Raw genomic sequence first — 115,343 nt, 5'->3', positions numbered from 1 at the left:
GAACTCCTACTTCCCCGACTACGTGCCGGCCGGCACCCTCTCGGGTGGCAAGTGGGGCGGTCCGCGCCCCTCGGTCGTGCAGGTGACGCGCGCCTGAGCGACGTTCAGCAGCGATGGCCCCGGACCTCATGGTCCGGGGCCGTCGTTGCGTCAGGCCTCCGCCGCCACGCGTCGCCCGCGCGTCGGGTTACGCCGTCTCCGCCTCCTTCGGCGCGCTGGCCTCGTACTGCGACGAGAGCAGGCGGTACTGCGGCGTGAGGAACGCGAGGAGCGCGAGGACGGTGCAGATCAGGCCCGCGATGAGGAAGATGAGCGCGATGCCGCGCGACTCGCCGGTACCCAGTAGCCACGCCCACTGCGCCTGGCCCTCCGCGCTGCGCATGTGCGGGATGATCCACAGCTCGGCGATCGGCGCGATCAGCAGCGCGGTGATCGGCGCCGAGGCGGCCTCGAACGTCATGGCGAAGCCGAAGACGCGGCCCTGCTTCTCGTAGGGCACGACCCGCTGGATGACGGTCTGCTCGGCCGCCTCCACGGCGGGCACCAGCGCCATGTAGAGCCAGATGCCCACGATGAACAGCCAGCCCCACTCGCGGATTCCGAACACCGCGCCGATCACGCCGATGAGCACGGCCACGAGCAGCATCGTGCGGATGGGCTTTTTGCCGAGGCCGCGCGAGGCGATGAGCGCGCCGCCCACGATGAAGCCGGTCGAGGCGACGGCGAACCAGATGCCCCAGCCCTGCACGCCGAACAGATCGATGCCGTACGGGTCCATGAGGGCCATGTACACGCCGCCGACGAGGTTGTTGAGCGTCGTGAACAGCACGAGGGCGAACAGGCCGGGGGCGGCGAGCACGGCCAGCCAGCCGCCGCGGATGTCGACCCACTTCACCTGCTGCTCGGCCCGCACCACCTGGCGCTCGGGGATCTGCAGCACGAGCAGGTGGATCATGGTGAGCGCGAGCGCGGACACACCGATGACGAGCGTCCATCCCATGCCGAGGAACCCGACGGACAGCCCACTGAAAACGCTCGTCACGAGCATCGCGAGCCCCTGGACCGTGCCGACGAGACCGTTGGCGTTCGCGTGACGCTCGTCGGGGACGAGCAGCGTCACGGTGGTCGACAGCGCGATGTTGCGCAGTTGCTCGACCACGGCGCCCGCGAGCATGACGACGGCGAAGATCCAGAACGCCGGGCCCGTGAGGTCGGTGATGGCGCCCTCGCCGACGACGAAGAAGAAGGCGGAGTCGAGCACGAACACCGCCAGCGCGATGAGCGTGGCCCACACCATGACGGGCTTCTTGCGGAAGCGGTCGACGAGTGTGCCGAAGAACATGCTGAACAGCGACACGAACAGCATGTACGCACCGCCGATCACGCCCGTCGCGATGACGTTGCGCGTCTCGGCGTAGATCCAGAAGGTCAGGGCGAACCAGAGGAAGCTGGTGGTGATGTTCGCCACGGCCGTGTTCACGAGCACGTGGAGGAAACGGCGGAATCCGTCGGAGGGGACGACGACGGCCTGGCCGGTGGCGTCGTGCGAGACGGGCGGCGCTGCCGACCCGTCACCGGGATGCGTGGGCGGCTGCGACGCGTCGCCGTCGCCCGGGTGGGTGGAGGTCTCCATGGCGCCCAGGTTAGGCGCCGCCTCCGACATGCGATACGGCCGGCGCGAGATGCCGCGCGGCAGGTGCTCTCACCCGCCGCGCGGCCGCGCCGCGGCGATCAGGACAGCGCCGGGATGACCTTCTGTTCGAACAGCTCCAGGCCCGAGGTGTCGTAGGCCGCCTCGGGGAAGTAGGTGATCGCGTAGTCCATGCCCAGCTCGCCGATCGCGGCGAGCTTCTCGGTGACCTGCTCCACCGTGCCGACGAGCGCGCTGGGCGAGCGGTACTCGCCCATGATGCGCTCGAGTGTGTCGCCCAGGTGGGGGGCGAGTCGCGCTTCGAGTGCCTTGAGCCGCTCCTCCACCTCCGCCTCCGTTTCCGCGATGACGGTGTTGAAGTTGCTCGAACGTGTGATCTCGGCGAAGTCCCGCCCGATCCGGTCGGTGTGACCGCGCAGGATCTCGCTCTTGGCGCGGAACACCTCGGGATCCCCACCGGCGAAGTTGGTGTAGGAGGCGTACTGGGCCGCGATCCGCAGCGTCACCTTCTCGCCGCCGCCGGCGATCCAGAACGGGATGCCGCCGTCCTGCAGCGGCAACGGCTGCACGATCGCGCCGTCCACCTGATAGAACTCGCCGTCGAGCGTGGCCGATCCCGTCAGCCAGGCCTGCTGCATGATGTCCACGCCCTCGCGGAGCATGCGCAGCCGGGCGGGCGCGTCGGGGAAGCCGTACCCGTAGGCGCGCCACTCGTGCTCGTACCATCCCGCGCCGATGCCCATCTCGACCCGGCCGCCCGAAACGTGATCGACGGTCGCCGCGACCTTCGCGAGGTAGGCGGGGTTGCGGTAGCTCATGCAGGTGCACATCTGGCCCAGCCGCACCCGACTCGTCGACGCCGCGAAGGCCGCCATCAGCGTCCACGCCTCGTGCGTGGCCTCGGCGCTCGGCACGGGGGTGGTGTGGAAATGGTCGTAAACCCAGATCGACTCCCAGGGGCCGGCGTCGGCACGCTGCGCCAGCCCGTTCATCGTGGTCCACTGATCGGCGGGATCGATGCCCACCAGGTCGAAGCGCCAGCCCTGCGGGATGAAGGTTCCGAATCGCATAGCGCTCACGCTACTCCCGCCCGGCTCGCCGCGAGAGCCCCGACCCGCGGGGAGGCGGCGTCGTGGACGAGCGGCGCGCACCTGTCAAGCCCGCGCGGCCGCCCGCGGTCCGCGGCAGGCTGGGGGAATGACGGGCAGGGACGATGAAACGGACGCCGCGCGCGCGAAGGATCCCGTCCCACCGGAGCGCATCGACGAGGTCGCGCGCCGCGCCTTCGGCCTCGACAGCCTGCGCCCGGCCCAGCGCGACGCGATCCGGCAGGCGGTCTCGGGCCGCGATGTCCTCGCGGTTTGGGCGACCGGATCGGGCAAGTCGGCCGTCTACCAGATCTCCGCGGCCCTCCTGGGAGGCGTCACGGTCGTCGTCTCGCCCCTCATCGCGCTGCAGGAGGACCAGCTCGTGGGCCTGGAGGAGGCGCCGGATGCGCCCGAGGGGGTGGCGCTGAACTCCGCCCGCGGCGCGCGGGCGCGGCGCGAGGCGTGGCGCCGCCTCAAGGACGGCGAGGTCGAGTACGTGCTGCTCGCACCCGAGCAACTGGTGAAGGACGATGTCATCGCCGAGCTCGCCGCCCTCGACGTCTCGCTCCTCGTCGTCGATGAGGCGCACTGCATCGCCTCGTGGGGGCACGACTTCCGCCCGGACTACCTCATGGTCGGGGCGATGGCCGGACGGCTGGGGCGCCCTCCGATCGTCGCGCTCACGGCGACGGCGTCGACCCCGGTGCGCGAGGAGATCGTGCGACGCCTGGGGCTGCGGGACCCTGCCGTGCTCGTCGGCGATGTGGACCGCCCCAACATCACCCTGACCGTGCGCCGCCACACCGACGCGGGCGAGAAGCGCGATGCCGTGCTCGATGAGGTCGCCGCGCTCCCGCGGCCCGGGCTGCTGTACACCGCCACGCGGCGTGAGAGCGAAGAGTACGCCGCGGCTCTGAGCGAGCGCGGGCTGCGTGCCGTCGCGTACCACGCCGGGTTGCGCGTGAGCGAGCGCAACCGCGTGCACGAGGAGTTTCTGGACGACGTGGTCGACGTGGTCGTGGCCACCTCGGCGTTCGGCATGGGCATCGACAAGGAGAACGTGCGCTTCGTGGTGCACGCGGACGCTCCCGACTCGGTCGACGCCTACTACCAGGAGCTCGGGCGCGCGGGGCGTGACGGGGCGGCCGCGAGCGGCACCCTGCACTACCGGCCCGAGGATCTCTCGCTCCGGCGGTTCTTCGCGTCCAAGAACCCCGACGCGGAGGAGCTGCGCCGCCTCGTCGGTGCGCTGGCGGACGGCAGGCGGCGCAGGAGCGACCTGGCGGAGGCGGCGGGGCTCTCGCCGCGGCGGGTGACGGGGCTGCTGGCACTGCTGGAGGACACCGCCTTCGTGCGACTGAGCCGCAACGGCGCCGCCCTGCGGCGCGGGGTGGATCACGAGGAGGCCGTGCAGGCGGCCCTCGCGCGCTCGGAGGAACGCGAGCGCATCGACCAATCCCGCGTCGACATGCTGCGCGGCTACGCCGAGACCCGCCGATGCCGCCGGCAGGTGCTGCTCGGCTACTTCGGGCAGGAACTCGAGGAACCGTGCGGGAACTGCGACACGTGCACCAGCGGATCGGCCTTCGACGACGCCGAGGCCTCCCCCACGGAGGGCGAGTACCGCGTCGACCAGCGGGTGCAGCACCGCGAATGGGGCGACGGCACGGTCACGTCGGTGGAGGACGACCGCATCACGGTGTTCTTCGAGAGCCAGGGCTACAAGGTGCTCTCCGTCGACCTCGTCGAGGAGAACGACCTGCTGCGGACCTGAGATCAGCCCGCGGGGCGCACGCCGCTTACGGCACGCGGTGCAGCCAGGCGTCGGTGGAGAACTTGGTGCGCACGAGCTCCTCGGCCGCCGCGTACTCCTCGGGCGTGATGGTGCCGCGCTGAGCGCCGGTGTAGGCGGCGAAGGTCTCCATGAAGCGGTCGATGATCGCCCGGCGCGGCAGACCCGTCTGACTCCGCAGCGGGTCGACGCGCTTCGCCGCCGAGACCGTGCCCTTGTCGCTGAGCTTCTCGCGGCCGATCCGCAAAACCTCGTTCAGCACCTGGCCGTCGATGTCGTAGCTGAGCGTGGCGTGGTGCAGCACACCGCCGTTCGCCAGCCGCTTCTGCGCGGCGCCGCCGATCTTGCCCGTCGGGCTGGCGATGTCGTTGAGCGGCTGGTAGGTCGCGTCGATGCCGACCGAGCGCAGTGCCTGCAGCACCCAGTCGTCGAGGTAGGCGTACGAATCGGCGAACGTGAGACCCGCGACGAGCGAGGCCGGCACGTACAGCGAGTAGGTGATGATCTGCTCGGCGCCCATGAGCATGGCCCCGCCCCCCGAGATGCGGCGCACCACCTGGAAGCCGTGCCTGCGGGCGCCCTCCGGGTCCACCTCGTTCCGGTAGGACTGGAAGGAGCCGATCACGACCGCCGACTCGTCCCACTCCCAGATGCGCAGCGTGGGGCGCCGCTCGCCGGCCCCGACGCGCTCGGTGAGCACTTCGTCGAGCGCGAGGTTCATCATGGGCGAGACGGCGGGGTCGTCGACGATCTCCCACTCGAAGTCGCGCCAGCCGGCCGCCGTGACGAGGGCGCGACGCACCGCGGTGCCGACCGACTCGGGCGTGAAGCCCAGCAGCTGGGCACCCTCCGGCAGCGCGCCGCGCACGGCCGCGGCGATCCGGGCGACGTCGGCGGTGTCGGGCAGGCCGTTGACGGCGGCGTTGATGTCGAGCAGCGCGTCGTCCGGCTCGAGGAAGAAGTCGCCGGCCAGGTGGAAGTCGCTGATCCTGCCGTCCACGACATCGAGATCGACGACGACGAGCTTGCCCCCTGGCACCTTGAACTCACCGTGCATGGTCCCACCCTACGACCGCGTGGGCCCGCGCCGGGCGGTCGCTGTCAGCGGCCGGGGAAGCGGGCGTCGAGCCAGGCGAGCAGATCGGCCCGCACCCGTGGCCAGCTGGCGTCGTTGACGATCTCGTGTCGGGCGTCGGGGTAGACGAGCGTCGTGACGTCTTCGAGCCCGCCGCGCACCCGGTACGCCTGCGCCAGTCGGTGCACCGAGCGAGGACCGCCCACCGAGTCGTCGCGTCCCACCAGGAGCAGGATGGGGACGTCGTGGCCCGCGGCGTCCCGCAGTCCGCGGCGCGGGCGCCCGTAGAGGCGCGCGGCCTCCCGCGTGCCGAAAAGCTTGCGCAGCGGCGTGACGGTGGTGAGGGGATCGGCGTGGAACGCGCTCGCGACGGCCGGATCCGTCGAGAGCCATTCGAGGCCGTTGGCGCCGGGACCGGCCCACCGCGCGTTCAGGTTGCCGGCGTTGAGCGAGCCCGGCCACCGCAGCGCGGAACCGCTGAGCACGACGCCGTCGTACCCGGCCGGGTCGGCGTCCAGCAGCATCTGGGCCAGGAACGAGCCCCACGAGTGCCCCAGCAGGATGAGCGGCAGCTCGGGGCGCTCCTCGCGGATGATGCCGCTGAGGCGGCGCACCGCGGCGACAGCGGCCGGGTGGCCGCCCCTGCCCAGCCGGCCGAGCAGGCGCGCGTCGCCGTGCTGCTTCATCCCCGTGCGCCCGTGCCCGCGGTGGTCGTCGGCGTACACGACGAACCCCGCATCGGTGAGCGCCTCGACGACGTGGGCGTAACGGCCCGCGTGTTCGCCGACCCCGTGCAGCAGCTGGACGACGCCGCGCGGGGCTGCGGCTGCGGGCTCGTGGACGTCGTACACGATCGCGACGCCGAACGCGTCGGTGAACTCGGGCATGAGTTGCACCCTATCGACCGGCTCGGCCGGAGGCGACACGCGGGTTCCGTTCGCAAAGCTAATGAGCTAAACTAAAGGTTCGCATGGCTAACGATTCACTCTCCTCCGACGCATCCGAGATCCGCGCCGCCACCTTCCGCCTCTCCCGCCGCATGCGGCAGCAGCGCGCCGTGGCCGACATGACCGATGGCCAGTTCGCGGTACTCGCCCATCTCAGCTCCCTCGGCTCGCACACGCTCTCGGCCCTGGCCGAGCGCGAGGGCATCACGGCGCCGTCGATGAACCGCACCGTCAACGCCCTCGAGGAGCGCGGCTTCCTCACCCGTACCGAGGACGCGGCCGACCGGCGCCGCGTGGTCATCGCGATCACCGACGCGGGGCGCGCCGTCGTGAAGGAGACCACCCGCCGGCGCGACGAGTGGTTGGGGCGCGTGCTCGCGGACCTCTCGCCGGAGGACCGCGCCGTCGTGCGCCGGGCCGCGGAGATCATCCTGCGCGAGGTGGAGCGAGACCCGCGCCTGACCGCCGATCCGCCGCCGGAGCAGCCGGCGCCGTCCGAGCCCGCCGCGCAGGCCGAGACGGCCGCGGCCGAGCCGGCACAGGACGGGAGCCGCGCATGAACGCGATGTTCCGCTCCTTCGCCTCGTTCAACTACCGCGTCTGGTTCCTCGGCGCCCTGGTGTCGAACATCGGGTCGTGGATGCAGTCCACGGCGCAAAGCTGGGTGGTGCTGACCTACCTCACCGACAACGACGCCGGCGCGATGGGCCTGACCATGGCGCTGCAGTTCGCGCCGCCGCTGCTGCTGGTGGGCCTCACCGGCTGGGTGGTCGACCGCTTCGACCGACGCTTCCTGCTCATCGTCACGCAGACGCTGCTCGGGCTGCTGTCGGTCGCGACGGCGATCCTGCTGCTGAACGACGCGATGACGCTCGGCATGATGTACGGCTTCGCGTTCGCCATGGGCATCGTCGCGGCGTTCGACAACCCCGCCCGACAGACGTTCGTCACCGACATCGTGCGGCACGAGCTGGCCTCCAACGCCGTCGCGCTGAACTCCGCCTCGTTCAACAGCGCCCGCATGCTCGGCCCCGCCGTGGCGGGTGTGCTCATCGTGGCGATCGGGTCGGGATGGGTGTTCCTGCTCAACGCCGCGACGTATGTGGCGATGATCACCGCCCTCCTCCTCATGCGGACGCACGAGCTGCAGCCGCGTGCCCTGCAGAAGAACCGCTCGCGACTCAGCGACGGGTTCCGCTACGTGCGCACGCGGCCCGACCTCGTGGTCATCTTCGTGATGATCTTCCTGATGGGCGCGCTGGCGATGAACTTCCCCATCTACGCCTCCACGATGGCGCTCGAGTTCGGCAGGGAGGCCGACGGCTTCGGTCTGCTCAGCTCGATCATCGCGATCGGGTCCCTCGCCGGCGCCCTCATGGCGGCCCGCCGCGACCGCGCTCGGATGCGGGTGGTGATCGCCGCGACGGGCGGGTTCGCCGCGATCGCGTTCCTGTCGTCGCTCATGCCCAGCTACTGGCTGTACGCCCTCGTCATCGTGGGGATCGGGTTCGCCACCGTGACGATGCTGACCACCGCCAACGGCTACGTGCAGACGACGACACCGCCCGACGTGCGCGGCCGCGTCATGGCCATCTACATGGCGATCCTCATGGGCGGCACCCCCGTGGGTGCGCCCATCGTCGGATGGATCGCCGCGGAGTGGGGCCCGCGCGCCGCCATCAACACCGGCGCGGTGGGCGGCCTGATCTCGTGCGTCATCGGCCTGACGTGGCTCATCGCCTCCGGGCGCCTGCACCGCCACGAGCATCGCCGCCTGGGGTTCTCGATCGACGAGACGGTGTCGATCCCCGTCATCGTCAAGCCCGGCCCCGCGCCCGAGGAGTTCAGCGAGGAGATCGCGAGCACCACCCCGATCTCGATCGTCGACGACGACCCCGACGCCGAGCCGGCCGCGCGCCGCTGACCCCGCCGCCCACCGAGCGCCGGGCGGCGGCTCAGGGCAGGCGCAGCAGCGCACCCTCCGCGCGGCACGTGGCCGCGGCCACGCGCAGCGCGCGGTCGAGCACCCCTGCCCAGTCGGGATGCGGATCGGCGGCGAGCGCCGCCACGAACGACGCGAACATCGCGTCGCCGGCGCCCATCGTGTCGACGATCGGGCCGGGCAGGTCCGCGATCGGCCGCGTGAGCTCCCGCTCGCCGGCGAGGATCGTCGCGCCGCCGGATCCGCGCGTGGCGAGCACGGCCGATGCGTCGCGGCGCAGCCGTCGAGCCAGGTCGTCGACGCTGCCGAGCCCGAGGAGAGCGGCATCGTCGGCGCCGACCTTGACGAGAGCTGCTCCGGCGGCGAGGCGCGAGAACCCGTCGACGAACGCGGCGCGATCGCGCATCATCCCCTCCCGCGGGTTCGGGTCGATCGCCAACCGCGCGTCCGAGAGCGTGCGCGCGAGCTCGGTCACCTGGCCGGGCGAATCGAGCGCGACACAGCTGACCGCGACGAGGGGCGCCCGCGTCACGGCATCGCGCGCCGCGGCATCGAAGGAGATATGCCGGTTCCGGGCCGCCTCGTTGAAGACGTACTGCGGCTCGCCGCCCACGCGCGTGCTCACGGCGCGGGCGGTGCCGAGCGGCGACGGGGACGCGATCAGGCGCACGCCGTGCTCCGCGAGGAAGTCACGGATTCGCTCGCCAGGCCCGTCGTCGCCGACCATCGCGATCAGCGTCGCCTCCGCGCCGAGCCGCGCGAGCCCGACCGCCACGTTGAGCGCGGCACCTCCCACGAACTCGCGGACGCCCGCGTCGTCGCGGATCTCGTCGATGAGGGCGTCGCCGACCACCACGATAGGGTCCATCCACCGATCGTATGGGCCCACCGGCGGCGCGGCCAACGCGCCACCTCCACTGGTCTCGCCCCGCGCGGCCGCGGGCGGCCGGAGCCGCCCCGCGGCCGCGCGGTCCCTCAGCGGGAGAGGACGACCTGCAGCTGCTCCATGGCCCAATCGAGCTCGGTGGCGCGGATGACGAGGGGCGGGGCGATGCGGATGGTCTGGCCGTGCGTGTCCTTCACGAGCACGCCGCGAGCCAGCAGCGCCTCGGCGACGTCGCGACCCGTGCCCACGGCGGGATCGATGTCGACGCCGGCCCACAGGCCGGCGCGTCGGTAACCGACGACGCCCCGGCCGACGAGGGCGTCCAGGCGGGTGCCGAGGTGCTCGCCGAGGGCGAGCGCGCGCTCCTGGAAGCCGCCGTCGCGCAGCAGGCCGACGACGGCAAGCCCCACCGCCGCAGCCAGCGGGTTGCCGCCGAAGGTGGAACCGTGCTCGCCCGGGCGAAGCACGCCCAGCACCTCCTCGTCGGCCACGACGGCCGAGACGGGCAGGATGCCCCCGCCCAGAGCCTTACCGAGGAGGTACATGTCGGGCACGACCCCTTCCCGGTCACACGCGAAGGTCTCACCCGTGCGGCCGAGGCCCGACTGGATCTCATCGGCGATGAAGAGCACGTTGCGCTCGCGCGTGAGCTCGCGCACCTCGCGGAGGTACCCGTCCGGCGGGATCACCACCCCGCCCTCGCCCTGGATCGGCTCGATCATCACGGCCACCGTGTCGTCGTCGATCGCCGCGGCCAGCGCCGCGGCATCACCGAACGGCACCGCGACGAAACCGGGCGCGTACGGACCGAAGGCGTCGCGGGCGTCCGGGTCGTCGCTGAAGCCCACGATCGTCGTCGTGCGCCCGTGGAAGTTGCCGTGCGCGACGACCATCTTCGCGCGGTCCGCCGGCACACCCTTCACCCGGTAGCCCCAGGCGCGCGCCACCTTGATCCCCGTCTCCACCGCCTCGGCACCGGTGTTCATCGGCAGCACGAGGTCCTTGCCGCACAGCTCGGCGAGGGCGGCGGCGAAGGGCTCCAGGCGGTCCGAGCGGAACGCCCGGCTGGTGAGCGTGACGCGGCCCAGCTGATCCGTCGCGGCCGCAACAAGGTCCGGATGCCCGTGCCCGAAGTTGAGCGCCGAGTAGCCCGCGAGCAGGTCGAGATAGCGGCGGCCCTCGACGTCGGTGACCCAGGCACCCTCACCGGAGGCGATGGTGACGGGCAGGGGCTTGTAGTTGCGTGCGACGTGCGCCTCGGCGGTCATCGTGCGCCTCCCCGCAGCTCGAGCGTGCAGCACTTGATGCCGCCCCCGCCGAGCAGCAGCTCGGACAGGTCGATCAGCACGGGGTTGTAGCCGCGCTCACGCAGCTGCGCCTCGAACCCCGTGGCGCGCGGCGAGATGAAGACGTTCTTGCCGTCGCTGGCCGAGTTGAGCCCGAACACGGCGCCGTCGGCGTCGGCGACCCGGATCGCGTCGGGGAAGCGCCGCTCCAGCTCGGCGCGGCTGGCCTCGTCGAAGGCGTCGGGCAGATACGCGACCGTGGGCGTTTGCCCCTCGGCGACGACCGGGTCGAGCACGCTGAGCGCCGTGTCGAGGTGGTAGAAGCGCGGGTCGACGAGCGTGAGCGAAACGACCTCCCGGTCGAAGACCCGGGCGACCTCGCGGTGGCTGTCATCGCTGGAGCGGAACCCGCGACCGGCGAGGATCACGTCGCCCGCGAGCAGGAAGTCGCCCTCACCCTCGTTCGTGAACTGCGGCAGCACCACCTCGAACCCGTGGCCGCGCGCCCAGTCGATGAACGCCGGCTCCTCGCCCTTCCGCTCCTCGAAGCGGAAGCGCGGGGCGTAGAAGCGGCCGTCGATCGCGAAACCGCCATTGGCGGTGTAAACCATGTCGGGCAGCCCGGCGACGGGGTCGATCAGCTCCACCTCGTGCCCCAGCTCGAGGTAGGTGTCGTGGAGCCGCTGCCACTGCTGCACGGCCAGCGCCGTGTCGGTGGGATTGGCCGGCTCCATCCACGGGTTGATCGAATACGACACCGTGAAGTGATCCGGACGACACATCAGGTATCGGCGCGGATGCTGCGTGCGCTCGGCGGTGGGCGCGGCGGCGACGGACATCTGGGACATGGATCGCTCCTCGTCGTGAAACGGGCGGCGGACGCTGTCCTCGGGCATCGCGGAGTGACTCAACACCTACGCGGATGCACGCCGCAGACATTCTGCCATGCGGGACGCGCGCGCCGTCGGCTCACACGGTCGGCGGCGAGTACGCCAGCTGCAGCACGACGTTGCCGCGGTCGCGCGAGATGTACTGCGCCCGCCCGGGCACCGCGGGCCGCGGCTTGACGTTGCCGAACAGCGCGCCCTCCTCGGTCGGTCCCGACAGCATGATCCCGGGGGCGGCGAGGTCGCGCAGCGTCTGGGTCACCGGCTCGTAGAGGCTGCGCGAGGCGCCGCCGATGCGCCGCGTGAACATGACGTGCAGGCCGACGTCGGAGGCCTGGGCCAGCAGCGGCTGCAGGGCCGCGAGCGGGTTGCCGCTCGCGGTGGCGACGAGGTCGTAGTCGTCGACGAGCACGAACGCCTCCGCCCCCGTCCACCACGAGCGGTCCCGCAGCTGTTGCGGGGTGACGTCTGGCCCGGGCAGACGATTGCGCAGGTACTGCGCGAGTCCCGCGAGCTCCTGCGTGGCCTGGTCGGCCGTCGTGTAGTAGCCGGCGAGGTAGTCATCGGGCACCTCGGCCAGCAGCGCACGCCGGTAGTCGACGATGAAGATCTGCGCCTGCGCGGGCGTGTAAAGCCGGCGCACCTCGCTCGCGATCCCGCGCAGGAACGACGTCTTCCCCGATCCGGAGTCGCCGAACAGGTACAGGTGCGAGTCGGCGCGCGGGTCGAAGCCGACGGGACCGAGCGCGGCCTCGTCGATGCCGAGCAGGATCGAACGCTGCAGCCGCTCGTCGCTTGCTGCCGCGCGCAGGTCGTCGAGCCGCAGCATCTCGGGCAGCAGACGCAGCTTGGGACCGGGCCGCCCCTTCCAGGCGGCACCCACCCGGGCGACGAGATCCTCGACACCCTCGGCGAGCGAGTCGTCGTCGGCCACGCCGTCGACGCGCGGCAGGGCACCGATCATGTGGTGGCCGCTCATCGTGAGACCACGCCCCGGTCGCTCCGTCGGCACGTTCTTGGCGATGTTGCGGTTGATCTCCGAGTCCATCGGGTCGCCCAGACGCAGCTCGAGCTTGCTGCCGAACGTGTCACGGATCTGGGTACGGAAGTCCATCCACCGCGCCGTGGTGGCGACGATGTGCAGGCCGAAGGTGAGACCGCGCGCAGCGAGCGCCTGGATCTCGAACTCCATCTCGTCGAACTCGGCCCGCAGGGTGGGCCAGCCGTCGACGATGAGGAAGACGTCACCGTAGCCGTCGTCGACGCGCCCCTCGGCGCGCCAGCGACGGTACGTCTCGATCGAGTCGATGCCGTGCGCCTTGAAGAACTGCTCGCGCGCGTTGATGATCCCGAGGATCTCGGAGTACATGCGCCGCAGCACGTCGGGCTCGTTGCGCCCGGCGACACCTGCGACGTGCGCCAGCCGCGCGAGCGGCGTGAAGGTGCCGCCGCCGAAGTCCATCACGTAGAACTGGACCTCGGCGGGCGTGTGCGTCAGGGCCAGGCCCGCGACGATGGAGCGCGCCATCGTCGACTTTCCGCTGCGCGCGGCGCCGACGATCGCGACGTGTCCGCCCGCGCCCGACAGGTCGAGCTCCAGCACCTCGCGGCGCTGCTCGAGCGGGCGGTCGACGATGCCGAGCGGCAGCCGGAGCCGTCCGCGGCGGCGCCACGACGGCGAGACGAGCCCCAGCGAGGGGTCCTCGACGAGGTCGCCGAACAGCTCGTCGAACGTCGGCGGCGTCTCGAGCGGCGGCAGCCACACCTGGTGGGCCGGCGGCCCCTGCCCCTTCATCCGCTGCACGGCGATGTCGAACGTGACGCGGGTCTCGGCGGGCTCGTTCGGATCGAGGTGCTCGACCTCGTCAACCGCCTTCGTCGAGGCGATGACGGGAGAGGCGGTGAACTGCTGCACCTTGATGTCGCGCACGGGCTGGTCGCCGCTGCGTTGCGTGCGACGGCGCGCCTTCGGCGGCGCGGAGACGTAGGCGGCGCGGAACTGTGTGAGCGTCGTCGCATCGGACTTGAGGATGCCGTGACCGCCGCCGCCGGGCAGCTCGAACGCGTCCGGCACGCCGATGACCGCCCGCGAGTCCGCCCCCGAGAACGTCTTCAGACCGATCCGGTACGACAGGTGCGAGTCAAGGCCGCGCAGCTTGCCCTCCTCCAGCCGCTGCGTGGACAGCAGGAGGTGCATCTGGAGGGATCGGCCGAGGCGACCGATCGCCACGAACAGGTCGGTGAAGTCGGGCTTGGCGGCCAGAAGCTCCGAGAACTCGTCGACGACGATGAACAGCGCCGGCAGCGGTGCGAGGTCGGTTCGCCCGCCCTTGCGCGCCTTCTCGTAGTCCGCGACGTTGGCGAAGTTGCCCGCGTCGCGCAGCAGCTCCTGGCGGCGCACCATCTCGCCCGTGATCGCGTCCTGCATGCGGTCGACGAGGGTGAGGTCCTCGCCGAGGTTGGTGATCACCGCCGCCACGTGCGGCATGTCGGCCATGCCCGCGAACGTCGCGCCACCCTTGAAGTCGACGAGCACGAAGTTGAGGTCCTCGGACGAGTGCGTCATGGCGAGGGCGAGGACGAGGGTGCGCAGCACCTCCGACTTGCCCGAGCCGGTCGCACCGATGAGCATGCCGTGCGGGCCCATGCCCTGCTGGGCCGATTCCTTGATGTCGAGGATCATCGGCTGCCCGTCGACCGTGAGACCGATGGGCACGCGCAGCCGGTCGCGCGCACGACGCGGCCGCCACGCGATCTCGGGGTCGAAGTCGCGCACGTCGGGCAGCCCGAGCAGATCGGTCAGCTCCGCCGAGACGGCCTTCTTCGGTCCGGCGCCCGTCTCCTCGGCGACCTCGAGCAGCGGCGTGAGCCGGCGGGCTGTGGCCTCGGCAACGCTCACGCTGATGCGATCGGGGACCGCCGGGTGCGGCGTGACGCCGCGGCGCGCGATGTGCATGATCTCGTGACCCGACGCCTCGGCGAGCAGCAGACGGAGGGTGTGCGGATCGGTCAGCTCGCCCCACGCCTGCGGCAGGTCGAGCACGGTCACGCCCTGCACGCCGTCCTCGGAGGCGATCGGGTGCCCGGCCGGCAGGTGTCCGCCGTCGACGACGAGCAGCAGGTGATGTCCCGCCACCGTGGTGCCGGGGGCGAAGCGCGGCCGCTCCGAGATGCCGGCGTCGACGAGGCTCTCGATGTCGGCCCAGGTCTCGCCCACGAGGCGAGCGGGGCCGACCGCATCGCGCTCACGCGCGGAGTGCGCGTGCGGCAGCCACTTCGTCCACTCCCAGTAAGGAAGGGCATCGGGTGCCGCGAGCACGGCGATCTGCAGCTGCGACGGATGAACGAAGGTCGCCAGGTGCGAGATCATCGCGCGGGCCAGGCCGCGGGCGCGAGCCTCGGGCCCGGCGATCTCGATGCGGCAGGTGGAGAGCAGATCGACGGCATGCGGCAGACCGGGCTGCACCTCGTGGGTGAGCACGAAACGGTGAGCGGCCGACGCGCTGACGGGGTCGAGCTGTGCGAGGGCCGGGACCGGCGCCTCCTCGAGGTCGAGGGACAGCGGCTGCACCGACGTGCCGATGCGCACGATGTACTGATCCGCCTGGTCGGCGCGGCGCTCCCAGACGCGGGAGCCCTCCTCGGCGATGAACGGCAGCGCCTCGGGGTCGGGCAGCACGTACTCGGAGAACTCGCGCTGGCGCCGCGCCGTCTCGCGCACCACGTCGCGCGTCTCGGAGAGGTAGGCCAGATACTCGCGCCGCGTGTTGAGCACGTTCTCGGCGTGCGTGGCCTTCTGCCGCCAGATGTTGCCACCGACCATGGCGAGCGCCATGAACAGGAACATGCCGCCCATCAGGTAGGTGCGCATGGGATCGCCGCCCTGGTTGAACGACATCAGCGCGATCGCGCCCATGCTGCCGACCATGGGCAACGCCATCATGAGGGTGTTCGACATGCCCTCGGGCTTGGGCAGCTCCGGGGGCGGCTGGATGATCAGCTGGCCACCCGGCGGCGCCTGCGGCGGACGCTTGGTCGGCGCCGGCATGCTCACGTGCGGTTCCCCCTCCTGCCCGGACGACCCTGCCATAGTATGGCCCCAGGCGGGTCGCGGTTGCACACGCCTTCGAGGATCGGATCGAGAGCGTGGCGGGAACGAGCGTGAATCTCGTGCTCGCGGGGTCGGGCCGGAGGCGCGACCTCGCTGTGCCGAGCGACGTCACCGTCCGTGAGCTGCTGCGCGCATCCGGCCTCGACCCCCTGCGCATGGGCGTGATCGGGCCGGCGGGCGATCCGCTGCCGCTCGACGAGCCCGTGGGCGAGCGCATGCCCGACGGGTCGCTGCTGTGGGTGTTCGACACCACCGCGGCCGTCGACGCCTCCCGCGCGGCCGACGAGGCGCAGCGACGTCGGGCGCGCGCCGGTGGTCACCCCGCGGTGCGCGTGGCGGTGGTCGTGACCCTCGCCGTCGCGCTCACCGTGGCCGCCGTCCTGCAGCCGCAGACCCCGTGGGTGACGGCCGCCGTCGCCGCGCTCGCGCTGGGCGCCGGGGGCCTCGCGTTCCATCCGGCCGCCGCCGAGAACGACGTGCGCGCCATGCTCGTGCCGGTCCTCGCCTTCGCCGCGGGCGCGGTCGCCAGCTCGGGCACGTCCTCGCCGCAGGCCGTGCTGACCGTGGGCGCCGTGTGCGCCGCCACGGCGGCGTGCCTGCGTCACGGTTACGGCCTGCTGCGCCGCCAGCACGTGTTGCCGGTCACCGGCATCTCGGCCGTCATCTGGACGACCACGGCCGCCGTGCTCGCCGTCTGCTTCCTCTTCGCGTTGCCGTCGCACGCCCCGGCGGCCCTGCTGCTCGCCGCCGTGCCGCTCGCGTTCCGCGCCCTCACTCCCGTGTCCGTCCCCATCGAGGAGGAGGATCTGCTCGACATGCCGTTCCTCATCCGCGATGCGCCCGGCGTGCGTGAAACGATGCCGCGCCCACCGCGACGGGTGGCGCGCGACGACATCGCCGACACGATCCGCGAGGCGGGTCGGCGCCGCGACTCCGGAGCCATCCTGCTGGCCGTGATCGCTGCGGCCTCCGCCTGGGCGTTGCTGGATGCCGCGCCGGCGGGCACCGTCGCCGCCTGGTGTGCCCTCGGCGGCGTCGCCGGCGTGGCGGCCTTCCTCGGGTTGACCTCGCGCACCGCTCACCGCGGCATCACGAAGATCGCAACGGGTGTCGGAGCCACGGCGACCCTCGTGCCGCTCGTGCTGCACGCCGCGCCGCTGTGGCCGCTGATGCCGCTGATGATCGCCCTCGCCCTGGTCGTGTGCGGCCTCATCGCCGTTCTCCTGATCCGCCCCGCCCAGGCGGGCTGGCGCTCGCTCGGATGGTCGCGCACGGGTGACATGCTCGAGGTCGCCCTCGTCGCGCTCACACCCGCCGTTCTCCTCTACGCTTCCGGAATCATCGACGAGATCGGCAGGAGGATCGCCTGGCCATCGGCCCCCCGCCCCCCCCGGTCGCGCCGCCGCCGCCGCCGCCGCGCCCGCCCGCAAGGCGCCCGCCGGCCGCGCCGCCGCGCTACCCCACCTTCGACACGCCGCGTTCGCTCGTGCCGGTGCCCGCGGCGGCTCCGATCGGGCGACGCATCGCCGCATGGCTGATCGACGTCGCCGTCGTCGCGGTCGTGACGGTGGGGGCCTGGCTGCTGACCGGATCCGTGCTCGTCACGGCGATCGTCGCCGCCGAGATCGTCGTCGGCGTGGCGGTGTGGGAGGGGCACACCGGGTGCACCTTCGGCCAGCTCGCCCTCGGGCTGCGCACCGTGCGGGCGGGCACCGCCGTGTCGGCGGGCGCGCCCCGGGCGTTCCCGCGCGCACTCGCCTTCGGCGCCTCGCACCTGCTCGTCGTGGGCCCGCTCGTCCTCCTGCTCACGGCGACGTCGGATCGCTCTCGCCGCCGGCAGGCCTGGCATGACCGGATCGGCGACCTGCAGGTGGTTGACGTGCGTCGCACCGAGTTCGTGCCCGCCGAGCAGGAGACACCGGCTCGCGCGATGCCGGCCCCGTACGGCGTGGTCCCGCCGTCCGCCGCCCCTCACGGCGCTACGCAGGGCACCCAGCGCCCGCTCGCCCCCACGACGCCGCGCCCCGAGATCGCCGGGCGCGCAACCGGCGTCGCCGCGCCCGGGCCCCTTTCTCCGGCCGGGACGGCCCCGGCCGTGCCGGCGGAGCCGCCCGCCGGTCCCCCCGCAGCCCCGGGCGCCGGAGCCGGCGGTCGCGGCCTCGACGCCGGCCGCCCCGTCACCGGAGACCCCGCGGTCGGCGCGGCGCCGCGCGGCCGCGCAGGAGCCCGCCGCCGAGCAGGACGTCCGTTCCGAGGAGGAGGCCGGTCTGCCGCTGCACACCATGCTCCCGAGGGAGGCCGTCACGCGCTTCGGGCAGCCCGAGCGCCGCAGGCGTTCCGCGTCGGCGGCACCCTCGGCCGCGTCTGGGCCGATGCCCGCGTTCCGCACCGACGACGGCACGGTCACCCCCGTCGACCGCATCGGCTACATCGGCCGGCGGCCCTCGGCACCCGACGAGCATCCGGACGCCCTGCTGGTGACCGTTCCCGACGAGGATCGCTCGGTCTCGCGGTCCCACGGGCGCTTCGGTGTGACCAACGCCCAGCTCTGGTACGAGGATCTCGGATCAGGCAACGGGTCGATCCTCGAGCTGCCCGACGGGCGCTCCACCACCCTCACCCCGCATCAGCGGGTGTCCCTGCCGACCGGCTCCCAGCTCATCATCGGGTCCCACACGGTGCAGATCGTCGAGCACCGGGGCTGATTCGCCCGCGCCCGTGGGACGCGCACGGCCTCTCAGAGCCCGAGCACGGCGCGAGCGCCCGCGGCGTCCGCGCTCTCGTAGTCCCCGGCCGCGCGTCGCAGACGCGCGGCGGCATCGTCGAGGATCGCAGCCTTTCGCCGCCAACGCACGTCGACGTCCGTGTGCGCAGCAGAGAACGAATGCTGAGCGACGCCCGTCCATCCCGTCTGCAGCTGACCGACTCCTTGCCGCACGCCATCAGCGTTGGCCGTCACTGCCTTCGCCGCGTCCTGCAACGCGGCGGCGGCGGAGCGGAGCTCCTCCGTATCGACCTTCAACCGCATGGCCTTCCCTTACAGCGCCGGTCGGCCTGCGGACGTCGATCCGGAGGCGGGCGGCGGATATGCACTGTCGGCGTCCCGCCGCATACGCTCGGCGATCTCGGAGTCGCCCCCGAAAACGCGCCCTGCCCGCTCTGCCAGGGTCGCCATCGCCGCGTGCTGCGCCTCCGCCACTGTTCGCACGGTGAGCTGCGCGAGATCGTCGAGCGTCATCTCCTCTGCCTCGTCGCCGAACTCGATCGTCTCGACGCGGCCACCGACACCGGCCCGCACCACCACCTCTCCCCCGGTGCTGCGGGCCTCGGCCGTCACCTGCCGCACATCGTCGGCCAGCGCGTGCGCTCGCTGTCGGTTCTGCTCTGCGCGCCGCACGATCTCGTCCAGCCGCGCCCGCGCCGTTTCGAAGGAAGAGCCGATCGCGTCGTCCGTCTGGTCCATGTCTCTCCTCAGCTGGCCGGTGCCGTGACGTTCGCGGGGACAGCGGGCACTTCTCCGGGCCAGGGCCCAAGACGCTCGCGGTTCTCCGCTCCCTTTGACTCGTCCACCGGTATCGGCACCCGACTGTATCCGCTGTCGGAGACCACCCAATCGCGCGGCGCCACCCAACCACCTTCGGCTGCCGTAGGCCCTATGTCGAATCCGCTGCCGGGCTCCGCCTGCACGCTGATGCTGATCTGCGCGTTGGGCATCCAGCCGTCTCGCACCGACCATGCCGATCGGACGAGGAAATCCACGAGGGCGGGGCCATCGACGATGGCGTGACCCGGCTGCACCTCGACGGTGAAGTCGTAACCCGTGTTGCCCTTCACGTTGGGCGTGCCACCGCCCGGAGTCGTGATCGTCAAGCCAGGGATCTCCGTCAGCGACTCCTGCATCTGCGCCAGGGTCTGGCCGCCCGACGGCGCATCGTGCGGGATCTGATCCTCCCACCGGGATTCCAACGGCGCACACCCTCCTACAAGCAACGCGGCTCCGAGGACGGCGACCGCTCCGAGCCACCGTTCAACGGCCATAGTTCATCATGTCCCGAAGTCGATACTTCATGTCCGACCAGATCGCGACGTCCGAGATGCCGGCATAGGCGGGGTTCGTGTTCCCCTCGAATCCCATCCTGCCCAGGATGGTCTCGTCGTAGGCGCCGGTCACTTCGAACACTGCACGTCCATCGACATTTCGGAGGCGGAAGGCCACCTCTCCTGGGTACTCGGGGTGTCCTCGCTGTGCCGCGATCACGAAACCGTCGTCGGTCATCTGCTGAACCACGATGTCGCCCGAAGTCACTCCGGGGATACCCATTCCGAACAGCGACGTCTCGATGACCTGGCCCTCACCCTCGAGCTGCGCGTTGAGCTGACCGTTGTCGCCGACTCTCGACGGCAGGAACACATGGCCGAACTCCTGACGCAACATCGCGTTGAGCTGCTCGGTGGTCATGTCGGTCTCACCGAGGTCGAACTCGTGCGCGTAACCAAGCTGATGATCCTCGCGGAACCGGTGCTCGGACCCCTCGAACGGTACCGGCCCGGGCTCATAGGTATCGCCGAGCCGCCCCTGCGGAAGTTGGCCCATGCCATCGCCCAGTGGCCCGAGGACCTCACCCGGCGGGATCGCCTCGATGAGAGCGCCGATCGCGTCGTCGATCGCCTGGTGAAACGGGACGAGGGCGCGCCCCAGGTCGGTGGCGAGGCGCACCATCTCCCGCAGCGCCTGCAATGCGGCGTCCAGGGCCTCGACGACCTCGTCGACGACCTGTGCGCAATTGTGCGCGAACTCCTGGATGACCTGGGCCTTCTCCTCCCACTCCCAGGGCCAGCTCCCGAACACGAGGTCACCGAGCGCGCCCGCCGCGGTTGCGACGAGTTCCATCCCCGCACACACGGCGGAACGCATGACCTCCACGGCGCGCACGCACAGCTGGAGCACCTGGCTGGTGACCTTCGACCAGTCGGCGATCGAGTGCGCCGCCGACCCGAGCACCCAGAGCGTCGCCCTGAGCGCGTCAGCGGTTGCGCCGCGCGCGGCGTCCTGCAGCTGTTCGAGCGCCCGGAAGAGCAGCTCGGAAACGGATTGCGCGTCCCCTGCGTAGGTCTCCCACGTGTGCGATGCCTGATACAGCCCGGCAGGATCCCCCGTCACGAGCTCCAGCAGGTCCTCCAAGGGCCGGATGAACACCGTGAGCTCCCCCGCGAGGCCCTTCAACCCGCCGCCGCAGTCGTTCGCCGTCGCCGGCGCGGTCCCCAGGCCATCCGCCCAGCTCGCGCGGCGCAGCCCCTCCGCGGCGGCGTCCGCCTGCGGAATCAGCTGGAGCGTCATCCGAGCTCTATCGCCATGCGATCCAGGTCGTGCCGAACCTGGGCGTCGACCTCACTGAAGCCATCAACAGCTCGGCCGATCCCTGAGCTGGCGCGGTCGGTGACGGCCGCCACCGCAGCGGATGCACCCTCGACAATCGCGCCGAGTCCATTGAGTACCGGCGGGATCGCCGCGCCGATCGGACCGAAAGCGTCTCCCGGCACCGCTGAGCTGAGCCGACCCCGTGTGGCCCGCAGGTCGGAGGCAGCAGTGCGCAAGGCAGCGCGCACCGCCTCATACGCCTCCGCGTCCACCTCAATCTGTGTCATCCGCCCACCATCGAATCGTCGCGCATCCAGCAAGGCCCGCCGAATCGGCTTTCGCGTGTCACCAGGCGAGCTCGTCGCGATCCTTGTCGTCGCCACGGCCGCCCGCGCCCCCGAGGGCGCCGAGGTCGGTGACGACCTCTTCCTCGTCGAGCTGCATGGCGATGAGGTCGAGCGAATCGCGCTTTTTCTTGCGGTCGCTGCCTCCCGCGCCCGCGCCGCCGGCCATCACGCCGCCGCCGGTCGCCCCGCGGGCACCCGAGCCCGCGCCAGCGCCGCCGTTGGCGCCGCCCGCGGCTGCGCCGTTGCCCAACACGCCGCCGTGGCCGGCCTTGCCGCTCAGCCCGCCACGCGTGCGCGGGGCTCGCGCGGCGTTGCCGCCGGGGCCGCCAGCGCCGCCGGCGACCATGCCGCCCATGCCCGCGCCACCGGCACCACCGGCCGCACCGCCGACGCCGGCCACGCCACCGACGCCTGCTGCGCCGCCCGGAGCACCGCCGAAGAGCCCGCGCCCGCCCGCGATCCGCGCGGCCACGCCGGCGCCGATCGCGCCACCACCCAGAGCAGCGCCCACACCGACGCCGCCGGAACCACCGGCACCCCCGCCGGTGCCACCGGCGCCGCCGCCGATGCCGCCGTAGCCGCCGCCCGAGCCGGGAACGCTCGGCGCGCCGGGCGTGAGCCCGCCGTCGATGCGGATGGGGGCGCCGGTGTCGACGTCGCCGATCCCGATGTCACCCGGCGGCACCGTGACTCCGGGCCCCGGCAGAGAGGGCACCGTCGGCGACGGCAGCGGGTACTGCGGCAGCGTCTGGCCGGGCGTCGGGAAAGCCGTCGTCGGGGGCGTCGGGAACGAGTCTCCGTGGATCGGGTCCATCGGCCGGATCTGGCTGCCGTGCCCCGTTCCGCCCGGCGTGCCGCCGCTGTAGCCACCGCCACCCGGAAGGCTGCCCGTGCCGGTGCGCTCACGCCATGACGTCTCCGTGCCGTCCTCTTCTTCCTCCGAGATTTCCTCCCGAGGCGGAAGATCCGTATCTACGGCCGGTGGCAGTGCGACCGAAGCGGCAGACATGCTCGCTTCGAAGGCGGCGAGAGCTTTGGCGGCCGCCTCTTCCCGACGCCGCTCGTTCTCCCCGATGAGCCAGTCCGCCGCGATGTCACCCGCGACGTAACCCAGCGGCCCCGCGAGTACCGTGCCCCCGGTCTTGAGGGCGATGTCGATGGTGTTGCGCTCGCTCTCGGACAGATCGGTTCCGGGCAGCGCCTCGAGAGCGGCCGCCGCGTCGCCCAACGCACGTGTCGCTGTAGTCCACGGCGGCGTGTGCTTGTCGAGGTTGGTCCTCAGGTCGTCGAGCTTCTGCGCGAGCGCGTCGAGCCGGTCGCCGGAGGTATCGGCGATACGGCCCGTGAATCCCGGGGCCCCTCGCACGTTGCGAATGGCCGTGACCACGTCGTCGAGAGCCGCCTTCGTGTCGTAGACCCGGTTGCTGAGCGCCTCTCGCGCGTCCCCGTTCTGGTACGTCGCGGCCAGCGCGCGCAGGCGCTCCTCGTTCGTCCCCGCCATCTCAGGCCTCCAGCGTGTTGATCGTCGCGTTCACGGCGGCGAGGAACTCCTGAGCCATGGCGGCATCGGTTTCCTCGACGTCCTCCAAAGCCGCGCGCAGCTGCTCTGCGATGTACAGAGCCTCCGCTCTCGCCTCGGAAAGGAGCTGCACACCCGCCGACATGTTCTTCGTGAACTGCACGCGGAAGTCCCGAGACAGCTTGTCGCTCGCCCACACGGTGGCAGCCAGCTGAGCGTCCGCTCCGCTCAGCCTTCCGCGCGCGTGCGTGATGGTCTCCGCCAGCGCGTGCAGCCTGGCCACCTGATCCGCGATCTGCTCGCGATCGGCGCCGATCTCCTGACTCATCGTTCCCCTCCCGATTCGTCCAACACGCGCAATGCTAGGGCCACTTCCGCGCTAGGCATATGGAGAGAACTACCCACGTGCCCCTCCGTCTCGTCGCCCCGGCCCATGGTCGGGAGCGGCACCGGGGCGCGGTGCCGGCGGTGCGTAAGGGAGCCCCTGGTAGTGCTGCGGGGGATGCCCGTGCTGACCCCGCGGCGCCTGGCCGTAGTGCCCCTGGGGCGGGTACGGCCCCGGCGCGGGCTGCCGCGGCTTCCGGCGCGCGGCGAGCACGACCACCACCACGATCACCCCGATCAGCACTACGCCGCCACCAATCAGGCCGAGCACCAGCCCCACGGGGAATGACTCCCCCGCCGGCCCTGCACCGGCGTCGTCACCCGCCCCGTCTCCCTCCGCCGTTCCTCCGATCGGGGGATCGATCGGATACTCAGTGAACTCGCCCGAGTACACGCCCGCCTCATACTCCTCGAGCGTCGGTTCCCCCTCCGCTCGGATGAGCGGGTTCTCGTTCGGGAACTGAGTGGGATCCGTCGCGAGCAGGCGCGGCAGGTCGATGAACCCGTACCCCTCCTCATCCGTATGCACCGGATCCGGATTCGCATGCGACGCCGTGTGGACCAGCGACTGCAGAATCTGATTCGACGTCGCCTCCGGCCACTTCTGCATCGCCAGCGCCAACGCACCGGCCGTGAACGGAGTCGCGAGCGAGGTACCGTTCATCAGCAGCGGCTCGTCCCAGGTGCCCTCGTTGCCGCGCTGATACGTCAGCGAGCCGTCACCCGGCGACACGACCGTCAGCCACGGTCCGACCACGGGATCGTCCCGCACACCGCCAGGCCCGAAGCTCTCCACCGAGACGACACCGTTGAATGAGGCGGTGGTGCTGTTGTCGCCAAGCTCGTTCGTCTCCGACCCCGCGTTCCGGTTCGATGCCACCACGATGACGCCGGCGTTAACCGCCTGAATGAGCGCCGTCGCGAACTGACCGACCGCCACCTGCGCGCTCGTGAACAGGATGATGTCCGCTCCCCGTGCCACCGCATCGCGGATGTTGCCGACACGGTACTCGTCGTCCGACACGCACGTTGGCACGTCGTCGCCCTGCCCGTGGACGGCGGTGTACACGAGCACGTCCACTCCGGGTGCCACCCCCGTGATGCCGGGATTGCCGTTCACCGGCTGACCATTGCCAGCCAGCATCGTGGCGACATCCGTGCCGTGCTGTGCGCCTGCGCCGTCAGATAGAACCGGGACCGGCTCCCCCGAGGCGCACTCCGTCGAGCCGGCACCCACGACGTCGGCACCCTGCAATGCGGGAGCATCGGCGTTGACGGGGGTGTCCATGAGCGCGATCGTCACGCCCTCACCGGTCACCTCCGCATGTGCGGCTGCCACACCCGCCTCGGTGTACCACCACAACCCGGACTGATAATCCGCAGCCGCCGCCGCCGGCGCCGCCGCGCCCAGCAACAGCGCCCCCGCGGCAACGACCGCCGCCGTCCTCACACCACGCCTCACGCGCCCACCCTTTCGCTCACGCGACAGCCGTCCAGACACGACCTGCACCGAACGCGCGGTGCCGGCACGCCGTCATGAGCAACCTACCCAACTCCCCCGTGAATGGGGCGGGCAGCCGTGCCCATCGCAACCCTGCGGCGCTGCCGGTATCCTCAAACGCTCCTATCCACCCTGCCCGTACGGCCCCGGCGGCACCACGCCTCATGCGCGCTCCTCGCTTCGAGTCGTCGCCACCGAGCACGACCATCATCCCCTCCGTCGTCTCGCTGTATCACGACGATGGGCGGTGCCCGCTCACGCGGACACCGCCCATCTGCTCAGCCCGAAGGCTCAGGCGAAACGCTTGGCGTTGGCCTGCTCGGTCTGCTGGAACTGCTCGCCGTCGCGCTGCACCTGCTGACCGATCTGCGACAGCAGGACCTTCATGTCCGCGATCGCCTGGTTCCAGTTGCGCTGCGCAACCTGGTACGACTCCGAGGCCGAACCCGACCAGTCGGAACGAAGCGGCGCGAGCGCACGGTCCATGTCGGCCAGGTGCGACTCGATCGTGCTGGCGCCCGACGCGATGTCGGCCGCGGCGGTGGCGATGCCACCGAAGTTCGCCTTGAACGTCATGATTCTCTCTCCCTCAGTTCCGGTCAGCCCAGACGGCTCTGCAGGCTGCTCATCGACGACGCCGACGCGTCATCGGACGTCGTGTAACCCACCTGCGACGACTTCAGGTTCGCCTCGAACGCGTCGAGGTTGTCGGTGATCTTCTTCGCCTGCGCACGCCAGGCCTGCATCAGCGACGTGAACGCCGTCGCCGACGCACCCTGCCAGGCCGCGCCGATACCGGCGAGCTTGCCCTCCAGCTGAGCGATGTCGGTGTTCAGCTGCACCTTCGCCTGAGCGACGATCTGAGCACCGCGATCAATGGCGCCTTCTGCGGCGGAAACTTCGTTTGCCATACTCATCTCCAAGTTCTGGGGCGACCTACGTCACCCGGTCATGGACCCCTCGGATCCCCCCTGCGGGACCCATCACCGGATGCCCGGCGACGCGACCAACCATACAGAGACGCCCCACGGCCACCAATGGGTACCACTCCCCATCACGCGCATCCCTATACTGAGTCCGGCGCTGGGACACAGGGGAGCGGATGAACGAACGCGACGGCGGCACCGCGGTGGCGGCGCCTCAGCTGCTGAAGCTCACGATTCAGTCCGGCGAACGCCGCGTCGATGTCGCCCTTCCCGGTGGCGTGCCCGTCGCCGAGATCGTGCCCTCGGTCGCGCAGCGCCTGCGCGTGCTCGACCCGGTCGACGCGCACGCCGGTTACTGGTTCGTGCGCTCGGACGGCGAGCGGCTCGATCCCGACCGCTCGCTCGTCGCCCAACGGGTGCAGGACGGCGACGTCATCGCCCTGCAGATCGGCGCGGACTCGACGCCGACCAAGACCTACGACGACATCGTCGAAGCGGTCGCCGATGTGGTCGAGGAACAGGCGAAGCCGTGGACCCCCGGCGATACCGTCACCACCACGACCGTCACCGCGTCGGTGCTCCTCACCGTGGCGGCACTGCCGGTGCTCGTGGCCGAGCTGGCGGGAGAGCACTCGCTCGTCGCGCCCATCGGCACGGGGCTTGCCGCCGTGCTGCTGCTCATCTGCGCCACCGTGCTGGAGAAGATCGGAACGCCGCCGCAGGCGCCGGTCGCGCTCGTGCAGGTCGCCTCGCTCCACGCCGCCGTCGCCGGCTTCACCTCCCTGGGCCTGCCGCCGAGCTGGGGGCTGCCCACCGCCCTCGCGGGCGCCGGCGCCGCGCTCGTCGGCGGCATCGCCATGCTTCTCGTGACGAAGCCGCGCGAGTACTCCCTCATCCCGCTCGTCGTCGGCGGCGTCATGGGGCTGTCGGGGCTCGTGATCTTCCTCACCGGCGCCGCGCCGGCGTCGATCCTCGCCATCGCGCTCGCCGGTGCGGGTATGGCCGGGCTGGGCATCCCCTGGCTTGCGCTCGCCTCCACCTCTCTGCGCGTCGCGTCGGCGCGTGACGACTCCGAGATCTACGCCGCGCCCGCCGAGGTCTCGCGCGCCGAGGTCGCGGCGCGCTATGCGGTCGGTCACCGCTTCCAGGTGTCCTTGCGGATCGCGACGGGAGCGATCGCGCTGCTGGCCACCACCCCGGTGGTGGCGTCGGGTCTGCCGGGTCTCGCCCTCGCGCTGCTCACGTACGTCGCCCTGGTGCTCGGGGTGCGGCAGGTGTTCTCGCGCGCCGACATCGTCGCGGTCACGGCGACCGCGATGGTGGGAGCGGTCCTCACGGTGTTCGTCGCCGTGAGCTCGTTCCCCGACTGGAGCACCTGGCTCATCGTCGTGCTGGCGGTGATCGCCGCCGCCGTGATCGGCCTCGGCCTCCTCGCGCCGAAGAAGCGCCTCTGGGTCGATCGCGTCGCCGACCCCGCGGAGATCGTGACGATCGCACTGCTGCCGCCCCTGGCGATCCTCGTGGGCGGGTGGTTCTGACGCATGGCGTCGAAGCAGGAGCTCATCCAGGCGCAGCGTTTCAGCCACAGACGCCTGCTGACGGCCTTCACGAGCGGCGCGCCCGGCGGGCGTGAGCTCGCACCGGCGAAGCCGCTGCGCGGCGTCGTGGTGGGTCTGGCTCTGGCCGTGCTGACCGCGGTGGGCACACTCGTCGTGGGCTCGTTCACCGGCACGCTCCCCGACGGGTGGAAGGACGCCTCTGTCGTCGTCGTGAAGGGCGAGGGCACCCGGTACGTCGCCATCAACGGCACGCTCTACCCGTTCCTCAACCTCGCCAGCGCCCGACTGGCGACCGGCTCGTCCGACATCCTGGAGGTCACGGCGGATCAGCTGGCCGGTATGCCGCGCGAGTCCACCCCGATCGGGATCGCCGACGCGCCCGACGCGCTGCCCGAGGCCGATCGCCTGATCGGTGCCGCGTGGACCTCGTGCGTCTCGGACGAGATCAGCCGCGCGATCGCGGGCGAGACCGTCTACGGCGAGGACGGCGACCCGATCGAGGCGGCCCCGTCCACCCGGATCGCGACGTCCGGTGTGCCCGGCACCGCACCGGTTGCCGACATCGTGCGCGACGCGGACGGAACGGCGTACTACGTAACAGGCTCCATGCGGTACCAGATCCCCGGGCAGGTCGAGGCCATGAGCCTCGCACTGCAGGTGACGCACGAGCTGCGCACGGTCAACGCCAACTGGCTCAACCTGCTCGACCAGGGCACGCCGCTGCGACCCCTGACATTCGACCGCCTGGGACAGCCGGCCGGCGACGCCGAGCTGCGCGTCGGGCAGATGGTGCAGACCCAGGACGCGGAAGGCGCCGTGACCGGAGACTACATCGTCACCGACGATGCCCGGCTCGTGCGCCTGAACGCGTTCGCGCGCGAGATCGCCGCCATGTCGGTGAGCGAGGATCCGACGCTCCAGGAGCCGGTCACGATGAGCGTGACCGAGGCCGGCCCGCTCATCTCCGAGGAGAGCGCCATCCCCGACGACTGGCCGACCTACCTCGCCGCCCCCGCCGAGGGCGCCACCTGCGTGCGCATGGAGCCCTCCGAGTTCCCGACGTCCGACGGCGCCGAGGTGCTGCGGCCCACCGTGACGGTGAGCGCGCCACCCGCCGATCTCACGCCCGGTCCGGTGGTGGAGCCCGGCGGCGGCGCCCTCGTCGACGCGGTGTCGGCCGGCGGTGGCGACGCCTTCGGCTACATCTCCGAGAACGGCGTCTACTTCCCGATCGCCACGTTCGCCGACGTGGAACGCCTCGGGTACGCCCGCGACGACATCGTCATCGTGCCCGCCGCGTGGGCACGGCTCTTCCCGATCGGCCCGGAGCTCAGCCAGGACGCCACGGGAGTGGTGGCATCGGAGGGGTCGTGAGGCGGCGCGCGCTCGTCGGCGCGCTGGCCCTCGCCCTCGCCGTCGCCGGACTCGCTGCCGGGCCGATGGAGCCCGCACGGGCGCAGGCAGAGGAGCCATGCCTCCAACCCCAGCCGCTCATCGACGGCTCCGGCAACGCGCTCGTCGAGCGGCTTGGGCTCGAGAAGGCCTGGCAGCTGACGCGGGGCGAGGGCGTCACGGTCGCCGTGATCGACAGCGGCGTCGATGCCGACAACGCCCACCTGCAGGGCGCGATCGCGGGCGGCCAGACCACCTACACCGTCGGTCCCGACCAGAACCCGTCCGTCGACCCCGGCGCCGACCTGTACGGTCATGGCACGGCCGCGGCGGGCCTCATCGCCGCTCGCCCGATCGACGGATCCGACGTGGTCGGGGTCGCCCCCGCCGCGAAGATCCTCTCGCTGCGCGCCTTCCAGGTGGCATCGACGGAGGACCAGCAGAACGTCGGCCCCTCGGCGGCGTCGGTGGCGAACGCGATCCGGATCGCGGCCGACCGCGGCGCGCAGGTGATCAACCTCTCGCTGTCGCAGGCCACCCCGAGCGCCGACATCCAGGGCGCCGTCGAGTACGCGCAGGGGCGCGGTGCCCTCATCGTCGCGAGCGCCGGGAACCGGGGCACGAGCGAGGAGGATGCCGAGGGCGTGCGGTACCCCGCCGCGCTCGACGGGGTGCTCGGCGTCAGCGCCGTGACGCTCGCCGGCGAATGGGACTTCGGCGCGTCCTTCGCCGGCGAGCACGTCGACGTGGTGGCCCCCGGGCAGGCACTACTCGCCCCCTGGTGCGGCGGTGGCGACACCGGGCTCGGCGAGCAGGTGTCGGCGAGCTGGGCGACGGCCGTCGTCTCGGGCATCGCGGCGCTGGTGGCATCGGCTCACCCCGACGAGTCACCCGAACAGTGGGCCCATCGGATCATGGCCACGGCCCTGCGCACGACGCCCGACGCCCGCAAGGACACCATCGGCTGGGGCGAGGCGCGACCCTACGAGGCCGTGGCGTTCGTCGACGACGGCGGCGTGCCCGGGCCCGAATCACCCGTCCACGAGCGCCCGGCCGACGTCGTCATCGACCGCAGCGAGATCCGGATCGAAGCGCCCCGCGATCCCCTCGCAGGCGCCAGGGAGGTCGTGGCGTGGACGCTGGCGGGTGGCGTCGCCGTCTCGCTGACCGCGCTCGTGATCGGCCGCCTCGGCGCGCGTCGACCGATCCGCCGCCGCTGATCGCGCCTTCGGGTGCCGCCCGGGGGAGCGCTGCCCATCGCGACGACGCCGCGGGCGTCAGTAGCATCGGAGGGCCTGCCGGGGGTTGTGCTGCCGGCCCGACCGAGAGAGAGTCGCCATGACCACGGGACAGACGCCGCCACCGGGCTGGTACCCCAGCGAGAGGCCGGGCCTGTCGCGGTACTGGGACGGCGTGCGGTGGACCGAGCATTACCACCCGTCGGGCCCCCGCCCCGCCGCGCCAGGATCGGTCGCGCCCGGTGCCTACGCCGGCGATCCGCGCGGCGGTCACGCCGCGCCGCAGGCCTTCGCGCCGCACGGTGTCCCCGCCGCGGCGCACACCGCGGCGATGCCGTACGGCGGCGTGCCCGGCTACGGGCCGACGGCCACCGCCCCGCGGCCCCGGAAGCGGTGGGGCGCGGGGGCGACGATCGCGATCGTCCTGGCGGCCATCCTCGTGCTCGGCGGCGGCGGGCTCGGCATCGCCGCGCTAAGCGGCGCGTTCGGCCCGGCGGCCGAGCAGTCGGCCGACGACGGGCCCGCGCGGGGCGGCGGCGCGGAGGAGCCGCGCGAAGGGGGCACCGCGGACGATGACGGCGCGGACGAGCCGGCCGACGAGGTCACCGACGCTGCCGGCTCGGCACAGGAGCAGTGCGAGACGGGCGAGGGGCGGCACGAACTGCTCACGGCTCTCACCGTGGCCGTGAGCACGAGCGCCTTCACCGAGCACCCCATGGACGTGACCTTCGGCTTCGAGTACCTCGACGACGTCTGCGCCGTCGCCGTTACCGCCATGCCTGCCACCTCGGCGGAGTTCAACGGCAACGACATGCTCGGGCTGCTCAGCCTTGTCATCACGTACGCGGACCAGATCCCGGACTACGCCACGCACGTGCACATGTACGGCGTCGACGGCAGCACGGGCGACCGATTCTCGCTGGCGGACTCGTTCGCGGAGCTGGGCGGCGATCCCGCGGGCGTCACGCCCGAGTCGGGCATCGGCTGGCCGCTCGACACCCTCGTCGGCTGAGCGTCAGCGGCGTCTGCGACCCGCGCGGCGGCCGACGACGGGGAGGACGGCGACGACGGCGATCAGCGCGAGCCCGGCAACCACCCGCCCGGGCTCCGAAACGGGGAAGACCGGCGTCGGCATGTGCCCGGGCGTCGCCACGGGCACCCTCAGATCACCCCGACGAAGGTGCGGTCCGGGTTTCCGAACCGGTGCGCCGTGATCGAGATGGCCTGCTCGCGCAGGAACGGCAGCAGCTCCAGGCGGCCCGCCGTGGTGACCTCGCCCGCGTAGATCGCGAGGTCGGGATCACCCTCGACCGCGACGGCGAGCGCGCGATGCAGTTCCCGCACCGACGCGCGCGGTCCGATCAGCCGTACGCGTGGAGGCCGTGTCACCGCGGCTGCACGCGGATCGACGAGGTCCACGAGCTGCGCCTCGGCGTCGTCATCGGCCGTCTCCGCCTCCGGCTGAGGCACGGACGCGGGCGGACCGCCGGCGTCCGCCGTGGGATCGGGATCCTCCGCGCGGTGAGACATTCGTGCGATCCAGTCGTCGTCGGACTCGACGTGGACGGGGATGCGCAGGTCGCCCAGCGCGCGGCGCACCGGGGCCGGAAGTCCCACGGGCACGCTCAGCGAGAACCCGCCGCCCGCGCGGATGCCGGCGATGACCACGCGCAGCACCTCCTGCCAACCCGCGTCTGCCGTGGCGCGCACCGCCACGGGCACCGGGCGGTAGCGGAAGAGGTTGCGCTCCACGCCGAGACGAGAGACGTCCTTGACCTGCCCGAACTCACGGTCCCACACCACCGCGTCCGACAGCGCCGCACGGCGCAGCCACTCGAACTCCTCGTATCCGAGCGACGGCTGCGCCGCCTCGATGAACGCCGAGATGCGGGTATCGAGCCCGCGAAGGTGCAGGTTGCGGCCGGTCGCTCCGCCGCTCGTCGCCCGCCACTCGCCCAGGCCGACGAGGTAGTTCGGGCCGCCGGCCTTACCCCCGCCGCCCACGGACGAGCGCTTCCACCCGCCGAACGGCTGGCGCTGGACGATGGCTCCCGTGATGCCACGGTTGACGTAGAGATTGCCGGCCTCCACCTGCCGCAGCCACATGGCCAGGTCGTCGGGGTCCTGCGTGTGCAGGCCGGCGGTGAGGCCGTAGTCCACGGCGTTCTGCAGCCGGATGGCCGCCTCCATCGTGGGTGCGTGCATCACCCCGAGCACCGGCCCGAAGAACTCCTCGGTGTGGAAGCGGGAGCCGGGGCGCACCCCCACGCGGATGCCGGGTGTCCAGTACCGGCCGTTGCCGCCGGGCACCTCCTGCGGCTTCACCAGCCACTGCTCACCGGCATCGAGCGTGGTCAACGCCCAGCGCAGCTTGCCCTGAGGCACCTCGATGACGGGCCCCACCTCGCTGAGCGGATCGGACGGTGGTCCGACCCGCAGCGAACGGGTGGCGTCGACCAGCTGCCGCGCGAACCGCTTGGACCGCCCGACGGGACCGACGAGGATCGCGAGGGACGCCGCGGAGCACTTCTGGCCGGCGTGGCCGAAGGCGCTGCGCACGAGGTCGCCCGCCGCGAGGTCGAGGTCCGCCGAGGGGGCGACGATGATGGCGTTCTTGCCGCTGGTCTCGGCCAGCAGCGGCAGATCCGGTCGCCAGGAGCGGAACAGCTCGGCCGTCTCCCACGAGCCGGTCAGGATCACCCGGTCGACGGCCTCGTGGGTGATCAGTTCACGCCCCAGCTCGTCCTCGTCGAGGTCGACGAGCGCGAGCAGGTCGCGGGGGATTCCCGCCTCCCAGAGCGCCTCGGCCACGACGGCTGCGCAACGACGCGCCTGCGGGGCCGGTTTGAACACGACACCCGAGCCGGCGGCGAGGGCGGCGAGCACACCGCCCGCGGGGATGGCGAGGGGGAAGTTCCATGGCGGCGCCACCACCGTGACGCGCGCCGGCTCGAAGCGAGCCCCCTGGATCGCGTCGAGCTCCGACGCTGTGGCGGCGTAGTAGTTCGCGAAGTCCACGGCCTCGCTCACTTCCGCATCGGCCTCCGCGAAGACCTTGCCCGTCTCGGACGCGGCCACCTCAATGAGGGCCGCCCGCCGCGCGTCGAGCGCTCGGGCGGCGCGGCGCAGCGCATCCGCGCGCTCGGTCGCCGGAGCGCTCCCCCACGACGCCGCCGCCTCCCGCACCCGCCGCACGGTGCGCTCCAGCTCGTCACGGTCCGCCACGCGCGCCCCCTGGATCGTCGCGTCTCCGGCCATGGAGCCGGGCACGCGCGCGAGCACGGCCCGCGCCCACTCACGGTTCTCCGGCAGCGCCGGGTCGGTGTCGGGGGTGTTGCGGAAGCCGGGAGCGCCGGCGGCCTCCACCGATTCCACCGCCTGGAACACGGCCGTCTCGACCCACGTGTTCTGTTCGAAGCGCCGATCCGGTTCCTCGTGTCCGCGGGCGATGTCGAGCACCGCCTGCGTGAGCTGCTCGTCCGTCGCCGGAGCGGCCTCCGGCGCCTCGACGGCCTTGCGCCGCGAGGCCCGGTGAGGGCCCGTCGGCAGGGCGGGGTCGACGGATCGCCGCACGGACGCGACGAAACGATCCCGCTCGCGGGCGAAGAGCGACTCGTCCTCGGCCATGCCGAACGCGGCCGAGAGGAAGTTCTCGCTTGAGGCGTTCTCCTCGAGGCGGCGCACGAGGTAGCTGATCGCCACGTCGAACTCCGCCGGCGCGACGACCGGCACGTACAGCAGCACGGGACCGACGGTGTGGGACACCGCCGTGACCTGCCCCTGCGCCATTCCGAGCAGCATCTCGAACTCGACGTCGTCGGCCACGCCGCGACGGTTGGCGAGGAGCCAGGCGTAGGCGATGTCGAACAGGTTGTGCCCGGCCACGCCCACCCGGACGGCCCGCGTGCGCTCGGGCGTGAGGGCCGCACCGAGGCAGCGCAGGTAGTTGGCGTCGGTGTCGAGCTTGGAGGAGTACGTCGCCAGGGGCCAGTCGTGCATCGCGGCGTCGACCCGCTCCATGGCGAGGTTGGCGCCCTTCACGAGCCGTACCTTGATGGGGGCTCCGCCGGCGTCCACGCGCGCCGTCGCCCATGCGGTGAGCTCGTCGAGGGCGGGCAGGGCGTCGGGCAGGTACGACTGCAGCACGATGCCGGCCCGCAGGCCGCGCAGCTCGCGCTTCTCGAGCAACCGTGTGAACACCGCGATCGTCAGATCGAGGTCGCGGTACTCCTCCATGTCGAGGTTCAGGAAGGTGCCGTTCGCGGCGGCCGTCAGGTAAAGCGGCGTGAGGCGCTCGACGACGCGCTCGACGATCTCGTCGAACGCCCACATCGACAGGTGCGACGCGATGGCCGAGACCTTCACCGAAACGTAGTCGACGTCGTCGCGCTCCACGAGCGCGTGGATCCGGGCGAGGCGATGCTGAGCCTCCTGCTCACCCAGCACCGCCTCACCGAGCAGGTTGAGGTTCAGCCGAGCACCACCCGAGCGGATCCGCTCGATCGCCGGGCCGAGCTTCTCCGGGCGCGCGTCGACGATGAGGTGCCCGACCATGGCGCGCAGCACGCGTCGCGCGACCGGAACGATCGCGGCCGGGGCCGCGGGAGCCGCGGCGCCGCCGGCGCGGACCGCGGCACGAAGCGGCAGCGGGAGGAAGCCCGGGGCGCGCGGCGCGATCCTCGCGAGGTGGCGCGCGGCGGCCGAGAGGCTCTCCGGCCGCATCACGCCGTCGACGAAGCCGATGGTGAAGTCGAGACCGTCGGGGTCGCGAAGCACGGCCGCCAACCGCTCGGCCGCCCGGTCCTGCTCGACCTCGGCGGCCTGCAGCACCCATCGGCGCGCCAGCGCGACGGCGTCCTCGATCAGCTCGCTGTGCGACTCCGCGGCCATGGGCCAAGCCTACGTCGGCGAGAGGCCTCCGCCCCGGAACCGGACGGATGACGACATCGCGACAATCCGATTTCCCTCCCCTCCCCGCATGGGGTTAGTGTCTGGCCATGGAAGCCACCGACGTGCTGATCCGCCCCATCCGAGACGTCGACGCCGAGGCGATGGGCCGTGTCCACGCCCAGGTGTGGCACGAGACCTACGACGGCATGGTGTCGAAGGCCGCGCTCGAGGCGGTCTCCCCCAAGCGCCTGGCCGATCTGTGGACCCACTACGCCAAGCGCGGTCCCGAGCACCGTCACGCCGCCGCCCTGGTGGGCGGGGAGATCGTGGGCTTCGCGGCCTCCGGACCCGCCCGCGACGAGGACGCGCCCGCGCCCCGCGAGCTGTACTTCGTGTATCTGCTCGACTCCTGGCACCGCAAGGGCATCGGGCGGGCCCTGTTCGATGCCGTCGTCGACGACGGCGAGCCGCTGTACGGCTGGATCGCGAAGAACTACCCCGGCGGCACCGGCTTCTACGAGAAGCGAGGCTTCCGTCTCGACGGCGTCGAGCGCCAGGAGCCGTTCCTCGGCGAGACACTCACCGAGGTGCGCTTCTCCCGTGCCTGATCCCGCCCCCGGCTCGCTGCAGGTGTGGGCGCTCGAGGGAATCGCGGAGATCCGCGCGGGCGACGACCTCGTCGACATCATCGCCGCGGCAGCCGGCGATGCGCTGCGCGACGGCGACATCCTTGTCGTGACGAGCAAGATCGTCTCGAAGGCCGAGGGGCGGTTCCTCCGGGCGGAGGACCGCGACGACGCCATCACGCGGGAGACGGTGCGCGTGGTCGCGGAGCGCACCTGGCCGAACGGATCGCGCACGCGGATCGTGGAGAGCCGCCTCGGCATCATCGCCGCGGCAGCGGGGGTGGACGCGTCCAACACCCCCGAGGGCACCGTGCTGCTCCTGCCCGAGGATCCGGATGCCTCCGCGCGCTCGCTCGCGACGGGGCTGCGGCTGCGGCTCGGGGTCGAGGTGGGGGTGATCGTCTCCGACACGCTGGGGCGCGCGTGGCGCGACGGGCAGACCGACCATGCCATCGGCGCGGGCGGCGTGCGCGTGTTCGAGGACCTGCGTGGTCAGGTCGACGCCCAGGGCCGCGAGCTCGCCGTCACCCTCCCCTGCGTCGCCGACGAGCTGGCCGCCGCCGCCGACCTGGTCAAGCGCAAGACCACGGGCCGCCCCGTCGCAGTGGTGCGCGGCCGTGGCGATCTCGTCGGCCCGCTCGACCTGCCGGGCGCCCGCTCGATCGTCAGACCCGCCGAGCGCGACATGTTCCACACCGGCGCCGAGGAGTCCTACGCCGCGGGCTTCGCGGCCGGTCGGGAGGCCCGCGACTGACCCGCGCCGGGCCGACGTCACCGAGAGTTCACCTGTCGGACACCTTCTCCCTCGGCCCGCGCCACCTCCGCTGAATAGAACGGGTAGGCCGGACGTCCCGTCCGGGCCACCCGATATCAGCGAGGACCCACGATGTCGTCATCCTTCCTCCGGCGCGCGACGGGAGCGGCAGCGGCCGCCGCCGCGGTCTGCGCCTTCGCGATCGTGCCGGCCACCGCCGCCGGCGCCGCGATCGTCGCCGCCCCGGTCGCCGACTACGCGGAGGGCGCGCCCTTCCAGATCCACGCCACCGGCACGTTCGAGACGGGCCTGTTCGACGAGGGCGCGTCCGAGATCGTGCAGGCGTACGGAGATCGCCTCTTCTCCGTCAACGCCGAGGCGGGCTCCGTGTTCGTGATCGATATGAGTGACCCCGAGAACCCGACGCAGGAGGGCGAGATCCTCTCCGAGGGAGGCGTCGCCAACTCGGTGGCGGTCCGTGGCGACGGACTGGGCGTGGTGGCGCTGGAGGACGCCGCGGACAAGACGCTGCCCGGTCGGGTGCTGTTCTTCGACGCCAACACCCTCCAGACCCTCGGCACCGTCGAGGTCGGCTCGCTGCCCGACATGGTCACGGTCTCGCCGGATGGCGCGTACGCCGTCGTCGCCAACGAGGGCGAGCCGAACGACGACTTCTCGGTCGACCCCGAGGGCAGCATCGGCGTGATCGCGCTGCCCGACACGGTGGCCGCGCCGACGCAGGCGGACGTGCGCACGGCTGACTTCCACGCCTTCGAGAGCGTGCCGCTGCCCGCGGGCATGCGCGACGCCTTCGGCCCGCGCCCCAGCGCTGCCGCGCAGGCCTTCCCGCGCTCCACGAACTGGGAGCCGGAATACATCACCGTGCAGGGCGGCACGGCCTACGCCGCGCTGCAGGAGGCGAATGCGATCGCCGTGATCGACCTCGTCACCGCTGAGATCACCGACGTGTGGGGCCTCGGGTTCCAGAACGCGGGCGAGGTGGCGCTGGATCCGTCGGACCGCGACCCCGAGGGCGCGCCCGAGATCAACCTCGCGACCTATCCCGGCCTCTACGGCATGCCGATGCCCGACGGCATCCAGTCGTACGTCGTGGACGGCGAGACGTACCTGGTCACCGCCAACGAGGGCGATGCCCGGGAGTGGGGCGACTACGTCGAGCCCGCCCGCGTGAAGCACCTCGGCGACCCCGAGGAGGAGGTGTCGGGTCGCGGCCCGCTGTGCGAGAACCTCGCCGGCTACGTGGGCGACGACAAGCTGGGCCGGCTCGAGGTGAGCACCGAGATGGGCTTCAACGAGGCCGCGGGCTGCTACGACGAGCTGTACGCGTTCGGCGCGCGCTCGTTCTCGATCTACACCACCGACGGTGAGCGCGTGTTCGACTCGGGCTCCGCGTTCGAGGAGATCACCGCGCGCATCAGCGAGGAGACGGACCTCGTCTTCAACGCCGGCCACGACGACAACGAGGCCGAGAGCCGCAGCGACGCAAAGGGTGTGGAGCCCGAGAACCTGACGATCGGCGAGATCGACGGACGCACGTACGCCTTCATCGGGCTCGAGCGCCTGAGCGGCGTCATGACCTACGACATCACCGATCCGACCGCTCCGGCGTACGTCTCGTACACCGACAACCGCAACTTCGACGTGAATCTGGCGGAGGAGTACGAGGCGCTCGTGGAGGCCGGTGCCGGCGACGCGGAGCTCGCCGCGCTGGTCAACTCCGCTGGCGACCTCGGCCCGGAGGGCCTGGACTTCGTGCCCGCTGAGGAGTCACCGAACGGCAAGCCGCTGCTCGTGGTGGGCAACGAGATCACCGGCTCGACGACGATCCACACGATCGACGACGGGACCACGGAGGTCCAGGTGCTCACGATCAACGACTTCCACGGCCGCATCGAGGCGAACGGCGACGAGGCCGGCGCTGCCGTGCTCGCCGGTGCCGTGGACAAGTATCGCGACACGAACCCAAACACGTTGTTCGCCTCGGCAGGCGACAACATCGGCGCCTCGACCTTCACGTCCTTCATCGCCGAGGACACCCCCACGATCGACGCACTGAGCGCCGCGGGCCTCGATGTGAGCGCGGTGGGCAACCACGAGTTCGACCGGGGCTACGACGACCTGAGGAATCGCGTGCTGCCACGTTACGCGGACGGCAGCGGGGTCGCGGGCGCGGACTTCGGCCTGGGCGCCAACGTCTACCTCAAGGGCACCGAGACGCCGGCACTGCAGGAGTACGCCATCCGCGAGGTGGGCGGCGTCCGCATCGGCTTCATCGGAACGGTGACGTCCGACACCGCGACGCTCGTGAGCCCCTCCGGCATCGCCGGCCTTGAGTTCGGTGACCAGACGGAGGCCGCCAATCGGGTGGCCGCGCAGATCGCCGACGAGACCGACGTCATCATCCTGCTCGCACACTCCGGCCCGTCGGGCACCGATTGCGCCGACATCGCCGCGGAGCAGTCGGAGTACGGCGACCTGATCCGCGGTGCCTCCGCGGAGATCGACGCCATCGTGTCGGGGCACACGCATCAGCTGTACGCGTGCGAGGTCGCCGACAGGCCGGTCATCCAGGCCCACCAGTACGGCACGACGCTCGGCGCGCTCGACATCGTGGCCGACTCCCTGACGGGAGAGCTGATCTCGATCGCCGGGTCCACGGTCGACCTCGTGGACGACGCGACGGAACAGCCCCTGTTCCCGGCGGACGCCGAGGTGCAGGCGATCGTCGACGCGGCGGCCGATGAGGCCGACGAGCTGGGCTCCGCCGAGGTCGGCCGCATCTCCGCCGACATCCTGCGGGGCGGGAACCCGCCCGGGTCCGACCGCGGCGTGGAGTCGACCATGGGCAACCTCGTCGCGGATGTGTACCTGTGGGCGACGAGCGAGTACGAGAACTACGGCGGCACGGCGCCTGCCCAGATCGCGCTCATGAACCCGGGCGGCCTGCGCGACGACCTCTGGTACGGCGAGGACGGCACCGTCACCTACGCGGACGTCGCCGCGGTGCAGCCGTTCGGCAACACGCTCGTCACGGTGACGCTGACGGGGGAGCAGCTCGAGCGGGTGCTCGAGGAGCAGTGGCAGCCGGGCGCCGAGCGCCCGAAGCTGCACCTGGGCGTTTCGGAGGGCTTCTCCTACGAGTACCTCGAGGACGCACCGGCGGGCGAGCACATCGTGTCGATGACGTATCGGGGCGAGCCGATCGAGGCGACGGACGAGTTCCTCATCGTCACCAACTCGTTCCTCGCGAGCGGCGGCGACGGCTTCGCGACGTTCGCGGAGGGCGAGGGCACGGCGGACACCGGTCTCATCGACCTGTCGGCCACGGTCGACTACTTCGCGGCGGCGCAGGTCGTCGATCCCGCGCCGCTCGGCCGCGCCGTCGCCGCCGGATCGGACGGAGGCTCGGACGGCGGTGCCGGTGGCGGCGCCGAGCAGCCCGGCGAGTGGGCGGTCATCGAGCTGAGCGCCACCCAGGTGGCGCAGGGCGAGGACCTCGGCGTGACCGTGTCGGGCCTCGAGCCGGGCCAGTCCATCGGTGCCACCCTGCACAGCGACCCGATCGTCGTGCGGGACCTGCCCGTCGCCGACGCGAACGGCGTGATCCGCTTCTCGGTCGCCATCCCGGCCGACTTCGAACTCGGCGCGCACACGCTCGAGATCACCTCCGCCGGGCGGGATCCGCTCACCGCCGACGTGACCGTCGTCTCGGGCCGGCTGGCCGCGTCCGGGGCCGACGTGTCGTGGGTGATCGGGCTCGTCGCCGGCGGTTTGTTCGCCGCCGGTGGACTCTTCCTGATGAGGCGCCGCGTGCCCACCTCGCGCTGATCAGCGTCATGATTCAAGCGGGTCCCGTCGTCGCGCACGGCGGGACCCGCTGGCGTCGTGCGGGCAGCCGGCGCGAAGGGGCTTCCCGCGCGCGCGGCCCGCTGCGAGACTGACGCCATGGGTGCGATCGAGAACGCCAAGGTCACCGTCGTCGGCGCCGGGGCGGTCGGTTCGAGCAGCGCGTACGCCATGCTCATCCGCAAGACCGCGCGCCACGTCGCGCTGTACGACATCGCGGCACAGAAGGTCGAGGCCGAGGTGCTCGACCTCGCCCACGGCACGAACTTCACCGGCTCCAGCCGCATCACCGGCGGAGCCGATCTCGACGTGACCGCGGGGTCGCACGTGGTGGTGATCACCGCCGGCGCCAAGCAGGCCCCCGGCCAGACGCGGATGGACCTGGCGACGACGAACGCGCGGATCGTGTCGGGCATGATGCGGCAACTGCTCGAAGCCTCCCCGGACGCGATCTTCGTGATCGTGACGAACCCCTGCGACGTCCTGGCGGTCATCGCGCAGCAGGCCACCGGCCTCCCCGCGGAGCGCGTCATGGCTTCGGGCACCGTGCTCGACACCTCCCGGCTGCGCGTGCGCCTCGCGGAGGCGGCGGGCGTGGCCACGCGATCGGTGCACGCGCACATCGTCGGCGAGCACGGCGACACCGAGTTCCCGCTGTGGTCGAGCGCCACGATCGGGCCCGTTCCGCTGCTCGATTGGCGTACCGCGGACTTCGCCGGCTTCCGCCGCGACGAGCTCGACGCCATCGCCGTGGAGGTGCGTGACGCGGCCTACCGGGTCATCCAGGGCAAGGGCGCCACCAACTACGGCATCGGCCTGTCCGTCGCGCGGATCGTGGAGGCGATCCTCAACGACGAGCGCGCCGTCCTTCCCGTCTCGACGGTACTGAGCGACTTCCACGGGATCGACGGCGTCGCGCTGTCGGTGCCGTCGGTCGTGCACGCGTCCGGCGCGGTGCCGATTCGCGAGACGCGCTTCGACGAGGGGGAGCTGGAGCTGCTGCGCAGGTCGGCGGCGGCGATCGCCCTCACGGCGCAGACCCTCACGCCCTGACGCCCGCCGCGTCCCGCTCACGGCGGTGCGGCTCGCGCCGGGTTCCCGGGCAGGATCCGGGAGAATGGCGGGGTGACCACGCCCCGCCCGCGCCCCACCTGGACCCAGGCGATGTCGGGGCTCTTCGCGGCAGCGGCGCTGATCGTCCTCGCGTGGTGCGCCGTGTTCGCCGTGCGAGCCCTGCTGCCCACCGAGCCCGTCCGGTCGTTCCTCGAGGCCTTTCCCGGCGACGCCCCTCTGCCCGAGGGCACAACGGAGGGCATCCCCGCATTCGTGTCGTGGACGCACTTCCTGAACGCGTTCTTCCTCGTCCTCATCGTGCGCTCGGGCCTGCGGGTTCGTTTCGAGAAGCGCTCAGGGGGCCTGTGGACGTCGCGTCGCGTGCGCAAGCGCCGCATGTCGCTCGCGCTGTGGGGCCACCTCGTCGTCGATGTGCTGTGGCTGGCGAACGGCATCGTGTTCGTGGTGCTGCTGTTCGCCAGCGGGCACTGGGTGCGCATCGTGCCGACGAGCTGGGAGGTCGTGCCGAACGCGCTCTCGGCGCTGCTGCAGTACGTGTCGCTGGACTGGCCCGCGCACAACGGCTGGGTTCACTACAACGCGCTGCAGCAGCTGGCCTACTTCGCCATCGTGTTCCTCGCCGCCCCGATCGCGGCGGTGACGGGCTGGCGCCTCAGCGCTTTCTGGCCCGCGCGGTTCGAGCCGGTGCTCACGGCCCGCCTCGCGAAGGCGCTGCACTGGCCGACGATGCTCTTCTTCGTCGCCTTCACGGTCGTGCACGTCGGGCTCGTGCTCGCCACCGGAGCGCTGCGCAATCTCAATCACATCTACGGCGGCCAGGACGCGGTGAACTGGGTGGGGTTCTGGGTGTTCGCGGCCACCGTCGTCCTCATGGCCTTCGGCTGGCACGCGATGCGCCGGGACGACTGGATCGCCACGCTGGCGCGGCGCTTCGGCGACGTTCGCCTGCTGAACCGCTGACGACGGCGCGGGATCAGCCGCGGGAGCGGGCGGCGAAGGCGGCGATCCGCTCGCGAGCCTCGTCACGGTCGAACGCCGCACCGATCGCGCGCGCCTCCTCCTCCAGCTGCTGCGCGAACGAGCGACCGGCACGGGAGCGCAGCAGCCGCTTGGCCTCGCCGTAGGCACGGAATGCGCCGTCGGCCCATGAGCGGGCGACCTCCTCGGCGCGCGCCCCGACGCGCTCGGGCGCCACGACGTCGGCCACGAGCCCCCATTCGCGCGCCTCATCGGCCGCCAGCAGGCGGTCGCTCAGCGCCAGCTGCAGTGCGCGCCGCTCGCCGACCGCGGCGGCCAGGTGCGCGGAAACCGACAGGTCGGGCGTGAGCCCGACGCCGGCGTAACCACACCCGATCCGGGAGTCCTCGCCCACCACGGCCCAGTCGCTGCTGAGCAGGATGCCCAACCCGCCGCCGACCGTCGTGCCGTGCGCGGCCGCGACCACGGGGATCGCCGACGCGGTGAGCGCGGCGATGCCGCGGTTGATGACGCGGGCCAGCTCGCCCACCTGCTCGCCCGAGGACAGGTCGGCCGCCATAGCGCGCACGTCTCCGCCGGCGCAGAACGCGCGGCCGCTGCCTCGCAGCAGGATCGCCCGCACGTCGTCGCGGCCCGTCGCCTCGGTCGTGACCCGTTCCCACGCGCGTGCCATCTCGGCGTCGAACGCGTTGAGGCGGTCGGGCCTGTTGAGCGTGATGCGGGCGATGCCGCCGTCGACCTCCAGCAGCACGGGTGCGTCCGACATGAGCTTCCCCTCGCGTCAATGCCCGGCAGCCCCGCCGGGCCCTTCGAGCATAGACGTGCGCGCCGCCGCCCATGCGTCAGGCCCGGCCCGCCCCGTGAAGGGCGGACCGGGCCTGAGGAACCGCGATTACTGCTCGGTGATCTCCTGGCTGGCGCGGCGGCGGGCGATCAGGAGCACGCCTCCCGCGAGGAGCAGCAGCAGCGCGCCGCCGGCCACGCCGGCCGCGATCGCGCCGCCCGTGGCGGCCAGCGGCGGGGCCGCGGGCTCGGCGATCGGGTGGATCGTGCACAGGTCGCTGTCGTCCGCGCACGCGGTCGGGGGCTCCTGACCGCTCACGGTCACGACGTTGCCCAGAGCGTGGTCGCCCTGATCGGCCCAGCCGCGCACCGTGACGGTGTAGACGACCGTCACGGTCTGACCCGCGGCGAGCTCACCGGCCACCGAGAAGGCCCCGTCGCTCACCGGCGACACCGACAGCGCCCCATTGGACGCCGCCGGAGCGGCCGTCAGGTCGGCGTCGTCGAGCACCCCGCCCATGTGGTCGGTGTAGTCGATCGCCTCCCCGCCGCGCCCGGTGTTCGCGAACGTCAGCGTGTAGGTGACCTTCTGGCCCTGCTGCACCTCCGCGCCGTCCTCCGGGTCGGCGGTCTTGACGACCGTCACATCGGAGATCGGGTTGAACGTGCAGTCCTGCCCGTCGCCGCACACCGGCTCGGCCGGCGGCGGGGTGCCCGGGTCGAGCAGGAAGTTGGCCAGCTGCGCGTCACCGAGTTGGTCGGCGGCCTTCACCGTCACCGTGTACGCCACCGTCACGGTCGCACCCGGGGCGAGCACGCCGGTCACGGCGAAGCGAGCGTCGGTGATCTCCGACACCGACAGCGCGTCATCCGACGCGACCGGCGCGGCCGTCACCTCGGCATCATCCAGCACATGCGTCAGGTCATCGACCCGGTCCACGGTGCCGGCCGCGGTGCCCTCGTTGGTGAAGGTCAGCGTGTACGTCAGCTCCTGGCCGGCGCGCACCGACGTGTTCGACGCCGGGTCCACCGTCTTGGAGTCCACGATCTCGGGGACCCGGTGCTCCGTGGCCGGCGGCACGAACGGCGGGCAGTCGGCCGGGTCGCAGTCGGGATCGGGCACGTACGGCGGCACGTCGGGCTCGTTGACGTTGGCGAGGATGTTGTTTCCACGCTGCCCGTCCTCGCGCACCGTCACCTCGTAGGTCACGGTCACGGTGTCGCCCACCGCCAGGTCACCGGTCACCCGGATCACCTGCCACTGCGCCTGGAAGGTCGCCGAAACCGACCCGGCGTGAGCCGCGTCGACCACCGGCGGCCCGTTCAGGTCGGCGTCGTCCAGCACATCCGACAGGTCGTCGGTCGAGTCCAGCGGGCCCGCCGCCTTCCCGTCGTTGGTCCACGACAGGGTGTAGGTGATCACGTCACCCGCCACGACATCCTCGCCCGAGGCCGGGTCAGACGTCTTCGACGGCACCACGTGAGGCAACAGAATCTCCACCGGCGGAGTCGGCGGGTCGCAGATCTCTCCCGCACCACACACCACCGCGGCGGTGTTGATGAGGTCGTGGTCGCCCAGGTTCGTGACCGTGACCGAGTAGGTGATCGTCACCGTCTCGCCGGCGGCCAGCGGCCCCGACCAGCTCAGGGTCGTTCCCTCGAAGGTCGGCACCGGGACGTTCGTGCCATCCGAGGCGACCGCCGCCACGTCGCCGTTGTAGGCGGCGTCGTCGAGCACGTCCGTCATATCGTCCGAGATCGCCGCCGGAGCCTGCGCGGTGTAGTCGCCCTCACCATCGTTCGTCACGGTGACCGTGTAGGTCACCGTGTCGCCGGCACTCACGCCGTCGACCGCGTCCGACGTCTTGTCGACCGACAGGTGCGCCACCGGGTTCTCGGTGGTGCACTCGTCGAGGAGGCAGGATCCGTTCGGATCGGTCAGCGCGTTGCGCAGCACGCCGTCGCCCTGCTCGTCGAAACCGAGCACCCGCACGGTGTAGGTGACGGTCGTCGTCGCTCCGGGCGCCAGCGTGCCCGTCACGGTCAGCGTCTCGCCGGTCACGACCGCCGCCAGAGCGGCATCCGAGGCGGTGGGCCCGGCGATGATCTCGGCGTCGTCCAGCACGGCCGAGAGGTCGTCCGTGGCGTCGACGTCCGCCGTCGCCTGACCGTCGTTGCGGAAGGACAGGGTGTACGTCAGCTCCTGGCCCGCCCGCACCGCGGCGCCCGATGCCGGGTCGACCGTCTTCCAGTACTGCAGGTTCGCGGCGGGGATGCGCACCGTGTCGCACGGCAGCGCGCCCGGCGTGGCCTGATCCGTCGGCACGCATGCCCGGTTCAGCAGCACGTTGTCGCCGGCGCCGGTGTAGGCCACCGTGTAGGTGATCGTCGCCGACTGCTCGGCGGCAAGCGCACCCGTCCAGGTGATGCGGCCGTCCGCGAACGTCGCCTCACCCGTGGACGCGGTGATGCTGTCCTCGTCCAGCGTCGCGTCGTCCAGCACCTCCGCCAGGTCGTCCGTCGCGGTGGCCGGGTTCGCCGACGTGTAGTCGCCCGGCCCGTCGTTGGTCACGACGACGGTGTAGGTGACGCTCTCGCCCACGGCCGGCAGCTCCGTGCGGTCGGCGGTCTTCTCGACGGACAGGCGCGGCAGCTCCTGCTCCGTCGTCGCGCACGGCACGCCCGTGATCGGGTCGGTGCCCTCCTCGGTCGGGGGGTCACACGCCGGGCTGTCGCCGTCGCCGGCGAAGGCCACGTTGCGCGCCACGCCGTCGCCGGCGCCGGTGACTTCCACCGAGTAGGTGAGGGTCACGGTCTCGCCCACGGGCAGCGCACCGCTCCACGTGAGGCGCGGGTCGGCGAAGGCGACATCGCCGTCCCGATCGGCCTCTGCGTCGCCGTTGTACGTCGCGTCGTCGAGCACGCCCGTCAGGTCGTCCGTGACGACAGCCGGCTCCTCGGCCGTGAAGTCGCCCGTGCCGATGTTCTCCGCCGTCACCGTGTAGGTGACGGTGTCACCCGCACGCGTCTCGGCGCTCGCGTTCGACGTCTTGGTGATCGCGAGGTCGGGCTGCGGGCACAGCGCGCTCGGGCGCATCTGAGCATCGAAGCCCTCCATGGGAGCGTTCGACTTGATCTGCACCGCGATGGTGTTCAGCCCCGTGCGCCAGTCCGAGTCGAGCGTCGTCTCCGCTGCGTTCTGCGTGAAGAAGCCCGCGTAGTTGTACGCGCCGGGGTTTGTGCTGGGCGGCGTGAGCGGGGTCTGGGGCAGGCCCGTGGTCTTGCCCGACTGCGGCTCGCCGTTCACGAAGACCTCGGCCACAGAATTGTCGGCGAGGAAGTTCATGGCCAGCTCGAAGGACGCCGGATCGACCGCGTCGTCGAGCTCGAACTGGAAACGGTAGTACCAGTCGCCCGAGACGACCCCCTGGTTCGGCGCCGCGATGGTCTGCTGCGAGATCCACTGTGCGTTGTTGTAGGGGCTGTCGGCCCAGTTCGCGACGATCTTGCCGACGTTCGCGGCACCCCAATCGGCGTCGGCGGGCGGAGCCGCCACGGTGGCCCCGGCTGGGAAGGGACCGGCCACCTGCCAGTTCGGGTCCTTCGCATTGTCCGGCAGGACGCCGCCGGTGGCGGCGTTGAATCCGGTGTTGAAGATGTTGGGGTCGCTCGTGCAGGTGACCACCGGCGGCACCACCGTGAGAGTGGCCTCCCCCGGCTCGTTCAGGCCCACCGGAGTGATGTTGTCGGGTCCATTGGTGAACGACCCCGCGGTGAAGCCGACGACGTTGACCGTGACGGTGCACGACTCCATGCCGGCGGTCAGGTTGCCGCCGGCCGTGATGGACGTGGCCCCCGGCGTCGCCGTGACCGTGCCCGCCGGGCAGGTCGTGGCGGTCGCGGCGGGATCGGCGACCTCGAGGCCGGCGGGCAGCGCGTCGGTGAAGGACCAGCCGTTCTTCGCCGCCAGCTCGCTCGTGTTCGTCACCGTGAAGGTGAGGGTGCTCGCCTGCCCGGGAGCGACGGATGCGGGGCTGAAGCTCTTGTCGAGCTGCGGCGTCACATCGAGCACGCGGATGTTGTCGAAGGCGGCGTCGTTGCCCGCGCCGCTGCCGTTCGCGTTGGCCATCCGGATGCCGAGGGACTGACCGTTGAACAGGACCGAGCCGTTCGACGTGTAGGTGCCGACGCTGACGTCGGTGGCCGCCACGGTCCCGACCTGCGGCGCCGGCACCGTCTCGCCCGAGGTGCACGCGTTCAGCTGCCCGCCGACCGGCGTGGCCGCGCCGGCCTCCGAGACGAAGGAGAACTGGTACAGCGGCGGCGAGACCTGACAGTTCTTCGCAGCAGTGTCGACGCTGAACGTGAGGAAGCGCCCCGAGGCGCTCGCCAGGGGGATCGGGTTGACGGTGGCGAACTCGATGGCGTTCGCACCGGGGTTGCCCTCGGTGTAGGCGGCGACCGCGGCATTCGCGTTCGGGTTCGCGGCTCCGGAGTGGACCCCCAGCGCGTAGGTGAGCTGGCGCAGGTTCGCCGAGCTCACGGCCTGCGCGCAATTGCCCTGGCTCGTGTAGGGGATGTTGAAGGTGACGATCTGCCCGTTGCAGTTCTGCAGCCACGCAGCATCGGCGGTGTACCGCTGCCCGCCCTGGCCGACGTAGTCGGCGAGTCCGACGGGAGTCGTGCCGCTGAAGAGCTGGAAGTCCTCCGCGAAGAGCACCGCGGGGTCGGAGGGAACGCCCGGGTTGCCCGGCGCCGCGGACGCGGGGGCGACACCGACGACCGCGCCGGCGGCGAGCATGCCGGCGACCAGTGCCGAGACCGCGGCGCCCGCGATTGCCTTCTTCCGCGTCGCCTTCCGCAACGCGTGAGCGCCGCGTGCGAACAGCCCGCGCCCTTGCGCGTCAGCGCCTGATGAGTGACTCACCGATTCTCCCCCTTGCGAAGACATCAAACGGGTGCCGACCCACGCGGGGCTGCTGCAGCCCGACGGTCCGGAGCGGCTACCCGATGCTGGTGCATGGGTCAAGCCCGTTGCGCACGCACGAGAGTGCGGCTTCTCTATGGGATCCGGCGGCGCCGCCTGCTGTCACGACGACGACGCAAAATTCATCCTCGAATTCATCCACGGGGCTCCGATCTTTGGCGATCCCGCGCCGGGTCGACATACTGACCACCTGTGGGGGTGTCTTCGAATGCTGCGGAGGCGATCTCCGACAGCGACGTCCGCCGCATCATCGCGGGCGGCGACCTCGAGGCCCTCGAGGGTCTGTTCGATCACCTCTGGTACGCCCTGCCGGGCCGCTTCGGCGAAGACGTCATCGCGCTCGTCTCGGCGCTGCCGCCCCACGTGCTTCAGGAGCGCCCGCGCCTGCTGCACCTGGTGTTCCTCGCCTACCAGGCCGGCGCCGCCGCCCCGGAGGCCGCCTACCGGTTCCTCACCCTGTACACGCGCACGAGCGAGCGATTCGCACGCACGTTGCGCACGTACACCGGGTTCGAGGACTTCGTCACCGCCAGCGTGGTGGCCATGGTCGGCTCCCAGATGCGCGGCGACCTCGAGGAGGCGCGCCGCATCGGCGCGTGGGCGGAGCGGCGACAGCGGGCATTCCGCGGCGCCGCCGATTCGCCGCTGCTCTCCGGCTCCGGTCGCGCCCGCCCCGGGTGGTTCAGCACGCAACGAGGCGTCGTCGAGACCCTCGCCGGCGACTGGGACGCGGCGATGGCGCACTATGGGCGGGCGTACGCGGAGGGCGCCCTGCCGCCCTACGGACACTTCGCCGCCGCGAACGCCGCGGCCAATCTGGCGCTTCTCGCCGCCTACCAGGGCCATCACGCACTGGCTGCGCTGTGGCTGCGCCGCGCCGAGGGGATCGGTGAGCTTCCCGACTGGTTGCGGCCGCTGAGCATGCAGGGCGCGAGCATCGCGCACGCCCTGCTCGCGATCGACAGGGGCGACCGCCGCACCGCCGCTCGGCACCTGAAGCGTGCCGGTGACCCCGCCTCCCCTGCGCCGCTGTGGCCGTTCGTCGCGTACGCGCGTGGCGTGTACGACGCCGTGTTCGGTCAGTCGCACGCGGGCCTCGTTCGGCTTGAGGCGGCGTCCTTCTCCCACGGGCGGGAGCTCGGGGCGGAGACGACGATCGCGAACCGCCTCCTCAGCCGCGCACGCGCGTCGCTGCTCATCCCCCTCGGCGAGGGGAACAAGGTGATCGATATCGGGCGGCGTTTCGCGGGCACGCCTCACCTCGCCGTGCCGCACGCCACCGTGCTGCTGCGCAGCGGGTCCACCCGCGCGGCCCGGCGGATCGCCGCCGCCGCGCTCGCACACGACGAGCTCCCCGTCGGAGACCTGATCGGTCTTCACCTGATCATCGCCGTCGCCTGCCTGCAGGAAGGCGACACGCAGCAGGCGGCCGAGCACTTCCGACGAGCGGTGCTGTCCCGCCACGAGCCGACGATGGCGCGCCCCTTCCTCATCCTCACCCGGGAGGAGCTGGAGCGACTCTCGGTGCTGGCCGGCATCCAGCCGCTCATCGGACCGGACTGGCTGCCCCGGAGCGCGCAGGTGCCGGTGCCCACCGTGATCCGCCTCACCCGCCGCGAACGAGAGGTGCTCGACGCCCTCCTCGCCGGCCACACGGCCAAGAGCGCCGCGGAGCTGTTTGGGGTGGCTCCCACCACGACACGCAGCCAGATCCGCAGCCTCTACAAGAAGCTCGGGGTCTCCACGCGCCAGGACGCGCTCGCCCGTGCCGCCGAGCTCGGGCTCGCCGGGGCGGGGGCGGCGGAAAGGCCCGGAAAGCACGGCCGCTCTCGCGCGGCGCCGCCGCGACGCTGATGCGGCGGCCGGTGGCACGTACCGTGCCCGGCTCCCTCCGAGGGGGAGGCGGTCAGGCGGACGCGGCGGCCTTCTCGTCCTCTTCCGTCGCCACGAGCTGGCCGCACGCGCCGTCGATCTCCTTGCCACGCGTGTCGCGGATCGTCGTGGGGATGCCGGCGTCGTTGAGGATGCGCACGAACTCGTTCTGCGCGGCCTTGGTCGACGCGTCCCACACCGAGCCGGGCGTCGGGTTGAGCGGGATCGGGTTGACGTGCACCCAGCCGCGGCCGCGCGCGTTCAGCTTCTCCGCGAGCATCGTGGCGCGCCAGGGGTGGTCGTTCATGTCACGGATCAGGGCGTACTCGATCGAGACACGGCGCCCGGTCTTGTCGAAATAGGCGCGCGCGGCGTCGAGGACCTCGTCGACCTTCCAGCGGGAGTTGACGGGGATCATCTCGTCGCGCAGCTCGTCGTCGGGCGCGTGCAACGAGAGCGCGAACGTGACGGGGATGCCCTCGTCGGTGAGCTTGCGGATCGCGGGGGCGAGACCGACCGTCGACACCGTGATGCCGCGCGCGCTCATGCCGAGCCCGTGGTCCTTGTCGGTCATCACGCGCACCGCGTGCATGACGCGGGCGTAGTTCGCCAGCGGCTCACCCATGCCCATGAAGACGATGTTCGTCACGCGCTCGTCGGGGTGCTCGGCCGCGCCCAGCTCCCCCGCGCGAATCAGCGCGTTGGCCCGCACGACCTGCTCGACGATCTCGGCGGCCGACATGTTGCGGGTCAGGCCCGCCTGGCCCGTGGCGCAGAACGGGCAGTTCATGCCGCAGCCGGCCTGCGAGCTCACGCACAGCGTGATGCGGCCCGGGTAGCGCATGAGCACCGACTCCACGAGTGCGCCGTCGTGCAGCTTCCAGAGGAACTTGATGGTGTTGCCGTCGTCGGTCTGCAGGCGGCGGACCTCCGTCAGCAGCGTCGGCAGCAGGCCGGCCACGAGCTCCCCGCGGCCGTCCTTCGGCAGATCCGTCATCGCCGCGGCGTCGCTCGTCCAGTGCTGGAAGTAGTGCTTCTCCAGCTGCTTGGCGCGGAAGCCCGGCAGGCCCAGCTCCTTGGCCTTCTCGACACGCTGCTCGGGCGTGAGGTCGGCGAGGTGCACGGGCGGCTTGCCCCGCTTCGGGCTGGCGAACTGCAGGAGCGGCCGCCCCTCGGCGTCCTTGGCCTGCTGCCACCCCTCGGTGCGCGGGCGCACCTGGCGCACGGCGCCGGCGGTGCCGCGCGGCTCGTCCGCGCGCGTACGGGTGGGGATCTCGGCCATGCCACCAGGCTATCGGGCGCGCCCTGCGAGAACGCCGGTGCCGTGACCTGCCTCGCCGCCGGCGGGGCACATGTCCCCATCGCCCTGCCGCGGCGGCCCTGCCTAGGCTGAGGGCGTTCGGCCGCGGTCTCGGGGGGCGCCAGCCGAATCGTCACCGTGCCCTCCTGCCGACCAGAGGAGTCCGCATGCCCACCATCCGTCGCACCCGCACCCTGTTCGCCCTGGGCGCCCTCGCGGTGCTGCCCGCCGCCCTCACCGCCTGCGGCGGGAGCGCCGAGGGCGGCGAGGCCGGCGCCCCCGCGGCCACCGAACAGAGCGTCGCAGACGCGTGCAGCATCGTCACCAGCGGCATGACCGAGGTCCAGTCGAACGTCTCGGAGATCATGAGCTCGGCGACCTCCGGCGACACCGAGGCGCTCGACGCACTGATCTCCGAGACGAGCGACGGCATCACCGCCCTCAAGGAGCAGGTCACGAACGAGGAGGTGGGCGCCGCGTTCACCGACTTCGCCGACGCGTACCAGACGATCGCCGACCTCGTGCCGCAGCTCAGCGACCTCGACGTGACGGCTCCCGACGCCTCCGAGACGGCCTCCGAGCTGTCGTCGCAGGCGAGCGAGGCCAGCACGCAGCTGACCGACGCCAGCCGCGAGCTCACCGAGCTCTGCTCCTGACGCGCGGCCCGATCGCGCAGGGCCCGGACCCCGGAACATCGGGGGTCCGGGCCCGCTCGTTCCACCCCGTGGGCGCGGCGCTCCTCGCCGCCCTTCAGGAGCGCCGGTGCGGGCACGCTCCCGCCTGCTGACTAGAATCGGCACGGCTCCGCGACCCGGACGCCATGCCATCCGCCGCCGCAGCGATGCGGCTTCCCCCACCGTCCCCAACGAGGAGGACCATGTCCGTACAGCAGGATCAGACCCCCAAGTGGAAGGTCATCGGCCCCGGATTGGTCGTCGCCGCGACCGGCGTCGGCTCCGCCGACATGGTCGCCACCCTCGTGGCCGGCTCGAACTACGGGTACATGCTGCTGTGGGCCGTCGTCCTCGGCGTCATCCTGAAGATCGTGCTCGTGGAGGGTGCGGGCCGCTACACCGTGGCCACAGGGCGGACGATCTTCGAGGGCTGGCGCTCGCTCGGCCGCTGGCCTGTGTGGTACTTCGCGCCGTACATCGTGATCTGGGGCGTCGTCTACGCCGCCAGCGCCATGAGCTCGACCGCCATGCCGATCGCGGCGTTGCTGCGCGACGTTCCGGCGCTGCAGGGCACCGTCTTCACGGAGCTGTGGCCCTGGGCGATCATCACGGGCCTGCTGGGCTTCGTTCTCGTCTGGTTCAACCGATACAAGGCGTTCGAGAAGATCACCGCCGCCCTGGTCGGCATCATGTTCGTCACGATCGTGATCCTCGCCGTCATCGCGGCCCCCAATGTCTTCCAGGTGCTCACGGGTCTCGTGCCCCTGCTGCCCGAGGGAGACAACGCGATCTTCTACACCCTGGGCCTCGCGGGCGGCGTGGGCGGCACGATCACCCTGGCCGCCTACGGGTACTGGCTGCGTGAGAAGGGCTGGGACAAGCCGCAGTTCATGCGCGTCATGCGCATCGACAACACCGTCGCCTACGTCGTGACCGGCATCTTCGTGATCTCGATGCTCATCGTGGGCGTCGAGGTGGTGCAGGCCGCCGGCGTGGCCCTGTCGTCGGGCGACGCCGGCCTGCTCGACCTCGACGAGGTGCTGCGCGCCCGTTACGGCGACTTCATCGGCGTGTGGTTCCTCATCGGGTTCTGGGCCGCGGGCTTCTCGTCGGTGCTGGGTGTGTGGAACGGCGTCTCGCTGATGTTCGCCGACTTCATGGGCAACGTCACGGGCAAGGGCTCGGAGCACCCGGACTCGCGCCTGAACGGCAAGTGGTTCCGCGTCTACCTCATCTGGCTGACCTTCCCGCCCATGCTGCTGCTGTTCCTCGAGCAGCCGATCTTCCTCGTGCTGCTCTACGGCGCGCTCGGGGCGCTGTTCATGCCGTTCCTCGCGCTCACGCTGCTGCCGATCCTGAACACCGATCGCGTGCCGCGGGAGTTCCGCAACCGCTGGCACACGAACACCGCGCTCGTGATCACGACGGTCGTGTTCGTCGCGCTGGGCATCTACCAGCTCGTCAACGCGATCACGCCGCTGTTCGGCGGCTGAGCGCCCTCTCCCGCTCAGGGGCCACGCCCGTCCTCGGACGGCGCGGCCCCTTCCGCATCGGCGCACGTGCACGATCCCGCGCCGGGCGCGCGTCGCCGCGCAACGCCGACGAGGCCGGCGCGGATACCCTGCCGTCATGACGTTTCCTCCCCCCGAGACGCCGGTGCCTGCGCGGGTGCGCGCACTGGCCGGCGGCGACAGCCTCGTGCCGGCCTGGCGCAACGAACGGGGCGGGCTGACGTTTCGGGCGGGGGACCGCTACATCAAGTGGATCCGCCGGGACGTCGAGATCGACCTCGCCGGAGAGGCGGCGCGCCTGGAGTGGGCGGCGCGGTTCACGCGCGTGCCGCGCGTCGTCACGCACGGCGGGGACGCGCGCGAGGAGTGGCTCGTCACGCGGGCGCTGCCGGGGTGGTCGGCGGTCTCGGAGCCGGCGCTTGCCGATCCCGCCGTCGCGGTGCGCGCGGTGGGCGAGGGGCTTCGCGCGCTGCACGACACCCTGCCGGTGGCGGAGTGCCCGTGGGATTGGGGCGTTCCGGCGAGGATCGCGGCGGCCACCGAGCGCGGGGTGCGTGTGCCGGACGCGCTCCGCGTCGCGCCGCCCATCGACCGTCTGGTCGTGTGTCACGGCGACGCCTGCTGCCCCAACACCCTCCTCGACGAGGACGGCTGGACGGCGCACGTCGACCTCGGCTCTCTCGGCGTCGCCGACCGGTGGGCCGACATTGCGGTCGCCGCGATGAGCACGGTCTGGAACTACGGTCCGGGGTGGGAGGACGCCCTCGTGGAGGCGTACGGCGTGCGCCCCGACCGGGAACGGATGGCGTACTACCAGGCACTGTGGAACGCGACCTGACGCCCCTTAGCCTCGAGAGGTGACGGAGGAGTACCCGGCGACGATCGCGGTGCGCGTGGACCGCGAGCTGCAGATCAAGAAGTCGCGGTTCATCTGTCACCTCGCGCCGGCCTCGTCGGTGGCCGAAGCCGAGACGTTCATCGCCGCCATGCGCCGGGAGTACTGGGACGCGCGGCACAACTGCGTGGCGATGGTGACGGGCGTGCGCGGCGAGCAGGCGCGATCCTCGGATGACGGTGAGCCAGCGGGCACGGCCGGCGTGCCGATGCTCGAGGTGCTGCGCCGTCGCCGCATGACCGACATCGTCGCGGTCGTGACGCGGTACTTCGGCGGCATCAAGCTGGGCGCGGGCGGTCTCGTGCGCGCCTACGGCCAGGCCGTGTCCGACACCCTCGACCGTGCCGAGATCGTGCACCGCCGTGCTCTCACCCGCGTGTCGATCGAGGTGGGGCACGCCGACGCCGGCCGTCTCGACAACCTGTTGCGCGAGTGGGCGCTCTCGCACGACGCCGTGCTCGACCCGCCGCAGTACGCCGCCACGGCCACGCTGACAGCGTGGGTGCCGGCGCGAGGGCTCGACGCCCTTCGCCAAGACCTCGCGGCATGGACGGGCGGCACACTCGTGCCCGTGGTCGGCGAGGTGCGTGTGGTCGACGTGCCGGCGTGAGGCGGCGCCGGGGCGTGCGGCCGCCCCGCGCAGCCGTCGGGTCAGGACGGGCCGAGGATGAAGTTCCAGGATCCCGTCGCGACCGAGGCGGTGACGGCGACGCCGGAGATGAGCGCCCCGAGCGCGATGAGCACCCATTCGCGTGCGCCCCACGGCGACGTACGCGCCCACGTCCGCTCGACCGGTGCGCCGAACCCGCGCGCCTCCATCGCGGTTGCCAGCGTCGAACCGCGTCGGATCGCCAGGACGAGGAGCGCGAACGCCATGCCCAACACGCGCCGGATCCGCCCCGTGTCGGCAACGCCCCGCGCACGGCGCGCGACCTCGAGCTCGCGCCAGTCATCCACGAGCAGGCCGATGAGGCGCATGCCGCCGAGCGCGCCGAGCACGAAGCGGGCGGGCAGCCGAACGCGTTGCGAGAGGGCATCCGCGAGGTCGGTGGGGTCGACGGTCGCGAAGAGGGCGATGCCCGGCAGCGCGATCGCGAGGACGCGGAAGACGGTGGCGACGGCGAGCGCGAGCGACCCGTCGGTGATCCGCACGAACAGCCACTCGACGTGCACCGCCCCATCGGCCTCGCCGTAGAGGGCGATCGTGACCCCCGCGAGCGGCGCGGCGATCCAGACGGGCAGCGTGCGCACCCAGAACTCGCGCCCCGTCAGGCCCGCGGCGAGGAGGAGCGGGATCTCCAGCATCAGCGCCACGGCCGCCGAGACCCAGTCGATCGTGAAGATCAGCGGGAACGCGATGACGAGGGCGGCCGCGAGCTTCGCCGCCGGGTTCGTCGCCGCGATGGGGCCCGTGCGGCGGGACGGGACGGAGGGGATCATCGCGCCCGCCCCGGAAGGTCGAGGCGCCGTGCGTGCAGCGCCTGCAGCACGTCGGCGTCGTGGGTGATGGCGACGATCGCCGCGCCGGGCGCCTCGCCTTCCCCGTCGCGCAGCGCCGCGATGATCGCGACGAGCTCTGCCCACGTGCGGGCGTCCTGCCCGAAGGTCGGCTCGTCGAGCACCATGACCCGCGGGCGGGTGGCGAGCATCGCCGCCACGGTGAGCCGCCGCTTCTCGCCGCCCGACAGCGTGTGGGGGTTGGCCTCGGCCAGCGCCGACAGCCGCAGCCGGTCGAGCAGGTCGCCGACACGCCCTGCGACCTCGGTCTCGGGCAGCCCGAGCGCCCGCGGGCCGACCTCGAGCTCGCGGCGCACCGTGGCCGCGAGCAGCTGATGTTCGGGCGACTGCAGCACCGTGCCGATGCGCGTGAGCAGCTGACGCGATGTCCAGCGGACCGGCGTGGGCCCGGCGTCGCCCGCCACGGCGGCGGCCGCCCGCACCTCCCCGCCCGCGGGCGGCAGCAGGCCCGCAAGCGTGCGCCCGAGCGTGGACTTGCCGGCACCGTTGGGGCCGGTCACACCCAGCACCTCGCCGGCACGCACGTCGACGCCGAGCGGTCCCGCGACCACGCGGCCACGCACCCGCGCGACCTCCAGGCCCCGAGCCGAGACGAGCACCGGGCCCGGCACGGCCGCAGGGGGCGCCGGATGCCGCGGCGGGATGCCCGGGACCCAGACGCCGCGCGCCGCGAGCGAGCGACCCTGAGCGCCGAGCACGTCGGCGGGTCGACCGTCGGCGATCACGCCGGGCTCGTCGTCGTCCGATCCGAGCACGACGATGCGATCGACCACCGGCAGCCACACGTCGACGCGGTGCTCCACGACGACGAACGTCGCGCCGGTGCGGTCGAGCACGCGCCCCACGGCGTCGCGCACCTCGGCCACGCCCGCGGGGTCCAGGTTGGCCGTCGGCTCGTCGAGGAGCAGGAGCCCCGGCCGCATGGCGAGGGCCCCCGCGAGCGCGAGCCGCTGCTTCTGCCCGCCCGACAGCGCCGATGTGGATCGGTCCAGCGGCACGTCCAGCCCCACCAGGTCGAGCGCCTGACGCACCCGCGGCCAGATCTCGCCGCGCGGCACACCGAGGTTCTCGCACCCGAACGCGACGTCGTCGCCCACGCGCGCGAGCACGGCCTGAGCGTCAGGGTCCTGCTGGACCAACCCGGCCCGGCCGCGCGCGGCCGAGGGGGCGCGCCCGTCCACGCGCAGGGATCCGGTCTGCTCGCCCTCATCATCGCCGCCGAGCACGCCGGCCAGGGCGTGCAGCAGCGTGGACTTGCCCGACCCGCTCGCGCCGAGCAGCAGCACGCGTTCGCCGGCCCCGATGCGCAGATCGACGCCACGGGCCGCCCACCGGCGCCGCGTCGCGTACCGCCAGCCCCAGCCGACCGCCTCGACGGCGGCCGGCGGGACCGCGGCGGCGCCGGGCGTCGTGCCGCTCAGACGCGCTTCCCGGCCGCGCTACCGGCGGCGAAGCGATTCAGTGCGCCGGTCGCGGCAAGCCCCCGCACGATCGCCCAGCCGCCCAGGCCCGCCACGAGCAGCCCCGACACCGTCGTCGAGGCGATGTAGACCCACGTGAACAGGGCGTCGGCGCCCGGGTACCAGTTGATGCGGTCGTTGATGCCGCCGCCGAGGCCCGCCGCGGCGCCCGCCAGCAGCGCCACCGGCAGGCGGAACGACGCGTAGAGGAAGACAGCGAAGATCAGCTCGGCGCCCAGGCCCTGCACCAGGCCGGACACGATGGTCAGCGGCCCCCACTGGTTGCCGACGAGCGCGGAGATCACGGCGGCGAGCAGCTCGGTGTACAGGGCGGCGCCGGGCTTGCGGATGACCAGACCGCCGATCACTCCGGCGATCAGCCAGGGGCCGGCCAGGAGGCCGCCGAGGCCGGGCAGCAGGGCACCGATGAGGTCGCCCGGCAGCTCGTAGCCCACGTTCCAGATCAGGAAGATCACGGAACAGGCGACGCCGATGACGCTGGCGACGACGATGTCGACGACGCGCCAGCGGAAGCGGCGGCCGGACGTCCCGGTGACGGAATCGGACACGGACGTGGACGTGTTCATACTCTCTCCTCCCTGCGCCGGCATGATCCGGATCAGGTTCGACGGTCGAAGCGCGGTTCGCTTCCTCTCAGCCCGGCTCGCCGGACTCCCGTGTGATGTGTGGGACCAGTGTAGATGCCCCGGCGGGCGACCGGGAACCGCCGGAGGTGCGCCCCTTGCAGCGACGTTGCAGGGCCGTCACGCGACCCGCGGTACCGTAGGACGGTGACCCCCGACGATCTGCCCCGGGCGACGTCGGCCGCGGAGCTCTCCCCCGAGCCCGGCCCCCACGAGTCGCGGCCGTCGCAGCCGTCCCGCCGGGCACTGCGTGAAGCGCGCCAGCGCGAGGCCCGCGCGCGCCAGAACGCCGCGACGGCGGCCGCGCCGCCCGTGTCCGCCGCGCCGGCGGCCGCGACCGAGGCTCCGGCGCGCCCCACCAAGCGCGGCCCCTTCGGGAACCGCCCCGCGAAGCCGGCCGCCGCGGCGGCGATGCGCGACGGGATGAGCTCTCGCGCGGCGGATCGGCAGGATCCCGCCCCGACGGCGGTCATGGAACCGGGCAGCGGCCCGTCAGACGCGGCGCCCCTGCCCGCGCCGCCCGTTGCCGCGCGGCGGGTCGCCGCCGACGATCTCACCGCGCTCGTGCCCGCCCCGACCGGGCCCGACGTCGCGCCGTCGCCCGCGCTGAACGAGGAAGACCCCGTGACGGTCCCCGCGGACGCGCCGGCTCCCGCGCCGCGCGCGCTGACGTGGGCCGACCCGCACGCCGTGTCGCAGCGCTCCGCGACCGCCGCGTTCTCCACGGCGCCGCACCGCGCCGTGACAGGACCCGACCTGCTGCCCCCGCGTCGGCGCGGCGCCCTCACGACCCTCGCCCCCGCCGCCACGCTGGGCGCCCTCGCCGTGGCCTATGTCGGCACCTGCGTGTTGTGGCCGCTCGATGCGGTGGCCCCGGAGGTGTCGGCGCAGCAGGTGGCGGTCGCACCGGGCGCGCCGCTCGCCGTGAGCTGGCCCGTGGAGGGATCGGCCGCCATCGCGCCCGTGGGCATGATCGACAGCGCCGCCGCCGACTCGAGCGCGTCGCTGCCGATCGCCAGCATCACCAAGCTCGTCTCGGTGCTCATGATCCTCGACAAGCAGCCGCTGGCGCAGGGCGAGCAGGGACCGTCGTACGCCTTCACGTGGCAGGACTACCGGGACTACCTCGACAACTACCTCTGGGCGGGCCAGTCGTCCCTCGACGTCCCGGTCGACGGCTCGCTGACCCAGTACCAGATGCTCGAGGGCATCCTCATGGGCTCGGCCAACAACTACGTCAATCGCCTCGTCGCCGAGATCTGGGGCTCGAACGAGGCCTTCGCCGCGGAGGCGGCCGAGTGGCTGGCGGCGCATGGCCTGGAGCACACGACGATCGTCGAGCCGAGCGGCATGGACCCTGCCAACACGGCCACCGCCTCCGACGTGCTCCTGCTCGGCCAGCTCGCGCTCGAGCATCCCGTGGTGGCCGAGATCGTCGCGAAGCCCACGACTACGCTGCCCGGTAACGAGGAGCCCGTCGAGAACTCGAACCCACTGCTCGGCGAGGAGGGCATCGTCGGCATCAAGACGGGCACCCTCGACGAGTGGAACCTCGTGTCGGCGAAGCGGATCGACGCGGGTGGCGAGACCGTCACGGTGGTCGCGGCCGTGCTCGGCCAGCCCGACGCCGACACGCGCACCAACGTGAGCCGCGATCTGCTGAACGCGGCGACCGCGTCGCTGCAGCCGACCACCGTCGTGCCGGCCGACACCGTGGTCGCCTCCGTGCGCACCGAGTGGGGCACCAAGGCGGACGTCGTGACGGTGGAGGACACCTCCCTCGTCCTCTGGAACGGTGCCGTCGCACCGGTGGAGCAGCGGATCGACGACGTGCTGGGCGAGCTGAGCGGCGGCACCGTGGGCGAGCTGACGGCCACAGGCTCGTTCGGCACGCAGACTGTGGAGCTCGAGCTGACGGACGACATCGGCGTGCCGAGCCTCGGCTGGCGCCTGACCCACCCGCTCGACCTGCTCGGCCTGCGCTGAGCCGATCGGAGACGACCGGCGGCGGCCGCCGGTCGCTTCCGCGATCCGGTCGCCCGCGTCAGGCCTCGCCGACCGGCTGCTCCTGGTCGGCGGCGGCGTGCTCGAACTGGCTCTGGTAGAGCCGCCAGTAGGCGCCCTGCTGCGCGATCAGCTCGTCGTGGGTGCCCTGCTCCACGATCGCGCCATGCTCCATCACGAGGATGAGGTCGGCGTCTCGGATCGTCGACAGGCGGTGGGCGATGACGAAGGACGTGCGCCCCTCGCGCAGCGCGGCCATCGCCTTCTGCAGCAGCAGCTCCGTGCGCGTATCGACGGAACTCGTGGCCTCGTCGAGGATGAGCACCTGCGGCCGGCGCAGGAAGGCCCGCGCGATCGTGACGAGCTGCCGCTCCCCCGCCGAGACGTTGGCCGCGTCCTCCTCGAGGACGGTGTCGTAACCGTCCGGCAGCGAGTGCACGAACCGGTCGACGTAGGTCGCCTCCGCGGCCTGCTGGATCTCGGCGTCCGTCGCCGCCTCGTTGCCGTAGCGGATGTTGTCGCGGATCGTCCCCGCGAACAGCCACGGGTCCTGCAGCACCATGCCGGTGCGCGAGCGCAGGTCGGCGCGCGTCATCTCGCCCGTGTCCTGCCCGTCGAGCAGGATGGCCCCGCCGTCGAGCTCGTAGAACCGCATGAGCAGGTTGACGAGGGTGGTCTTGCCGGCGCCCGTGGGGCCGACGATCGCGACGGTGTGCCCCGGCTGCACGCGGAAGGACAGGTCGCGGATCAGCGGCTGGTCGGGCGAGTACGAGAACGCGACGTTGCGGAACTCGATCACGCCGGCACCGTCGGCGGGAGCCGTGGGCGCGTCCTCGGCGTCCGGCTCCTCCTCGTCCTCGTCGAGCAGCGCGAACACGCGCTCCGCCGAGGCGGTGCCCGACTGCACGACCGGCAGCATGCCGCCGAGCTCGGTGAGCGGCTGCGTGAACTGCTGGGAGTACTGCACGAACGCCTGCACGTCGCCGATGCGGATCTGGCCGCTGGCGACCATGATGCCGCCGAGGACCGCGATGCCGGCGTAGGTGAGATAGCCCACGAACTGCATCGAGGGCATCATGATGCCCGAGAGGAACTGTGCCTTGAACGACGCCTCGTACAGTTCCTCGTTCTCCTCCTGGAAGGCGGCGGAGACGGCCTTCTCCCGGCCGAACACCTTCACGAGCGCGTGGCCCGAGAACGACTCCTCCACGCGCGAGTTGAGGCGGCCGACCTTCTTCCACTGGGTTTGGAAGGCCTTCTGCGACTTCGGGCCGATGACGCCCATGATCACGCCGATCAGGGGAAGGGACACGAGCGCCACGAGCGCCAGCTGCCACGAGATCGAGAACATCATGCCGACGACGCCGATCACCATGAGCAGCGACGTGATGGCGCCCGACAGTGACTGCTGCAGCGTCTGCGTCATGTTGTCGACGTCGTTGGTGACGCGGCTGATCAGCTCTCCACGCTGCACGCGGTCGAAGTAGCTCAACGGCAGCCGGTGGATCTTCGCCTCGATCTGCTCGCGCACGCGGAACATCGTGCGCACCATGACCACGTTGATGATGTAGCCCTGGATCCACTGCAGCAGCGCACCCACGACGTACACGGCGACGGCCCACATGATCACGGTGCGCAGCGCCTCGAAGTCGATGCCCGTGCCGGGCTGGAAGCTCTGCATGGCCGCGACCATGTTCGCGAAGTCCTGCTGCCCCGCCGCCTCGAGCGCCTGGACCACTTGCTCCTGGGTCATGCCGGCGAACTGGTCGCCGATGAGAAGCCCGACGGCTCCCTCGAAGACGATGTTCGTCGCCTCGCCGAGGACCTTCGGCCCCGCGACCGAGAGCACGACGCCGATGGCACCGAGCACGGTGGCGAATCCGAAGACCCACGCGTAGGGGCGCAGCAGGCCGATGAACCGCAGGAAGCTCGGCCAAAAGTTCTGCGGCTTGCCGCCCATCGCCCCGGGCTCGAAGCCGCCCGAGGCGATCATCGCCTCCTGCGCTTCGAGCTCCTCGACCCGCTCGTCCGTCGCGCTCACGACGCCACTCCCATCTGCGACTCCACGATCTCGCGGTACGTCTGGCTCGACTCGAGCAACTCCTCGTGGGTGCCGAGACCCACCATGCGGCCGTCCTCCAGCACGACGATCCGGTCGGCGTCGGTGATGGTCGAGACACGCTGCGCGACGACGATCTTCGTCACGGCCGGCAGCTCGCGCCACAGCGCCTGGCGCAGCCGCGCATCGGTGGTGAGGTCGAGGGCGGAGAACGAGTCGTCGAAGACGAGGATGTCGGGCTGGTGCACGATCGCCCGGGCGATCGCCAGACGCTGGCGCTGGCCGCCCGACACGTTCGTGCCGCCCTGAGCGATCCGGCTGTCGAGCTGCTCTGGCTTCTCGCGCACGAAGTCGGCGGCCTGGGCGATCTCCAGGGCCCGCCACAGCTCCTCATCCGTGGCGTCCTCGCGGCCGAACCGCAGGTTGGACGCGATCGTGCCGCTGAACAGGAAGGGGCGCTGCGGCACGAGGCCGATGCCGCGCCACAGCACGTCGAGGTCGGCCTGGCGCACGTCCACGCCCTGGACCCGCACGGTTCCCGCGGTCGCGTCGAACAGGCGCGGGATGAGCGAGACGAGGGTCGTCTTGCCCGAGCCGGTCGAACCGATGATCGCCACCGTCTCGCCGGGCTCCGCGCGGAACGAGATGCCCTCGAGCACCGGCTGGTCGGCGCCCGGGTAGGTGAACGACACCCCGTCGAAGGCCACCTCGCCGGGGCGGGTCATCTCGCGGACCGGCTCCGCGGGCCGCACGAGCGTGCTGCGACTGTCGAGCACCTCGCCGATGCGATCGGCCGACACGGAGGCGCGGGGGATCATGATCGCCATGAAGCTCGCCATCATGACGCCGCCGAGGATCTGGCCGACGTACTGCATGAAGGCGAAGATCGTGCCGATCTGCGTGTCGCCGGTGTTCACCTCGAAGGCCCCGAACCACACCACGGCGACCACGGTGACGTTGAGCACGAGCATGACGAGCGGGAACAGCAGCACGAACAGCGAGCCGACCTTGCGCCCGACGACCATGATGTCGACGTTGGCGAGGCGGAAGCGCTCCTGCTCGATGCCCTCGCGCACGAACGCGCGGACGACCCGCACGCCCGTGAGCTGCTCGCGCATCACGCGGTTCACGGCGTCGAGCTTGCCCTGGTAGCTGCGGAACAGTGGAACCATGCGGCCAATGACGAGGCCGGCGAGGACCAGCAGGACGGGGATCGACACCCCCAGGATCCAGCTGAGGCCCACGTCCTGCCGCAGCGCCATGATGATGCCGCCGATCGCCATCATCGGCGCCATCACGAGCATCGTGGCGCCCAGCATGGCGAGCATCTGCACCTGCTGCACGTCGTTCGTGTTGCGGGTGATGAGCGATCCCGCGCCGAAGTGCGACACCTCTCGCTCGCTGAACCCGCTGACGCGCTCGAACACGTCGCGGCGGATGTCGCGGCCCGCACCCATGGCGGCACGCGCCGCGCAGAACGTGGCGAGGATGCCCGCGACGATCTGACCGAGCGCCACGAGCAGCATGAACAGGCCGGTGCGGACGATGTAGGCGACATCGCCGGTGGCGACGCCCTGGTCGATGATCGCCGCGTTCAGGGTGGGCAGATACAGGGCAGCGAGCGCCGACGCGAGCTGGAACACCAGCACGCCGACGAGCATCAGGCGGTAGCGCTTCAGGTAGCGGGCGAGGAGCTTTCCGAGCACGGGTTCTCCGGATCAGGGGCGGGAGGGCGTGCCCGAAGGGAGCACCGTCCGATCGTGCCACGGACCTCCGACACGCGGTAGGCGGGAAACCCCCGCGTCCGCTCCCGGCGGAACGGCGCCGGGGCGTGCGTCCCGCTCCGGGCCCCCGCTGTGAGCCGCGAGCGCGTGGCTCACACGAGTCCGAGCGCCCGGGCCACCGTCTCCAGCCCGGCGAGCGGCTCGTCGCCGAGCATCTGCACGCTGACGTGGTCGGCGCCCGCGTCGAGATGCGCACGCAGGCCCGCGACGACGGCCTCGGTCGTGGTGGGCGTCACGAGGTCGATGAGGCGGTCGCTGCCGAGGTCCGCGAAATCGGCGGGATCCACACCGAAGCGGATGAGGGCGTTGACGTAGTTCTCGAGCCCGAAGTAGCGGCGCAGGTAGCGGCGCGCGATGTGGCGGCCGCGCTCCTGGTCCACGCCGACGACCGCCTTGAGCTCGGGCGCGAGCAGCGGCCCGTGCCCGAGCACGCCGCGCGCGTGCGCGGTGTGGGCAGGGACGGTGAGGTACGGGTGCGCACCGAGCGTGCGCTCCGCCGCGAGAGCGAGCGTGCGGTCGCCCAGCGCCGCCAGCAGCAGCTGCTCACGCGGCACGCCCTCGCCGTCGAGCACGTCGAGGTACGCCCGCAGCGCCGCCAGCGGACGCACGCGCTGGGGCGTCACCTCGCGGTGGCCCGAGCCGATGCCCAGAACGAAGCGACCGGGGTGGCGCTGCTGGATGCGGTGGAACGCCGCGGCGATCGGCCGTGCCTCGTCCCTCCAGATGTTCACGATGCCGGTGGTGACGATGAGGCGCTCGGTCGCGTCCAGCGCGCGCTCCACCACCCCCAGATCGCCGGTCGGGCTGCCGCCGATCCAGAGCGTGCCGTAACCGAGGCGCTCGACGCCGGCGGCGAACTGCCCGTCGACGCCCGATTCCCACCGCCAGACGCCGTACGTGCCGAGATCGTGCGTGCTCACCATGCTCGGGTTCTTTTTCCTCTCACTCGCCGGGGGCGCGGTCCCACAGCGGCCGGGGGCTGCGGTGCGCGAACGCCTCGTCCACCGCCTGCGGCGTCACCTCGGTCAGGGTGGCCGGGCGCCAGCGGGGGGTGCGGTCCTTGTCCACCACCTGTGCCCTGATGCCCTCGGGCATGTCGGGCTGGGTGCGCACGAAGTACGACACGAGATGGTGCTCCTGCTCGATCGCCGCGTTGAGGCCGGGAAGCTCGCGGGAGCGGCGCACGGCCCGCAGGGTGACCTCGAGCGCGAGGGGTGCGCGTTGCTCGAGTTCCGCCAACGCCGCGGCCGGCGTGATCTCGCCGTCGACCTCGCCCATTCCGCGCAGGCGGTCGATGATCTCCGCCACCGATCCGGCCGAGAACGCCTCGTCGATCCACGGCCGCGCCCGCTGCACCGGTCCCGCCTCGGGAGACTCGTCGAACAGCAGCGCAAGCTCGTTGGGCGTGCCCGGATCGGCGCGCGTCTGCAGGGCGTGACGCAGGTCGTCCAGATGTCCCGACGGCACGAGATGGTCGGCGAAGCCGCAGTGGATGGCATCCGCCGGGCCCATGGTCCAGCTCGTGAGCGCCAGGAACTCGCCGAGCCGTCCCGGCGCGTGCGAGAGCAGCCAGGACCCGCCGACGTCCGGTGTGAACCCGAGGCGCGTCTCGGGCATCGCGAGGCGCGAGCGTTCCGTCACGATCCGCACGCCCGCGTGGGCCGACAACCCGATGCCGCCGCCCATCGTGACGCCGTCCATGAACGCCACCACCGGCTTCGGGAACGCGCCGATGAGCGCGTTGGCACGGTACTCCGCGAGGAAGAACGCGTCGACGGCCGCGATGTCGCCCACCACGATGGCGTCGCGGAGAGCACGCACATCGCCGCCGGCGCACAGCCCGCGCTCGCCCGCCCCGTCGATGAGGACGACCTCGATCTCGGGGTCTTCACGCCAGGCGCGCAGCGTGGCGAGGATCGTCTCCACCATGCCGACGTCGACGGCGTTGATCACCTCGGGGCGGTTCAGCGTGATGCGACCGACGCCGCCCCCGGTGCGGGCGAGGACGCGGTCGCGGCTGTCGGTGTCGCTCACGCGGGCCACGTTAGTGGATCGGCGGGAGGGCGCGGCGCGGGGGCCACGGCGCCGTCGATCCGGTATTCCGCGGGTCTATCCGCCAAGATAGAGGTGAACGCTTCATGACGAGAGGGGCCGCATGGCCGACGGGAAAGTGCTCGAGTTCACCGGGGTGACGAAGGTCTTCGGCGACGTCGCCGCGGTCTCCGACCTCACCGCACGGATCGAGCCCGGTTCCGTTACCGCCTTCCTGGGGCCGAACGGCGCTGGGAAGACGACCACGCTGCGCATCCTGCTCGGCCAGCTCAAGCCGTCGAGCGGTCAGGCGACGATCGGCGGCGTGCCGTACGCGCGCATCCCCTCGCCGGCGCGCACCGTGGGCTGGGTGGGCGAGGCCGAGATGGCCTACCGCCCCCGCCGCACCGCCGTGCGGCACCTCACCGGCGTGGCCAAGTCGGCCGGCGTGCCCGTGGCCCGCGTTCGCGAAGTGCTCGACCTGGTCGGCCTCGCCGATGTCGCGGACATGCGCATCGGCGGGTACTCGCTCGGCATGCGGCAGCGGCTCAGCGTGGCCCAGGCGCTCCTGGGCGACCCCGGAGTGCTCGTGTTCGACGAGCCCGCCAACGGGCTCGACCCCGAGGGCATCCGATGGATGCGCCTGCTCATGCGCAGCCTGGCCGATGAGGGACGGACGGTGCTGATGTCGTCGCATCTGCTCAGCGAGGTGCAGCAGATCGCGGACCGCGTCCTGATCATGTCCAACGGCAACCTCGTCTTCAACGGCGGCATCGAGCAGCTGGCCGAGGTGGAGGCGCCCGTCGTCGCCGTCGACTCGCCCGACCGGGCCGCGCTGTCGACCCTGCTGCGCGAGCGCGGCTTCGACTGCGAGGTGCTCCGCTCGGGTCTGAACGTGCGCGGCGCCTCCGCGGAGGAGATCGGCCGTCTCGCCGCCTCGGCCGGCATCGCACTGTCGACGCTGCACCAGCGCACGCCGAGCCTGGAGGACGTGTTCCTCGACCTCGTGAGCGGTCGCCGCTCGCAGCAGACCGCCGCCCTCGGAGCGCCGACCGCCGCGGCCGCGACGCCCGACGCCGTGCCCGCGGTCGAGGAGCGGATCCTCACCCCGGATGCCGGCGACGAGGAGACGGGCACCGCGCATGAGACGGGCGCCGCGCCGACGGGCGACCCCGACGCCGAGACGGACCTCGCGACCGCGGCCGGGCTCGGCGACGCCGCGAGCGTGACCGGCCTCGCCGGCGCCGCCGCCACCGCCTTCGCCGCCGACGCGACCACCCTCGACCCCGAGCCCCTCCCCGGCACGCATACCCTCGAGGAGCAGGCCGCCGACACCCCCAGCGATCCGCCGGCGGACGGCACCGACGAGGAGGAGTCCGGCGCGTCCGACGCCGCGGCCCTCTTTGCCGAGGTGCTCGCCGCGGTGCAGCGGGAGTCGGACGAGCCGGAGGGTCCCGAGGACGACGAGCCCGAGGGCACCGAGGACGCCGAGCCGGCGGGCGCCGAAGACGCCGAGGCGGCGGCCGACGTGCCCGGCACCGGCGTGGAGGACGGCGGCGACAGCCCCTGGTCGGTCGGCCCCAGCTTCGCCGACCGCCTGGGCGAGGCGGCCGAAGCCCCCGCGCGCGAGGAGCCGTTCGACGCCGAGTTCGTACCGAGCTACCTGCTCGAGACGCAGGCCATGGACGTCATTCCCGAGGAAGAGGGCACGGCGAGCGACGAGGTCATCGAGGCCGAGCTGATCGAGGGTCCCGACGGCGATGCCGCCGACGCCGGTCTGGGCGCGGAGGACGCGACCGGAACCGACGACGCCGACCGGTCGACACAGCCCGAACAGCCCGAGCGCCGCGACTGAGTCGAGCGCCCCTCGGGCGGCGGCCGCTCAGCTCGCCGGCGCGGGCCGGGGTGCCGGGACGCGCTTCGGCGCGGGCTTGCGCGCGGGCGCGGGATCGGAGCCCGGCGACTTCTTGCCGCCCGACTTCCGCGGCGATGCGGCCGCCAGCTCGGCGACGTCGGAGGCTTCGGGCACGTCGTCGAGACGCAGCGCCTGCACGAGCGCGAGGCCGTGCCGCGTCGAGAGGATCACCCGCGAGAACGACTCCCCGCGCACCAGCTCGATCACGACGCCGTGACGCTTGCGGCCGTTGAGCACGACGAAGTCGGTGCCCTTGGACGCCCGCCACGTTCCCATGGCGATCGCGCCCGGCACGTGCGTGCCGGCGGCACGGATGCCGCGCAGCCACGTCCACGGCTCATCCGTCAGCTGCACGCGGCGGATCGCCTTCCGCTCCAGCGTGAGCGACTCACGGCGGAACGCGAGGGCGCGCTCGGTCGCCGACAGCACGATCTCGAGGCGCGTCTGGTCGAGGAGCAGCGTCACCATGACCCCATCCTGGCACGCGGCGCGGGACTGCTCCCCGTGCGCGCGCGACGAACGCGCGCGGGCCCGATTGGCCGCCCCCCCACAGCGGGAGGCCGCGCCCCCGCGGCGCGAATCCACGAGGCCACTGCGCCCCCGCGGTGAGAGACTGAAGCGGTGACGCTGATCGACCCGGTCCCCACGACGGCCGACGCGCTCGACCGCGCGGCACACGGCGCCCGGTTGGGGGCGGAGGACGCGCTCGCGCTGCTGCGCGCGGAGGGAGACGACCTCGAGCGCGTGCTCGCGCTCGCCGCGCGGCTGCGTGACGAGGGCCTCGCCGCAGCCGACCGACCGGGGATCATCACCTACTCGCGCAAGGTGTTCATCCCGCTCACCACCCTGTGCCGGGATCGCTGCCACTACTGCGTGTTCGTCGACACCCCCGGTCAGCTGCTGAAGAAGCACAAGCCCGCCTACATGTCCCCCGAGCAGGTGCTCGCCGTCGCCCGGCGCGGCGCCGCGATGGGCTGCAAGGAGGCGCTGCTGACCCTGGGCGACCGCCCGGAGGACCGCTGGCCCGAGGCACGCGCCTGGCTCGACGAGCACGGCTACGCCTCCACCCTCGAATACGTCGGCGCCATGGCCCGCCTCATCACCGCCGAGACCGGCATGCTCGCCCACCTCAACCCCGGCGTCATGCGCCCCCACGAGCTCGAGATGCTGCGCCCGACGGCGCCGTCCATGGGCGTGATGCTCGAGACCACCTCGCGGCGGGTGTTCGAGGAGCCGGGGCAGGTGCACTACGGCTCGCCCGACAAGGATCCGGCGGTGCGGCTGCAGCTGATCGACGACGCCGGCAGCGCGCGGATCCCGTTCACCACGGGCATCCTCGTCAGCATCGGCGAGGAGCTGCGCGACCGCGCCGAGTCGATCGTCGCGCTGCGCGACGCGCACGAGCGCCACGGGCACATCCAGGAGGTCATCGTCCAGAACTTCCGGGCGAAGCCCCGCACCGCCGCGGCGGGCGCGCCGGACGCCTCGCTGCTCGAGTACGCCGCGGCCGTCGCGGTGACGCGCATCGTCATGGGTCCCGGTATGCGCGTGCAGGTGCCGCCGAACCTCTCCGATGCGACCGAGTTCGGTCTGCTCGTGCGCGCCGGCATCGACGACTGGGGCGGCGTGTCGCCGCTCACGGCCGACCACGTCAACCCCGAGCGCCCGTGGCCGCACCTCGATGACCTCGCCGCGGCCACCGCCGCGCTGGGCTTCACGCTGCGCGAGCGGCTGACGGCTCACCCGCCGTACGTGCGCGACCCCGACTGGATCGACGCGCAGCTGCGCCCCGCCGTGCTCGCGCTGGCCGGCGCAGACGGGCTCGCCGTCGAGGGCCTGCGGCCCGTCGGGCGCGGCGGCGCCCGCGCCGACGAGCACCACGCCGCCTCGACCGCAGTGCCGGAGGCTCGCGAGCAGACGCCCACCCTCGTGTCGTCCGGATCCACGGGGCTCATCGCCGCGGTGATCGACCGCGCCGCGCAGGACCCCGCCTCGCTCGACGATGCCGAGTGGGAGCGCCTGCTGCTCGCCACCGGCGACGACCTGGAGGCGCTCGTGCGCACGGCGGACGACGTGCGCCGGTACACCGTGGGCGAGGCGGTGAGCATCGTCGCGAACCGCAACATCGCCTCGACGGGGTACCGCTCCTCTGGCGCCGGCGCCGCCACCCTCCGCGCGGCGGGCATGAGTCAGGACGGCGAGTCGTACGATCTCGAGGCGCTCGCCGCGGCGGCGCGCGACGCGTGGGACCTCGGGCTCTCCGAGCTGTGCGTGCAGGGTCTCGTCGATCCCGCCGAACCGGCCGATGCGTACCTCGACATCGCCCGCACGGTGAGGCACGCGGCGCCCGGTCTGCACCTGCACGCGTATCGCCCGCAGGATCTCGCCGACCTCGCCGACCGGTCGGGACTCGGGCTGGCGGGAGCGCTGCACGCCCTGCGCGAGGCCGGCGTCGACTCCGTGCCCGGCACGGGGATCAAGCTCGCCAGCGAGCGGGTGCGGGCGCTCGTGGCGCCCGGCGACCTGGAGATCGACCGCTGGACCGAGACGATCGTGGCCGCGCACGAGGCCGGCTTCTCCTCGACCTCCGTGATGTTCTACGGCCACGTCGAGACCGCGGGCGAGCGGATCGCGCACCTGCGGCACCTCCTGGCCATCCAGGCGCGCACGCGCGGCTTCACCGAGTTCGTGCCCATCCCGCTACCCGGCCCCGCCGGCGGCGTCCCGCTCGTGCCGCATCGCGCGGCGCTCGATGAGCACCGCGCGATGATGGCGGTCTCGCGCCTCATGCTCGGCGAGTCCATCCGCCATCTGCAGGTGCCGTGGACCCGCCACGATCGCGCCACGACCGCCGAGCTGCTGGGCAGCGGCGCCGACGACCTCGGCGGCACCCTGCTCGACGGTCGGGTGCTGCCGCGGGCGGGCGTCGAGGCGGGGCAGGAGCTGCCCCTGACGGAGGCGCGCCGCCTCGTGGAGCGGCTGTTCCGCCCCTTCCGGCTGCGCACCACCACGTACGGCGAGCCGACGGCGGAACGCAAGGCCGCCGCCGAGGCGGGCGCCGCCGGCACCGCTCCCCCTGCCGGAGCGGGCCGATGACCGCCGTCATCGTCGGGGCCGGCTTTGCGGGCATCGCCGCCGCGATCGCGCTACGCCGGCGCGGGGTCGACGACTTCGTCGTGCTCGAGCGCGCCGACGCGGTGGGCGGCACGTGGCGCGACAACACCTACCCGGGCGTTGCCTGCGACGTGCCGTCGCACCTGTACGGGCTCGCGACGCACTCGTGGCCGGAGTGGTCGCGCACGTTCGCACCGGGCAACGAGATCCGCGGCTACCTCGAGCACGTCGTCCGGGCCGAGGGCCTCGAGCGTCACCTGCGGCTGGGGACCGCCCTCGCCGGCGCCCGGTGGGACGGCGCCCGGTGGATCGTCCGCACCACCGGCGCCGCGCCGACGCACGACGAAGACGAGGCGGGCCGGGGCGCCGCCGTCGAGGGCCCCGGCGCCATCGCGCGCGTTTCTCCCTCGTTGCGCACGGAGGAGGAGATCGTCGCCGAGCACCTCATCCTGGCGTGCGGGCGTCTGACCGAACCCCGCATCCCCCACGTGACGGGACTGGGGTCCTTCCCCGGCCCGGTGTTCCACTCCGCGCGCTGGCGGCACGACGTGCCGCTGGAGGGGACGCGGATCGCGGTGGCGGGCACCGGCGCGAGCGCCGTGCAGCTCGTGCCCGAGCTCGTGCGTCGCGGCGCCCACGTCACCCTCATGCAGCGCACGCCGGCCTGGATCGTGCCACGAGGCGACCGGGCGGTGCCGGCCGACGAGCGGGCGGCATGGCGCGACGATCCCGACGCGCTGCGCGCCGTGCGAGAGCGGCTCTACGCGGAGGGCGAGGCGCGCTTCCCCTCGCGGTCCGGAGACCCCGAGGCGGCCGCCGAGGCCCGGGCCGTCGCCCTCGCGCACCTCGAGGCGCAGGTGCCCGATCCGGCGCTGCGCCGCGCCCTGACCCCCGAGTACGCCTTCGGCTGCCGCCGCGTGCTGCTGAGCGACGACTTCTACCCCGCCATCGCATCGGGCGCGGTCACGCTCGTCCCCAGCGCCCTCGCGGCGGCGGACGGGCCGGAGCTGATCGCCGCCGACGGGAGCCGACACGAGGTCGACGCGCTCGTCCTGGCCACCGGCTTCCAGGCTGCCCGCCAGCCGTACGCGCGCCTGGTCACCGGCGAGCGCGGCCACACGCTCGACGAGCACTGGTCGGGCGGCTTCACCGCCGTCGGCTCCACCCTCGTTCACGACTTCCCCCATCTCTTCGTGCTCGGCGGGCCGAACGCCGCGCTCGGCCACAACTCGGCCGTGCTCGTGCTCGAGGCGCAGGCGGAGTTCGCCGCCGACCTCATCGCCGCCGGCGCCCCCGTGCGCGTCACCGCGGCGGAGGAGGCCGCGGACTCGAGCGAGATCGACGCGCTGGCCGCCGGCACCCCCTGGCTGACCGGTGGCTGCCGCAGTTGGTACGTCGACGAGCGCAGCGGCCGGCTCACGCTGCTGTGGCCGGGCACCGTCTCGGCCTTCCGCGAGCGTCTCGACCGCGTCCGCGAGCACCTGATCCGCGCCACCCGATCCCCCCTGACCGTAGGAGCATCATGAGCGTTCCCATCCGATTCGGCTACAAGGCCTCCTCCGAGCAGTTCGGCCCGCGCGAGCTGCTCGACTACGCCGTGCTGGCGGAGGAGGTCGGCTTCGACTCCGTGTTCCTCAGCGACCACCTGCAGCCGTGGATGCACGAGGGCGGGCACGCCCCCGCCGCGCTGCCCTGGCTCGGATCGGTCGGCGAGCGCACCTCCCGCGTGCTGCTGGGCACGTCTGTGCTCACGCCGACGTTCCGGTACCACCCGGGCGTCGTCGCGCAGGCCTTCGGCACGCTCGGGGCGATGTACCCGGGGCGGATGATCCTGGGCGTCGGCACGGGGGAGGCGCTCAACGAGGTGACGCTCGGTCTGGAGTGGCCCGAGCCGCCCGAGCGCTTCCAGCGCATGAAGGAGGCGATCACCCTCATCCGCCGGCTCTGGGAGGACGAGCGCGTCACCTTCGAGGGCACCTACTACTCGGTGAGCAACGCGACGATCTATGACCGCCCCGACCAGCCCGTGCCCGTGTACATCGGCGCGTCGGGGCCCGCCGCCACCCGCCTGGCGGGCCGCATGGCGGACGGGTGGATCACGACGAGCGGCAAGGACCCCGAGCTCTACACCGACAAGCTCATCCCCGCCTTCGAGGAGGGACTGTCCAAGGGCGAGCGCGACCGCGGCGAGGTCGACACCATGATCGAGGTGAAGGTCTCGTTCCGCCCCGATCGCGCGAAGGCGCTGGAGAACACCCGGTTCTGGGCACCGTTGGCGCTGAAGCCCGAGGAGAAGACCGGCGTGCACGATCCGATCGAGATGCAGCGCCGGGCGGAGGAGCTGCCGATCGAGCGGGCCGCGAGCCGGTTCATCGTGAGCGACGACGTCGAGGAGCACATCGCCGCCATCGAGCGCTATCTCGACCTCGGGTTCCGCCACCTCGTCTTCCATGACCCCGGCCACGACCAGGAGGCCTTCCTGCGCCTCTACGGCGAGGAGGTGCTGCCGCGCCTGCGTGAGCGGCACGGCGCGTGAGAGTCGCCGGCGGCGGTTGGAGCGTCGTCGTCCCCGTCAAGCCCGCCGCCATCGGCAAGTCGCGGCTCGTCGTTCCCGATGTCGACCGCGCCGCGCTCGCGGCGGCGATCGCGCTCGACACCATCGCGGCGGTGACGCGCGCACGCCTCGTCGCCGAGGTGGTCGTCGTCACCGACGACCCGGGCGTCCGGGCCGAGCTCGCCGCGATGCACAACGAAGGAGATGGGGTGGCCGACGACCCGGGGTCGGGGCCGGTCTGGCGCGATGATCCTTCGTCGTGCACGGTGCGGGCAGTGGCCGACCCGGGAGGCGGACTGAACGCCGCCATCGCCGCCGGCCTCGACGCGGCCAGCGGCGCGGCGCGCGCGGCCCTGCTGGGCGACGTGCCCGCGCTGCGGCCCGCCGATCTGGACGCCGCGCTGACGCTCGCCGGCGCGGGGGGCGCCGCAGCCGTGCCCGACGCGGAGGGCACCGGCACCACGCTGCTCGCACACGCGCGCGAGGAGATCCTGCGCTTCGGCCCCGATTCGTTCGCGCGGCACCTCGCGGCCGGCGCGCGCGGACTCGACGTGCCGCCCGGCTCGAGCCTGCGGCGCGACGTCGACACCCTCGCGCAGCTCGAGGCGGCGCGCCGGGCCGGGCTCGGCCCCCGCACCAGGGCCATCCTCGGCGGCTAGGTGCGCGGGGCCGCTCCGTGAGCATCGGCGGCGAGGTGCGGGCGCCTCGGCGGCTCGGTGCGACCCCGAGCCCGGCGGCGCCCCTGCCGCAGCCCCGCCGCCCGCCGTGGCGGGGCCCGCGCGGGTCGTCAGGCGGTGGCGGCGCGGGTCGTCAGGCGGTGGCGGCGGCGGTGGCGGCGGCCTTCGCGGCCGCCGGGAGCGCCTCGGCGATGCGCGCCAGGGCGGCGTCGTCGTGCGCGGCGGTGAGGAACCACGCCTCGAAGATGCTGGGCGGCAGGTGCACCCCGGCGTCGAGCATGGCGTGGAAGAACGGGATGTAGCGGAAGGCGTCCTGCGTCTTGGCCTGCTCGTACGTGACGGGCGCCTCCGGCAGGAAGGCCAGGCCGAACAGCGTCCCCACCCGGGGGATCGCGTGCGCCACCCCCTCCGTGGCCAGGGCATCCGAGAGCGCGTCGATGACCGCCGTGGACGCCGCGTCGATGGTCGCGTACACCTCGGGCGTCGCCAGTTCGAGCGTGCGGATGCCGGCGGCGACCGAAAGCGGGTTCCCCGAGAGGGTGCCCGCCTGGTAGACCGGGCCCACGGGCGCGAGGTGCTCCATGATCGCCCGCTTGCCGCCCAGCGCGGCCAGCGGCATGCCGCCGCCGACCACCTTGCCGAACGTGATGATGTCGGGCTCGTACACCTCGCCCGCCTCGACCTGCAGCCCCCACATGCCCGCCGGGTGGGCGCGGAAGCCGGTGAGCACCTCGTCGAGGATGAGGAGCGCGCCGTGGCCGTGCGCGATCTCGGCGAGCCCGCTGTTGAACCCGGGCGGCGGCACAACCACGCCCATGTTGGCGGGAGCCGCCTCGACGATGATCGCGGCGATGCGGTCGCCGTGCGCGGCGAACGCCTCGCGCACCGCATCGAGGTCGCCGTACGGCACGACGAGGGTCTGCGCGGCGACGGCGGCGGGCACGCCGGCGGTGCCGGGCAGGGCGAGGGTGGCGACACCGGACCCCGCCGAGGCGAGCAGCCCGTCGGAGTGGCCGTGGTAGTTGCCGTCGAACTTCACGAGCAGATCGCGGCGGGTCACGCCGCGCGCGAGCCGGATCGCGGTCATCGTCGCCTCGGTACCGGTGGAGACCAGCCGCACCTCCTCGACCGGGCTCAGGTCGCCGGCGCGCACGCGCTGGGTGATCAGTTCCGCCAGTCGCACCTCCCCCTCGGTGGGGGCGCCGAACGACAGCCCTCGCGTCGCGGCGTCCTGCACCGCAGCCACCACCTCGGGGTGCGCGTGACCGAGCAGGGCGGGGCCCCATGAGGCGACGAGATCGACGTACTCGCGCCCCGCCGCGTCGGTCACATACGCGCCGCGCGCCGAGGCGAGGAACCGCGGCGTGCCGCCCACCGATCCGTACGCCCGGACCGGCGAGTTCACCCCGCCAGGGATGACGTCGCGGGCGTGAGCGAACAGTTCCTCATTGCGATCGGCCATGCCTCCATTCTCCCGGACCCCGCCTGGGTGCGGCCGGTGCCGGCCGTCACCCTCCTGGCCGGCGCGCCGAGGTGGCCAGCGTGCGGGGCATGACGTCGCACGACGACCGGATGCTACCTGAGCGCTAGAGCTGCTCGCGGAGCCAGCCGGCCGCCTCGGCGGCCCAGTACGTGAGGATGGCGTCGGCCCCGGCGCGGCGGATGCCCAGCAGGGAGTCCTGGATGGCCGTGCGGCGGTCGATCCAGCCGTGCGCGGCGGCCGCCTCGATCATCGAGTACTCGCCCGAGACCTGGTATGCCCACACGGGGATGTCGACGGCGGCGCGCACGTCGGCCAGCACGTCGAGGTACGGCTGCGCCGGCTTGACCATGACGATGTCGGCGCCCTCGTCGGCGTCCATCACCGCCTCCTTCACGCCCTCGCGGGCGTTGGCCGGGTCGAGCTGATAGGTGCGGCGATCGCCCTTCAGCTGGGAGTCCACCGCCTCGCGGAAGGGGCCGTAGAAGGCGCCGGCGTACTTGGCGGAGTAGGCCATGATGAGGGTGTCGGTGAAGCCCTCGGCGTCCAGCGCCGCGCGCACCGCCGCCACCTGGCCGTCCATCATGCCGCTCAGGCCGAGCAGCGCCGATCCCGCGCGGGCCTGCGCCAGCCCCATGGCCGCATAGCGCTCGAGCGTGGCGTCGTTGTCGACGGAGCCGTCGCCGGCCAGCACGCCGCAGTGGCCGTGGTCGGTGAACTCGTCCAGGCACAGGTCGGTTTGGACCACCAGCGCGTCGCCGACCTCCGCGACGACGGCCTCGGTGGCCACGTTGAGGATGCCGCGCGGGTCGTCCGCCCCGGACCCCGTGGCGTCGCGCACGGCGGGCACGCCGAAGAGCATCACCCCGCCGACCCCCGCCTCGGCTGCCTCCGCGGCGGCCCGCCGCAGCGTGTCCAGAGTGTGCTGGACGACGCCCGGCATCGAGGCGATGGCGACCGGCTCGTCGATCCCCTCGCGCACGAACATCGGCAGCACGAGCTGCGATGGCACGAGGTGCGTCTCGCGCACGAGTCGGCGCACAGCCGGCGACTGCCGCAGGCGCCGCGGTCGGTGCTGGGGGAAGCTCATGGACGCTCCTCGGGTCGGGCGATCACGGCGTTCGAGCCCGTGTCGGCGATCGCCAGCGCCTCCGGGGTGGGCGGGGGAACCGGGATCCCCGCGAGGGTGTCGATCAGAGAGTCGATCGTCTGCAGCGGCGCCACGACCTGGATGGGAAGACCGACCCGCTCGGCGTCGCGCGCGGTGCGAGGACCGATCGCGGCGATGACCGTCTGCTCCGGGATGCGCGGGAACTGCTCGCGCACCTGTTCGGCGACGGAACCGCTGGTCACGAGGATCGCGTTGATCCTGCCCGTCTCGACATCGCGGGCGACGCGATCCGACGCCGGCACGCCGATGGTGCGGTAGGCGACAACGCTGTGCACGTCGTGCCCGGCCTTGCGCAGGGCGGTGGTGAGGACGGGCTTGGCGATCTCGCTGCGCAGCGTGAGCACGCGACGCGGCTCGCGCTCGAGCTCGATCATCTGGTGCGCCAGCCCGGCCGCCGAGTTGTCGATCTCGGGCACCAGATCGACGCGGTACCCGACCGCCGTGAGGGCGGCCGCAGTCGTCTCGCCGACGGCGGCGACCTTGGTCGTCTCGGGAATGGTCGCCTGGTACGCGTAGAGCACGTCGACGGTCGTGGCGCTCGTCACGGTGAGCCAGTCGAACCGTCCCGCCCGCAGGTCGGCGATCGCCTCTTCGAGGGTGGCGACATCGTCGGTGGGCGCGAAGTTGATCAGCGGCGCGATCACCGGCACGGCGCCCTTCGAACGCAACGTCGCCGCGACGCCGTCGCCCCACGGTCCGCCGCGGGGGACGAGCACCCGCCAGCCGGAGAGGGGCCTGGCGGTCTTCGCTTCTGTGTCTGGAGTCATGAAGTGGGGGGTCCCGATACGAGGTCGCTCGCCCCGGCCTCGAGCAGCCGACGCGCGACCTCGTTTCCGATGTCGTCGGCGCGCGGGTACGCGCCGGAAGCGTCGTCGTCGGCGCTGCCTGTGTCCCGACTATACCCCCGCTCGGCGGAGGCGGAAATCGGTCCGATCAGCAGATCCTCCGTGCGCCCCACGGTCTGCGACGGCTCGGCACCGTACACCTCGGCGCGCAGCCGCAGGCGGTCGCCGTCGATGAGGGCGTGCACGCCCACCGGGGCGTGGCAGCCGGCCTCGATCCCGGCCAGCACGGTCCTCTCGACCTCCTGGGCGAATCGCGTGGCCGGATCGTCGAGGCGGCGGATCGCGGCGAGCAGCGCCGGATCGGCATCCTCGCGCGTCTCCACCGCGAGCACGCCCTGCCCCGCCGCCGTCGGCCAGCCCTCGAGCTCGCGCGGCTCGACGTGCAGGTCGATCTCGGCGCCGAGGCGCGACAGTCCCGCGGCGGCCAGCACGATGGCGTCCAGCTCGCCGTCCCGCACGCGGGCCATGCGCGAATCGACGTTGCCGCGCAGGTCGCGGATCTCCACCGCCGGGTTCGCGGCTCGCACCTGCGCGATGCGCCGCGGCGAGCCCGTGCCCACGAGCGCGCCGGCGGGAAGGTCCTCGAGTCGCGTGCCGTCGCGCGTGATGATCACGTCGCGCGCGTCGGCACGGCGCGGCGTCGCGGCGACGATCAGCCCCGGAGCGGGCGTCGTCGGCAGGTCCTTGAGGGAGTGCACGAGCAGGTCGCACTCGCCCGCGAGCAGCGCTTCGCGCAGTCGCGTCGCGAACACGCCCGTGCCGCCGAGGCTCGCCAGCGACGCGCGCGTCGTGTCGCCCTCCGAGACGATCTGGACGAGCTCCACCGGGCGGCCGGTGACAGCCTCGAGGTCGCGGGCGACCATGCCGGACTGCGCCATCGCGAGCGCGCTGCGCCGCGTGCCGAGCCGGATCGGCGCGGCTGCCGAGGGGGTGGTCACTGCAGCACTTCCGGGATCTCGTCGAGGGGGATCCGGCGACCGGTGAAGAAGGGCACCTCCTCGCGCACGTGGCGGCGCGCCTCGGTGTAGCGCAGCTCGCGCATCATGTCGACGAGATCGGTGAGCTCGTCCGCCTCCATGGGGAGCATCCACTCGTAGTCGCCGAGCGAGAAGGCTGCCATCGTGTTGGCGGTCACGCCGGTGAAGGCGGCACCCTTGCGGCCATGGTCGGCGAGCATCGCGCGGCGCTCCTCGTCCGGCAGCAGATACCACTCATAGCTGCGCACGAACGGGTAGACCGTCAACCACTCCTTGGGGGCGATGCCGCGCAGGTAGCCGGGCACGTGCCGCTTGTTGAACTCGGCGTCGCGGTGCACCGCCATCCCGTTCCACGTGGGCAGCAGGGGGCGCAGCAGTTCGGTGCGGCGCAGGCGCCGCACCGCCTTCTGGAGGTGCTCGGGCACGGGGCCGTGCAGCCACACCATGAGATCGGCGTCGGCCCGCAGCCCGCTGACGTCATAGAAGCCGCGCACGGTCACGCCGCGCTCGGAGAGGAAGCCGACGATGTTCTCGAGCTCCGTCGGGTCGACCTCCGTCACCGGCTGCGCCGGGTTGCGTCGCCACACGGCCCACAGGCTGTAGTCGTCGCCGGAGCGCTCGGGGGCGTCGGTCTGATCGAGGGGCTGGTTGTCCGCCATGCCGTCATTCTCCCACCGCGAGGTGAGTGATAGATCCGCGTCTGCGGCGTCAGCCGCGCTTGCTCAGCAGGGTCACGAGGCCCCACACGGCCGCTCCGACCGCCGCGGCGATCGCGACGGCGCCCGCCGCCGCGACCCCCGGCTCGCGGCGCGCGAACGCCCGGGCCCGGGTCATCGTGCGCTCCGTGGCCTCGGCCGCGCGCGCCGGGAAGTTGGCCTTCTGCTCGATGGCCGCGAGCGCCGCCCGCAGCTCGGCCCTGGCAAGCTCGACCTCGTCGGTGATGCCGCTGGGCACCACGGTCTTCGGCAGGGCGTCAGAACTCATCGGCGAACTCCTTCACGATGCGCACATCGGTCTTCACGGCGTCTCGGGGCCCGTCGAGCTGCTGGATCTTTCGGATGTGACCGAAGTAGGCCCAGGCGCCCGCGGCGGCGGCCAGGACGATCCCGATGACCACCACGATGAGCGCCGCGACCCACAGCGGCATCCACAGGTCCAGCAGGATGACGAAGAACGCGAGGAAGGCCGGGATCGTCCAGAACAGGAAGAACAGGGCGATGATCCCGAACACCGCGGTGAGCCCGCCGTGCTTGGCGAGCTGCCCGACGTAGCCCTTGACCGCGCGCAGCTCCGCCTTCACCAGGTCGGAGACGAGTCCGGGCACGTCGCCGATCAGCGTCAGCAGGCCATCGTCGGCGCGGTCGCGCACCGGCGACCGACGCGAGGTGCGCGGGGACATCAGTCGTCCGCGGCCTTCTTCACGTCGTCGACCGTGTCCTTCGCCTCGTCGATCACGGCGTCGAGCTTCTGCCCGGGGGTGCCGGAGGGGGAGGCCACGGTCTTGACGACCCCGACCAGGCCGCCCCACGCGATGCTGGGCACCTTCATGGCACCGGAGGTCGCGAGGCGCTTCGCCCGACCGACCTGCTCCTGAACCGGGTCGAGGTTCCACAGCCTGAGAGCCTGGACCTTGATCTGCTCATACCGCTGGCGACCGGCGCGGGTGCCGAGCACGTAGCCCACACCGAGCCCGATCACGAGTCCCACCTTGCCCCTCATGGGGTCTCCTCACGTCGTCGGAGTGCGTCGTGGTCCCACGATAGCCCGCGACCTCTCGGGATGCATTCCGCTTGCGGAATCCGTCGCCGCGCGGTAAAACATGCGCCTCAGCCGAACAGCGCCGCGCGGCGCAGGCGCTCCGCCTCGGCGAGGGCGTCGGGCACCACCTGCGCCAGGCCGGTCCCCGAGAGCCAGGCGCCCACGGCCCCGACGCCCGGCACCGCCTCGACCGCGGCGCGTGCCTGTCGGGCCGCCTCGCGACGGCCGATGGAGGCCGCCGGCTGGGACTGCGCGAAGCGCTCCAGGGCGAAGCCGCGCACGCGGTCGCGCGCGAGCGGCACGCCCAACAGCGCCGACGCCTGCTCGCGCGCGAGCTCGGCCGCCTCGGCGGTGCCGAGCCCCTCCGTGGCGGGCTCGTCGTCCTGAGCCCCGAACGACACGCGCACGACGTGGCGGCCCGGACCCGCGGCGTCCCGGATCCAGCCCCACTTCGCCGTGGCATGGGTGAGCGCCTTGGCGCGGAAGGAGCCGGGCACGGTGAGCACGCCCGTGCCGCGCGGGGCGGCGTCGAGCTCGGGGGCGTCGATCACGAGCGTGCCGACGTGCACGACGGGGCCGGGGCGCGGCGGCTCGGCGGCCAGGCCGGACGCGTGCGGCGCCAGCAGGCGCCGCGCCGCCGGCTCCTCCGTGGCGACGACGACGAGATCGAACGCGGCATCCGCGGCGGCCCCGACGTCGGGCTCGCCCTCCGCCGGGGCGTCGTCCCTGGGCTCGGCCGGGGCCCGGTCCGCCACAGCGGGAGCGATGACGAGCCAGCCGTCGTCCGCGCGCTCGAGGCCGGTGACGGGGGCGCCGGTGTGCACGCGCGCGCCCATCGACGCGAGGCGAGCCGTCAGCGCGTCGACGAGCGCGCCCATGCCGCCGCGGAGGCCCTGCACGGCCGCCCCGGGGGCGCCGGCCTTGGAGCGGCGCTCACGCTGCAGCAGCTCGACCGCGCCGAGCAGCGACCCCGTCTTCGTCAGCGCGCCGTTCAGTCCCGGCGCGGCGACGTCCGGATCGATGTCGTCGGGGTGGGCGGAGTAGACGCCATGGGTGACCGGCGCGACGAGCCGATCCCGTACTCGCTCGCCCAGGCGTGTGCGCACGAGATGGCCGAGGCTGCGGTCCCGCCCGATGGTGAGCAGCGGCCGCACCCGATCGAGGTAGGCGCGCCACGCGCCGCCCCACCCGATGATGCGGCGCACATCGTCTGCGAAGGGGTTGGCGGGGATGCCGAGGATGCCCCCGACCGGCAGGGGCGCGGCGTCGCCGCCGGGAAGCCCCGCGACCCACGCGCCCCCCGCGCCGGTGCCCGGCTCGACGACGAGGTCGGAGAGCCCGAGCTCGTCGACGAGCGCCCGCACGTGCCCGCCGCGCGTGGCGAAGCTCTCGGCGCCCAGGTCGAGACGCAGACCGTCCACCTCGCCCGATCGCACGGCACCGCCCACGCGGTCCCGCGCCTCGTACACCGTGACGTGCATGCCGAGCTTGGCGAACTCGAGCGCGGCGACCAGCCCGCCGATACCGCCGCCGATGACGGCGACCCGCGTGTCGATGGCCCGCTTGTGCAGGCGCTCGAGGTCCTCGCTCACTCCGCCCCGCTCCCCTCCGCGTGCACGAGTTCCACGATCCGCGTCAGCACGCCCGGGTCCGTCTCGGGCGGGACGCCGTGGCCCAGGTTCACGACGTGCGCGCGGGCGGCCCGCCCGCGCTGCAGCACCTCGCGCACGTGCGCCTCGAGCACGGGCCACGGGGCTCCGAGCAGCGCCGGATCGATGTTGCCCTGCAGTGTCGTGTCGGGGCCGACCATCCGGGCGGCCTCGTCGAGCGGCAGGCGCCAGTCCACCCCCACCGCGTCGGCGACGCCGTCGAGGCGCATGTCGGCGAGGAACGGTCCCGTCCCGACCCCGAAGTGGATCACGGGCACGGGCAGGTCGGCCACCGCCGCCCGCGAGTGCGGTGCCACGAAGGCACGGAAAGCCGAGGGGGAGAGCGAGCCGGCCCACGAGTCGAACAGCTGCACGGCGGCCACGCCCGCCTCGATCTGGGCGCCGAGGAACGCACGCGACACACGCGAGAGCCAGCCCGCGAGGCGGTGCCAGGAATCCGGGTCGGCGTGCATCATGGCGCGGGCGCGCAGGTGCTCCTTCGACGGGCCGCCCTCCACCAGATACGCCGCGAGCGTGAACGGTGCGCCGGCGAAGCCGATGAGCGGCGTCTCGCCGAGCTCGGCGGTCGTCAGGCGCACGGCCTCGCGGATCGGCGCCGCCGCCGCGGCGACCTCCTCGGGATCGATCGAGGTGACGCGCGCCACGTCGTCGGCCGTGCGGACGGGGGCGGCGAAGACGGGGCCGCGCCCCGGCTCGATCTCGACCTCGACGCCCGCGAGGCGCAGCGGCACCACGATGTCGCTGAAGAAGATGCCGGCGTCCACGCCATGACGTCGCACCGGCTGCAGCGTGATCTCCGCCGCGAGGTCGGGGGTCAGGCACGCGTCGAGCATGCGCGTCCCGACGCGCAGCTCGCGATACTCCGGGAGCGATCGCCCGGCCTGTCGCATGAACCAGATGGGAGCGGACGCGGGGCGGTCGCCCTGCAGCGCGCGCACGAGCGCGGACGAGGAGGTCATGCGTCCATTCTTGCCACGGGCCCCCGTGGGATCCCTGTGCCTTCCGGCGGTAAGGGGACCCTAATCATGAATCATTCAGGAAAAGCTTCGACAGGCTGTAGAATCGTTTCTCGTGCTGCTGTGCGTCACCGCGAGTCACAAGACCGCCCCGTTCGATCTGCTCGAACGGCTCTCCACGCACGCCGCGCCCGTGGCGCCGCTCATCGCCGGCCGTGAGCAGGTGCAGGGTGCGGTCGTGCTCTCCACGTGCAATCGCGTCGAGGCCTACGTCGAGGTTCCCGACGGGGCCGAGGTGCAGGGCGTCGAGGCGGCGCTGCATGCCCTTCACACCGCCACGGGCGTCAGCCCGAGCGAGCTCGAGGGCGCGTACGAGGTCAAGGCCGGCGGCCGCGTCGCCGAGCATCTCTTCTCCGTGGCCTCCGGCCTCGAGTCGGTCGTGATCGGCGAGGGCGAGATCGCGGGACAGGTGCGCCGCGCCCTCGACGACGCCCGCTCGTTCGACGCCACCTCGCCCGAGCTGGAGCGCCTGTTCCAGCGCGCGACCGAGACGCAGAAGGGCGTCAAGAACGCCACGGCCCTCGGGCGCGCCGGGCGCTCGCTCGTGCGACTGGCGCTCGAGCTGGCCGACAGCCGGATCGCCGACTGGAGCGGCCTGCGCACGCTGCTCGTGGGCACGGGCGCCTACGCCGCCGCCACGCTCGCCGCGCTGCGCGACCACGGCGTGACCGACATCACCGTGCACTCCCCCTCGGGGCGCGGAGCGCGCTTCGCCGCCAAGCACGAGATCGCGTTCGTCGAGGCTGCCGGCTTCGCCGAGGCGGCGGCACGCGCCGACCTCGTCATCACGTGCACCTCGAACGAGGAGCCGGTGGTCACCCCCGAGCTGCTGCGCAGGGGCGGCTACCGCGGCCGCGGCTTCGTGATCGATCTCGGTCTGCCCCGTAACGTCTCCGCCGAGGTCGCCGAGCTCGAGGGCATGACGCTGCTCGATCTCGAGACCATCCGCCTGCACGCGCCGCTCGAGGAGCTGCGCGCTCACGATGACGCGCGCCGCATGGTGCGCGACGCGGCGGCGAAGTTCCACCTCGTGGGTCGCGAGCAGAGCGCGGCGCCCGCGATCGTCGCCCTGCGCGAGCACGTCTTCGAGCTGCTCGATGCGGAGATCGGGCGTGGCAAGGGCCGCGGCGACGACGAGCGCATCGAGCAGGCGCTGCGCCACATGGTCGGCCGACTGCTGCACACGCCCACCGCCCGCGCGCGCGAGCTCGCCGCGCAGGGTCGCGCGGACGATGTCTTCGAGGCGCTGGAGACGCTGTTCGGCATCGACGCGCGGCCGGCGGCGGATCATGGCGAGCCCGACGCGGCAACCTGCCCGTACCGCGGCGAGGCCACCGCCTGAGCGCTCGCGCGGCGAGTCGCTGGCTCCCGCCGACCGTGCCGCGGCGGGGCGGGGTCCTCCTGGCACACGCGACGGCGCCCGGCTTCACGGCCTGCCTGCGAGACTGGGGGAATGTCGCCGTCGCGCAGATCCCAGGTGCCGCCGTTCGAGGTGATGCGGATCCTGGACCGCGTCGCGGAACTACGCGCGGCCGGGCGCGACGTCGTGTCGCTGTGCGCGGGCGAACCCTCCGGTGGAGCGCCGGTGGCCGTGCACGAGCGCGCCCAGCGCCTCCACGCCGCCCGCCATGCGCTGGGATACACGCCGGCCCTCGGCACGCTTGAGCTGCGCGAAGCCCTCGCGTCGCACTGCGCACGCTGGTACGGGCTCGACGTCGACCCTCGCTCGGTCGCAATCACCACGGGATCGTCGGGTGCGTTCCTGCTCGCGTTCCTGTCGGCGTTCGAGCACGGCGACCGAGTCGCCCTCGCGCGGCCGGGCTATCCCGCCTACCGCAACATCCTGCGCTCGCTCGGCTGCGAGGTGGTCGAGCTCGACTGCGGCCCGGAGGTGCGCTTCCAGCCCACGCCGGAACTGCTGGACGCCGCCGTCGCCGACGGCGGCCCCATCGCCGGCCTCGTGGTGGCATCGCCGGCGAACCCGACCGGCACCATGATCGGCCGAGACGAGCTCGCTGCGCTCTCCCACTGGTGCCGGCGCAGGGGAGCCCGGCTGGTGAGCGACGAGATCTACCACGGCATCGCCTACCCGGACGATCCGTCGGCACCCGGCGCCCGCGGCACGAGCGCATGGGAGCTCGACCGCGACGCGATCGTCGTCTCGTCGTTCTCGAAGTACTGGGGCATGACGGGCTTCCGGCTCGGCTGGATGCTCGTGCCCGACGACCTGCGCGCGCCCGCCGACGCCCTCGCCGGCAACCTCGCCCTGTGCCCACCGGCGCCGGCGCAGCTCGCCGCGCTCGGCGCCTTCGAGGAGGAGTCCTACGCCGAGGCCGAGCGCCGCGTGAGGGAGTTCGCCGCCTCACGCGCGCTGCTGCTCGCGCGCCTGAGCGCGCTGGGCTGGGGCACCATCGCCCCCGCGGACGGCGCCTTCTACGTCTACGCCGACATCGCGCCGCGGCTGGGCCCGTTCCCGGACTCCTCCGCGTGGTGTGCCGCGCTGCTCGAAGAGGAGGGCGTCGCCGTCGTCCCGGGCGCCGACTTCGACGCGGTCGGCGGGCGCACCTTCATCCGCCTCTCCCTTGCGGCCGGGCCCGCGGCGGTGGACGAGGCCCTCACGCGCATCGCCCGCTTTCAGACGCGCCGCGCCTGAGTCGCCGATTCGGGAGAATGGATCCATGGCCCTCGACATCACCGGCGACCCCGCCGCCGACGCCCTGCTGACCGAGAACCCGCTGGCGCTGCTCATCGGGATGCTGCTGGACCAGCAGGTGGCGATGGAGACCGCGTTCGCCGGGCCGGCGAAGCTCCAGGAGCGGATCGGCGCCGTCGATGCGCGCACGCTGGCGGAGTACGACCCGGGCGCCCTCGTCGAGGCCTTCCGGCAGTCTCCGGCCGTGCACCGCTTCCCCGGTTCGATGGCCGCTCGCGTGCAGTCGCTGTGCCGCGCGGTGGTCGAGGAGTGGGACGGCGACGCGGCGGCGCTGTGGACGCGCGACGAGCCCGACGGCCCCACGGTGCTGCGGCGGCTGAGGGCGCTGCCGGGGTTCGGGGAGCAGAAGGCGAAGATCTTCCTCGCACTGCTGGGCAAGCAGTACGGCTACCGCGGCGCGGGCTGGCGCGACGCCTCCGCGCCGTATGGCGAAGAGGGGTCGTACCGCTCCGTCGCCGACATCGTCGGACGCGAATCGCTCGCGAAGGTGCGCGAGCACAAGAGGGCCACGAAGGCCGCCGCGAAGCAGGGCGGCACCGCGTCCACGCGGGAGAACGGCGCCGCCGCGGGCTCGTGAGAGCCCCGGGGCTTGAGTGCGTGGGCACAAGCTCGCATACTTGAGTCCATGGGTTCATGGCGCGGGCGCGCGGACGACGCAGGTGAGGCGCTGCGGTGTTCGTGATCACCGCGGATCAACGGCGAAGCCAGGCGGGGCCGGACCTCGTTCCCGCGGGAATCGACATCGTCACGGCGACGGCCGGCGACGCGCTCGCGCTCGCCCCGGAGCGCACGGCCGGCGACGAGATCCAGGCGCTGCTCTCCGACGCCGGGCGCACCCTCGCCGCGGTCCTGGCGTTGTGTCGCACGCGGCAGTGGCGGGTCGGTGTGGGCGTCGGCGCGGTCGAGAGCACGCCGACCGCCCAGGTGCGGGCGGCGCGGGGACCGGCGTTCGTTCACGCCCGCGACGCCGTGGAACGCGCGCGGCGCTCGCCCACGCGGGTGGCCGTCACGGGACACCAGCCGCGGGGTGGGGGCGGCGCGGACGACGTCGAGGCGCTGCTGCGGCTGCTCGTGGAGCTGCGGGACCGCCGCTCCGACGAGGGCTGGGAGGTGCACGACCTGCTCGCCGAGGGACTGAGTCAGCGCGAGATCGCGCGGCGGCTCCGGATCACCGAGAGCGCGGTGAGCCGACGAGCCGGCGCCGCCGCCCTGCGCACGGAGGAGGCGGCGATCCCCGCGCTCGCCCGCCTGCTCGCGGCGCTCGACGACGCGTCGTGACCCGCCGCGGGTCCACCCCGACGCGGCGGCGGCCCGTGGCACACTGAGCCGCATGTCCCTGCTCGACCTCGTGCTCGGCGCGGTCCTCGTGATCGTGATGGCGACCGCCCTCGTCCTCGTGCTCGTGCGCCGACGCCGGCCGACGTCCGGGCCGTTGCTGGCGGCGGCGATCCTGATCGTGCTGTCGCTCCTCGTCGTCGCGATCGTGCCGCTGCAGGTGCCCGTGCCGCTCGTCGCGGGGCTCGCGCTACTCGGCACGGCGGTGGCGGTGCTCGGGGGCGACCCCGTCGCGCGTCGCGTGCTCGCGTTCGCCTCCGACGACGGCGTGCGCGAGGGCCCACACGGTGGCATCCTGCTGCGGGCACCGGCCGGGAGCGGGCAGGGCGCTCCCGAGGTGATGCGGGGCGGCGTCACGGTCGGCTACCTCGAGCGGCTGGCCGCAGCGCTCGCACTGATCGTCGGTTACCCCGAGGCGATCGCCGTCGTCGTGGCGATCAAGGGCATCGCGCGCTTCACGGAGCTGGCCTCACCCGAGGCCCGCGAGCGCTTCATCATCGGTACGCTGGCGAGCCTCAGCTGGGCATGCCTCACCGCCGCCGCCGTGCGGCTCGTGATCGCGTAGCCGTCAGGGGCGCGGAGCCCGGCCGACGCCGTACAGCTCGCGGATGACGTCCTCGGCGCGATCCGCGTCTCGCGCCGCCACCGCGTCGGTCAGCTCGCCGTGCAGCCGCCGCAGGTCGAGCTGGTGGTCCGCGGGAGCGAGGGCCTGCCGAAGCACCCAGCGCAGGGTGTGGAAGACGTCGGTGCGCAGCGAGAGCACATTGTTGCCGCAGCAGGCGACGAGGTGGTCGTTGACGGCGGTGCCGGCCTCGAGGTACGCCTCGAGATCGTCGATGACGGCGCCGCTCTCGTCCAGCAGCCGCAGCGCGGTGGCGAGCTCGGTGTCGGTCATGCGCTGCACGGCCATGCGCGTGACGGCGCCGTACAGGTAGCCGGCGTGCTCGACCGTGTCGCGCACACGCTCGGGCGTGATCCGCGCCACCCGCGTGTAGCGGCTGGCGGCCATCTCGACGAGACCGGCTCTCTCCAGCCGCTGGATCGCCTCGCGCACGGGCATGCGAGAGACGCCGAGGCGGTCGGCGAGCTGCTGATCGCGCAGGGCCTCACCGGGCGCGAACTCGCCCCGCACGATCGCCTCCGCGAGGCGGTCGAACACCATGTCGGACAGGCGCGGTGCGGACGACAGCGCGATCGGCGCCACGGAATCGACGGGCATGATCACTCCAGGTGAGGGTGTGGACCCATGAGGGTCTGGAGGTCGAGCACGCGACGCCTTCGGGTCGGCGTCGCGCGCTGATCATACCGTCAGGCGGTTACGCCCCCGCAAGCCTTTCGGCGAGGAAGGCGCGCAGCCCCTCGAGGGGCACCCGCTCCTGCGCCATCGTGTCGCGGTCGCGCACCGTGACCGCGCGGTCCTCGAGAGAGTCGAAGTCCACGGTGACGCACAGCGGCGTGCCGATCTCGTCCTGCCGGCGGTAGCGACGGCCGATGGCCCCCGCATCGTCGAAGTCCACGTTCCACATGCCGCGCAGATCGTCGGCCACCTCGCGTGCGAGCGGGGAGAGCTTCTCGTTGCGGCTCAGCGGCAGCACAGCCACCTTCACGGGCGCCAGGCGCGGGTCGAGCCGCAGCACGGTGCGCACGTCGGTGCCACCCTTCGCGTTGGGCACCTCCTCCTCCGTGTAGGCGTCGACGAGGAACGCCATCATCGAGCGCGTGAGGCCGAACGACGGCTCGATCACGTACGGCACGTACTTCTCGCCCGACGCCTGGTCGAAGAACGTGAGGTTCGCCCCCGAGTGCTCGATGTGGTTCGACAGGTCGAAGTCGGTGCGATTGGCGATGCCCATGAGCTCGCCCCACCCCTTGCCGGCGAAGCCGAACTCGTACTCCACGTCGATCGTGCGGTCGGAGTAGTGCGCGCGCTCGTCCTCCGGCACCTCCAGCTTGCGCATGTGCGCGGGGTCGATGCCCAGGTCGACGAACCAGTCCCAACACGCGTCGACCCAGTGCTCGAACCACTCGGCGGCCTCCGCCGGCGGCACGAAGTACTCGATCTCCATCTGCTCGAACTCGCGGGTGCGGAAGATGAAGTTGCCGGGCGTGATCTCGTTGCGGAAGGCCTTGCCCACCTGCCCCACGCCGAAGGGCGGCTTCTTGCGCGCGGCGGTGACGACGTTGGCGAAGTTCACGAAGATGCCCTGCGCGGTCTCGGGCCGGAGGTAGTGCAGGCCCGACTCATCGTCGACCACACCGAGGTAGGTCTTCACGAGGCCCGAGAACGACCGCGGCTCGGTCCACTGCCCGCGCGTGCCGCAGTCCGGGCAGACGATGTCGGACATGCCGTTCTCCGGCGCGCGGCCCTTCTTCTGCTCGTAGGCCTCGATGAGGTGATCCTCGCGGTGGCGCTTGTGGCAGTTGAGGCACTCCACGAGCGGATCGGTGAACGTGGCCACGTGGCCCGACGCCTCCCACACCTTGGTGGGCAGGATGACCGACGAGTCGAGGCCGACCATGTCGCCGCGACCGCGCACGAACGTCTGCCACCACTGTCGGCGGATGTTCTCCTTGAGCTCGGTGCCGAGGGGGCCGTAGTCCCACGCCGAGCGGGAGCCGCCGTAGATCTCTCCCGCCTGGAAGACGAACCCGCGGTGGCGGGCGAGGCTGATCACCTTGTCGAGGCGGGACTGTTCGGCCACGGTGGCTCCAATGGTCGGGGAAGCGAGTCGGACGCGCCTGCCGCAGGGCGGCGCGGGAGCGGCACGGAAACCGCACCTCGATTCTAGTCTCGGGCGCCCGCGTCCCCGGCGCCGCCCGCGCCCGGCCCCGCGGCACGCGCGGCCGCGGCGGCGCGCGGCAGCCATGCGGGGGTGCGCCCCGGCCGCTGCGGCGGAACGAGCCGGCCCGCCTCGCTGTCGGCCACGAGCTGTCGCGCGCGGCGCTCGCGCGTGGCGTCCTGCGCGGCGGACATGATCCAATGCCACACCGCCTTGCGGTAGCCCGGCGCCGCCTCGGCGAGGAACGCCGTCGTCGCCGGCGAGCCCTCGACGATGCCGCGCAGGTGCGCGTCGAGCTCGGTCTCGCCGTTCTCGTGGGAGTACACCCCGGTGCGCTCGGGCGCGCGCCGCTCGAACGCCGCCAGGCCCGCCGGCCGCATGCGTCCCTCGGCGATCAGCCGCTCGGCGTGCGCGATGTTGACGCGCGACCAGATGCTGCGCGGCTTGCGCGGCGTCCACCGCTGCCGCCGCCTGTCCTCGTCGATGGGCTGCGACACCGAGTCGATCCATCCGAAGCAGAGGGCCTCGAGCACGGCGTCGGCCCAGGTCAGCCCGCGGTCCGGCGCGTGCGCGCGCCGCACCTCCATCCACAGCTCCGTCTCGGTGGCGTGGTGCCGCTCCAACCAGGCGCGGAACTCCGCCGCGTCGCGGAAGAAGACCGCCGGCCGATCGGCGGTGCCGCCCGGCGCCCCGGGATCGTCGCGATGCTCGGACACGACCCCAGCCTGCCACGCACCCCGGACACCGGCCAGCGCCCGTCCGACCCCGTGTCCGAGGACGGGGCTAGGGTGGGAGCGTGACGGAACGGGACGAGAGGCGGCGGCTCTCCCGAACCACACCCCGCTGGCTCACCGTCTTCGCGCTCGCGTTCACGGGCCTCGTCTCGGCATACATGTTCACGCTCGTCGTGCCCATCCAATCCGAGCTGCCGCACCTCCTCGGCGCGTCCCGCGCCGACACGGCGTGGGTGGTCACCATCACGCTGCTCGTCGCCGCCTGTGCCACGCCGATCTCCGGCCGTCTCGGCGACATGTACGGCAAGCGGCGCATCGTCCTCATCCTCATCGGATTCCTCATCGCGGGCTCCGTCGTCGCGGCGCTCGCCCCCGGCATCGTCGGCGTGATCGTCGGGCGCGGGCTGCAGGGCGCGGCCACGGGCGTCGTCCCGCTCGGGATCGCGATCATGCGCGACGTGCTGCCGCCGGCCCGGCTCGGCACGGCCGTGGCGCTCATGAGCGCCACCATGGGTGTCGGCGGGTCGGTGGGCATGCCCGTGAGCGCCTGGGTCGTGGAGCACCTCGACTGGCACGCGCTGTTCTGGATCGCCGGCGGGCTCGGGGCGATCGGGTTCGCCCTCGTGCAGCTGCTCGTGCCGCCCAGCGTGCTGCGCGCACCCGGACGATTCGACGTGGTCGGCGTGATCGGACTCACGGCGGCCCTCAGCGGCGTCCTTCTCGCCATCTCGCGCGGGCCGGACTGGGGATGGACCTCGCCCGCCACGCTCGGGTGCGGCATCGGCGGCGTCGTCGTGCTGCTCGCGTGGGGCGCGTACCAGCTGCGCACGCGCGAACCGCTGCTCGACCTGCGCGTCGCCGCACGCCCGTCGGTGCTGTTCACCAACCTCGCCGCCATCTGCATGGGCTTCGCGCTGTTCGGCTCGAACGTCACGCTGCCCCAGATGCTCGAGCTGCCCGCCGAGACCGGGTCGGGGTTCGGGCTGGGAGTGTTCGAGACCGCCCTCGTGGTCATGCCGTCGGGGCTGCTGATGATGCTCATCTCGCCGCTGTCGGGCTGGCTGGAGCGCACCGTCGGTGCGCGCGTCATGCTCTCGTCGGGGATCGGCTTCGTCGCCCTGTCGTACCTCTATCTGCTGCTGTGGTCCGACAGCGTGTGGCATCTGTTCGCGGCGAACCTCATCGTCGGCGTCGGCATCGGGCTGAGCTTCGCGGCGATGCCGATGCTCATCATGCGTTCCGTGCCGGCGGATGAGACGGGCGCCTCCAACGGCATCAACGCCCTCGCCCGCTCGCTCGGCACGTCGACGGCGTCGACCGTGATGGCGACGGTGCTGGCCTCGCTCGTCGTGGAGCACGACGGCGTGGCGGTGCCCACGCCCGCGGCCTTCGAGCTGTGCTTCCAGCTCGGTGCGGTCGTCGGCGCCGCCGCCTTCGTCCTGTCGCTGTTCATCCCGCGCCACCCCGCGGCGCCGGCGCACGCCTCCGTTCCCGCCACCGCCTGAATCGGGTCCCGGCACGGGGATCGGCCGCCCCGCCGACGCCGCGGCATACGGCGAACGCCCGGCCGCTCCCCGACCGGGCGCTCACCGTGACCGGCTCAGCCGCGCAGGGCCGCCAGGTTGCCGTACGAGACGGCGGCGTTGTCGAGCGACGCGCCGGCGCTCGGCGCCGGGTAGCTCGCCGCGTTGTCCTGCTCGTACATCGAGTGATGGCTCCCCTTGGCGCCGATGCGCCGGTAGAAGGTGGCGTAGTCGATGTCCCCCGTCCCGAACGGCACCATGTCGTAGCCGTTCGGCGTGGCGGCGTTGATCCTGCCGTCCTTGGCGTGGAAGAGCGGGAACCGCTGCGTCTGCGCCGCGACAACGGCCGCCGGGTCGAAGACCGCCGTCACCTGGGAGCCGTCGGGGGCCGTGTAGGAGCGGTGCTTGTACTGGGCCACGTGGGCCCAGTAGATGTCCATCTCCAGATACACGTACTTCGGATCGGTGTGCGCGAGGAACCATTCCAGGCGCCGCACCCCCGAGGATCGCGTCGGACGGCCCTGTGCGTCGAGCGGCCCGCTGTCGAGCAGGAAGCTGTAGGCCACGTCGTGATTGTGCGTGTACAGCTTCAGGCCGTGCCGCGCGGCCCGCTCGCCCAGGACGTTCCACCGGTCGGCCGCGGCCTGCCAGTCGGCGAGGTAGGCGCTGCCGGTGGGGTCGCTGCCGGTGCCGATGTGGTCGAGACCGAGGATGTTGGCGACCTCGCACGCGGCGTCGAAGGCGGCGAGGGTCTGCTCGTTGATGGTCGACGGGATGCTGCCGTGGTTGCCCTGGGCACGCAGACCGTTGTCGTCCAGCCACGTGCGCAGCAGCCGCGCACCCGCCACGTTGTCGACATTGCCGCCCTCGGCGTTCGCGTGCTGACGGAAGCCGGCGAACTCGACCTGCCGGTACCCCATCCCCGACAGCGCCGCGAAGACCTCCTTGAAGCCAGACGGCAGGTCGGTGGTGCCCGGATCGCGGGCGATCGCGTCGCGGACGGTGTAGAGGATGATGCCCCGCCGCGGCGGCGGCACCAGCACCCCGTTCCCGCCGGCGGGAACCGGCCTGCCTGCCGCGTGTGCCGCTCCGGCACCGCCGAGCCCGAGGACCGCGGCGGCCGCCATCCCCGTCGTCGCGGCCAGCAGCTGGCGGCGACTCAGACCGAGCCGGCCGCCGAGAACGCGGGCGTCCTCATGCATCTGGTGAAGCTGATCGTCCATCGTGTGCTCCTTTGCACCGAGGGCCTTGATTGGCGTGCAACGGTCGGCCAAGACCCGGAACCGAACGACGCAGGCGCGCGTCAGCGCGCGGCGAAGGCCGAGTCGAAGGCCGCGGCCGACGGCTCGTACGACGACATCCGTCGCACGAACGCGAGTGCCTCGGGGGCGCCGACGAGCCGGTCCATGCCGGCGTCCTCCCACTCCACCGAGAGGGGCCCGTCGTATCCGATCGCGTTCATCATGCGGAAGGCGTCCTCCCACGGCACGTCGCCGTGACCGGTGGAGATGAAGTCCCAGCCGCGGCGGGGGTCCGCCCATGGCAGGTGGGACGACAGCCGGCCGTTCCGGCCGTTGTTCAGCCGCTTCTTCGTGTCCTTGCAGTGCACGTGGTAGATCCGGTCGCGGAAGTCCCAGAGGAACCCGACGGGGTCGAGGTCCTGCCACACCATGTGCGAGGGGTCCCAGTTCAGGCCGAATGCCTCGCGGTGGCCGATCGCCTCGAGCGCGCGCTGCGTCGTCCAGTAGTCGTACGCGATCTCGGACGGGTGCACCTCGTGCGCGAACCGCACGCCCTCCTCGTCGAAGACGTCGAGGATCGGGTTCCAGCGGTCCGCGAAGTCGCGGTATCCGGCCTCGATGAGCTCATCAGACACCGGCGGGAACATGGCCACGTACTTCCAGATGGAGGAACCGGTGAAGCCGGTCACCGTCTTCGCTCCCAGCCGCGCCGCCAGGCGTGCGGTGTTCTTCAGCTCCTCCGCCGCTCGCCGCCGCACCCCCTCCGGGTCGCCATCGCCCCACAGCTCGTCCGAGACCATGTCGCGATGCCGCTGATCGATCGGATCGTCGCACACCACCTGGCCCTTGAGGTGGTTCGAGATCGCGAAGACCCTCAGCCCGTTGCGCTCGAGGATGTCGAGCCGGCCCTGCACGTAGCTCGCGTCGTCCCAGCGGCTCGGGTCGAGGTGATCGCCCCAGCACGCGATCTCCAGGCCGTCGTACCCCCACTCGCCCGCAAGGCGCGCCACCTCCTCGAACGGCAGGTCGGCCCACTGGCCGGTGAACAATGTGACAGGTCGCGCCATCGCTTCCTCTCCCTTCCGGTCGCCCTCGACCGCTCAGTCCTGATCCACCGCGGTCCACGCGGCGTCGTTGGCGGCGCTGCGCTCGACGGCGTCGAGCACGCGCTGCACCTGCAGCCCCTCGGCGAAGCCCGGCGCGGGATCGGCCCCGTGCGCGATCGCCTCGACGAGGTCCTTCGCCTGGTGGCTGAAGCCATGCTCGTAGCCCAGCATGTGTCCCGTCGGCCACCACCCCTCGAGATACGGGTGACCGGGCTCGGTGACGACGATGCGCGTGAAGCCCTGCTCGGTCTCCGGCGCTGTCCGGTCGTACAGCCACAGCACGTTCAGATCCTCGAGATCGAACGCGATCGCACCGCGGTCGCCCGACACCTCGATGCTCAGGGCGTTCTTGCGCCCGGTGGCGAAGCGCGTCGCCTCGAAGCTCGCGAGCACCCCCGACGAGAGTCGTCCCGTGAAGATCGCGACGTCGTCGACGGTCACCTCCCCCCGCTCGCTGCCCCCCACACCGGCGATGCCGGTGCGCTCGGTCTCGACCGGACGCTGCCGCACGATGGTGTCGAGCACCCCCGTCACCCGTTCGACGCGCTGCCCCGTCACGAACTGCACGAGATCGACCGCGTGCGCGCCGATGTCGCCGAGCGCCCCCGAGCCGGCCTGATCCTTGCGCAGCCGCCACGACAGCGGCGCGTTCGGATCCACCAGCCAGTCCTGTCGGTACGAGGCGCGCACCTGGTGCACCGTGCCGATCCGGCCCGCCGCGACGAGGTCGCGCGCGTGGGTCAGCGCCGGCACCCGGCGGTAGGTGAATCCCAGCATGGCGCGCACCCCGCGCGCCCGCGCCGCCTCGGCGGCGCGGGTCATCGCGGCCGCCTCGGCAACCGTGTTGGCGAGAGGCTTCTCGCACAGCACGTGCTTGCCCGCCTCGAGCGCCGCGATGGCGATGTCGGCGTGCGACGAGCCGGGCGTGACGATGTCGATCACGTCGATGTCGTCACGCGCCACGACCTCACGCCAGTCCGTCGCCGCCTCCGCCCACCCCCACCGGTCGCGGGCGGCCCCGACCGCCGCGGCGTCGCGACCGACGATCACCGCCATCTCCACGCTCCGCGGCAGGTCGTACACCCGCGGCGCCGTGCGCCATGCCTGGGAATGCGCGGCGCCCATGAAGCCGTAGCCGATCATGGCGACACGCAGCGCGCCCGTCTCCGTCATTCTCGTTCCTCCTGCTCTCCTCGTCGTGTCGTGGGACGCGGGGACGGTCGGGTTCCGTCCCCGCGTCTGGCTCACGACTCGAAGGCGAGGTCGATGAAGTCGGCGACGTTGTCCTTCGTCACGACCGGCGCGTCGAGGACGATGCGGTTCGGCACGCTCGGCGTGATCAGGTCGCTCATCGTCTTCTCCTGCGCGACGAGCCGTGCCAGCGCGATGCCGTCGGCCGCCTGCGTGGACGGGTAGATGACCGTCGCCTTGATGACGCTGTCGTCGGCCTGGATCCGGTCCATCATGTTCACGCTGCCGGCGCCGCCGACGAGGAAGAACTCGTCCCGGCCGGCCGCCTCGATGGCGGCGAGCACGCCGACGCCCTGGTCATCGTCGTGGTTCCACACCGCGTCGAGCTCGGGGTTGGCCGACAGCAGCTGCGAGGCCGCCGTCTCACCGCCCGCGACCGTGAAGTCCGCCGCGACGCGGGGGCCGACCTCGAGCCCGCACTCGGCCAGCCCGTCCGCGAAGCCCTGCGAGCGGTCCTGCGTGAGGGGCAGGGAATCGATGCCGGCGATCTCGCCGATGATGGCGTCGCTCTCCCCACCCAGCTGCTCGCAGATGTAGCGGCCGGCGCTCACGCCCATGCCGTAGTTGTCGCCCAGGATGGTCACGCGGGAGGCGGCCGGGTCGGAGAACTCGCGGTCGACGTTGATGACGGGGATGCCGGCCTCCATGGCGCTGATCGCCACCTGGGTGAGCGCGGCGCCGTCGGTCGGCAGCAGGACGATGGCGTCGACGCCGTCGTTGATGAACTGCTCGACGGCGGCGATCTGGGCGCTGGCATCGTTGGTGCCCTCTGCCTGCCGCAGCTCGACGTCGCCGAACTGCTCGGCGGCCGCGAGCGCACCGGAGTTGATGGCACCGAGCCAGCCGTGGTCGGCCTCGGGTCCCGACCAGCCGATGACGACCGTGTCGCCCTCGGCCGCGTTCTCGTCGGCACTCGTTCCCTGGTCGATCGCGTCCTCCCCCTCGGTGCCGTCGCTGGTGCAGCCGGCGAGCAGGCCGATGGCGGCGAACGCGGCGGCGCCGATGGCGGCCGTCCGCAGTGCGCGCTTGCGCAGTGTCCGCATGATTCCTCCTTGAATGTGATGCAGATGTGCCGTGCGCCGCGAACCTCTGAGCCCCCGGGACGCGCCCGCGCCGACGGGGTCACGGTAACAGCTCCGCCCGGGTCTGTACAGCTTTTGTCGCGTGCCCGTCGAAAGTCGAAGGCGGCGGCAATCCCCGGGATCTCCGCGCAATCGCTGGGAGCGAGGGCCATTTCGGCCAGGCGATGCCGCTCTCGCGCATTTCTCGACGCCGTGTTATGTTCTCCGCGTGATCAAAGATGACCACCAGCCGTCATTACTGACGATGCACGGCGTCACCAAGTCCTTCGGGCCCGTGAAGGCCCTGCGCGGCGTCGACCTCGACGTGCGGGCCGGCGAGGTCCACTGCCTGCTCGGTCAGAACGGTGCCGGCAAGTCCACCCTCATCAAGACCCTCGCGGGCGTGTACCAGCCGGACGAGGGCGAGATCCGGTGGAACGGCGAGGCGGCGACCATCGCCACGCCGCAGGCCGCGATCGAGCTGGGCATCGCCACGATGTACCAGGAGCTCGACGTCGTCGACGACCTCACGATCGCCGAGAACATCTTCCTCGGGCACGAGCTGGCACGCGGCGGCTTCCTGCGCCGTGCCGACGCCGCACGCGAGACGCGCGCGCTGCTCGCCCGTCTCGGCCACTCGTCGCTCTCGCCGCACACCGAGGTGCGGGAGCTCAGCGCCGCCGAGAAGCAGATCGTGAGCATGGCCCGGGCCCTCTCGCACGACATCCGCCTCATCGTCATGGACGAGCCGTCGGCCGTGCTCGACGCCGGCGAGGTGCGCAACCTCTTCGGCGTCATCCGCGAACTCACCGCACAGGGGATCGCGGTCATCTACATCACGCACCGCCTCGAGGAGATCCGCCAGATCGGCGACCGGATCACCGTCCTCAAGGACGGAGCCAGCACCGCCAGCAGCCTCCCCGTCGCCGACACCCCCACCCCGGAGCTGATCCGGCACATGACGGGCCGCACGGTGGAGAACGTGTTCCCGCTCCGACCGCCCGTGCCGAGCGAGGCGCCGCCGCTGCTCGAGGTCGAGCGCCTGGGCCTCGACGGCGAGTTCGACGACGTGTCCTTCACGGTGCGGGCGGGGGAGGTCGTGGGGCTCGCCGGACTCGTCGGATCCGGCCGCTCGGAGATCCTCGAGACGATCTTCGGGGCACGCCGGGCCAGCCGGGGCACCGTCCGCGTCGCGGGCCGGGAGCTGCCGCGCGGGTCCGTGACGGCCGCCGTCGAGGCCGGGATGGGCCTGAGCCCCGAGGAGCGCAAGTCGCAAGGCCTCGTGCTGGACGAGCCCGTGTTCCGCAACATCACCCTGTCGTCGTTCGCGCGGGAATCGCGGGGCGGCTGGCTGCGCGAGGACCGCGAGCGGCAGATCGCGAGCGAGCAGATCACCGCCATGGAGCTGCGGCCGTCCGACCCCGACCTGCCCGCCCGCGCCCTCTCCGGCGGCAACCAGCAGAAGATCCTGCTGGCGCGCTGGCTGGTGCACGGCAGCCGGGTGCTGCTGCTCGACGAGCCCACCCGCGGCGTCGATGTGGGGGCGCGGGCCGAGATCTACGGACTCATCCGGGATCTCGCCGCCTCCGGCAACGCCATCGTCGTCGTCTCCAGCGAGATCGAGGAGGTCCTCGGTCTCGCCGACACCGTGCTCGTCGTCGGCGACGGGCGCGTCCTCACCACCGTGCCCGCCTCCGAGATCGACGAGCACGGCGTGCTCGATCTCGTCATGAAAGGAACCGCCGCGTGAGCGCGCAGACCACCACCGGCACTGCCGGGAACCGCACCGACGCCCCCCGCTCGGCCGAGCACGGACAGGCGCCGCTGGCCCGCCGCCTCTTCTCCGGCGCGATGGGCCGCAACCTCGGCCTCGTCCTGGCGCTGCTGGCGATCGTCGCCGTGGGTGCGGCGACCGCGTTCGGCAGCTTCATGACCTTCGACAACGCCCTCGTCATCCTGCGGCAGGCCTCGATCATCGGCGTCGTCAGCATCGGCATGACGTTCGTGATCATCGCCGGCGGCATCGACCTCTCCGTCGGCGCGGTCGTGGCGCTGGCGTCGGTCACCGCGACGATCGCCGCAGTGCAGGACGTCGTCGAGAACACCCACTGGATCGTGACGGTCGTGATCGCGCTGCTCGTGGGCCTCGGCGCCGGGCTCATCAACGGCATCGTCGTGGCCTACGGAAAGGTCGCCGCCTTCATGGCCACCCTGGCCATGCTCGTGGGGGCGCGCGGCCTGGCCGAGATCCTCGCGGGCAACCGGACGCTCGTCGTCTCCGACCGCGACTTCCTGCGCGCCATGAACGTCGACCTGCTCGGCGTGGATCTGCTCATCTGGATCTTCGTGATCGTCGCGGTGGGCGGCTGGCTGCTGCTGAACCGCACCACCTTCGGCCGCCGCACGGTCGCGATCGGCGGCAACCGCGAGGCCGCGAGGCTGGCGGGCATCCCGGTGAAGCGCCACACCGTGTGGCTGTACGCCCTCACGGGTGTGTGCGCCGGCATCGCGGCGCTGATGTACCTCGGTCGCACCACGGCCGGCACCTCGACGCACGGCACCCTCATGGAGCTCGATGCGATCGCCGCGGTCGTCGTGGGTGGCACGCTCCTCGCCGGCGGGCGGGGGACGATCACCGGCACCGTCTTCGGCGTGCTGATCTTCGCCACCCTCAGCAACGTGTTCGTGCAGAACAACATGTCGTCGTCGCTGCAGGCGGTCGCCAAGGGCGTGATCATCGTCGTCGCCGTGCTGCTGCAGCAGCGCTTCGCGGTGCGCAAGGGAGGGTGAGCGCGCGGGCTTCCGCCGGCCCGCGGGCATAGGATGATGCGGTTCCGTCGAAAGTGGCGGGACATCGAGACGGAACGAGAGTGACCATGGCGGACGCCGCGACAGGACGCGCCGACATCAGCGAGCTGTTCCAGCTGCTGCGCGACGGCACCCCGCGCACGCGGGCGGAGCTGGCGAAGTCCACGGGGCTGGCGCGCTCCACGGTCACCGGTCGGGTCGACGAGCTCATGCGCATGGGGCTGATCACGCCGGTGGGAGAGGGCGCGTCGACGGGCGGGCGGCCGCCGTCGCAGTTCGCCCTCAACCCGGGCGCGAAGGTCGTCGTCGCCGCCGATCTCGGCGCCTCGCACGCCACCGTCGCCGTCGCCGACCTGTCGGGTGAGTTGATCGAGGAGCGCTCCGAGCCGCTGCCGATCGACCGCGGGCCCGAGCAGGTGCTGACGTGGGTCGTCGACGGCACCGACGCCCTGCTGGAGAGCATCGGCCGGCGCCGCGCCGACGTCGCCGCGATCGGCATCGGCCTGCCCGGCCCGGTCGAACACTCCACCGGTCAGCCCGTGAACCCCCCGATCATGCCGGGATGGGATCGCTTCGACGTGCCGGGCTGGGTGCGCGAGCACCTCGACGTGCCGGTCCTCGTCGACAACGACGTCAACATCAGCGCTCTGGGCGAGCGCGCGCTGCGCTGGCCGGGCACCGACCACTTCCTGTTCGTCAAGGTGGCCACCGGCATCGGCGCGGGGATCATCTCGGACGGGCGGCTGCAGCGCGGCGCGCAGGGCACCGCGGGGGACATCGGGCATGTGCGGGTCGCGCGCGACGTGGACGTGCCGTGCCGCTGCGGCAACAGCGGCTGCCTCGAGGCGCTCGCCTCGGGGCCCGCGCTGGCCCGCACGCTGCGGGAGCGCGGCATCGAGGCCCGCACCGGCGGCGACGTCGTGCGCCTCGTGAAGGCCGGCAACCTCGAGGCCATTCAGGCCGTGCGCCAGGCCGGGCGCGACATCGGTGAGGTGTTGACGACGGCCGTGAGTCTCGTGAACCCGTCCGTCATCGCGATCGGGGGGTCCATGTCACGCGTGGGCGAGCACCTCATCGCGGGGGTGCGGGAGGTCGTCTACACCCGCTCGGCGCCGCTGGCGACCGAGCACCTCGCGATCGTGCAGTCGGCCGCCGCCGACCGGGCCGCCGTGCGCGGCGCCGCCATCCTCGCCGTCGAGCACGCGCTGTCGCCCGAGGGCCTCGCGCACGCCTTCGCGCCCGCGCGCGCCTAGGCGCCGGCGACGTCATGCCGCCGGCGCCCGGGGCGTCACGCGGTCTCCACCAGGTACGCGGCGTACGCCTTCGTCGTGAGGAACGGCGTGAACGTGCGGCTCAGCGCCACGTCGCGGAACACGCGTGCCGCGTCGTCGAAGCGATCGCCCTCGCGGCGCTCGAGTCCCCCGAGCACCTCGTCCACGATCGCCGACACGTGCTCCGCGGTGATCGGCGTGCCCTCGGCGGTGCGCTGATCCTGATGGATCCACTGCCAGATCTGGGAACGCGAGATCTCGGCGGTCGCGGCGTCCTCCATGAGGTTGTTGATGGCCACGGCACCCTGCCCGCGCAGCCAGGCCTCGATGTAGCGGATCGTCACCTCGACGTTCTCGCGCACGCCGCGATCGGTGATGGGCCGCCCGATGTGCAGCGACAGCAGATGGCGCTCGCGCACGTCGACGTCGTCGCGCTGGCGATCCAGCTGGTGCGGCCGGTCGCCGAGCACGGCGTCGAACTCGGCCTGCGCCACGGGGATGAGATCCGGGTGCGCCACCCACGTGCCGTCGAAGCCGTCCGCGGCCTCCCGCCGCTTGTCGGCGGCGACCCGCCGCAACGCGTCGGCGTTGGCCGCCGGATCGCGGCGATTGGGGATGAAGGCGCTCATGCCGCCGATGGCGTAGGCGCCCCGCCGATGGCAGGTCTTCACCAGCAGCTCGGTGTAGGCGCGCATGAACCCCACCGTCATCGTGACCTCGTTGCGGTCGGGCAGCACGAAGCGCGAGCCCCGGCCCCGATAGGTCTTGATGATCGAGAAGATGTAGTCCCACCGCCCGGCGTTCAGCCCCGCGCAGTGGTCGCGCAGCTCATAGAGGATCTCCTCCATCTGGAACGCGGCGGGCAGCGTCTCGATGAGCACCGTGGCCCTGACGGTGCCGTGCGCGATGCCGAGGAACTCCTCCGTGAACGTGAACACGTGATCCCACAGCCGCGCCTCCTCCGCCGACTCGATCTTCGGCAGATAGAAGTACGGCCCGCGGCCCTGCGCGATCAGCTCACGCGCGTTGTGGAACGCATAGAGCCCGAAGTCCACGAGCGAGCCGGACGCCGCCATCGTGCGCCCGTGTCGGTCGACGAAGTGCAGGTGGTGCTCCTCGAGGTGCCAGCCACGCGGGCGCATCACGATCGTGGGCGTGCGCTCCGCGGTGACGGCGTAACGCTTACCCTCGGGCGAGGTGTACTCGAGCCGGCCGCGGATCGCGTCGCGCAACGCCAGCTGGCCGCCGATGACGTTGGCCCACGTGGGGCTCGTGGCGTCCTCCTGGTCCGCGAGCCACACCCGGGCGCCCGAGTTGAGGGCGTTGATCGTCAGGCGCGGATCGGTCGGACCGGTGATCTCGACGCGCCGGTCCTCGAGCCCCGGTCCGGCGCCCGCCACCCGCCAGTCGGGGTTCTCGCGGATGCGGCGGGTGTCCTCGCGGAACCGCGGGTCGCGTCCCAGACCGACCTCGTACCCCTGACGCATGCGGTCGGCGAGCCGGTCGTAGCGCGCGCCGGCGAACAGTTCGTGCAGTTGGGCGAGGAAGGCGAGCGCCTCGGGCGTGAGGATCTCGGCGAAGCGCGGCCGCATCGGGCCGACCACGTTCATGGTGGGGTGGATGGCGCGGCGGGCGCGTTCCGCGTCGGGCGCGGGGGCGATGATCGTCATGATGTCTCCTGAAGGTCTGTAGCGTGCCGCTCGAGGCCCGAGCGGCACGGTCCTGCGGATCAGTGGAACTGCTCGGCCTCGGTGGAGCCGGCGAGGGCAAGGGTCGACGCATCGGGGTTGAGGGCGGTCGAGACCCGGTCGAAGTAACCGGTGCCGGCCTCGCGCTGGTGGCGCGTGGCGGTGTAGCCGTCGGCTTCGGCGGCGAACTCGGCGTTCTGCAGCTCGACGTAGGCCGTCATGGCGCTCTCGGCATAGCCGCGGGCGAGCTGGAACATCGAGTGGTTCAGGGCGTGGAAGCCGGCGAGGGTGATGAACTGGAAGCGGTACCCGAGCTCGGCCAGCTCCGCTTGGAAGGACGCGATCTGGCGCTCGTCCAACGCGGCCGACCAGTTGAAGCTCGGCGAGCAGTTGTAGGCGAGCATCTTGCCGGGGTGCTCGGCATGGATCGCCGCGGCGAACTCGCGGGCGAGCTCGATGTCGGGCGTGCCGGTCTCCACCCACAGCAGATCGGCATAGGGGGCATAGGCGAGGCCGCGCGAGATCACCGGTTCGATCCCGTTGCGCACGCGGTAGAAGCCCTCGCTCGTGCGCTCCCCCGTGACGAACGGGCGATCCCGTTCGTCGACGTCGCTCGTGAGCAGGTCGGCGGCGAGCGCATCGGTGCGCGCGATCTGGATCGTCGGGACCCCCGCGACGTCGGCGGCGAGGCGGGCGGCGTTGAGGGTGCGGATGTGCTGGCTCGTGGGCACGAGCACCTTGCCGCCGAGGTGACCGCACTTCTTCTCGCTGGCGAGCTGATCCTCCCAGTGGATGCCGGCGGTGCCGGATTGGATCATCGCGAGCGCGAGCTCATACGCGTTGAGGGAGCCGCCGAACCCGGCCTCGGCGTCGGCGACGATCGGCGCCAGCCAGTCGCGCGACACCGCGCCCTCGGCGAACTCGAGCTGATGTTGGCGCAGCAGCGCGTTGTTGATGCGCCGCACGACCGCCGGCACCGAGTTGGCCGGATACAGCGACTGGTCGGGGTAGGTCTGGCCGGCCAGGTTCGCGTCGGCGGCGACCTGCCAACCCGACAGGTAGATGGCCTTCAGGCCTGCCCGCACCTGCTGCACGGCCTGATTGCCGGTGAGGGCGCCGAGGGCGCGCACGTACTCCTCCTCGTGGAGGCGCCGCCACAACACCTCGGCGCCGCGTCGCGCCAAGGTCGCGTCCTCGCGGATCGCGCCGCGCAGACGGATGACGTCGTCGGCCGTGTAGGTGCGTCGGATGCCGTTCCAGCGGGGATTCGCGTCCCACTCCAGCTGGAGCTCCTCGGCCGTCTGGGTCTGGTCTCCCGGGAGGGCGGTGGTGGTCATGTCGGTCTCCTTCGTCCGGGCGGTGGGCACCGCGTGAGACCCACGATGTGTGAATTTCCACCGTTCTCGAACGCATTGATCCGCAGAAATTTGCCGCTTGTTCTGCGCGTGGGAATTGTGTGGCAGGATCTGCGCCATGGCCCTCGACGAAGAGACCGGCGCCGACGCGATCGCGATCGGCCGGCGCATCCGCGCGTTGCGGACCGAGCGCGGCATCCGACTGGCGGATCTCGCCGCGCGCGTGGGCCGAGCGCCCAGCCAGCTGTCGATGATCGAGAACGGGCGACGCGAGCTGCGGCTGTCGATGCTGCGGGCCATCGCCCGGGCGCTCGAGGTGCCGTCCGACGCCCTGCTGGCCCCCGATGAGCTCGACGAGCGCAGCCGCATGGAGGTGGCGCTGGAGCGGGAGCTGCGCTCCCCGCGCTTTCGGGCGTTGGGCATCGAACCGTTTCGCATTCCCAAGGGCATGCCTGACGAGGCCCTGCGCGCCATCCTGCGGCTGACACGGGAGATCGACCGGCTGAAGGACGAGCGCCAGGCCACGCCGGAGGAGGCGCGGCGGGCGAACAGCGAGCTGCGCGCCCTGATGCGCTCGCGAGACAACCACTTCCCCCACCTCGAGCGCACGGCGCGCGAGCTGCTCGAGGCGGTGGGACACCCGGGCGGTCCGTTGACGCAGCGCGCCGCCAGCGCCGTCGCGGCCCACCTCGGGTTCACGCTGCACTACGTGGCCGACCTGCCCTCATCCACCCGCAGCGTGCTGGATCTGAAGCATCGCCGGCTGTACCTGCCCAACCGCGTCTCCGGCGACCCGCGGGGCCCCATCCTGCAGGCGCTCGCCAGCCGCGTGCTGGGCCATGGGGAGCCCTCGAGCTACGGCGAGTTCCTGCACCAGCGCGTGGAGCAGAACTATCTCGCCGGGGCGCTGCTCATCCCCGAGGGGGGTGCCGTGCAAGCGCTGCGCGAGGCCAAGCAGCGCCGCGCGATCTCGATCGAGGACCTGCGCGACGCGTACTCCGTGTCGTACGAGACGGCCGCGCACCGCTTCAGCAACCTGGCGACGCGCCACCTCGACATCCCGGTGCACTTCCTCAAGGTGCACGAGTCGGGCACCATCACGAAGGCGTACGAGAACGACGACGTCAACTTCCCGACGGATCGGCTGGGCGCCATCGAGGGGCAACTGTGCTGCCGGCACTGGACGAGCCGGGTGATCTTCGACGTCGAGGACCACTTCAACCCGTACTACCAGTACACCGACACGGGAAACGGCACGTACTGGTGCACGGCCCGGGTGGAGCACTCCAGCCAAGGCGCGCACTCGGTGAGCGTGGGCGTGCGATTCGACGACACGAAGTGGTTCGCCGGCCGCGACACCCCCAACCGGCGCGTGTCGCGGCACGCCGTCGAGACCTGTTGCCGCCGTCCGCCCGAGGACCTGGCCGGCCGGTGGCGCGACGGCGCGTGGCCCAATGTGGCCACGCCGCGCACGCTCCTTGCCACGCTGCCGGCCGGCTCCTTCCCGGGCGTCGACACCACGGACGTCTACGAGTTCCTCGACGCCCACGCCCCGCACGACTAGCGGCCGTGCGGGCGGAGCCGCTCAGTCGCGGACGAAGAGGTAGCCGCGCTCCGGGTCGAAGCCGCCCACCTTCAGGCCGCGCGTGGAGAGCACACCCATCTCGCGGCGCACGCGCATGCGCCACTCGTGCGCCTCGCGCGGGTTCTCCTCGCGCATCCGCTCGACGTCGTCCGGGATCTCGAGGGTGGCCTCGATCTCGTCTTCCGCGGGCGGCTGCGCGAGGTCGGCCAGGGCCCACTTGACGTCGAGACGGTCGCTCTCGTCGCCGGCGTCGCCGCCGCCGAAGATGCCGTACTGATTCACGGCATACGCCGTGACGCGCGCGCCGAGCACGGTGAGGTAGAAGTGCGCGTTGCGGGCGATGAGCGGGTCGAACGTCCAGGTGATGTTGCCGACCTCGTGCGCCAGGGCCCACTGGCGCTGGTGCTCCTTGAGCTCGCGGCCCCAGCCCCGCCCGCGGAACTCCGGCAGCAGGGCCGTGATGTGCGAGTGCATGGAGCGCGAGCCCGGCGTGCCGAAGAACGCCACGGAGGCGCCGACCATGCGGCCGTCGTCGAAGTATCCGGTCACGTAGTTGCCCGACTGCTGCAGCGCGCGCATGGTGCCGGCGTCGATCACCCTCTCGGGGCCGCGGATGGCATCGAAGATGCCCTGCGCCTCCAGAATCAGCTCGACGGTGTCCAGGTCGCGGATCTCACGCATGTGTTCCAGCGTATGCCCCCGCGCCGCGTGCCTCGTGCGCAGCGCACCCGCACGCCCGGCGCATCAGAGGTGGCGCAGCTCGGCCTCGATCGCGCGCACGGCGTCGAGCAGGGCCGGCAGGATCTGCGCACGCAGGCGCTCCGTGGGCACGCGCGTGGTGCTCGTGGACACGTTCACGGCGGCCACCACGCGCCCGCCCCGGCCGCGTACCGGCGCGGCCACGGAGCGCACGCCCGCCTCGAGCTCGCCGTCGACGATGGCGTACCCGTCGGCCGCCGCCTCGTCGAGCGCCGCGGCGAGGGCGCCGGGATCGACCGGCTCTCCGGTCGCGGGCGAGGCCAGCGGATCGACGAGCACCGCCGCACGTTCGTGCGGTGCGAGCGCGGCCAGCAGCACGCGGCCCATGCTCGTGGCGTGCGCCGGGAACCGCGTGCCGATCGTGATGCCCACGCTCATGATGCGGCGGGTGGGCACGCGCGCCACGTACACGATGTCGGCCCCGTCGAGCACGGCCGCCGAGACGCTCTCGTCGACCTCGCGGGAGAGCCGCTCCAGGTGCGGTTGCGCCACCTCTGGCAGCGACAGCGCCGACAGATAGCGGAAGCCGAGCTCGAGCACGCGCGGCGTGAGGGCGAAGTCACGGCCGCTGACCCGCACGTAACCCAGGGTCTCGAGGGTGTGCAGGAACCGGCGGGCCGCGGCGCGCGTGACGTCCGCCCGTGCCGCGACCTCGCTGAGGGTGAGCGTCGGGTGCTCGGCGTCGAACGCGCGAATCACGGCAAGCCCGCGCGCGAACGACTGCACGAACTCGCGCGGATCGGGTTGGCTCATCAGGGCCATCCTCGCAGACCGCCCCTGCCGTCGATCAGCGCTCGAGCACCACGGCGAGGCCCTGGCCCACCCCGATGCACAGCGCCGCCACGGCGACCCCGCCACCGCGCTGCCGCAGGGCGTGCGCCGCGCGGGCGACGACGCGACCGCCCGATGCGCCGAGCGGGTGCCCGATCGCCAACGCGCCGCCGTGCGCATTGAGCTTCTCGGGGTCCAGCTCCGGCCACCCGGCGAGGCACGCCAGCACCTGGGACGCGAAGGCCTCGTTCAGCTCGACGACGTCGACGTCGGCCCACGTTTTACCGGCTCGACGCAGGGCCTTGTTCGCCGCCTCGATCGGCGCGATGGGGAAGTCGTCGGGGTCCACGCCGTGCCAGCCGCGCCCCGCGATCCGGGCGAGCGGCTCGGACTCGAGCGCGCCCTCCGCGCCGATGAGCACGGCGGAGGCGCCGTCGTTGATCGACGAGGAGTTGCCCGCCGTGACCGATCCGTCCGCGGCGAAGAGCGGCTTCAGCGCGGCGAGCTTCTCGACCGTCGAGCCGTCGCGGATGCCCTCGTCGCGGGTCAGCTCGGCCCCGGGCACCTGCACGATCTCGTCGGCGAACACGCCATCCGCCCACGCCTTCGCGGCCCGCTCGTGGCTGCGCACCGAGAACTCGTCCTGCGCCTCGCGCGTGATCCCCCACTCGCGGGCGATCTTCTCGGCCGACTCTCCGTTGGAGATCGTCCAGTGCGCCGGCAGCGCCTCGTTGACCATCCGCCAGCCGATCGCCGTGTTCCACAGCGTCTGATTGCCGACGGCGGGGAACGGCTTCGCCGACTTCTCCATCACCCACGGCGCGCGGCTCATCGACTCCACGCCACCGGCGAGGATGACGTCGGCGTCGCCGGCCTCGATCGCGCGCGATCCCTGGAACACCGCCTCGAGCGAGGAGGCGCAGAGCCGGTTGACGGTGACGCCCGTCACGGAGGTGGGGAAACCCGCCAGCAGCGCGCCGAATCGCGCCACGTTGCGGTTGTCCTCGCCGGCCTGGTTCGCGTCGCCGAAGATCACGTCGTCGACGCGCGCCGGGTCGAGGCCCGTGCGCTCGACCGCGGCCTTCATCACGACGGCGGCGAGGTCATCGGGTCGCACGCCCGAGAGGCCGCCGGCCGCGCGGCCGAACGGGGTGCGGACGGCGTCGTAGACGAAGCTCGCGGTCATCATGCCTCCTTGAGGTCGAGCCCGGTCAGCGACGCGAGCTCCTCGATGGTGTTGTCGCCGAACAGCTCGCGGACGCGGAAGCCGTCGGAAGTGACATCGAACACGGCGTGGTCGGTGTAGACCCGCGTGACGCAGCCCACACCGGTTAGCGGGTAGGTGCAGGCGCGGACGAGCTTCGACTCGCCCTGCTTGGTCAGCAGATCGGTCATCACGTACACCGACTTGGCGCCGATGGCGAGGTCCATCGCCCCACCGACGGCGGGGATCGCGTCCGCGCCGCCCGTGGACCAGTTGGCCAGGTCGCCGTTCTGCGCCACCTGGAACGCGCCGAGCACGCACACGTCGAGGTGGCCGCCGCGCATCATGGCGAACGAGTCGGCGTGATGGAAGTAGGCCGCGCCGGGCAGCGCGGTGACCGGCTGCTTGCCGGCGTTGATGAGATCGGGATCGACCCGCTCCTCGGGCGGCGCCTCTCCCATGCCGAGCAGCCCGTTCTCGGTGTGGAGGATGATCTCCTGGTCGGCGGGGAGATAGTTGGCCACGAGCGTCGGCGCCCCGATCCCGAGGTTCACATACGACCCCTCGGGGATGTCGGCGGCGATGCGCGCGGCGAGCTCCGTGCGATGGATGCGGGTGGTCACTTCGCGCCCTCCTTGGTTGCCTGCAGCGGTGCGCCCTCGATCGTGACGCCGCCGACGAACGCGCCCTCGTGCAGCCAGGGCCGCTCGCCGACCGCGACGACGCGGTCGACGAAGATGCCGGGCGTGACGACCGTCTCGGGGTCGATCGCGCCGAGCTCGACGATCTCGTCCACCTGCACGACGCTGGTCGTCGCGGCCGTCGCCATGATGGGCCCGAAGTTGCGGGCCGTCTCGCGATAGACCACGTTGCCCCAGCGGTCCGCCTTCAGGCCCGAGATCAGCGCGACGTCGGCCTTGATGGGGTACTCCAGCACGTACTCGCGGCCGTCGATCGTGCGCGTCTCCTTGCCCTCCGCGAGCCGCGTGCCGACGCCGGTGGGGGTGAAGAAGGCGCCGATTCCGGCACCCGCCGCGCGAATGCGCTCGGCGAGATTGCCCTGCGGCACGAGCTCCAGCTCGATCTCGCCCGCCCGGTACAGGCCGTCGAAGACCCACGAGTCGCTCTGCCGCGGGAAGGAGCAGATGATCTTGCGGACACGCTTGGTGGCCAGCAGCGCCGCCAGGCCCGTGTCGCCGTTGCCGGCGTTGTTGTTGACGATGGTGAGGTCACCGGCGCCCTGCGCGATCAGCGCGTCGATGAGCTCGACGGGCTGACCCGCGCGGCCGAAGCCGCCGATCATCACGGTGGCGCCGTCCTTGATCCCGGCCACGGCGTCTTCGACGCTCGCGACGGTCTTGTCGATCATCCGACCTCCTCGCTGAGACGGCGCCCGGCGCGCCGGCGGTGTTCGCAGTGCGAACGCACGTTCGCTATACGCCCATTCTACCGCCCCGGGCGCCGAGGCGCCACCGTGCGCTCAGCCGGGGAGCGGGACCGGCCCATCGGCCGGGCGGCGCTCAGCGAACGCGCCGGCCAACGCGGCGCGCGCCGCCCGGACCGCGGGCGAGGCGTGCGCCGAGGTGCGCGCGGAGGTGTAGATCTCCCGGTGCGGCGACCCGGGCAGCTCCACCAGACGCACGCGCGCATCCTCGTCGGCGATCGCGAGGTCGGGAATGAGGCCGACGGCGTGGCCCGCCTGGATCAGCCGAATGTGCGCGAGCAGGTCGGCCGCCGCGTACCGCACGTCCGGCTCGAAGCCGGCGGCTCGGCACTGCTGCACCGCCCATGCCCGTGCCGCCGTTCCCTCCGGCTCCATCACCCAGGCCGCGTCGCGAGCGTGCGCGAGGGAGGCCACCGCGCTCGCGGGCGACGCGGCGAGCCGGATGGGATCGACGCCCAGCAGCTCCCGGTCCAGGCCCGGCCGGTGCGGACGGGTGTGGCCGGGGTACTGCTCCGCGATCGCGAGGTCGTAGCCACGCGCCTCGACCTCGAACAACCCCGTCTCGGGCGGCACGACCGAGACCTCGACCCGCAGTCCGGGTCGCTCGGCGGCGAGGAGGTCGAGGGCGCGGGGGACGAGGGCGCGGGCGGCGGTCTGCAGCGCCGCGATCCGCACCGTGCCGACGCTGGGCGCGAGGGCGTCGAGATCGGCACGCACCTCCTCCTCGAGCGCGAGCACGCGCGCGGCGTGGGCGGCGACCACTTCGCCGTGCGCGGTCAGGCGCAGCCGCCGGCCGTCTGGCTGCAGCAGCGGCACCCCGACCTCCTTCTCCAGCTGCGCCAGCTGCTGCGACACTGTGGAGGCGCTGTAGCTCAGCGCCGCCGCCACCGCGGCGATCGTGCCCCGCAACTGCAGCTCGCGCAGCAGCTGCAGTCTCCGCGCGCTCCAGGCCTCCGTCATTGTTCGATGCTAGCGAAGGGTTCTCTTCGAAAACGGCCGCTTTTGCCGAACGATTCAGAGCCGCACACTGGTACGCGTTCCCCAGAGGAAGGCTTCCCATGACGATCGGCACGCCCGAGGCACCGCACACCACCCCGACCCCGCCCGGCGTCGACCGGGAGCTGGCCGAAGAGGCCGTCGCGCTGGTGCGCGCGTGGCTGGAGTCGGCCCGGAGCGAGAGGGTGGACGCGGCGGCGCGCAACCTCGCCGGCGTGCTGCGCGACCCGAACGGCCTGGCGTTCACCGTGGGGTTCGTCGACGGCGTGGTGCGACCCGAGGACACGCGCGTGGCGGCGCACAACCTCACACAGCTCGTGCCGCTCATCCCCTCCTTCCTGCCCGCCCCGCTGCGCGCGCTGATCCGCGCGGGTGCTCTGTTCGCGCCGCTGCTGCCCGGCGTCGTCGTCCCGGCCAGCCGTGCGGTGCTGCGCCGCATGGTGCGCCACCTCATCGTCGACGCCCGCGACGACAAGCTGGGGGCCGCGCTCGCGCGCATCCGCGGCGAGGGCATCCGCCTGAACGTGAACCTGCTGGGCGAGGCGATCCTGGGGCGCCGAGAGGCCGGGCGGCGCCTCGCCGGCACGCGCCGGCTGCTCGAGCGCCACGACGTCGACTACGTCTCGATCAAGGTGTCGTCCACCGTCGCCCCGCACAGCCCGTGGGCCTTCGACGAGGCCGTGCGCGACGCCGTCGAGGCCCTGCTGCCCCTGTACGAGGTCGCGCGCGAGCGCGGCACCTTCATCAACCTCGACATGGAGGAGTACAAGGACCTCGACCTGACGCTCGCCGTCTTCACCTCCATCCTGTCGCGCCCGGAAAACCTCGGCCTGGAGGCCGGCATCGTGCTGCAGGCCTACCTCCCCGACGCGCTGGGGGCCATGATCTGGTTGCAGGACTGGGCGGCCGATCGCGTCGCACGCGGCGGCGCGCCCATCAAGGTGCGCGTCGTGAAGGGCGCGAACCTGCCGATGGAGCAGGTCGACGCCGAGACGCACGGCTGGCCGCTGGCGACGTGGCACAGCAAGCAGCACACCGACGCCTCGTACAAGGCCGTGCTGGACTACGCGCTCACCGCCGAGCGCGTGCGGAACGTGCGCATCGGCGTGGCCGGCCACAATCTGTTCGACATCGCGCTCGCGTGGCTGCTGGCCCGCCGGCGCGGTGCCGACGGCGGTGTCGAGTTCGAGATGCTGCTCGGCATGGCCACCGCGCAGGCCGCCGTCGTACGCCGCGAGGTCGGCTCGCTGCTGCTGTACACCCCGGTCGTGCATCCCGACGAGTTCGACGTCGCGATCGCCTACCTCATCCGCCGGCTCGAGGAGGGCGCGAGCGCCGAGAACTTCATGTCGGCGGTGTTCGACCTCGACACCGATCCGGTGCTGTTCGCCCGCGAGCGTGACCGCTTCCTCGCCTCGATCGACCTGATGCCGGGCGAGGTACCGAGCCCGAACCGCGTGCAGGACCGGCGGGAGCCGCAGCCCCCCGCTCCGCGCGGCGGCTTCGCCAACGCGCCCGACACCGACCCGAGCCTGGCGGGGAACCGGCAGTGGGCCGCGGGCATCCGCGGCCGCATGGAGGGGTCGACACTCGGCCGCGACACCCTTGCGGCGCACACCGTGTCGGACGCCGACGCGCTCGACGCCGTCGTCGAGGGCGCCGCGGCGGCGGGCGCCGCGTGGCGCGCGCTCGGGGCGCGCGGTCGCGCCGAGATCCTGCACCGGGTGGGCGACGTGCTGGAGAGCCGCCGGGCCGAGCTTCTGGAGGTCATGGGGTCGGAGGCCGGGAAGGTCATCGAACAGGGCGACCCGGAGGTCTCCGAGGCCATCGACTTCGCGCACTACTACGCCGAGAGCGCCGAGCGTCTCGCCGATGTCGACGGAGCGGCGTTCGAGCCCGTGCGGCTCACGGTCGTCACGCCCCCGTGGAACTTCCCCGTCGCGATCCCGGCCGGGTCGGCCCTCGCGGCCCTCGCCGCCGGCTCGCCCGTGATCCTCAAGCCCGCGCCGAACGCCGGCCGCTGCGGCGCGGTGCTGGCCGAAGCGCTGTGGGAGGCCGGCGTGCCCCGCGACGTGCTGCGGCTCGTTCAGGTGGACGAGAGCGACCTGGGGTCTCGGCTCATCGCGCACGAGCGGGTGGAGCGGGTGATCCTGACGGGCGCGTACGAGACGGCCGAGCTGTTCCGTTCGCTGCGGCGCGACCTGCCGCTGCTGGCCGAGACGAGCGGCAAGAACGCCATCATCGTCACGCCGAGCGCCGACCTGGACCTGGCGGCCAGGGATGTGGCGTACTCGGCGTTCGGCCACGCGGGCCAGAAGTGCTCGGCGGCGTCGCTCGTCGTGCTCGTGGGGTCGGTCGCCAGGAGCGAGCGCTTCCGCCGCCAGCTGCTGGACGCCGTGGACGGCTACACGGTCGGCATGCCGTGGCAGGCCGAGGCGCGCGTGGGTCCGCTCATCGAGCCGGCCTCCGGCAAGCTGCTGCGCGCGCTCACACAGCTCGAGCCGGGTCAGTCGTGGCTGCGGGAGCCCGAGCGACGGGACGAGGAGGGCCGGCTGTGGCGCCCCGGCATCCGCGACGGCGTGCGCCCCGGCAGCGAGTTCCACCTCACGGAGTACTTCGGTCCCGTGCTGGGCATCATGACCGCCGAGACCCTGGACGAGGCGATCGAGATCGTCAACGCGGTCCCGTACGGGCTCACCTCGGGCCTGCACGCGCTCGACCCCGCCGAGATCGCGACGTGGCTGAAGCGGGTCGAGGCGGGCAACGCCTATGTCAACCGCGCCACCACCGGGGCGATCGTGCAGCGCCAGCCGTTCGGCGGCTGGAAGAAGTCGGCCATCGGCGCCGGCACGAAGGCCGGCGGCCCGAGCTACCTGTTCGGCCTCGGCACGTGGCGCGACGCCCCGGTGCGCGCCGGCGGCGCCGAGCTGGACCCCCCCGCGCGCCGGGCCGTCGCCGCGGTGGCGGAGGAGGGCGCCAGGGCGGGAGCCGACGCCGCATGGCTGTCGGCGGCGTTGCGCACCGACATGGCGGCGGTCGCCGAGGAGTTCGGCGTCGCCCGCGACGTGCAGGCCCTGCAGCTCGAGCAGAACGTGCTGCGCTACCTGCCCGTCCCCGTGACCGTGCGGATGGAGCGCGGGCGCGCCGCCGAGCTCGTGCGCGTGGTGGCGGCCGGCCTGCGTGCGGGGTCGGCCGTCACCGTCAGCGCGGCGGAGCAGCCACCGGCGGGCGTGCGCGCCTACCTCGCCGCCGCGGGCGTGGAGCTCGCGATCGAGAGGGACGAGGCGTGGGCGACACGCGCCGCCGCGCTGGCGTCGGCGGGCGGACGCATCCGACTCATCGGCGGCGCGGCGGCCGCGGTCTGCGAGGCCACCGGCGGCGCACCGCAGCTTGCCGTGTACGACGGGCCGGTCGTCTCGGCCGGGCGCGTGGAGATGCTGCCGTTCCTGCACGAGCAGGCCGTCTCGCTCACCGCGCACCGCTTCGGCAACCCGCGCCGGTACGAGGTGCCCGCGGTCCTTCCCCTCCCGTGAGTCGCCCCGGGCGCGCACGCCGAGGCGCGCCCGGCGGCGACGGCCCGGAGCGCGCCCAGCCGCGCCACCGTAGACTCGGGCCCGACTGACCCGATCGCCGCGGGGAGGGCGTGTGACGGCACGAGCATGGTTCGGGGTGTCGCGCCTCGCGGCCGCCGGCCTGTGCGCGGCTGCCCTGCTGCATCGCCTGCTGTGGGGCCTCGGCTCGCAGACGATCGCGGGCCAGAACTTCTTCGCCTACCTCACCATCCAGTCGAACATCGCCTTCACGGTGGTCGCGGCGGTCGGCGGCGTCATCGCGCTGCGCCGCGCGGAGGATCCGCGGTGGCTCACGGACGTGCGCACCGTCGTGCTGAGCTGGACGATCACGGCGGGCCTGGTGTTCGGCGTGCTCATGTGGCAGTCGAACCTGCGCGGCATCCCGATGTGGGTGCCGTGGTCGGACTACGTGCTGCACTTCGCACTGCCGGCGGTCACCGTGCTGGGGTGGATCGTGGGTCCCGGCCGTCCGCGCGCTCGCTGGCGGGTGGTGCCGTGGGTGCTCGCGTTCCCCGTCGCCTGGGGTCTCGTCACGATGTGGCGCGGCTCGCAGATCGGGTGGTACCCGTACTACTTCCTCGACCTGCGGCAGGTGAGCGGCTTCGCCGAGTTCGCCGGGACGTGCGCCTTCGCCCTCGCGGTGTTCGCGGGCGTGGCGAGCGGGCTGATCCTGCTCAGCCGCCGCGAGACCGCCCCGGCGGCGGCCCCCGTCAGGCGTCGGCGAAGGGGGTGAGCGAGTCGAGGGCGGCCTGCACGGCGTCGGCCTCGCTCAGCTCCGCGAACGCGCGCGCCGCCTCGCCGCCCACCAGCCCCACGAGGATCGGATCGCCCGTGAGCGGCGCGAGATTCACCCAGGTCCGCACCGCGGCCTCGTCGTCCACGAGCAGCCATACCGCCGCCTCCGCTGTCCAGAACGGCTCCTCGAAGCGCAGCCACAGCTGCTCGACGGCACCGCTGCCGAGGGCCGCGATGGCGCTGCGGTGACCCAGTGGCAGGGGCGGCTCGAACTCGATGGAGCCCCGCTGCAGCACGCCGACCGGCACGGTGAGGATGGCACGGTCCGCCGAGACGGCCTCCCCCGACCCCAGTCGCAGGCTCACGCCCGTCTCGTCGTACGACACGCCCAGCACGGTGGTCGACAGCGACACCGCCAGCCCGTCGAAGGCCTCGGCCGCCAGGAGCGCCGTGTCGCCGATCGCCGCCGCCCGCGGGCCGGGGGGCGCCCGGACCCCGCCGATGCGGGTGGCGAAGTCGACGCCCAGCCGCTCGGGCGCCACCTCGGGGGCACCGGCGTCCTGCCAGGCCTCCATCGCCGCGACCATCGCGAACTGCGAGGCCGGGTCCAGGCGCTTCGCCATGGGTCGGTCG

At 72.4% G+C, this 115,343-nt stretch carries 94 protein-coding genes, 2 pseudogenes and 1 riboswitch (1 of these 97 running past the window's edge); of the genes and pseudogenes, 39 read left to right on the top strand and 57 right to left on the bottom strand.

The annotated features are described in order from the left end of the window. On the top strand, positions 1-97 hold the 3' end of the coding sequence (locus N8N77_RS11245; RefSeq protein WP_261167153.1) for a PhoX family phosphatase. 1,949 nt of this gene lie to the left of the window's left edge; the window shows 97 of its 2,046 coding nt (coding positions 1,950-2,046); its start codon lies off the left edge, out of view; it ends in the stop codon at positions 95-97. Positions 98-187: 90 nt separating this feature from the next. On the opposite strand, the gene N8N77_RS11240 is transcribed toward N8N77_RS11245, so the two are convergent. Together N8N77_RS11240 and N8N77_RS11235 are read right to left on the bottom strand one after the other, a co-directional pair. Continuing rightward, positions 188-1,633, bottom strand: coding sequence for an MFS transporter (locus N8N77_RS11240; RefSeq protein WP_261166956.1), 1,446 nt, complete (start codon positions 1,631-1,633; stop codon positions 188-190). 98 nt (positions 1,634-1,731) lie between these two features. Beyond that, positions 1,732-2,721 carry an LLM class F420-dependent oxidoreductase gene (locus tag N8N77_RS11235; RefSeq protein WP_261166955.1) on the bottom strand — a complete coding sequence of 330 codons (990 nt, stop codon included), beginning with the start codon at positions 2,719-2,721 and terminating at the stop codon, positions 1,732-1,734. Between the two features lie 127 nt (positions 2,722-2,848). Between N8N77_RS11235 and N8N77_RS11230 the strand changes: the two genes are divergently transcribed. Next, complete coding sequence (locus tag N8N77_RS11230; RefSeq protein WP_261166954.1) at positions 2,849-4,513, top strand: RecQ family ATP-dependent DNA helicase; 1,665 nt, start codon at positions 2,849-2,851, stop codon at positions 4,511-4,513. 25 nt (positions 4,514-4,538) lie between these two features. Here the strand turns inward: N8N77_RS11230 and N8N77_RS11225 are convergent, their stop codons facing one another. After that, entirely contained in the window at positions 4,539-5,588 is a 1,050-nt protein-coding gene (locus N8N77_RS11225; RefSeq protein WP_261166953.1) for a biotin/lipoate A/B protein ligase family protein, read from the bottom strand. A 44-nt stretch (positions 5,589-5,632) separates the two neighbouring features. After that, a complete protein-coding gene (locus N8N77_RS11220) occupies positions 5,633-6,493 on the bottom strand; it encodes a lysophospholipase (RefSeq protein ID WP_261166952.1) in 861 nt (286 codons plus the stop codon). Positions 6,494-6,576: 83 nt separating this feature from the next. Here N8N77_RS11220 and N8N77_RS11215 point away from each other — a divergent pair, with 83 nt between their 5' ends. Both N8N77_RS11215 and N8N77_RS11210 read left to right on the top strand, forming a co-directional pair. Then, positions 6,577-7,113, top strand: a complete 537-nt coding sequence (locus N8N77_RS11215; RefSeq protein ID WP_314732526.1) for a MarR family transcriptional regulator — start codon at positions 6,577-6,579, stop codon at positions 7,111-7,113. 5 nt (positions 7,114-7,118) lie between these two features. Next, positions 7,119-8,477: an MFS transporter gene (locus tag N8N77_RS11210; protein ID WP_396652836.1), complete on the top strand. Its 1,359-nt coding sequence runs from the start codon at positions 7,119-7,121 to the stop codon at positions 8,475-8,477. Positions 8,478-8,508: 31 nt separating this feature from the next. On the opposite strand, the gene N8N77_RS11205 is transcribed toward N8N77_RS11210, so the two are convergent. The 4 genes from N8N77_RS11205 to eccCa form a co-directional block, all read right to left on the bottom strand. Further along, positions 8,509-9,363 (bottom strand): PfkB family carbohydrate kinase, encoded by an 855-nt coding sequence (locus N8N77_RS11205; protein WP_261166950.1) that lies wholly within the window; start codon positions 9,361-9,363, stop codon positions 8,509-8,511. A 107-nt stretch (positions 9,364-9,470) separates the two neighbouring features. After that, entirely contained in the window at positions 9,471-10,649 is a 1,179-nt protein-coding gene (rocD, locus tag N8N77_RS11200; protein WP_261166949.1) for an ornithine--oxo-acid transaminase, read from the bottom strand. Further along, positions 10,646-11,515: a dimethylargininase gene (gene ddaH / locus N8N77_RS11195; protein WP_396652831.1), complete on the bottom strand. Its 870-nt coding sequence runs from the start codon at positions 11,513-11,515 to the stop codon at positions 10,646-10,648. The genes rocD and ddaH overlap by 4 nt, the downstream gene beginning before the upstream one ends. A gap of 121 nt (positions 11,516-11,636) precedes the next feature. Continuing rightward, positions 11,637-15,602 (bottom strand): type VII secretion protein EccCa, encoded by a 3,966-nt coding sequence (eccCa, locus tag N8N77_RS11190; protein WP_261167151.1) that lies wholly within the window; start codon positions 15,600-15,602, stop codon positions 11,637-11,639. A gap of 98 nt (positions 15,603-15,700) precedes the next feature. On the opposite strand from eccCa, the gene N8N77_RS11185 reads away from it, so the two are divergent. From N8N77_RS11185 to N8N77_RS11180, 3 genes and pseudogenes are all read left to right on the top strand, one after another. Beyond that, a complete protein-coding gene (locus tag N8N77_RS11185) occupies positions 15,701-17,203 on the top strand; it encodes a hypothetical protein (protein ID WP_261166948.1) in 1,503 nt (500 codons plus the stop codon). After that, a pseudogene (locus tag N8N77_RS13460) lies at positions 17,152-17,466 on the top strand (RDD family protein); the annotation flags it as partial. The gene N8N77_RS11185 and the pseudogene N8N77_RS13460, both read left to right, overlap by 52 nt. Positions 17,467-18,037: 571 nt before the next feature. Then, the gene (locus N8N77_RS11180) at positions 18,038-18,370 is read left to right on the top strand and encodes an FHA domain-containing protein (RefSeq protein WP_261166947.1); all 333 of its coding nucleotides are present in this window, start codon (positions 18,038-18,040) and stop codon (positions 18,368-18,370) included. Between the two features lie 32 nt (positions 18,371-18,402). On the opposite strand, the gene N8N77_RS11175 is transcribed toward N8N77_RS11180, so the two are convergent. The 10 genes from N8N77_RS11175 to N8N77_RS11130 form a co-directional block, all read right to left on the bottom strand. Beyond that, positions 18,403-18,693, bottom strand: coding sequence for a WXG100 family type VII secretion target (locus tag N8N77_RS11175; protein ID WP_261166946.1), 291 nt, complete (start codon positions 18,691-18,693; stop codon positions 18,403-18,405). Positions 18,694-18,702: 9 nt separating this feature from the next. Further along, a complete protein-coding gene (locus N8N77_RS11170) occupies positions 18,703-19,128 on the bottom strand; it encodes a YbaB/EbfC family nucleoid-associated protein (protein ID WP_261166945.1) in 426 nt (141 codons plus the stop codon). Positions 19,129-19,136: 8 nt separating this feature from the next. After that, entirely contained in the window at positions 19,137-19,631 is a 495-nt protein-coding gene (locus N8N77_RS11165; RefSeq protein WP_261166944.1) for a hypothetical protein, read from the bottom strand. Positions 19,632-19,692: 61 nt separating this feature from the next. Next, a complete protein-coding gene (locus N8N77_RS11160) occupies positions 19,693-21,003 on the bottom strand; it encodes a hypothetical protein (RefSeq protein WP_261166943.1) in 1,311 nt (436 codons plus the stop codon). After that, positions 21,000-21,311 (bottom strand): hypothetical protein, encoded by a 312-nt coding sequence (locus N8N77_RS11155; RefSeq protein ID WP_261166942.1) that lies wholly within the window; start codon positions 21,309-21,311, stop codon positions 21,000-21,002. Before N8N77_RS11155 ends, N8N77_RS11160 begins: the two co-directional genes overlap by 4 nt. Positions 21,312-21,369: 58 nt before the next feature. After that, positions 21,370-22,872 (bottom strand): hypothetical protein, encoded by a 1,503-nt coding sequence (locus N8N77_RS11150; RefSeq protein ID WP_261166941.1) that lies wholly within the window; start codon positions 22,870-22,872, stop codon positions 21,370-21,372. Position 22,873: 1 nt separating this feature from the next. Beyond that, positions 22,874-23,218 (bottom strand): hypothetical protein, encoded by a 345-nt coding sequence (locus tag N8N77_RS11145; RefSeq protein ID WP_261166940.1) that lies wholly within the window; start codon positions 23,216-23,218, stop codon positions 22,874-22,876. Positions 23,219-23,287: 69 nt separating this feature from the next. Beyond that, positions 23,288-24,736 (bottom strand): S8 family serine peptidase, encoded by a 1,449-nt coding sequence (locus N8N77_RS11140; RefSeq protein WP_261166939.1) that lies wholly within the window; start codon positions 24,734-24,736, stop codon positions 23,288-23,290. A 330-nt stretch (positions 24,737-25,066) separates the two neighbouring features. After that, the gene (locus N8N77_RS11135; RefSeq protein WP_261166938.1) at positions 25,067-25,351 is read right to left on the bottom strand and encodes a WXG100 family type VII secretion target; all 285 of its coding nucleotides are present in this window, start codon (positions 25,349-25,351) and stop codon (positions 25,067-25,069) included. A gap of 23 nt (positions 25,352-25,374) precedes the next feature. After that, positions 25,375-25,686 carry a WXG100 family type VII secretion target gene (locus N8N77_RS11130; RefSeq protein ID WP_261166937.1) on the bottom strand — a complete coding sequence of 104 codons (312 nt, stop codon included), beginning with the start codon at positions 25,684-25,686 and terminating at the stop codon, positions 25,375-25,377. Between the two features lie 191 nt (positions 25,687-25,877). Between N8N77_RS11130 and eccD the strand changes: the two genes are divergently transcribed. From eccD to N8N77_RS11110, 4 genes are all read left to right on the top strand, one after another. Beyond that, a complete protein-coding gene (gene eccD / locus N8N77_RS11125; protein ID WP_261166936.1) occupies positions 25,878-27,239 on the top strand; it encodes a type VII secretion integral membrane protein EccD in 1,362 nt (453 codons plus the stop codon). A gap of 3 nt (positions 27,240-27,242) precedes the next feature. Next, complete coding sequence (gene eccB / locus N8N77_RS11120; protein WP_261166935.1) at positions 27,243-28,634, top strand: type VII secretion protein EccB; 1,392 nt, start codon at positions 27,243-27,245, stop codon at positions 28,632-28,634. Further along, positions 28,631-29,872, top strand: a complete 1,242-nt coding sequence (locus N8N77_RS11115) for a S8 family serine peptidase (RefSeq protein WP_261166934.1) — start codon at positions 28,631-28,633, stop codon at positions 29,870-29,872. The genes eccB and N8N77_RS11115 overlap by 4 nt, the downstream gene beginning before the upstream one ends. 118 nt (positions 29,873-29,990) lie before the next feature. Next, positions 29,991-30,902, top strand: coding sequence for a DUF2510 domain-containing protein (locus tag N8N77_RS11110; protein WP_261166933.1), 912 nt, complete (start codon positions 29,991-29,993; stop codon positions 30,900-30,902). Positions 30,903-31,051: 149 nt separating this feature from the next. Here the strand turns inward: N8N77_RS11110 and N8N77_RS11105 are convergent, their stop codons facing one another. Then, entirely contained in the window at positions 31,052-34,780 is a 3,729-nt protein-coding gene (locus tag N8N77_RS11105; protein ID WP_261166932.1) for a bifunctional proline dehydrogenase/L-glutamate gamma-semialdehyde dehydrogenase, read from the bottom strand. A 107-nt stretch (positions 34,781-34,887) separates the two neighbouring features. Here N8N77_RS11105 and N8N77_RS11100 point away from each other — a divergent pair, with 107 nt between their 5' ends. The 5 genes from N8N77_RS11100 to N8N77_RS11080 all read left to right on the top strand — a co-directional run bounded on the left by N8N77_RS11100 (position 34,888) and on the right by N8N77_RS11080 (position 42,061). Beyond that, positions 34,888-35,388 (top strand): GNAT family N-acetyltransferase, encoded by a 501-nt coding sequence (locus N8N77_RS11100; RefSeq protein ID WP_261166931.1) that lies wholly within the window; start codon positions 34,888-34,890, stop codon positions 35,386-35,388. Next, positions 35,381-36,160 carry a coenzyme F420-0:L-glutamate ligase gene (gene cofE / locus N8N77_RS11095; RefSeq protein ID WP_261166930.1) on the top strand — a complete coding sequence of 260 codons (780 nt, stop codon included), beginning with the start codon at positions 35,381-35,383 and terminating at the stop codon, positions 36,158-36,160. The genes N8N77_RS11100 and cofE overlap by 8 nt, the downstream gene beginning before the upstream one ends. 132 nt (positions 36,161-36,292) lie before the next feature. Then, complete coding sequence (locus tag N8N77_RS11090; protein ID WP_261166929.1) at positions 36,293-40,009, top strand: choice-of-anchor I family protein; 3,717 nt, start codon at positions 36,293-36,295, stop codon at positions 40,007-40,009. A 117-nt stretch (positions 40,010-40,126) separates the two neighbouring features. After that, positions 40,127-41,080: an L-lactate dehydrogenase gene (locus tag N8N77_RS11085; RefSeq protein WP_261166928.1), complete on the top strand. Its 954-nt coding sequence runs from the start codon at positions 40,127-40,129 to the stop codon at positions 41,078-41,080. 72 nt (positions 41,081-41,152) lie between these two features. Then, the gene (locus N8N77_RS11080; protein WP_261166927.1) at positions 41,153-42,061 is read left to right on the top strand and encodes a cytochrome b/b6 domain-containing protein; all 909 of its coding nucleotides are present in this window, start codon (positions 41,153-41,155) and stop codon (positions 42,059-42,061) included. 13 nt (positions 42,062-42,074) lie between these two features. On the opposite strand, the gene N8N77_RS11075 is transcribed toward N8N77_RS11080, so the two are convergent. Together N8N77_RS11075 and N8N77_RS11070 are read right to left on the bottom strand one after the other, a co-directional pair. Beyond that, the gene (locus tag N8N77_RS11075; protein WP_261166926.1) at positions 42,075-42,845 is read right to left on the bottom strand and encodes an enoyl-CoA hydratase/isomerase family protein; all 771 of its coding nucleotides are present in this window, start codon (positions 42,843-42,845) and stop codon (positions 42,075-42,077) included. 126 nt (positions 42,846-42,971) lie between these two features. Further along, positions 42,972-47,726: a DUF11 domain-containing protein gene (locus tag N8N77_RS11070; protein ID WP_261166925.1), complete on the bottom strand. Its 4,755-nt coding sequence runs from the start codon at positions 47,724-47,726 to the stop codon at positions 42,972-42,974. Positions 47,727-48,047: 321 nt separating this feature from the next. Between N8N77_RS11070 and N8N77_RS11065 the strand changes: the two genes are divergently transcribed. After that, positions 48,048-49,703, top strand: a complete 1,656-nt coding sequence (locus tag N8N77_RS11065) for a helix-turn-helix transcriptional regulator (protein ID WP_261166924.1) — start codon at positions 48,048-48,050, stop codon at positions 49,701-49,703. A 52-nt stretch (positions 49,704-49,755) separates the two neighbouring features. Here the strand turns inward: N8N77_RS11065 and rlmN are convergent, their stop codons facing one another. Then, complete coding sequence (gene rlmN, locus N8N77_RS11060; RefSeq protein ID WP_261166923.1) at positions 49,756-51,003, bottom strand: 23S rRNA (adenine(2503)-C(2))-methyltransferase RlmN; 1,248 nt, start codon at positions 51,001-51,003, stop codon at positions 49,756-49,758. 185 nt (positions 51,004-51,188) lie between these two features. On the opposite strand from rlmN, the gene N8N77_RS11055 reads away from it, so the two are divergent. From N8N77_RS11055 to N8N77_RS11040, 4 genes are all read left to right on the top strand, one after another. Continuing rightward, complete coding sequence (locus N8N77_RS11055; protein WP_261166922.1) at positions 51,189-51,677, top strand: hypothetical protein; 489 nt, start codon at positions 51,189-51,191, stop codon at positions 51,675-51,677. A gap of 221 nt (positions 51,678-51,898) precedes the next feature. Beyond that, complete coding sequence (locus N8N77_RS11050) at positions 51,899-53,188, top strand: Nramp family divalent metal transporter (RefSeq protein ID WP_261166921.1); 1,290 nt, start codon at positions 51,899-51,901, stop codon at positions 53,186-53,188. Between the two features lie 136 nt (positions 53,189-53,324). Continuing rightward, positions 53,325-54,044: an aminoglycoside 3'-phosphotransferase gene (locus tag N8N77_RS11045; protein WP_261166920.1), complete on the top strand. Its 720-nt coding sequence runs from the start codon at positions 53,325-53,327 to the stop codon at positions 54,042-54,044. A 19-nt stretch (positions 54,045-54,063) separates the two neighbouring features. Then, on the top strand, positions 54,064-54,711 hold the full coding sequence (locus N8N77_RS11040) for a YigZ family protein (protein WP_261166919.1): 648 nt from the start codon (positions 54,064-54,066) through the stop codon (positions 54,709-54,711). A 41-nt stretch (positions 54,712-54,752) separates the two neighbouring features. Here N8N77_RS11040 and N8N77_RS11035 read toward each other — a convergent pair whose 3' ends face one another. The 3 genes from N8N77_RS11035 to N8N77_RS11025 all read right to left on the bottom strand — a co-directional run bounded on the left by N8N77_RS11035 (position 54,753) and on the right by N8N77_RS11025 (position 57,666). Beyond that, positions 54,753-55,541, bottom strand: coding sequence for an energy-coupling factor transporter transmembrane protein EcfT (locus N8N77_RS11035; protein ID WP_261166918.1), 789 nt, complete (start codon positions 55,539-55,541; stop codon positions 54,753-54,755). Continuing rightward, a complete protein-coding gene (locus N8N77_RS11030; RefSeq protein ID WP_261167150.1) occupies positions 55,538-57,040 on the bottom strand; it encodes an ABC transporter ATP-binding protein in 1,503 nt (500 codons plus the stop codon). The genes N8N77_RS11035 and N8N77_RS11030 overlap by 4 nt, the downstream gene beginning before the upstream one ends. Further along, complete coding sequence (locus N8N77_RS11025; protein ID WP_261166917.1) at positions 57,037-57,666, bottom strand: ECF transporter S component; 630 nt, start codon at positions 57,664-57,666, stop codon at positions 57,037-57,039. Before N8N77_RS11025 ends, N8N77_RS11030 begins: the two co-directional genes overlap by 4 nt. Next, a riboswitch (TPP riboswitch) is annotated at positions 57,658-57,768 on the bottom strand. (Overlaps the previous gene by 9 nt.) A gap of 102 nt (positions 57,769-57,870) precedes the next feature. Between N8N77_RS11025 and N8N77_RS11020 the strand changes: the two genes are divergently transcribed. Next, entirely contained in the window at positions 57,871-59,709 is a 1,839-nt protein-coding gene (locus tag N8N77_RS11020; protein ID WP_261166916.1) for a D-alanyl-D-alanine carboxypeptidase family protein, read from the top strand. Positions 59,710-59,767: 58 nt separating this feature from the next. Here N8N77_RS11020 and N8N77_RS11015 read toward each other — a convergent pair whose 3' ends face one another. From N8N77_RS11015 to N8N77_RS11000, 4 genes are all read right to left on the bottom strand, one after another. Then, positions 59,768-61,720 (bottom strand): ABC transporter ATP-binding protein, encoded by a 1,953-nt coding sequence (locus tag N8N77_RS11015; RefSeq protein WP_261167149.1) that lies wholly within the window; start codon positions 61,718-61,720, stop codon positions 59,768-59,770. A 44-nt stretch (positions 61,721-61,764) separates the two neighbouring features. Then, entirely contained in the window at positions 61,765-63,492 is a 1,728-nt protein-coding gene (locus N8N77_RS11010; protein ID WP_261166915.1) for an ABC transporter ATP-binding protein, read from the bottom strand. Between the two features lie 170 nt (positions 63,493-63,662). Continuing rightward, positions 63,663-64,493 (bottom strand): TIGR03620 family F420-dependent LLM class oxidoreductase, encoded by an 831-nt coding sequence (locus N8N77_RS11005; protein ID WP_261166914.1) that lies wholly within the window; start codon positions 64,491-64,493, stop codon positions 63,663-63,665. A 19-nt stretch (positions 64,494-64,512) separates the two neighbouring features. Next, positions 64,513-65,604 (bottom strand): enoyl-CoA hydratase/isomerase family protein, encoded by a 1,092-nt coding sequence (locus N8N77_RS11000; RefSeq protein WP_261166913.1) that lies wholly within the window; start codon positions 65,602-65,604, stop codon positions 64,513-64,515. Positions 65,605-65,725: 121 nt separating this feature from the next. On the opposite strand from N8N77_RS11000, the gene N8N77_RS10995 reads away from it, so the two are divergent. Further along, positions 65,726-67,456 (top strand): ABC transporter ATP-binding protein, encoded by a 1,731-nt coding sequence (locus tag N8N77_RS10995; RefSeq protein WP_261166912.1) that lies wholly within the window; start codon positions 65,726-65,728, stop codon positions 67,454-67,456. Positions 67,457-67,483: 27 nt separating this feature from the next. Here the strand turns inward: N8N77_RS10995 and N8N77_RS10990 are convergent, their stop codons facing one another. After that, positions 67,484-67,984, bottom strand: a complete 501-nt coding sequence (locus N8N77_RS10990) for a hypothetical protein (protein ID WP_261166911.1) — start codon at positions 67,982-67,984, stop codon at positions 67,484-67,486. A 153-nt stretch (positions 67,985-68,137) separates the two neighbouring features. On the opposite strand from N8N77_RS10990, the gene cofG reads away from it, so the two are divergent. From cofG to cofC, 4 genes are read left to right on the top strand one after another with little or no spacing between them, the layout of a single operon-like run. Continuing rightward, a complete protein-coding gene (gene cofG / locus N8N77_RS10985; protein ID WP_261166910.1) occupies positions 68,138-70,612 on the top strand; it encodes a 7,8-didemethyl-8-hydroxy-5-deazariboflavin synthase CofG in 2,475 nt (824 codons plus the stop codon). Further along, entirely contained in the window at positions 70,609-72,156 is a 1,548-nt protein-coding gene (locus N8N77_RS10980) for an NAD(P)/FAD-dependent oxidoreductase (RefSeq protein ID WP_261166909.1), read from the top strand. The genes cofG and N8N77_RS10980 overlap by 4 nt, the downstream gene beginning before the upstream one ends. Then, on the top strand, positions 72,153-73,166 hold the full coding sequence (gene fgd, locus N8N77_RS10975; RefSeq protein ID WP_261166908.1) for a glucose-6-phosphate dehydrogenase (coenzyme-F420): 1,014 nt from the start codon (positions 72,153-72,155) through the stop codon (positions 73,164-73,166). The genes N8N77_RS10980 and fgd overlap by 4 nt, the downstream gene beginning before the upstream one ends. Then, a complete protein-coding gene (gene cofC / locus N8N77_RS10970; protein ID WP_261166907.1) occupies positions 73,163-73,843 on the top strand; it encodes a 2-phospho-L-lactate guanylyltransferase in 681 nt (226 codons plus the stop codon). The genes fgd and cofC overlap by 4 nt, the downstream gene beginning before the upstream one ends. A gap of 151 nt (positions 73,844-73,994) precedes the next feature. Here cofC and N8N77_RS10965 read toward each other — a convergent pair whose 3' ends face one another. From N8N77_RS10965 to hemE, 10 genes are all read right to left on the bottom strand, one after another. Continuing rightward, positions 73,995-75,323 carry a glutamate-1-semialdehyde 2,1-aminomutase gene (locus tag N8N77_RS10965; RefSeq protein ID WP_261166906.1) on the bottom strand — a complete coding sequence of 443 codons (1,329 nt, stop codon included), beginning with the start codon at positions 75,321-75,323 and terminating at the stop codon, positions 73,995-73,997. Between the two features lie 124 nt (positions 75,324-75,447). Continuing rightward, positions 75,448-76,431, bottom strand: a complete 984-nt coding sequence (hemB, locus tag N8N77_RS10960; RefSeq protein WP_261166905.1) for a porphobilinogen synthase — start codon at positions 76,429-76,431, stop codon at positions 75,448-75,450. Beyond that, positions 76,428-77,279, bottom strand: coding sequence for a uroporphyrinogen-III synthase (locus N8N77_RS10955; protein ID WP_261166904.1), 852 nt, complete (start codon positions 77,277-77,279; stop codon positions 76,428-76,430). The genes hemB and N8N77_RS10955 overlap by 4 nt, the downstream gene beginning before the upstream one ends. Continuing rightward, complete coding sequence (gene hemC, locus N8N77_RS10950; RefSeq protein ID WP_261166903.1) at positions 77,276-78,295, bottom strand: hydroxymethylbilane synthase; 1,020 nt, start codon at positions 78,293-78,295, stop codon at positions 77,276-77,278. Before hemC ends, N8N77_RS10955 begins: the two co-directional genes overlap by 4 nt. After that, positions 78,292-78,993 (bottom strand): hydrogen peroxide-dependent heme synthase, encoded by a 702-nt coding sequence (gene hemQ / locus N8N77_RS10945; RefSeq protein WP_261166902.1) that lies wholly within the window; start codon positions 78,991-78,993, stop codon positions 78,292-78,294. Before hemQ ends, hemC begins: the two co-directional genes overlap by 4 nt. Before the next feature lie 49 nt (positions 78,994-79,042). Further along, positions 79,043-79,318 (bottom strand): hypothetical protein, encoded by a 276-nt coding sequence (locus N8N77_RS10940; protein ID WP_261166901.1) that lies wholly within the window; start codon positions 79,316-79,318, stop codon positions 79,043-79,045. Next, entirely contained in the window at positions 79,308-79,733 is a 426-nt protein-coding gene (locus N8N77_RS10935; RefSeq protein ID WP_261166900.1) for a phage holin family protein, read from the bottom strand. Before N8N77_RS10935 ends, N8N77_RS10940 begins: the two co-directional genes overlap by 11 nt. Further along, the gene (locus N8N77_RS10930; RefSeq protein WP_261166899.1) at positions 79,733-80,053 is read right to left on the bottom strand and encodes a hypothetical protein; all 321 of its coding nucleotides are present in this window, start codon (positions 80,051-80,053) and stop codon (positions 79,733-79,735) included. The genes N8N77_RS10935 and N8N77_RS10930 overlap by 1 nt, the downstream gene beginning before the upstream one ends. Positions 80,054-80,160: 107 nt before the next feature. After that, the gene (gene hemG / locus N8N77_RS10925) at positions 80,161-81,684 is read right to left on the bottom strand and encodes a protoporphyrinogen oxidase (RefSeq protein WP_261166898.1); all 1,524 of its coding nucleotides are present in this window, start codon (positions 81,682-81,684) and stop codon (positions 80,161-80,163) included. Then, positions 81,681-82,721: a uroporphyrinogen decarboxylase gene (hemE, locus tag N8N77_RS10920; protein WP_261166897.1), complete on the bottom strand. Its 1,041-nt coding sequence runs from the start codon at positions 82,719-82,721 to the stop codon at positions 81,681-81,683. The genes hemG and hemE overlap by 4 nt, the downstream gene beginning before the upstream one ends. A 112-nt stretch (positions 82,722-82,833) precedes the next feature. On the opposite strand from hemE, the gene N8N77_RS10915 reads away from it, so the two are divergent. The 5 genes from N8N77_RS10915 to N8N77_RS10895 all read left to right on the top strand — a co-directional run bounded on the left by N8N77_RS10915 (position 82,834) and on the right by N8N77_RS10895 (position 87,391). Further along, positions 82,834-84,120, top strand: coding sequence for a glutamyl-tRNA reductase (locus N8N77_RS10915; protein WP_261166896.1), 1,287 nt, complete (start codon positions 82,834-82,836; stop codon positions 84,118-84,120). A 111-nt stretch (positions 84,121-84,231) separates the two neighbouring features. Then, positions 84,232-85,431, top strand: a complete 1,200-nt coding sequence (locus tag N8N77_RS10910; protein WP_261166895.1) for an aminotransferase class I/II-fold pyridoxal phosphate-dependent enzyme — start codon at positions 84,232-84,234, stop codon at positions 85,429-85,431. Between the two features lie 25 nt (positions 85,432-85,456). After that, positions 85,457-86,068, top strand: coding sequence for an HhH-GPD-type base excision DNA repair protein (locus N8N77_RS10905; protein WP_261166894.1), 612 nt, complete (start codon positions 85,457-85,459; stop codon positions 86,066-86,068). A gap of 95 nt (positions 86,069-86,163) precedes the next feature. Continuing rightward, positions 86,164-86,769 (top strand): DNA-binding protein, encoded by a 606-nt coding sequence (locus N8N77_RS10900; protein WP_261166893.1) that lies wholly within the window; start codon positions 86,164-86,166, stop codon positions 86,767-86,769. Positions 86,770-86,821: 52 nt separating this feature from the next. Then, positions 86,822-87,391, top strand: a complete 570-nt coding sequence (locus tag N8N77_RS10895; RefSeq protein WP_261166892.1) for a hypothetical protein — start codon at positions 86,822-86,824, stop codon at positions 87,389-87,391. 3 nt (positions 87,392-87,394) lie between these two features. On the opposite strand, the gene N8N77_RS10890 is transcribed toward N8N77_RS10895, so the two are convergent. The 3 genes from N8N77_RS10890 to N8N77_RS10880 all read right to left on the bottom strand — a co-directional run bounded on the left by N8N77_RS10890 (position 87,395) and on the right by N8N77_RS10880 (position 90,322). Continuing rightward, positions 87,395-88,045: a GntR family transcriptional regulator gene (locus N8N77_RS10890; RefSeq protein ID WP_261166891.1), complete on the bottom strand. Its 651-nt coding sequence runs from the start codon at positions 88,043-88,045 to the stop codon at positions 87,395-87,397. Positions 88,046-88,142: 97 nt separating this feature from the next. Then, complete coding sequence (locus N8N77_RS10885; protein ID WP_261166890.1) at positions 88,143-89,528, bottom strand: glycine--tRNA ligase; 1,386 nt, start codon at positions 89,526-89,528, stop codon at positions 88,143-88,145. 83 nt (positions 89,529-89,611) lie between these two features. Beyond that, positions 89,612-90,322, bottom strand: a complete 711-nt coding sequence (locus N8N77_RS10880) for a YdeI family protein (protein ID WP_261166889.1) — start codon at positions 90,320-90,322, stop codon at positions 89,612-89,614. An 80-nt stretch (positions 90,323-90,402) separates the two neighbouring features. Here N8N77_RS10880 and N8N77_RS10875 point away from each other — a divergent pair, with 80 nt between their 5' ends. Beyond that, positions 90,403-91,845 carry an MFS transporter gene (locus tag N8N77_RS10875; protein WP_261166888.1) on the top strand — a complete coding sequence of 481 codons (1,443 nt, stop codon included), beginning with the start codon at positions 90,403-90,405 and terminating at the stop codon, positions 91,843-91,845. A 95-nt stretch (positions 91,846-91,940) separates the two neighbouring features. Here N8N77_RS10875 and N8N77_RS10870 read toward each other — a convergent pair whose 3' ends face one another. From N8N77_RS10870 to N8N77_RS10855, 4 genes are all read right to left on the bottom strand, one after another. Further along, the gene (locus N8N77_RS10870) at positions 91,941-93,086 is read right to left on the bottom strand and encodes a sugar phosphate isomerase/epimerase (protein ID WP_261166887.1); all 1,146 of its coding nucleotides are present in this window, start codon (positions 93,084-93,086) and stop codon (positions 91,941-91,943) included. 80 nt (positions 93,087-93,166) lie between these two features. Next, positions 93,167-94,171 (bottom strand): sugar phosphate isomerase/epimerase, encoded by a 1,005-nt coding sequence (locus N8N77_RS10865; protein ID WP_261166886.1) that lies wholly within the window; start codon positions 94,169-94,171, stop codon positions 93,167-93,169. Between the two features lie 33 nt (positions 94,172-94,204). After that, positions 94,205-95,383, bottom strand: a complete 1,179-nt coding sequence (locus N8N77_RS10860; RefSeq protein ID WP_396652830.1) for a Gfo/Idh/MocA family protein — start codon at positions 95,381-95,383, stop codon at positions 94,205-94,207. 71 nt (positions 95,384-95,454) lie between these two features. Then, positions 95,455-96,504, bottom strand: a complete 1,050-nt coding sequence (locus tag N8N77_RS10855; RefSeq protein ID WP_261166885.1) for a substrate-binding domain-containing protein — start codon at positions 96,502-96,504, stop codon at positions 95,455-95,457. Between the two features lie 283 nt (positions 96,505-96,787). On the opposite strand from N8N77_RS10855, the gene N8N77_RS10850 reads away from it, so the two are divergent. From N8N77_RS10850 to N8N77_RS10840, 3 genes are all read left to right on the top strand, one after another. Then, positions 96,788-98,272: a sugar ABC transporter ATP-binding protein gene (locus N8N77_RS10850; protein WP_261167147.1), complete on the top strand. Its 1,485-nt coding sequence runs from the start codon at positions 96,788-96,790 to the stop codon at positions 98,270-98,272. Continuing rightward, complete coding sequence (locus N8N77_RS10845) at positions 98,269-99,312, top strand: ABC transporter permease (protein WP_396652829.1); 1,044 nt, start codon at positions 98,269-98,271, stop codon at positions 99,310-99,312. The genes N8N77_RS10850 and N8N77_RS10845 overlap by 4 nt, the downstream gene beginning before the upstream one ends. An 86-nt stretch (positions 99,313-99,398) precedes the next feature. Continuing rightward, positions 99,399-100,583 (top strand): ROK family transcriptional regulator, encoded by a 1,185-nt coding sequence (locus N8N77_RS10840; protein ID WP_261166884.1) that lies wholly within the window; start codon positions 99,399-99,401, stop codon positions 100,581-100,583. A gap of 35 nt (positions 100,584-100,618) precedes the next feature. Here the strand turns inward: N8N77_RS10840 and aceB are convergent, their stop codons facing one another. Together aceB and aceA are read right to left on the bottom strand one after the other, a co-directional pair. Continuing rightward, a complete protein-coding gene (gene aceB, locus N8N77_RS10835) occupies positions 100,619-102,271 on the bottom strand; it encodes a malate synthase A (RefSeq protein ID WP_261166883.1) in 1,653 nt (550 codons plus the stop codon). A gap of 59 nt (positions 102,272-102,330) precedes the next feature. Then, positions 102,331-103,626: an isocitrate lyase gene (gene aceA / locus N8N77_RS10830; protein ID WP_261166882.1), complete on the bottom strand. Its 1,296-nt coding sequence runs from the start codon at positions 103,624-103,626 to the stop codon at positions 102,331-102,333. Positions 103,627-103,762: 136 nt separating this feature from the next. Between aceA and N8N77_RS10825 the strand changes: the two genes are divergently transcribed. Further along, positions 103,763-105,208: a helix-turn-helix domain-containing protein gene (locus N8N77_RS10825; RefSeq protein ID WP_261166881.1), complete on the top strand. Its 1,446-nt coding sequence runs from the start codon at positions 103,763-103,765 to the stop codon at positions 105,206-105,208. A gap of 21 nt (positions 105,209-105,229) precedes the next feature. Here the strand turns inward: N8N77_RS10825 and N8N77_RS10820 are convergent, their stop codons facing one another. The 6 genes from N8N77_RS10820 to N8N77_RS10795 all read right to left on the bottom strand — a co-directional run bounded on the left by N8N77_RS10820 (position 105,230) and on the right by N8N77_RS10795 (position 110,367). Next, positions 105,230-105,910: a GNAT family N-acetyltransferase gene (locus N8N77_RS10820; RefSeq protein WP_261166880.1), complete on the bottom strand. Its 681-nt coding sequence runs from the start codon at positions 105,908-105,910 to the stop codon at positions 105,230-105,232. Between the two features lie 63 nt (positions 105,911-105,973). Then, the gene (locus N8N77_RS10815; protein WP_261166879.1) at positions 105,974-106,741 is read right to left on the bottom strand and encodes an IclR family transcriptional regulator C-terminal domain-containing protein; all 768 of its coding nucleotides are present in this window, start codon (positions 106,739-106,741) and stop codon (positions 105,974-105,976) included. A gap of 34 nt (positions 106,742-106,775) precedes the next feature. Further along, positions 106,776-107,945: a thiolase family protein gene (locus N8N77_RS10810; protein WP_261166878.1), complete on the bottom strand. Its 1,170-nt coding sequence runs from the start codon at positions 107,943-107,945 to the stop codon at positions 106,776-106,778. Beyond that, positions 107,945-108,586 (bottom strand): 3-oxoacid CoA-transferase subunit B, encoded by a 642-nt coding sequence (locus tag N8N77_RS10805; RefSeq protein ID WP_261166877.1) that lies wholly within the window; start codon positions 108,584-108,586, stop codon positions 107,945-107,947. Before N8N77_RS10805 ends, N8N77_RS10810 begins: the two co-directional genes overlap by 1 nt. Further along, positions 108,583-109,332 (bottom strand): 3-oxoacid CoA-transferase subunit A, encoded by a 750-nt coding sequence (locus N8N77_RS10800; protein WP_261166876.1) that lies wholly within the window; start codon positions 109,330-109,332, stop codon positions 108,583-108,585. Before N8N77_RS10800 ends, N8N77_RS10805 begins: the two co-directional genes overlap by 4 nt. Before the next feature lie 111 nt (positions 109,333-109,443). After that, entirely contained in the window at positions 109,444-110,367 is a 924-nt protein-coding gene (locus N8N77_RS10795) for a LysR family transcriptional regulator (protein WP_261166875.1), read from the bottom strand. A gap of 98 nt (positions 110,368-110,465) precedes the next feature. Here N8N77_RS10795 and N8N77_RS10790 point away from each other — a divergent pair, with 98 nt between their 5' ends. Next, positions 110,466-113,936 (top strand): bifunctional proline dehydrogenase/L-glutamate gamma-semialdehyde dehydrogenase, encoded by a 3,471-nt coding sequence (locus tag N8N77_RS10790; RefSeq protein ID WP_261166874.1) that lies wholly within the window; start codon positions 110,466-110,468, stop codon positions 113,934-113,936. 112 nt (positions 113,937-114,048) lie between these two features. After that, the gene (locus N8N77_RS10785) at positions 114,049-114,708 is read left to right on the top strand and encodes a Pr6Pr family membrane protein (protein WP_261166873.1); all 660 of its coding nucleotides are present in this window, start codon (positions 114,049-114,051) and stop codon (positions 114,706-114,708) included. Here the strand turns inward: N8N77_RS10785 and N8N77_RS10780 are convergent. Together N8N77_RS10780 and N8N77_RS10775 are read right to left on the bottom strand one after the other, a co-directional pair. Next, on the bottom strand, positions 114,686-115,096 hold the full coding sequence (locus N8N77_RS10780; RefSeq protein WP_261167145.1) for an FAD-dependent oxidoreductase: 411 nt from the start codon (positions 115,094-115,096) through the stop codon (positions 114,686-114,688). The two genes, N8N77_RS10785 and N8N77_RS10780, sit on opposite strands and share 23 nt — an antisense overlap. Before the next feature lie 105 nt (positions 115,097-115,201). Further along, a pseudogene (locus tag N8N77_RS10775) lies at positions 115,202-115,343 on the bottom strand (beta-ketoacyl synthase N-terminal-like domain-containing protein); the annotation flags it as partial.

The organism is Microbacterium sp. Marseille-Q6965 (assembly GCF_946151065.1).
GTDB lineage: Bacteria > Actinomycetota > Actinomycetes > Actinomycetales > Microbacteriaceae > Microbacterium.
This window is presented reverse-complemented; position numbering and strand designations above follow the sequence as displayed.

Bases quoted from the DNA above. Each gene is read 5' to 3' on its own strand.
- N8N77_RS11240 (WP_261166956.1), bottom strand. From the start codon at position 1,633: ATGGAGACCTCCACCCACCCGGGCGACGGCGACGCGTCGCAGCCGCCC.
- N8N77_RS11235 (WP_261166955.1), bottom strand. From the start codon at position 2,721: ATGCGATTCGGAACCTTCATCCCGCAGGGCTGGCGCTTCGACCTGGTG.
- N8N77_RS11230 (WP_261166954.1), top strand. From the start codon at position 2,849: ATGACGGGCAGGGACGATGAAACGGACGCCGCGCGCGCGAAGGATCCC.
- N8N77_RS11225 (WP_261166953.1), bottom strand. From the start codon at position 5,588: ATGCACGGTGAGTTCAAGGTGCCAGGGGGCAAGCTCGTCGTCGTCGAT.
- N8N77_RS11220 (WP_261166952.1), bottom strand. From the start codon at position 6,493: ATGCCCGAGTTCACCGACGCGTTCGGCGTCGCGATCGTGTACGACGTC.
- N8N77_RS11215 (WP_314732526.1), top strand. From the start codon at position 6,577: ATGGCTAACGATTCACTCTCCTCCGACGCATCCGAGATCCGCGCCGCC.
- N8N77_RS11210 (WP_396652836.1), top strand. From the start codon at position 7,119: ATGTTCCGCTCCTTCGCCTCGTTCAACTACCGCGTCTGGTTCCTCGGC.
- N8N77_RS11205 (WP_261166950.1), bottom strand. From the start codon at position 9,363: ATGGACCCTATCGTGGTGGTCGGCGACGCCCTCATCGACGAGATCCGC.
- rocD (WP_261166949.1), bottom strand. From the start codon at position 10,649: ATGACCGCCGAGGCGCACGTCGCACGCAACTACAAGCCCCTGCCCGTC.
- ddaH (WP_396652831.1), bottom strand. From the start codon at position 11,515: ATGTCCCAGATGTCCGTCGCCGCCGCGCCCACCGCCGAGCGCACGCAG.
- eccCa (WP_261167151.1), bottom strand. From the start codon at position 15,602: ATGCCGGCGCCGACCAAGCGTCCGCCGCAGGCGCCGCCGGGTGGCCAG.
- N8N77_RS11180 (WP_261166947.1), top strand. From the start codon at position 18,038: ATGCCCGCGTTCCGCACCGACGACGGCACGGTCACCCCCGTCGACCGC.
- N8N77_RS11175 (WP_261166946.1), bottom strand. From the start codon at position 18,693: ATGCGGTTGAAGGTCGATACGGAGGAGCTCCGCTCCGCCGCCGCCGCG.
- N8N77_RS11170 (WP_261166945.1), bottom strand. From the start codon at position 19,128: ATGGACCAGACGGACGACGCGATCGGCTCTTCCTTCGAAACGGCGCGG.
- N8N77_RS11160 (WP_261166943.1), bottom strand. From the start codon at position 21,003: ATGACGCTCCAGCTGATTCCGCAGGCGGACGCCGCCGCGGAGGGGCTG.
- N8N77_RS11155 (WP_261166942.1), bottom strand. From the start codon at position 21,311: ATGACACAGATTGAGGTGGACGCGGAGGCGTATGAGGCGGTGCGCGCT.
- N8N77_RS11150 (WP_261166941.1), bottom strand. From the start codon at position 22,872: ATGGCGGGGACGAACGAGGAGCGCCTGCGCGCGCTGGCCGCGACGTAC.
- N8N77_RS11145 (WP_261166940.1), bottom strand. From the start codon at position 23,218: ATGAGTCAGGAGATCGGCGCCGATCGCGAGCAGATCGCGGATCAGGTG.
- N8N77_RS11135 (WP_261166938.1), bottom strand. From the start codon at position 25,351: ATGACGTTCAAGGCGAACTTCGGTGGCATCGCCACCGCCGCGGCCGAC.
- N8N77_RS11130 (WP_261166937.1), bottom strand. From the start codon at position 25,686: ATGGCAAACGAAGTTTCCGCCGCAGAAGGCGCCATTGATCGCGGTGCT.
- eccD (WP_261166936.1), top strand. From the start codon at position 25,878: ATGAACGAACGCGACGGCGGCACCGCGGTGGCGGCGCCTCAGCTGCTG.
- eccB (WP_261166935.1), top strand. From the start codon at position 27,243: ATGGCGTCGAAGCAGGAGCTCATCCAGGCGCAGCGTTTCAGCCACAGA.
- N8N77_RS11110 (WP_261166933.1), top strand. From the start codon at position 29,991: ATGACCACGGGACAGACGCCGCCACCGGGCTGGTACCCCAGCGAGAGG.
- N8N77_RS11105 (WP_261166932.1), bottom strand. From the start codon at position 34,780: ATGGCCGCGGAGTCGCACAGCGAGCTGATCGAGGACGCCGTCGCGCTG.
- N8N77_RS11100 (WP_261166931.1), top strand. From the start codon at position 34,888: ATGGAAGCCACCGACGTGCTGATCCGCCCCATCCGAGACGTCGACGCC.
- N8N77_RS11090 (WP_261166929.1), top strand. From the start codon at position 36,293: ATGTCGTCATCCTTCCTCCGGCGCGCGACGGGAGCGGCAGCGGCCGCC.
- N8N77_RS11085 (WP_261166928.1), top strand. From the start codon at position 40,127: ATGGGTGCGATCGAGAACGCCAAGGTCACCGTCGTCGGCGCCGGGGCG.
- N8N77_RS11075 (WP_261166926.1), bottom strand. From the start codon at position 42,845: ATGTCGGACGCACCCGTGCTGCTGGAGGTCGACGGCGGCATCGCCCGC.
- rlmN (WP_261166923.1), bottom strand. From the start codon at position 51,003: ATGGCCGAGATCCCCACCCGTACGCGCGCGGACGAGCCGCGCGGCACC.
- N8N77_RS11055 (WP_261166922.1), top strand. From the start codon at position 51,189: ATGCCCACCATCCGTCGCACCCGCACCCTGTTCGCCCTGGGCGCCCTC.
- N8N77_RS11050 (WP_261166921.1), top strand. From the start codon at position 51,899: ATGTCCGTACAGCAGGATCAGACCCCCAAGTGGAAGGTCATCGGCCCC.
- N8N77_RS11045 (WP_261166920.1), top strand. From the start codon at position 53,325: ATGACGTTTCCTCCCCCCGAGACGCCGGTGCCTGCGCGGGTGCGCGCA.
- N8N77_RS11035 (WP_261166918.1), bottom strand. From the start codon at position 55,541: ATGATCCCCTCCGTCCCGTCCCGCCGCACGGGCCCCATCGCGGCGACG.
- N8N77_RS11025 (WP_261166917.1), bottom strand. From the start codon at position 57,666: ATGAACACGTCCACGTCCGTGTCCGATTCCGTCACCGGGACGTCCGGC.
- N8N77_RS11015 (WP_261167149.1), bottom strand. From the start codon at position 61,720: ATGATCGCCTCGGGCGGCTTCGAGCCCGGGGCGATGGGCGGCAAGCCG.
- N8N77_RS11005 (WP_261166914.1), bottom strand. From the start codon at position 64,493: ATGGTGAGCACGCACGATCTCGGCACGTACGGCGTCTGGCGGTGGGAA.
- N8N77_RS10995 (WP_261166912.1), top strand. From the start codon at position 65,726: ATGGCCGACGGGAAAGTGCTCGAGTTCACCGGGGTGACGAAGGTCTTC.
- N8N77_RS10990 (WP_261166911.1), bottom strand. From the start codon at position 67,984: ATGGTGACGCTGCTCCTCGACCAGACGCGCCTCGAGATCGTGCTGTCG.
- N8N77_RS10980 (WP_261166909.1), top strand. From the start codon at position 70,609: ATGACCGCCGTCATCGTCGGGGCCGGCTTTGCGGGCATCGCCGCCGCG.
- fgd (WP_261166908.1), top strand. From the start codon at position 72,153: ATGAGCGTTCCCATCCGATTCGGCTACAAGGCCTCCTCCGAGCAGTTC.
- N8N77_RS10965 (WP_261166906.1), bottom strand. From the start codon at position 75,323: ATGGCCGATCGCAATGAGGAACTGTTCGCTCACGCCCGCGACGTCATC.
- hemB (WP_261166905.1), bottom strand. From the start codon at position 76,431: ATGAGCTTCCCCCAGCACCGACCGCGGCGCCTGCGGCAGTCGCCGGCT.
- N8N77_RS10955 (WP_261166904.1), bottom strand. From the start codon at position 77,279: ATGACTCCAGACACAGAAGCGAAGACCGCCAGGCCCCTCTCCGGCTGG.
- hemQ (WP_261166902.1), bottom strand. From the start codon at position 78,993: ATGGCGGACAACCAGCCCCTCGATCAGACCGACGCCCCCGAGCGCTCC.
- N8N77_RS10940 (WP_261166901.1), bottom strand. From the start codon at position 79,318: ATGAGTTCTGACGCCCTGCCGAAGACCGTGGTGCCCAGCGGCATCACC.
- N8N77_RS10935 (WP_261166900.1), bottom strand. From the start codon at position 79,733: ATGTCCCCGCGCACCTCGCGTCGGTCGCCGGTGCGCGACCGCGCCGAC.
- N8N77_RS10930 (WP_261166899.1), bottom strand. From the start codon at position 80,053: ATGAGGGGCAAGGTGGGACTCGTGATCGGGCTCGGTGTGGGCTACGTG.
- hemE (WP_261166897.1), bottom strand. From the start codon at position 82,721: ATGACCTCCTCGTCCGCGCTCGTGCGCGCGCTGCAGGGCGACCGCCCC.
- N8N77_RS10910 (WP_261166895.1), top strand. From the start codon at position 84,232: ATGTCGCCGTCGCGCAGATCCCAGGTGCCGCCGTTCGAGGTGATGCGG.
- N8N77_RS10905 (WP_261166894.1), top strand. From the start codon at position 85,457: ATGGCCCTCGACATCACCGGCGACCCCGCCGCCGACGCCCTGCTGACC.
- N8N77_RS10895 (WP_261166892.1), top strand. From the start codon at position 86,822: ATGTCCCTGCTCGACCTCGTGCTCGGCGCGGTCCTCGTGATCGTGATG.
- N8N77_RS10890 (WP_261166891.1), bottom strand. From the start codon at position 88,045: ATGCCCGTCGATTCCGTGGCGCCGATCGCGCTGTCGTCCGCACCGCGC.
- N8N77_RS10870 (WP_261166887.1), bottom strand. From the start codon at position 93,086: ATGGACGATCAGCTTCACCAGATGCATGAGGACGCCCGCGTTCTCGGC.
- N8N77_RS10865 (WP_261166886.1), bottom strand. From the start codon at position 94,171: ATGGCGCGACCTGTCACATTGTTCACCGGCCAGTGGGCCGACCTGCCG.
- N8N77_RS10860 (WP_396652830.1), bottom strand. From the start codon at position 95,383: ATGACGGAGACGGGCGCGCTGCGTGTCGCCATGATCGGCTACGGCTTC.
- N8N77_RS10855 (WP_261166885.1), bottom strand. From the start codon at position 96,504: ATGCGGACACTGCGCAAGCGCGCACTGCGGACGGCCGCCATCGGCGCC.
- N8N77_RS10850 (WP_261167147.1), top strand. From the start codon at position 96,788: ATGCACGGCGTCACCAAGTCCTTCGGGCCCGTGAAGGCCCTGCGCGGC.
- N8N77_RS10840 (WP_261166884.1), top strand. From the start codon at position 99,399: ATGGCGGACGCCGCGACAGGACGCGCCGACATCAGCGAGCTGTTCCAG.
- aceB (WP_261166883.1), bottom strand. From the start codon at position 102,271: ATGACGATCATCGCCCCCGCGCCCGACGCGGAACGCGCCCGCCGCGCC.
- aceA (WP_261166882.1), bottom strand. From the start codon at position 103,626: ATGACCACCACCGCCCTCCCGGGAGACCAGACCCAGACGGCCGAGGAG.
- N8N77_RS10825 (WP_261166881.1), top strand. From the start codon at position 103,763: ATGGCCCTCGACGAAGAGACCGGCGCCGACGCGATCGCGATCGGCCGG.
- N8N77_RS10820 (WP_261166880.1), bottom strand. From the start codon at position 105,910: ATGCGTGAGATCCGCGACCTGGACACCGTCGAGCTGATTCTGGAGGCG.
- N8N77_RS10815 (WP_261166879.1), bottom strand. From the start codon at position 106,741: ATGAGCCAACCCGATCCGCGCGAGTTCGTGCAGTCGTTCGCGCGCGGG.
- N8N77_RS10810 (WP_261166878.1), bottom strand. From the start codon at position 107,945: ATGACCGCGAGCTTCGTCTACGACGCCGTCCGCACCCCGTTCGGCCGC.
- N8N77_RS10800 (WP_261166876.1), bottom strand. From the start codon at position 109,332: ATGATCGACAAGACCGTCGCGAGCGTCGAAGACGCCGTGGCCGGGATC.
- N8N77_RS10795 (WP_261166875.1), bottom strand. From the start codon at position 110,367: ATGACGGAGGCCTGGAGCGCGCGGAGACTGCAGCTGCTGCGCGAGCTG.
- N8N77_RS10790 (WP_261166874.1), top strand. From the start codon at position 110,466: ATGACGATCGGCACGCCCGAGGCACCGCACACCACCCCGACCCCGCCC.